Annotated in this window: 105 protein-coding genes (2 of these 105 running past the window's edge); 46 read left to right on the forward strand and 59 right to left on the reverse strand. The window is 71.9% G+C overall.

What is annotated here, in order from left to right:
* Window positions 1–29, forward strand: the end of a protein-coding gene (locus ACBJ32_RS15275) for an ATP-dependent DNA ligase (RefSeq protein WP_357868693.1). The gene continues 1,123 nt to the left of window position 1, outside the view; only the last 29 of its 1,152 coding nucleotides appear in the window; its start codon lies off the left edge, out of view; the stop codon is at window positions 27–29.
* Window positions 30–55: 26 nt separating this feature from the next.
* Entirely contained in the window at window positions 56–397 is a 342-nt protein-coding gene (locus ACBJ32_RS15280) for a hypothetical protein (RefSeq protein WP_375127257.1), read from the forward strand.
* Here the strand turns inward: ACBJ32_RS15280 and pgeF are convergent.
* Window positions 394–1,101: a peptidoglycan editing factor PgeF gene (pgeF, locus tag ACBJ32_RS15285; protein WP_375127258.1), complete on the reverse strand. Its 708-nt coding sequence runs from the start codon at window positions 1,099–1,101 to the stop codon at window positions 394–396. The two genes, ACBJ32_RS15280 and pgeF, sit on opposite strands and share 4 nt — an antisense overlap.
* Before the next feature lie 105 nt (window positions 1,102–1,206).
* On the opposite strand from pgeF, the gene ACBJ32_RS15290 reads away from it, so the two are divergent.
* On the forward strand, window positions 1,207–1,383 hold the full coding sequence (locus ACBJ32_RS15290) for a hypothetical protein (protein WP_375127259.1): 177 nt from the start codon (window positions 1,207–1,209) through the stop codon (window positions 1,381–1,383).
* The gene (locus ACBJ32_RS15295) at window positions 1,383–2,306 is read left to right on the forward strand and encodes a U32 family peptidase (RefSeq protein WP_375127260.1); all 924 of its coding nucleotides are present in this window, start codon (window positions 1,383–1,385) and stop codon (window positions 2,304–2,306) included. The genes ACBJ32_RS15290 and ACBJ32_RS15295 overlap by 1 nt, the downstream gene beginning before the upstream one ends.
* A gap of 4 nt (window positions 2,307–2,310) precedes the next feature.
* Here the strand turns inward: ACBJ32_RS15295 and ACBJ32_RS15300 are convergent, their stop codons facing one another.
* A complete protein-coding gene (locus ACBJ32_RS15300) occupies window positions 2,311–3,384 on the reverse strand; it encodes a class I SAM-dependent methyltransferase (RefSeq protein WP_375127261.1) in 1,074 nt (357 codons plus the stop codon).
* Between the two features lie 118 nt (window positions 3,385–3,502).
* Here ACBJ32_RS15300 and ACBJ32_RS15305 point away from each other — a divergent pair, with 118 nt between their 5' ends.
* Together ACBJ32_RS15305 and ACBJ32_RS15310 are read left to right on the forward strand one after the other, a co-directional pair.
* Window positions 3,503–4,936 carry an aldehyde dehydrogenase family protein gene (locus tag ACBJ32_RS15305; protein ID WP_375127262.1) on the forward strand — a complete coding sequence of 478 codons (1,434 nt, stop codon included), beginning with the start codon at window positions 3,503–3,505 and terminating at the stop codon, window positions 4,934–4,936.
* 19 nt (window positions 4,937–4,955) lie between these two features.
* Window positions 4,956–5,831: a tetratricopeptide repeat protein gene (locus ACBJ32_RS15310; RefSeq protein WP_375127263.1), complete on the forward strand. Its 876-nt coding sequence runs from the start codon at window positions 4,956–4,958 to the stop codon at window positions 5,829–5,831.
* 142 nt (window positions 5,832–5,973) lie between these two features.
* Here ACBJ32_RS15310 and ACBJ32_RS15315 read toward each other — a convergent pair whose 3' ends face one another.
* The 3 genes from ACBJ32_RS15315 to ACBJ32_RS15325 all read right to left on the reverse strand — a co-directional run bounded on the left by ACBJ32_RS15315 (window position 5,974) and on the right by ACBJ32_RS15325 (window position 7,787).
* Window positions 5,974–6,945: an alpha/beta hydrolase gene (locus ACBJ32_RS15315; protein ID WP_375127264.1), complete on the reverse strand. Its 972-nt coding sequence runs from the start codon at window positions 6,943–6,945 to the stop codon at window positions 5,974–5,976.
* 91 nt (window positions 6,946–7,036) lie between these two features.
* Entirely contained in the window at window positions 7,037–7,438 is a 402-nt protein-coding gene (locus ACBJ32_RS15320; RefSeq protein WP_357868667.1) for an RNHCP domain-containing protein, read from the reverse strand.
* A gap of 1 nt (window position 7,439) precedes the next feature.
* Window positions 7,440–7,787, reverse strand: a complete 348-nt coding sequence (locus ACBJ32_RS15325; RefSeq protein WP_375127265.1) for an RNHCP domain-containing protein — start codon at window positions 7,785–7,787, stop codon at window positions 7,440–7,442.
* Between the two features lie 287 nt (window positions 7,788–8,074).
* Here ACBJ32_RS15325 and ACBJ32_RS15330 point away from each other — a divergent pair, with 287 nt between their 5' ends.
* Window positions 8,075–10,222, forward strand: coding sequence for an acyl-CoA dehydrogenase (locus tag ACBJ32_RS15330; RefSeq protein ID WP_375127266.1), 2,148 nt, complete (start codon window positions 8,075–8,077; stop codon window positions 10,220–10,222).
* Here ACBJ32_RS15330 and ACBJ32_RS15335 read toward each other — a convergent pair whose 3' ends face one another.
* Together ACBJ32_RS15335 and ACBJ32_RS15340 are read right to left on the reverse strand one after the other, a co-directional pair.
* On the reverse strand, window positions 10,223–10,876 hold the full coding sequence (locus tag ACBJ32_RS15335) for a class F sortase (protein ID WP_375127267.1): 654 nt from the start codon (window positions 10,874–10,876) through the stop codon (window positions 10,223–10,225). It abuts the gene before it with no gap.
* 37 nt (window positions 10,877–10,913) lie between these two features.
* Window positions 10,914–11,450 carry a hypothetical protein gene (locus tag ACBJ32_RS15340; RefSeq protein WP_375127268.1) on the reverse strand — a complete coding sequence of 179 codons (537 nt, stop codon included), beginning with the start codon at window positions 11,448–11,450 and terminating at the stop codon, window positions 10,914–10,916.
* 165 nt (window positions 11,451–11,615) lie between these two features.
* Between ACBJ32_RS15340 and ACBJ32_RS15345 the strand changes: the two genes are divergently transcribed.
* Both ACBJ32_RS15345 and ACBJ32_RS15350 read left to right on the forward strand, forming a co-directional pair.
* The gene (locus ACBJ32_RS15345; RefSeq protein ID WP_375127269.1) at window positions 11,616–11,810 is read left to right on the forward strand and encodes a hypothetical protein; all 195 of its coding nucleotides are present in this window, start codon (window positions 11,616–11,618) and stop codon (window positions 11,808–11,810) included.
* 6 nt (window positions 11,811–11,816) lie between these two features.
* Complete coding sequence (locus tag ACBJ32_RS15350) at window positions 11,817–12,626, forward strand: MBL fold metallo-hydrolase (RefSeq protein WP_375127270.1); 810 nt, start codon at window positions 11,817–11,819, stop codon at window positions 12,624–12,626.
* Between the two features lie 333 nt (window positions 12,627–12,959).
* On the opposite strand, the gene ligD is transcribed toward ACBJ32_RS15350, so the two are convergent.
* A complete protein-coding gene (gene ligD, locus ACBJ32_RS15355) occupies window positions 12,960–13,961 on the reverse strand; it encodes a non-homologous end-joining DNA ligase (protein ID WP_357868644.1) in 1,002 nt (333 codons plus the stop codon).
* 312 nt (window positions 13,962–14,273) lie between these two features.
* On the opposite strand from ligD, the gene msrB reads away from it, so the two are divergent.
* Window positions 14,274–14,675 carry a peptide-methionine (R)-S-oxide reductase MsrB gene (gene msrB / locus ACBJ32_RS15360; protein ID WP_357868641.1) on the forward strand — a complete coding sequence of 134 codons (402 nt, stop codon included), beginning with the start codon at window positions 14,274–14,276 and terminating at the stop codon, window positions 14,673–14,675.
* Window positions 14,676–14,849: 174 nt separating this feature from the next.
* Here the strand turns inward: msrB and ACBJ32_RS15365 are convergent, their stop codons facing one another.
* The 3 genes from ACBJ32_RS15365 to hemG form a co-directional block, all read right to left on the reverse strand.
* Window positions 14,850–15,989 carry a hypothetical protein gene (locus tag ACBJ32_RS15365; protein ID WP_375127271.1) on the reverse strand — a complete coding sequence of 380 codons (1,140 nt, stop codon included), beginning with the start codon at window positions 15,987–15,989 and terminating at the stop codon, window positions 14,850–14,852.
* Window positions 15,990–16,311: 322 nt separating this feature from the next.
* Window positions 16,312–17,013, reverse strand: a complete 702-nt coding sequence (gene hemQ / locus ACBJ32_RS15370) for a hydrogen peroxide-dependent heme synthase (protein ID WP_357868635.1) — start codon at window positions 17,011–17,013, stop codon at window positions 16,312–16,314.
* A 5-nt stretch (window positions 17,014–17,018) separates the two neighbouring features.
* Window positions 17,019–18,422, reverse strand: a complete 1,404-nt coding sequence (gene hemG, locus ACBJ32_RS15375) for a protoporphyrinogen oxidase (protein ID WP_375127272.1) — start codon at window positions 18,420–18,422, stop codon at window positions 17,019–17,021.
* Between the two features lie 107 nt (window positions 18,423–18,529).
* Between hemG and ACBJ32_RS15380 the strand changes: the two genes are divergently transcribed.
* Window positions 18,530–19,474: a DUF4349 domain-containing protein gene (locus tag ACBJ32_RS15380; protein WP_375127273.1), complete on the forward strand. Its 945-nt coding sequence runs from the start codon at window positions 18,530–18,532 to the stop codon at window positions 19,472–19,474.
* Between the two features lie 138 nt (window positions 19,475–19,612).
* On the opposite strand, the gene hemE is transcribed toward ACBJ32_RS15380, so the two are convergent.
* The gene (hemE, locus tag ACBJ32_RS15385) at window positions 19,613–20,629 is read right to left on the reverse strand and encodes a uroporphyrinogen decarboxylase (protein WP_375127274.1); all 1,017 of its coding nucleotides are present in this window, start codon (window positions 20,627–20,629) and stop codon (window positions 19,613–19,615) included.
* 628 nt (window positions 20,630–21,257) lie between these two features.
* Here hemE and ACBJ32_RS15390 point away from each other — a divergent pair.
* The 5 genes from ACBJ32_RS15390 to ACBJ32_RS15410 all read left to right on the forward strand — a co-directional run bounded on the left by ACBJ32_RS15390 (window position 21,258) and on the right by ACBJ32_RS15410 (window position 26,427).
* Window positions 21,258–21,854, forward strand: coding sequence for a DUF3000 domain-containing protein (locus tag ACBJ32_RS15390; RefSeq protein WP_357868622.1), 597 nt, complete (start codon window positions 21,258–21,260; stop codon window positions 21,852–21,854).
* Between the two features lie 45 nt (window positions 21,855–21,899).
* Window positions 21,900–23,126: an HRDC domain-containing protein gene (locus tag ACBJ32_RS15395; RefSeq protein WP_375127275.1), complete on the forward strand. Its 1,227-nt coding sequence runs from the start codon at window positions 21,900–21,902 to the stop codon at window positions 23,124–23,126.
* Window positions 23,127–23,258: 132 nt separating this feature from the next.
* A complete protein-coding gene (locus ACBJ32_RS15400) occupies window positions 23,259–24,404 on the forward strand; it encodes a Gfo/Idh/MocA family protein (protein ID WP_375127276.1) in 1,146 nt (381 codons plus the stop codon).
* On the forward strand, window positions 24,401–25,567 hold the full coding sequence (locus ACBJ32_RS15405) for a dihydrodipicolinate synthase family protein (protein ID WP_375127277.1): 1,167 nt from the start codon (window positions 24,401–24,403) through the stop codon (window positions 25,565–25,567). The genes ACBJ32_RS15400 and ACBJ32_RS15405 overlap by 4 nt, the downstream gene beginning before the upstream one ends.
* Window positions 25,564–26,427: a sugar phosphate isomerase/epimerase gene (locus ACBJ32_RS15410; protein ID WP_357868611.1), complete on the forward strand. Its 864-nt coding sequence runs from the start codon at window positions 25,564–25,566 to the stop codon at window positions 26,425–26,427. The genes ACBJ32_RS15405 and ACBJ32_RS15410 overlap by 4 nt, the downstream gene beginning before the upstream one ends.
* A gap of 49 nt (window positions 26,428–26,476) precedes the next feature.
* Here ACBJ32_RS15410 and ACBJ32_RS15415 read toward each other — a convergent pair whose 3' ends face one another.
* The 11 genes from ACBJ32_RS15415 to ACBJ32_RS15465 form a co-directional block, all read right to left on the reverse strand.
* Entirely contained in the window at window positions 26,477–27,106 is a 630-nt protein-coding gene (locus tag ACBJ32_RS15415; protein ID WP_375127278.1) for a response regulator, read from the reverse strand.
* The gene (locus ACBJ32_RS15420) at window positions 27,082–28,170 is read right to left on the reverse strand and encodes a sensor histidine kinase (protein ID WP_375127279.1); all 1,089 of its coding nucleotides are present in this window, start codon (window positions 28,168–28,170) and stop codon (window positions 27,082–27,084) included. The genes ACBJ32_RS15415 and ACBJ32_RS15420 overlap by 25 nt, the downstream gene beginning before the upstream one ends.
* A 7-nt stretch (window positions 28,171–28,177) precedes the next feature.
* Entirely contained in the window at window positions 28,178–28,876 is a 699-nt protein-coding gene (locus ACBJ32_RS15425; RefSeq protein ID WP_375127280.1) for an ABC transporter permease, read from the reverse strand.
* A complete protein-coding gene (locus ACBJ32_RS15430) occupies window positions 28,873–29,586 on the reverse strand; it encodes an ABC transporter ATP-binding protein (RefSeq protein WP_375127281.1) in 714 nt (237 codons plus the stop codon). The genes ACBJ32_RS15425 and ACBJ32_RS15430 overlap by 4 nt, the downstream gene beginning before the upstream one ends.
* Before the next feature lie 108 nt (window positions 29,587–29,694).
* Window positions 29,695–30,309, reverse strand: a complete 615-nt coding sequence (locus ACBJ32_RS15435) for a class I SAM-dependent methyltransferase (protein WP_375127282.1) — start codon at window positions 30,307–30,309, stop codon at window positions 29,695–29,697.
* A gap of 52 nt (window positions 30,310–30,361) precedes the next feature.
* Window positions 30,362–32,959, reverse strand: a complete 2,598-nt coding sequence (locus ACBJ32_RS15440) for a PEP/pyruvate-binding domain-containing protein (protein WP_375127283.1) — start codon at window positions 32,957–32,959, stop codon at window positions 30,362–30,364.
* A 76-nt stretch (window positions 32,960–33,035) separates the two neighbouring features.
* Complete coding sequence (locus ACBJ32_RS15445) at window positions 33,036–33,956, reverse strand: alkaline phosphatase family protein (RefSeq protein WP_375127284.1); 921 nt, start codon at window positions 33,954–33,956, stop codon at window positions 33,036–33,038.
* A gap of 122 nt (window positions 33,957–34,078) precedes the next feature.
* Window positions 34,079–34,852, reverse strand: coding sequence for a sugar phosphate isomerase/epimerase family protein (locus ACBJ32_RS15450; protein WP_375127285.1), 774 nt, complete (start codon window positions 34,850–34,852; stop codon window positions 34,079–34,081).
* A 174-nt stretch (window positions 34,853–35,026) separates the two neighbouring features.
* The gene (locus tag ACBJ32_RS15455) at window positions 35,027–36,019 is read right to left on the reverse strand and encodes a LacI family DNA-binding transcriptional regulator (RefSeq protein ID WP_375127286.1); all 993 of its coding nucleotides are present in this window, start codon (window positions 36,017–36,019) and stop codon (window positions 35,027–35,029) included.
* Between the two features lie 355 nt (window positions 36,020–36,374).
* Window positions 36,375–37,568, reverse strand: a complete 1,194-nt coding sequence (locus ACBJ32_RS15460; RefSeq protein WP_375127287.1) for a hypothetical protein — start codon at window positions 37,566–37,568, stop codon at window positions 36,375–36,377.
* A 185-nt stretch (window positions 37,569–37,753) separates the two neighbouring features.
* Window positions 37,754–38,320, reverse strand: coding sequence for a TetR/AcrR family transcriptional regulator (locus tag ACBJ32_RS15465; RefSeq protein ID WP_375127288.1), 567 nt, complete (start codon window positions 38,318–38,320; stop codon window positions 37,754–37,756).
* Window positions 38,321–38,404: 84 nt separating this feature from the next.
* On the opposite strand from ACBJ32_RS15465, the gene ACBJ32_RS15470 reads away from it, so the two are divergent.
* On the forward strand, window positions 38,405–39,136 hold the full coding sequence (locus ACBJ32_RS15470; protein WP_375127758.1) for an SDR family NAD(P)-dependent oxidoreductase: 732 nt from the start codon (window positions 38,405–38,407) through the stop codon (window positions 39,134–39,136).
* A 79-nt stretch (window positions 39,137–39,215) separates the two neighbouring features.
* Here ACBJ32_RS15470 and ACBJ32_RS15475 read toward each other — a convergent pair whose 3' ends face one another.
* Window positions 39,216–40,607: an LCP family protein gene (locus tag ACBJ32_RS15475; RefSeq protein WP_375127289.1), complete on the reverse strand. Its 1,392-nt coding sequence runs from the start codon at window positions 40,605–40,607 to the stop codon at window positions 39,216–39,218.
* Window positions 40,608–40,954: 347 nt separating this feature from the next.
* Here ACBJ32_RS15475 and ACBJ32_RS15480 point away from each other — a divergent pair, with 347 nt between their 5' ends.
* The 4 genes from ACBJ32_RS15480 to ACBJ32_RS15495 all read left to right on the forward strand — a co-directional run bounded on the left by ACBJ32_RS15480 (window position 40,955) and on the right by ACBJ32_RS15495 (window position 45,473).
* Window positions 40,955–41,683, forward strand: coding sequence for a hypothetical protein (locus ACBJ32_RS15480; RefSeq protein ID WP_375127290.1), 729 nt, complete (start codon window positions 40,955–40,957; stop codon window positions 41,681–41,683).
* A gap of 61 nt (window positions 41,684–41,744) precedes the next feature.
* Window positions 41,745–42,908 carry a thiolase family protein gene (locus ACBJ32_RS15485; RefSeq protein ID WP_375127759.1) on the forward strand — a complete coding sequence of 388 codons (1,164 nt, stop codon included), beginning with the start codon at window positions 41,745–41,747 and terminating at the stop codon, window positions 42,906–42,908.
* A complete protein-coding gene (locus tag ACBJ32_RS15490; protein ID WP_375127291.1) occupies window positions 42,905–44,992 on the forward strand; it encodes a 3-hydroxyacyl-CoA dehydrogenase NAD-binding domain-containing protein in 2,088 nt (695 codons plus the stop codon). The genes ACBJ32_RS15485 and ACBJ32_RS15490 overlap by 4 nt, the downstream gene beginning before the upstream one ends.
* Before the next feature lie 97 nt (window positions 44,993–45,089).
* Window positions 45,090–45,473: an SSI family serine proteinase inhibitor gene (locus ACBJ32_RS15495; protein ID WP_357868566.1), complete on the forward strand. Its 384-nt coding sequence runs from the start codon at window positions 45,090–45,092 to the stop codon at window positions 45,471–45,473.
* 14 nt (window positions 45,474–45,487) lie between these two features.
* Here the strand turns inward: ACBJ32_RS15495 and ACBJ32_RS15500 are convergent, their stop codons facing one another.
* On the reverse strand, window positions 45,488–46,963 hold the full coding sequence (locus ACBJ32_RS15500; RefSeq protein ID WP_357868564.1) for an amino acid permease: 1,476 nt from the start codon (window positions 46,961–46,963) through the stop codon (window positions 45,488–45,490).
* 102 nt (window positions 46,964–47,065) lie between these two features.
* Here ACBJ32_RS15500 and ACBJ32_RS15505 point away from each other — a divergent pair, with 102 nt between their 5' ends.
* The gene (locus ACBJ32_RS15505; RefSeq protein WP_375127292.1) at window positions 47,066–47,701 is read left to right on the forward strand and encodes a DedA family protein; all 636 of its coding nucleotides are present in this window, start codon (window positions 47,066–47,068) and stop codon (window positions 47,699–47,701) included.
* On the opposite strand, the gene dxs is transcribed toward ACBJ32_RS15505, so the two are convergent.
* Window positions 47,649–49,529: a 1-deoxy-D-xylulose-5-phosphate synthase gene (gene dxs, locus ACBJ32_RS15510; RefSeq protein WP_375127760.1), complete on the reverse strand. Its 1,881-nt coding sequence runs from the start codon at window positions 49,527–49,529 to the stop codon at window positions 47,649–47,651. The genes ACBJ32_RS15505 and dxs overlap by 53 nt on opposite strands.
* A 169-nt stretch (window positions 49,530–49,698) precedes the next feature.
* On the opposite strand from dxs, the gene ACBJ32_RS15515 reads away from it, so the two are divergent.
* From ACBJ32_RS15515 to ACBJ32_RS15525, 3 genes are read left to right on the forward strand one after another with little or no spacing between them, the layout of a single operon-like run.
* Complete coding sequence (locus tag ACBJ32_RS15515) at window positions 49,699–50,550, forward strand: neutral zinc metallopeptidase (RefSeq protein WP_375127293.1); 852 nt, start codon at window positions 49,699–49,701, stop codon at window positions 50,548–50,550.
* A gap of 54 nt (window positions 50,551–50,604) precedes the next feature.
* A complete protein-coding gene (locus ACBJ32_RS15520; protein WP_357868555.1) occupies window positions 50,605–51,411 on the forward strand; it encodes a neutral zinc metallopeptidase in 807 nt (268 codons plus the stop codon).
* A 36-nt stretch (window positions 51,412–51,447) separates the two neighbouring features.
* A complete protein-coding gene (locus ACBJ32_RS15525; protein WP_375127294.1) occupies window positions 51,448–52,197 on the forward strand; it encodes a neutral zinc metallopeptidase in 750 nt (249 codons plus the stop codon).
* Window positions 52,198–52,204: 7 nt separating this feature from the next.
* Here ACBJ32_RS15525 and ACBJ32_RS15530 read toward each other — a convergent pair whose 3' ends face one another.
* The 4 genes from ACBJ32_RS15530 to ACBJ32_RS15545 are packed head-to-tail and all read right to left on the reverse strand — an operon-like array spanning window position 52,205 to window position 56,645.
* Window positions 52,205–53,410 (reverse strand): ROK family transcriptional regulator, encoded by a 1,206-nt coding sequence (locus ACBJ32_RS15530; RefSeq protein WP_357868550.1) that lies wholly within the window; start codon window positions 53,408–53,410, stop codon window positions 52,205–52,207.
* A 35-nt stretch (window positions 53,411–53,445) separates the two neighbouring features.
* Entirely contained in the window at window positions 53,446–54,708 is a 1,263-nt protein-coding gene (locus tag ACBJ32_RS15535) for a sugar ABC transporter permease (protein WP_375127295.1), read from the reverse strand.
* Window positions 54,705–55,469, reverse strand: a complete 765-nt coding sequence (locus ACBJ32_RS15540; RefSeq protein ID WP_375127296.1) for an ATP-binding cassette domain-containing protein — start codon at window positions 55,467–55,469, stop codon at window positions 54,705–54,707. The genes ACBJ32_RS15535 and ACBJ32_RS15540 overlap by 4 nt, the downstream gene beginning before the upstream one ends.
* 60 nt (window positions 55,470–55,529) lie before the next feature.
* Complete coding sequence (locus tag ACBJ32_RS15545) at window positions 55,530–56,645, reverse strand: sugar ABC transporter substrate-binding protein (RefSeq protein WP_375127297.1); 1,116 nt, start codon at window positions 56,643–56,645, stop codon at window positions 55,530–55,532.
* A gap of 371 nt (window positions 56,646–57,016) precedes the next feature.
* Between ACBJ32_RS15545 and ACBJ32_RS15550 the strand changes: the two genes are divergently transcribed.
* Complete coding sequence (locus ACBJ32_RS15550) at window positions 57,017–59,887, forward strand: LamG-like jellyroll fold domain-containing protein (RefSeq protein WP_375127298.1); 2,871 nt, start codon at window positions 57,017–57,019, stop codon at window positions 59,885–59,887.
* 36 nt (window positions 59,888–59,923) lie between these two features.
* Here the strand turns inward: ACBJ32_RS15550 and ACBJ32_RS15555 are convergent, their stop codons facing one another.
* Window positions 59,924–60,607, reverse strand: a complete 684-nt coding sequence (locus ACBJ32_RS15555; RefSeq protein ID WP_375127299.1) for a sulfite exporter TauE/SafE family protein — start codon at window positions 60,605–60,607, stop codon at window positions 59,924–59,926.
* 113 nt (window positions 60,608–60,720) lie between these two features.
* Here ACBJ32_RS15555 and ACBJ32_RS15560 point away from each other — a divergent pair, with 113 nt between their 5' ends.
* Window positions 60,721–61,461, forward strand: coding sequence for a neutral zinc metallopeptidase (locus tag ACBJ32_RS15560; RefSeq protein ID WP_375127300.1), 741 nt, complete (start codon window positions 60,721–60,723; stop codon window positions 61,459–61,461).
* 100 nt (window positions 61,462–61,561) lie between these two features.
* Here ACBJ32_RS15560 and ACBJ32_RS15565 read toward each other — a convergent pair whose 3' ends face one another.
* Window positions 61,562–62,986 (reverse strand): FAD/NAD(P)-binding protein, encoded by a 1,425-nt coding sequence (locus ACBJ32_RS15565; protein ID WP_375127301.1) that lies wholly within the window; start codon window positions 62,984–62,986, stop codon window positions 61,562–61,564.
* Between the two features lie 248 nt (window positions 62,987–63,234).
* On the opposite strand from ACBJ32_RS15565, the gene ACBJ32_RS15570 reads away from it, so the two are divergent.
* Entirely contained in the window at window positions 63,235–64,455 is a 1,221-nt protein-coding gene (locus ACBJ32_RS15570) for a LuxR C-terminal-related transcriptional regulator (RefSeq protein ID WP_375127302.1), read from the forward strand.
* A 160-nt stretch (window positions 64,456–64,615) separates the two neighbouring features.
* Here the strand turns inward: ACBJ32_RS15570 and acnA are convergent, their stop codons facing one another.
* Window positions 64,616–67,348: an aconitate hydratase AcnA gene (gene acnA, locus ACBJ32_RS15575; protein WP_375127303.1), complete on the reverse strand. Its 2,733-nt coding sequence runs from the start codon at window positions 67,346–67,348 to the stop codon at window positions 64,616–64,618.
* A gap of 146 nt (window positions 67,349–67,494) precedes the next feature.
* Window positions 67,495–68,223: a metal-dependent hydrolase gene (locus ACBJ32_RS15580; protein WP_375127304.1), complete on the reverse strand. Its 729-nt coding sequence runs from the start codon at window positions 68,221–68,223 to the stop codon at window positions 67,495–67,497.
* Window positions 68,224–68,524: 301 nt separating this feature from the next.
* Here ACBJ32_RS15580 and ACBJ32_RS15585 point away from each other — a divergent pair, with 301 nt between their 5' ends.
* From ACBJ32_RS15585 to ACBJ32_RS15595, 3 genes are all read left to right on the forward strand, one after another.
* The gene (locus tag ACBJ32_RS15585) at window positions 68,525–69,280 is read left to right on the forward strand and encodes a PadR family transcriptional regulator (RefSeq protein WP_357868521.1); all 756 of its coding nucleotides are present in this window, start codon (window positions 68,525–68,527) and stop codon (window positions 69,278–69,280) included.
* 57 nt (window positions 69,281–69,337) lie between these two features.
* Complete coding sequence (locus tag ACBJ32_RS15590; RefSeq protein WP_375127305.1) at window positions 69,338–69,826, forward strand: DUF1707 domain-containing protein; 489 nt, start codon at window positions 69,338–69,340, stop codon at window positions 69,824–69,826.
* Between the two features lie 90 nt (window positions 69,827–69,916).
* Complete coding sequence (locus ACBJ32_RS15595) at window positions 69,917–70,597, forward strand: DUF6879 family protein (RefSeq protein WP_375127306.1); 681 nt, start codon at window positions 69,917–69,919, stop codon at window positions 70,595–70,597.
* On the opposite strand, the gene ACBJ32_RS15600 is transcribed toward ACBJ32_RS15595, so the two are convergent.
* The 6 genes from ACBJ32_RS15600 to ACBJ32_RS15625 form a co-directional block, all read right to left on the reverse strand.
* On the reverse strand, window positions 70,587–73,049 hold the full coding sequence (locus tag ACBJ32_RS15600) for a glycoside hydrolase family 2 TIM barrel-domain containing protein (protein WP_375127307.1): 2,463 nt from the start codon (window positions 73,047–73,049) through the stop codon (window positions 70,587–70,589). The two genes, ACBJ32_RS15595 and ACBJ32_RS15600, sit on opposite strands and share 11 nt — an antisense overlap.
* A gap of 10 nt (window positions 73,050–73,059) precedes the next feature.
* The gene (locus ACBJ32_RS15605) at window positions 73,060–73,935 is read right to left on the reverse strand and encodes an ABC transporter ATP-binding protein (protein ID WP_375127308.1); all 876 of its coding nucleotides are present in this window, start codon (window positions 73,933–73,935) and stop codon (window positions 73,060–73,062) included.
* Entirely contained in the window at window positions 73,935–74,876 is a 942-nt protein-coding gene (locus ACBJ32_RS15610) for an ABC transporter ATP-binding protein (RefSeq protein WP_357868509.1), read from the reverse strand. Before ACBJ32_RS15610 ends, ACBJ32_RS15605 begins: the two co-directional genes overlap by 1 nt.
* The gene (locus ACBJ32_RS15615; RefSeq protein WP_357868506.1) at window positions 74,873–75,757 is read right to left on the reverse strand and encodes an ABC transporter permease; all 885 of its coding nucleotides are present in this window, start codon (window positions 75,755–75,757) and stop codon (window positions 74,873–74,875) included. The genes ACBJ32_RS15610 and ACBJ32_RS15615 overlap by 4 nt, the downstream gene beginning before the upstream one ends.
* Window positions 75,754–76,749: an ABC transporter permease gene (locus tag ACBJ32_RS15620; RefSeq protein ID WP_375127309.1), complete on the reverse strand. Its 996-nt coding sequence runs from the start codon at window positions 76,747–76,749 to the stop codon at window positions 75,754–75,756. The genes ACBJ32_RS15615 and ACBJ32_RS15620 overlap by 4 nt, the downstream gene beginning before the upstream one ends.
* Before the next feature lie 78 nt (window positions 76,750–76,827).
* Entirely contained in the window at window positions 76,828–78,585 is a 1,758-nt protein-coding gene (locus ACBJ32_RS15625; protein ID WP_375127310.1) for an ABC transporter substrate-binding protein, read from the reverse strand.
* 358 nt (window positions 78,586–78,943) lie between these two features.
* On the opposite strand from ACBJ32_RS15625, the gene ACBJ32_RS15630 reads away from it, so the two are divergent.
* Window positions 78,944–79,396, forward strand: coding sequence for a lamin tail domain-containing protein (locus ACBJ32_RS15630; protein ID WP_375127311.1), 453 nt, complete (start codon window positions 78,944–78,946; stop codon window positions 79,394–79,396).
* A gap of 54 nt (window positions 79,397–79,450) precedes the next feature.
* On the opposite strand, the gene ACBJ32_RS15635 is transcribed toward ACBJ32_RS15630, so the two are convergent.
* From ACBJ32_RS15635 to ACBJ32_RS15655, 5 genes are all read right to left on the reverse strand, one after another.
* Window positions 79,451–80,038: a calcium-binding protein gene (locus ACBJ32_RS15635; RefSeq protein ID WP_375127312.1), complete on the reverse strand. Its 588-nt coding sequence runs from the start codon at window positions 80,036–80,038 to the stop codon at window positions 79,451–79,453.
* A 120-nt stretch (window positions 80,039–80,158) separates the two neighbouring features.
* Complete coding sequence (locus tag ACBJ32_RS15640; RefSeq protein WP_185102564.1) at window positions 80,159–80,758, reverse strand: response regulator transcription factor; 600 nt, start codon at window positions 80,756–80,758, stop codon at window positions 80,159–80,161.
* Entirely contained in the window at window positions 80,755–81,867 is a 1,113-nt protein-coding gene (locus ACBJ32_RS15645; protein ID WP_375127313.1) for a sensor histidine kinase, read from the reverse strand. The genes ACBJ32_RS15640 and ACBJ32_RS15645 overlap by 4 nt, the downstream gene beginning before the upstream one ends.
* Window positions 81,864–82,979 carry a sensor histidine kinase gene (locus tag ACBJ32_RS15650; protein ID WP_375127314.1) on the reverse strand — a complete coding sequence of 372 codons (1,116 nt, stop codon included), beginning with the start codon at window positions 82,977–82,979 and terminating at the stop codon, window positions 81,864–81,866. Before ACBJ32_RS15650 ends, ACBJ32_RS15645 begins: the two co-directional genes overlap by 4 nt.
* A gap of 51 nt (window positions 82,980–83,030) precedes the next feature.
* Window positions 83,031–84,194: a hypothetical protein gene (locus ACBJ32_RS15655; RefSeq protein ID WP_375127315.1), complete on the reverse strand. Its 1,164-nt coding sequence runs from the start codon at window positions 84,192–84,194 to the stop codon at window positions 83,031–83,033.
* A gap of 120 nt (window positions 84,195–84,314) precedes the next feature.
* Here ACBJ32_RS15655 and ACBJ32_RS15660 point away from each other — a divergent pair, with 120 nt between their 5' ends.
* The 5 genes from ACBJ32_RS15660 to mug all read left to right on the forward strand — a co-directional run bounded on the left by ACBJ32_RS15660 (window position 84,315) and on the right by mug (window position 91,244).
* A complete protein-coding gene (locus ACBJ32_RS15660) occupies window positions 84,315–85,229 on the forward strand; it encodes an LLM class F420-dependent oxidoreductase (protein ID WP_375127316.1) in 915 nt (304 codons plus the stop codon).
* A 91-nt stretch (window positions 85,230–85,320) separates the two neighbouring features.
* Entirely contained in the window at window positions 85,321–86,805 is a 1,485-nt protein-coding gene (locus ACBJ32_RS15665) for a 3' terminal RNA ribose 2'-O-methyltransferase Hen1 (protein ID WP_375127317.1), read from the forward strand.
* Complete coding sequence (locus ACBJ32_RS15670) at window positions 86,789–89,251, forward strand: polynucleotide kinase-phosphatase (RefSeq protein WP_357868479.1); 2,463 nt, start codon at window positions 86,789–86,791, stop codon at window positions 89,249–89,251. Before ACBJ32_RS15665 ends, ACBJ32_RS15670 begins: the two co-directional genes overlap by 17 nt.
* A 66-nt stretch (window positions 89,252–89,317) precedes the next feature.
* Window positions 89,318–90,718: a sugar porter family MFS transporter gene (locus tag ACBJ32_RS15675; protein WP_375127318.1), complete on the forward strand. Its 1,401-nt coding sequence runs from the start codon at window positions 89,318–89,320 to the stop codon at window positions 90,716–90,718.
* 31 nt (window positions 90,719–90,749) lie between these two features.
* On the forward strand, window positions 90,750–91,244 hold the full coding sequence (mug, locus tag ACBJ32_RS15680; RefSeq protein ID WP_357868474.1) for a G/U mismatch-specific DNA glycosylase: 495 nt from the start codon (window positions 90,750–90,752) through the stop codon (window positions 91,242–91,244).
* Between the two features lie 11 nt (window positions 91,245–91,255).
* Here mug and ACBJ32_RS15685 read toward each other — a convergent pair whose 3' ends face one another.
* A complete protein-coding gene (locus tag ACBJ32_RS15685) occupies window positions 91,256–92,200 on the reverse strand; it encodes a GlxA family transcriptional regulator (protein WP_375127319.1) in 945 nt (314 codons plus the stop codon).
* A gap of 89 nt (window positions 92,201–92,289) precedes the next feature.
* On the opposite strand from ACBJ32_RS15685, the gene ACBJ32_RS15690 reads away from it, so the two are divergent.
* On the forward strand, window positions 92,290–93,228 hold the full coding sequence (locus ACBJ32_RS15690) for an NADP-dependent oxidoreductase (RefSeq protein WP_375127761.1): 939 nt from the start codon (window positions 92,290–92,292) through the stop codon (window positions 93,226–93,228).
* An 85-nt stretch (window positions 93,229–93,313) separates the two neighbouring features.
* Here ACBJ32_RS15690 and ACBJ32_RS15695 read toward each other — a convergent pair whose 3' ends face one another.
* Entirely contained in the window at window positions 93,314–94,087 is a 774-nt protein-coding gene (locus ACBJ32_RS15695) for a CAP domain-containing protein (protein ID WP_375127320.1), read from the reverse strand.
* Between the two features lie 505 nt (window positions 94,088–94,592).
* Here ACBJ32_RS15695 and ACBJ32_RS15700 point away from each other — a divergent pair.
* Complete coding sequence (locus tag ACBJ32_RS15700; RefSeq protein WP_375127321.1) at window positions 94,593–95,159, forward strand: AAA family ATPase; 567 nt, start codon at window positions 94,593–94,595, stop codon at window positions 95,157–95,159.
* A 67-nt stretch (window positions 95,160–95,226) separates the two neighbouring features.
* Window positions 95,227–97,002 carry a PA14 domain-containing protein gene (locus ACBJ32_RS15705; RefSeq protein WP_375127322.1) on the forward strand — a complete coding sequence of 592 codons (1,776 nt, stop codon included), beginning with the start codon at window positions 95,227–95,229 and terminating at the stop codon, window positions 97,000–97,002.
* Between the two features lie 58 nt (window positions 97,003–97,060).
* Here ACBJ32_RS15705 and ACBJ32_RS15710 read toward each other — a convergent pair whose 3' ends face one another.
* Both ACBJ32_RS15710 and ACBJ32_RS15715 read right to left on the reverse strand, forming a co-directional pair.
* A complete protein-coding gene (locus ACBJ32_RS15710; RefSeq protein ID WP_357868458.1) occupies window positions 97,061–97,720 on the reverse strand; it encodes a TrkA family potassium uptake protein in 660 nt (219 codons plus the stop codon).
* Window position 97,721: 1 nt separating this feature from the next.
* Window positions 97,722–98,387: a TrkA family potassium uptake protein gene (locus tag ACBJ32_RS15715; protein ID WP_357868455.1), complete on the reverse strand. Its 666-nt coding sequence runs from the start codon at window positions 98,385–98,387 to the stop codon at window positions 97,722–97,724.
* Between the two features lie 103 nt (window positions 98,388–98,490).
* Between ACBJ32_RS15715 and ACBJ32_RS15720 the strand changes: the two genes are divergently transcribed.
* Entirely contained in the window at window positions 98,491–100,545 is a 2,055-nt protein-coding gene (locus ACBJ32_RS15720) for an APC family permease (protein ID WP_375127323.1), read from the forward strand.
* On the opposite strand, the gene ACBJ32_RS15725 is transcribed toward ACBJ32_RS15720, so the two are convergent.
* On the reverse strand, window positions 100,525–102,144 hold the full coding sequence (locus tag ACBJ32_RS15725; protein WP_375127324.1) for an alpha/beta hydrolase: 1,620 nt from the start codon (window positions 102,142–102,144) through the stop codon (window positions 100,525–100,527). The two genes, ACBJ32_RS15720 and ACBJ32_RS15725, sit on opposite strands and share 21 nt — an antisense overlap.
* 88 nt (window positions 102,145–102,232) lie before the next feature.
* Here ACBJ32_RS15725 and ACBJ32_RS15730 point away from each other — a divergent pair, with 88 nt between their 5' ends.
* The 3 genes from ACBJ32_RS15730 (at window position 102,233) to ACBJ32_RS15740 (ending at window position 104,589) form a co-directional block, all read left to right on the forward strand.
* Window positions 102,233–103,462: a class I SAM-dependent RNA methyltransferase gene (locus ACBJ32_RS15730; RefSeq protein ID WP_375127325.1), complete on the forward strand. Its 1,230-nt coding sequence runs from the start codon at window positions 102,233–102,235 to the stop codon at window positions 103,460–103,462.
* Window positions 103,463–103,769: 307 nt separating this feature from the next.
* Entirely contained in the window at window positions 103,770–104,036 is a 267-nt protein-coding gene (locus ACBJ32_RS15735; RefSeq protein ID WP_375127326.1) for a DUF397 domain-containing protein, read from the forward strand.
* A 175-nt stretch (window positions 104,037–104,211) separates the two neighbouring features.
* Entirely contained in the window at window positions 104,212–104,589 is a 378-nt protein-coding gene (locus ACBJ32_RS15740; protein WP_375127327.1) for a hypothetical protein, read from the forward strand.
* Window positions 104,590–104,676: 87 nt separating this feature from the next.
* On the opposite strand, the gene ACBJ32_RS15745 is transcribed toward ACBJ32_RS15740, so the two are convergent.
* The 3 genes from ACBJ32_RS15745 to ACBJ32_RS15755 all read right to left on the reverse strand — a co-directional run bounded on the left by ACBJ32_RS15745 (window position 104,677) and on the right by ACBJ32_RS15755 (window position 106,666).
* The gene (locus ACBJ32_RS15745) at window positions 104,677–104,904 is read right to left on the reverse strand and encodes a hypothetical protein (protein ID WP_375127328.1); all 228 of its coding nucleotides are present in this window, start codon (window positions 104,902–104,904) and stop codon (window positions 104,677–104,679) included.
* 70 nt (window positions 104,905–104,974) lie between these two features.
* Window positions 104,975–106,240: a 3-phosphoshikimate 1-carboxyvinyltransferase gene (aroA, locus tag ACBJ32_RS15750; protein WP_375127329.1), complete on the reverse strand. Its 1,266-nt coding sequence runs from the start codon at window positions 106,238–106,240 to the stop codon at window positions 104,975–104,977.
* 165 nt (window positions 106,241–106,405) lie between these two features.
* The gene (locus ACBJ32_RS15755; RefSeq protein ID WP_375127330.1) at window positions 106,406–106,666 is read right to left on the reverse strand and encodes a PadR family transcriptional regulator; all 261 of its coding nucleotides are present in this window, start codon (window positions 106,664–106,666) and stop codon (window positions 106,406–106,408) included.
* A 70-nt stretch (window positions 106,667–106,736) separates the two neighbouring features.
* Here ACBJ32_RS15755 and ACBJ32_RS15760 point away from each other — a divergent pair, with 70 nt between their 5' ends.
* Window positions 106,737–108,473, forward strand: coding sequence for an HAD hydrolase family protein (locus ACBJ32_RS15760; RefSeq protein WP_375127331.1), 1,737 nt, complete (start codon window positions 106,737–106,739; stop codon window positions 108,471–108,473).
* Window positions 108,474–108,497: 24 nt separating this feature from the next.
* On the opposite strand, the gene ACBJ32_RS15765 is transcribed toward ACBJ32_RS15760, so the two are convergent.
* From ACBJ32_RS15765 to ACBJ32_RS15790, 6 genes are all read right to left on the reverse strand, one after another.
* Entirely contained in the window at window positions 108,498–109,169 is a 672-nt protein-coding gene (locus tag ACBJ32_RS15765; RefSeq protein WP_375127332.1) for a DUF3159 domain-containing protein, read from the reverse strand.
* 4 nt (window positions 109,170–109,173) lie between these two features.
* The gene (locus tag ACBJ32_RS15770; RefSeq protein WP_043614113.1) at window positions 109,174–109,560 is read right to left on the reverse strand and encodes an OB-fold nucleic acid binding domain-containing protein; all 387 of its coding nucleotides are present in this window, start codon (window positions 109,558–109,560) and stop codon (window positions 109,174–109,176) included.
* A gap of 28 nt (window positions 109,561–109,588) precedes the next feature.
* The gene (locus ACBJ32_RS15775; protein WP_375127333.1) at window positions 109,589–110,227 is read right to left on the reverse strand and encodes a DUF3710 domain-containing protein; all 639 of its coding nucleotides are present in this window, start codon (window positions 110,225–110,227) and stop codon (window positions 109,589–109,591) included.
* Between the two features lie 82 nt (window positions 110,228–110,309).
* Window positions 110,310–110,750, reverse strand: a complete 441-nt coding sequence (dut, locus tag ACBJ32_RS15780) for a dUTP diphosphatase (RefSeq protein WP_357868412.1) — start codon at window positions 110,748–110,750, stop codon at window positions 110,310–110,312.
* Window positions 110,747–111,301, reverse strand: a complete 555-nt coding sequence (locus ACBJ32_RS15785; RefSeq protein WP_375127334.1) for a PaaI family thioesterase — start codon at window positions 111,299–111,301, stop codon at window positions 110,747–110,749. Before ACBJ32_RS15785 ends, dut begins: the two co-directional genes overlap by 4 nt.
* Before the next feature lie 11 nt (window positions 111,302–111,312).
* Entirely contained in the window at window positions 111,313–112,641 is a 1,329-nt protein-coding gene (locus tag ACBJ32_RS15790) for an AI-2E family transporter (protein WP_375127335.1), read from the reverse strand.
* 301 nt (window positions 112,642–112,942) lie between these two features.
* Between ACBJ32_RS15790 and ACBJ32_RS15795 the strand changes: the two genes are divergently transcribed.
* Window positions 112,943–113,684, forward strand: partial view of a DUF6351 family protein gene (locus ACBJ32_RS15795; RefSeq protein ID WP_375127336.1) — the start only. 1,415 nt of this gene lie beyond the right edge of the window; only the first 742 of its 2,157 coding nucleotides appear in the window; its start codon is at window positions 112,943–112,945; its stop codon lies off the right edge, out of view.

A 113,684-nucleotide genomic window follows, 5' to 3' on the forward strand; every position in this document is an offset into this window, starting at 1 on the left:
ACAACCTCGATGACATCCTTGCCCGTTAGCACCGGATCCCGTTATATCTCGACATATGAATACAGGGGATGAGTTACGGGCCGCCGTGTCCGCGCGGCGGGATCTGGGGCCCGAGTACGAGAACGAGGTCGTGGACTCGTTCCTCGACAAGATGGGCCAGGAGATCGACCGGCGGGTCGACGAGCGGCTCGCCACGGCCGCGCCCAAGGCCGGGCCGGTCAACCAGACCGTGGCCGACGGGCAGCGGCTCGCCCTGGCCATCGTCTCGCTGGTGCTGGGCACGGGGGCCACGCTCGCCTTCGTCCTCACCGACAGCAAGGCGTCCTACGTGATCCCGGTCTGGATCGCCATCGTCATCGTGAACGTGATCTTCAACAGCAGCCGGGGGAAGGGCTAGACCAGCCAGATCAGCCCGGCGAACCGGCCGCCGGGCTGCTCCCTGCGATGGGAGTAGAGCTCCTGCGCCTCGATCGTGCAGCGCGCGTCGTGGCGCACGTCGGCCAGGCCCGCGGCCCGTAGCTGGGCCTCGATCCCGGCCCGCAGGTCGAGCGCGGGCGTCTCCCAGGACGTCGTGGACCACGTCGCGGGCACCCTGGCCGCCACCCGCTCGCGCAGGCCGGCGGGCACCTCGTAGCAGCGGCCGCACGCGCCGGGGCCGATCAGCGCGACCATCCTGCCCGGCTCGGCGCCCTTGGCCGCCATGGCCTCCACCAGCGTCGTGGCGATGCCCGCCTCGGTGCCGGGGCGGCCGGAGTGCGCCGCGCCCACCATGCGGGCCACCGGGTCGGCCACCAGCACCGCGGGGCAGTCGGCCCCGAGCGAGGCCAGCGCCAGGCGCGGCTCGGTGGTGAACACGCCGTCGAGCGGGGGCGGGTCGTCGCCGAAGGGCTCGCTCACGTACGCGACGTCGGCGCCGTGCACCTGCCGCATGAAGACCACGGCCCGCACGCCCAGCTCGTCCCTGACGCCGTCGCGGTTGGCGCGCACGTTCGCCGGGTCGTCGCCGACCAGGCCGCCGAGGTTGCGCGAGCCGTAGGGCGGGGCGCTGACGCCGCCGTGGCGGTCGGTGACGGCGACGTGGACACCGGGGGCGAGCTCCATGACCCCGATCCTAGAGCCACTGATCCGCCGCCGGGGTGCCGCCCATGCTCACGGCGCGCTTCCTCGACGAGCCGCGCCGCGACCTCGTACGGGTATCGCCCGGCCGTGCTGGAGACCGGCCACCGCGGGATGGACTTCCGGGACCGGCCGCACGCGTGCCGGGGGCGGGTGATATCGACGGTGGGGAACCGGGCAGAGCTGGAGCTGTGGGGCGAGGACGGCACCGGCCGTCGCACCACGCTCGGGCGTGCCGAAGTGATCGATGACGAGGAGATCCCCTGATGACCAGCCTTGCCGACCTCCATGCCCTGATGTCCCGGCTCGGGCACCCGGTCGTAGGGTCCGCCGCGCCCTCCGGGTCCGGGTTCGCGGACGGGGCGCCGTACCGTTTCGAGATCCCCAGCGTCGAGGGGCCCGAGGTGCTGGAGGCGGTGGTCGCGGAGGCCGACCGGCTCGGCGTGCCGGTCGCCAGGACCTCGCAGGGCAGCGGTGTGATGATGCTGACCGACGAGGAGATCACGCGCATGGCGCGGATCGGGGCCGAGAGGGGCATCGAGGTGAACCTGTTCCTCGGGCCGCGCGCCGCCTGGGACACCGGCGGCCAGGCCAAGCTCACGCAGGCCGTCGGCGCCGCCGCACGCGGCAACGCGATGGTGGCGGCGTGCCTGGCGGACGCGCTGCGGGCCTGCTCGCTGGGCATCCGCAGCCTGCTCGTCGGCGACCTCGGGACGCTGGACCTGCTGCGCGAGCTGAAGGCGGACGGGACGCTGCCCGCGAACCTGGTCCTGAAGACGTCGGTGCTGATGCCGCTCACCAACGGCCCGACCGCGGCCCTGTACGAGCGGCTCGGCGCGACCACCGTCAACGTGGGCACCGACCTCACCGTGCCGCACCTGGCCGAGATCCGGGCCGCCACCGGGCTGCCGATCGATCTCTACCTGGAGGTGCCGGACGACCAGGGCGGGTTCGTCCGCTTCTACGAGGCCGTGGAGATCGTCCGGGCCGCCGCTCCCGTCTACCTGAAGATGGGGCTGCGCAACGCGCCCAACATCTACCCCTCGGGCGGGCATCTCGGAGCGGCGCCCAAGGAGCTGGGACGGGAGCGGGTACGGCGGGCGGCGCTGGTGCAGCGGCTGATCGAGCAGCTCGACCCGGCGCTGGCCAAGCCGTCGCAGACCTCCGACCTCGGCGTGCCCGAGCTCTGACGCGTCAGGCGTGCAGGCGGTGGATCCTGAGGGGCCCACCGCCCCAGCGGCCGATCGCCTCCTCGTCGGCGAAGGCGAGCACGCGCATCATGTTCCCGCCGTCGCTCAGCTTCACGTTGCGGCGCAGCCTGGCGACCAGGTCGGCGGGCAGCCTGGTGGTGCCGGCCTCGATCGTGTCGCCGTAGTGCGGGGCGAAGGCCACCCCGGCGAAGCCGGTACGGCCGAGCAGCGTGCGCACGGTCTCCGAGGAGTAGAACATCAGGTGGTTCTTGGTGAAGCCGCTCCAGGCGGCCCCGTACGCCTTGAGCAGCAGCGACCGCGCGTTCACCGTCAGGATGAGCAGCACGCCCCCCGGCGCCAGCAGGCTGCGGAACCGCTGGAAGTCCTCCAGCGGCCTGGGCAGGTGCGCGAGCACCGACCAGAGGGTGATCACGTCGAAGCCGCCGGCCGCGATCTCGGGCACGTCCTCGGGCGCCCCGAAGTAGGTGCGGGCCCTGCTGAGCCGCTGGTTGGCCTGCTCGACCGACTCCGGCGACAGGTCCACCCCGTAGGCGTCGAAGCCGCGCTGCTCGGCCAGCTCCAGGAACAGCCCGACCCCGGAGCCGAAGTCGAGCAGCCGCCGCTCCTTGCCCTCGTCGAACACCGGGGCGAACGACCTCATGGTGAGGTCGTAGCGGCGCTGCCGGTTGGCGGCGTACTTCCCGGTCAGGAAGTTGCTGTAGCCGGTGGCGTACAGGTCGCCGAGCCGCTCGGGGCGCACGTTGGGATTGCGGTAGAGGAAGCCGCAGGACGGGCAGCGGACGACGTGGTAGCGCCAGCCCTTCCCGCCGGTGGGGGTGAAGAGCGGCTGCTGGCGGGACTCCCCGCACATCATGCAGCTCAGGAACTCCTCGATCTCGCCCAGGGACCGCAGCCCCTGGTACTCGGCCAGCGACATGACCGGCGCCCGCCGGAGCAGCAGGCGCCACTGCGCCTCCCGGATGAGCCGTTCCCCCGGACGGACATAGACCCGCTGTCCCCACGGGACGCGGTCGTAACGCGAGCCGTACGCCAGCCGGCCGAGCATTCTGTGTGCCATAGCCACCACCCTTTGTGCGTTTGTGTGCCCGTGCGTTTCCCGGCTATGCGTGCGTCTCCGGGCACTTTGCATGATCTTTGGGCTGGTCGAGGCTATTGAGCAAGCATATGCTTGGTCCATGCGTGAGTTCCGCAACCTCATCGGCGGCGAGCTGGTCCCCGCCCCCCGCACGATGGACACGGTCAACCCGGCCACGGGCGAGGCGTGGGCCACGATCCCGGCCGGCGGCGCCGCGGAGGCCGAGGCGGCCGTCGAGGCGGCCGGGCGCGCCTTCCCCGCCTGGTCGGCGCTGCCCGCCCTGGCCAGGGCGCACTACCTGCGCAAGGTCTCGGAGGTGTTCGGCCGGCACGCCGAGGAGCTGGCCAGGCTGGAGACGCGCGACAACGGCCGGATCCTGCGCGACACGCTCAAACGGGACCTGCCGGGCATGGCGCACCTGTGGCAGCTCGCCGCCGGGCAGTGCCTCGACGCGGTCAGGGGCGACACCGTGCTGCTCGGGCCGGACGCGCTGGGGCTGACGCGGCGCGAGCCGTACGGGGTGGCGGTCTGCGTCATCCCGTGGAACTCCCCCATCTCGACCTTCTCCGCCAAGGCCGCCTACGCGCTGGCCGCCGGCAACACGGTGATCGTCAAGCCGGCCGAGCAGGCGAGCGCGTCCGTGCTGCGGCTGGGCGAGCTGCTGGCGGAGGTGTTCCCGCCCGGGGTGCTGAACATCGTCAGCGGCCTGGGCGAGGAGGTCGGCGACGCCCTCGTACGGCACCGCGGCGTCGGCAAGATCAGCCTCACCGGCTCGACCGCCACCGGCCAGGCCATCACGCGGGCCTCGGCGGACGCGCTCAAGCCGATGACGTTCGAGCTGGGCGGCAAGTCGCCCAACATCGTCTTCCCCGACGCCGACCTGGACGCCGCCACCCAGGGCGTCACCGTGAACTCCGTCTACACGGGCAACGCCGGGCAGGTGTGCGTGGCCGGCTCGCGCATCCTCATCCACCGCTCGATCTGGGACGAGATGCTCGGTCGCATCGAGCGGGCCTGCGCCGGGCTGGTCCTCGGGGACCCGCTCGACCTGGCGACCACGATGGGGCCGATCGTGTCGGCCGGCCAGTACGAGCGGGTCACGTCGTACCTGGAGCTGGCCGAGAAGGAGGGCGCGCGGCTCGTCTTCGGCGCGCGGACCGGCGCGGACGTGGTGCCCGCGCTGCCCGGCGGCTACTGGGTGGCGCCCACGCTGTACGCGACCGAGGACAACGCGCTGCGCGTGTGCCAGGAGGAGATCTTCGGGCCGGTGGCGGTGGCCATCCCGTTCTCCACCGAGGAGGAGGCGGTGACGATCGCGAACGACTCGCCCTACGGGCTGGCCGCCGGGGTGTGGACGCGCGACCTGGGACGGGCGCACCGGCTCATCCGGGATCTGCGCAGCGGTACGGTGTGGGTGAACACGTTCAGGCAGATGCCGCCCGGGCTGCCGTTCGGCGGGGTCAAGGACAGCGGGTACGGCCACGATTCGGTCCTGGAGTACACCCGGGAAAAGGCCGCCATTATCCAGATCTAGTTGGATAGATTTACCCCTCATGAGCGAGGGGATCAAGGACCATTCCGGGCTGTCCGAGGCGGCCGCCCAGTCCCGGGCCTCGGTGCTGCGCAGCCGGGCAGAGTCGTACATCGCGCTCTCGCGGCACGACGCCGCGATCGCGGACCTGACCGAGGCGATCGCGCTGGCACCGGACAACGCCCGCGCCTGGCGGCTGCGCGGGGAGAGCCACCGGGTGACCGAGCGGTACGAGGCCGCGCTGGAGGATTTCGGCGAGGCGCTGCGGCTGGAGCCCGACAGCGCGTACGCCCTCGGCTCGCGCGGCCAGACCTACGCCGCGATGGGCCGCCTGGACGAGGCCATGGACGACTTCGAGCACGCGCTCACCCTCTCGCCCGAGTCGCTGTGGATCCTGGAGGCGAAGGCGGACGCCCTGGTGGACCTGGACCGGCTGGACGAGGCGCTGGCGGAGCACTCCAAGATCATCTCTTTGGACGAGGAACTCGCGTACTCGTGGGTGGCCCGCGGCGACCTGTACCAGCGAATGAAGCTCTACACGGAGGCCGTCGACGACTACACCAGGGCGCTGGAGGCGGACCCCGACCACGTGCGCGCGCTGAGCCGGCGGGGGGAGGCGTTGCGGATGATGGACCGGTACGAGGAGGCGCTGGCCGACCTGAACCGGGCGCTGGAGCTGGAACCGGGTAACGACCGGGCGCTCGGGAGCCGGGGAGCGGTGCTGAGCGAGCTGGGGGACAACGAGGCGGCGCTGAAGGATCTGGACGCGGCGATCGAGCTCGATCCCGAGTACGTGTGGGCGTTCCGGGTGCGGGGGGAGATCCTCCAGGAGCTGGACCGGCACGAGGAGGCCATCTCCGACTTCACCCGGGCCCTGCACCTGGACTTCGGCGACTGACCCCGGCGACCGGCTCCGGCGGGTGACTTCGGCGGCTGGCGCTCCGGCTGTGGCCGGACGCCACCGGGCGGACGCCACCGGGCGCGCGCTCGTCCGGCGCGCACGTCCGATGGTGGCTTATCCGCACCCGTCCGATGGCGGCTCATCCCAGGCGGCGGTGGCCTTCGGTGGCGAGCCACTCCACGGCCGCCGCTCCCGCCGACGGCAGGATCGAGATGTGACCGTCGCGGGGCGACAGGCGGAGCTCGGCCGTGGGGCAGTGACGGGCCAGCCGATCGCCATGGCCGGCAGGCGCGACACGGTCCTTGCCGCCGTGGACGAGCAGAACGGGGGCGGTGGCGGCGGCCGGGTCGCAGCCCCATGGCGTCACGTACGCCAGGTCGTCGTCGATCAGCCCGCCCGGCCCCTTCGCCACGGCGGGGCCGACCACGCTGTCGAACCAGGACCACTCCCCCTCGAACGCCGCATGGTCCTCGGGGGTGAACATCTCCGGGTCGTACGCGGCCGCGGCCTCGTGACGTTCCTTGGCCGCCCGTCCCCGGGCGGCGGCTCGCAGGGAAGCCTCGCAGGAAGGCGCCATGCCCGCGAACCAGTCGAAGTCATCAGCCGCACGCGCCTCCCGATCGGCCCGGCCGCGCCCCGCCTCGCCCGCCGCGTCATGCGGGGCGAACCCCCCTGCGGGGTAGGGCGCGTGATCGCCTGCTGCGCGAGGGGTTGGGCCTCCTGCGGCGTAGGGTGCCAGGCCGGACACGCTCAGCACGGCCAGCACGCGCTCTCCCAGCAGGGCCGCGCAGGCCAGGGCGTGGGAGGCGCCGCCCGAGTGGCCCATGACCGCGAAGCGGCCGAGGCCCAGCGCGTCGGCGATCCGGCTCGCGTAGCCGGCCGCCGACGCCAGGGTGCGGCCGGGCTCGGGGGTGGAGCCGCCGTAGCCCGGGCGGTCGTAGGAGATCCAGCGCAGGCCGAGGCGGTCGTCGAAGAGCGGCGCGGGCGGCGCGCCGATGTTGGGCGTGCCGTGGTGCCACAGGACCGGCAGGCGGTCGGTGGCCCCCGGAGCCGTGTCGTAGACGTGCAGGATCCGGCCGTCATCGATCGTGAGTTCGAATTCCTTCGTCACGGGACAAGCCTAGCCGCCGCCGGGGCCGCGTTCGACGGCCCCTCTCGTACGAGGGGCCGCAGAGCGACGCGTGAGGCCCCGGCGGGCGGTGTCACAGGGTCAGCAGGGCGCTGACCGGCAGGCGCGAGTCCGACAGGGGGCGGATGGCGATGCGGAGCAGCGCCAGCGCGTTGTCGTCGCCCGCGATGCGGTTGGCGCTGAGCCCACCGCACGACTGGCAGCAGTGGATGATCAGCCACTCCCCGTCGCGCCGGACGGTGACGCTCAGCGCCGCCATCCGGCCCCGGCACCCCGCCCGCCGGTCCCCCGGTACGCGGTGATCGACGTGCAGGCTGGTCAGGCAGTGCGGGCAGTGGTTGCGGTGCGCGGTGCCCGGCGCGATCATCGGCACGTCCATGCGGCACCCGACGCAGCGGAACGCGTCGCCGGGCTCGCCGTGATGTGCCTTCTTGCTCCGTTGCGGCCGTTCCCGGCCCGGGTTCCTCCTGGGCATGTCACAGATCACCGAACGCCTCGAGCGGGAACGGCGGCTGCGCCAGCGGCCGTACGGCCATGCGCATGAGGATGAGCTGGTTGTCGTCCCCGCAGATGGGGTTGGACGTGAGCTCACCGCACCGGGTGCAGCGATGGATGATCATCCACTCGCCGGTACGCAGGACGGCGATCGAGATGGGGATCATCCGTGATCTGCACTCGTCGAGCAGGTGCAGCGAGTGCAGGCAGCTCGGACAGTGGTTGCGACGAACACCGTCCGGCGCGTTCGCGGCGACCGTCAGGCCGCAGCGTACGCACTGGAACGTCTCGGTGCTCGCGATGGAACGGGATTTGCCGTTGGCAGACAACCTGGGTACTCCTTGCCGGAATGGTCGTTCTCAGGACAGCAAGGGAGCCCTGGCGTGCCTCGCGGGCATGCGCTTGATGTGGCGGGTGGTCGTTAGGGGCAGGATCCGCCTAGGACACGGCGAGGCGCGCAGGGCGCGGTGCCAGGCATAAATCCCCCTCCTTGACGGGCACGACAGGCCCGGATGTCTCCACTGAACGGACGCCTGCGAGCGTAACGGGGCACGACGGCCGATCGCCAACCATTTTTCCGGTGGCCACCGACCGAACGAAGTTCTAGGGTCGGCTCATGGGCATCGGGCTGACCGAGGAGCACCAGGCGCTGGCGGCCTCCGTACACGGGCTGGCCGGGCGGGGCGCCGATCACGCGGCACTGGCGGGGCAGGGGCTGCTGGGGCTGCACCTGCCGGAGGAGTGCGGCGGGCAGGGGTTCGGGCTGCTGGAGCTGTGCGTGGCGGTGGAGGCGCTGGGCGAGCGGCGGGTCTGCGGGGCGTACCTGCCGGCCGTGCTGGCCTCGGCGGTGCTCGGCTCGTACGGCGCCGGGCTGCCCGGTGGCACCCGGCTGGAGTTGCTGCGCGGGCTCGCCGGCGGCTCCCTGACCGCCGCCGTGGCGCTGCCGCCCGGCTGCGCGATCGGCTCGGCGCGAGCCGACGTATTCGTCGTACCGGCCGGTGATGGCGGGTGGGCGGTGCTCGATCGGGGCGACGTCACCGCCGAGCCCCTGGAGGGGATCGATCCGGACCGGCCGCTGTGCTCCGTCGCCGCACGCGCCGTACCCGCCGACCGGCTGCTCGGGGCGGCTCCGGTACGTGAGCTCGCCGCCGTGCTGCTCGGCGCCGACGCGTGCGGGGTCGCGGCCTGGGCCGTGGCGACGGCGGCCGGGCACGCCAAGGTCCGCGAGCAGTTCGGGCGCCCGATCGGGCAGTTCCAGGGGGTCAAGCACCGGGTGGCGGGCGCCTTGGTGGCCCTGGAGCAGGCACGGGCCGCCGTGTGGGACGCCGCCAGAGCCCTGGACGAGTCCCGCGGCCCGAACACCTCTTCCGGCGCGGGGCCGGTCGTGGGGCCGGTCACGGGGCCGGTCACGGGGCCGGTCACGGGGCCGGTCACGGGGCTGGTCACGGGGGCGCTGCCCGGCGGTCTTGCCGAGGAGGTGCGGCTGGCCGTGAGCGTGGCGGCCGTACTGGCGCCCGACGCCGCCGTCCGGTGCGCGGCGGACGCCATCCAGGTGCTGGGCGGCATCGGCTACACCTTCGAGCACGACGCGCACCGCTACTACCGCAGGGCCCTGTCCGGCCGCACGCTGGCCGGCGACCCCGGCCCGTGGGCCGAGGAGGCGGAACGGCTGGCGGTGGCGGGGGTGCGGCGGCGGATGGAGCCGGACCTTCCGGAGGAGGCCGCCGCCGTCAGGGACGCCATCCGGGCGCAGGCCGCGTCGCTGCGCGCCGAGGAGCAGGCGGCCAGGCGGGCCAGGCTGGCGCGGGAGGGATGGATGATGCCGCATCTCCCCCGCCCCTGGGGCCGGTCCGCCACACCGCTGGAGCAGGTGATCATCCACCAGGAGTTCCGCGACCTCGGCCGCCCGAACCTGGGCATCGCCGCCTGGGCGGTCCCGTCCATCGTCCGGTACGGCACCCGCGAGCAGCAGGAACGTTTCCTCCCCGGAACGTTCGCCGGCGAGATCGTGTGGTGCCAGCTCTTCAGCGAGCCCGGCGCCGGCTCGGACCTGGCGGGGCTGGCGACGAAGGCCGCGCGGGTGGAGGGCGGCTGGTCGCTGACCGGCCAGAAGATCTGGACGTCCCTGGCGCAGTACGCCCACTGGGGCATCTGCCTCGCCCGCACCTCCCCGGACAGGCCCAAGCATGACGGCATCTCCTACTTCCTGGTGGACATGTCGTCCCCGGGCGTCACCGTCAGGCCGCTCAAGGAGATCAACGGGGACGAGATCTTCAACGAGGTGTTCCTCGACGACGTGTTCGTCCCGGACGACCTGGTCGTCGGCGCGGTGGACGAGGGCTGGCGGGTGGCCCGCGACACGCTCTCCCACGAGCGGGTCGCGCTCGGCGACTCCTGGGGCCCGGGCTCGCGGCACACCGACATGGCCCGGCACGTCTCCCGGCTGCCCCCGCTCAGGCAGGCGCAGCGCGAGCGGGCGGGCCGCCTGTGGGCCGAGGGCCAGGCCATCTCGGCGCTCGGCCTGCGGGTGACGCTGTCGCAGCTCGCCGGCGCCGACCCGGGCGCGGCTCCGAGCGTACGCAAGCTGCTCGGCATGCGGCACGCGCAGGCGATCTCGGAGTTCTGCTGGTCGCTGGACCCGTCGGACCGTCACTGGAGCCGCATGATCCTCACCACCCGGGCGTTCACGATCGGCGGCGGCACGACGGAGGTGCAGCTCAACATCATCGCCGAGCGCGCGCTCGGCCTCCCCCGGGATCCGTGATCAGCGCCCGGGATAGTACGGGGCCGCGAGGTGGGCGTACACGATCGTGTTGTCCTCGTAGCTGTGCGCCTGCCGGTCGAACGCGCCGCCGCAGGTCACCAGGCGCAGCCCCGGATAGCCGAGCTTGCCGTAGACCTTCCTGGCGGGGAAGCTGCGCTTCGGGGTGTGCTCGACCTTGTCGACGACGAAGACGGCCACCGAGCGGTCGGCCCGCAGCACCTGCACCTGGGCGCCGCGCTTGACCTCCTTGAGCCGGGCGAAGGCGGCGGGGCCCGTCCGCGTGTCCAGGTGTCCGGTGATCACGGCGGCGCCGCGCTGGCCGGGGACGGGGCCGTAGCGGTACCAGCCGGCCAGGTTGGGCGGGTCGAACGGCGGGTTCTGGATGGCGCCCTTCGCGTCCAGGCCCAGCTCCATCAGCGGGGCGGCCACGCCGATGGAGGGGATGTAGACGGCGGTGGGGCGGGCCGCGCGCATGGGCCTCGCCACCTTGGACGCTGGTATGCCGGCCAGTTCCTTGAGCGGCGCGGCGGTGGCGCTGGACTGCCGGGCCGCCGGGACAGTGGCCGTGTCGCCGCCTCCGCCGAGCGCGCCGCCGACGCCGAGCACGATCAGCAGCACTCCCGCCATCGACACGGCCACCGCCCCGCCCAGCACGAGCCGGTTCCCCGGCGCTCGCCGTGGCGGGGGCAGGTCAGCCGGCATCCTTGCGGCGCCGTACCGCGAGGCCGGTCAGGCCGGCGCCGGTCAGCAGCGCCGCCCCGCCCACCGCGAACGGCCACACCGGCCCGCCGGCCGCGAGCCCGCCGCCGCCCGTCTCCGGATGGCCCTTGGGCACCCGGTGCTCGTCCTCTCCCGCCGGCCGCCACGGAGGCTGCTCACCGGCAGGCCAGGAATCGGTGGGTACGGGCGCGTTCGACCACGACTCGTTGGGCTCGGGCACCTCGGGGTGTCCGGGCGGGTTCGACCAGGAATCGGCGGGTTCTGGCGCCTCGGAGTGCCCTGGCACGCCCGACCATGAATCGCCGGGTTCGGCGTCGCCCGACCAGGAATCGTCCGAGGGCTCGTCGCAGAGCAGCGGCAGGTGCACCAGGCAGGCGGAATCCGTGCCCGGGACCTGGGGATCGGTGCCGGCCCAGGCGGGGCCGGCGAGGCCGACGGCCAGGCTCACCCCGGCCACCGCGAAGGCGGTCGCCGCTCCAGCCGCTGCGAGACGTCGCGCTCTTGCCATGAGAAGGCTCCAGACTCGGTTGTCGCCCCCCGATGCACAACGAGAGCCTTGCGAACTATTAGACCGGCAGTCAAGTAATGTGACCGAAGTGAAACCGTCCAGACACGGAGGGTTTGGCTCTGGCGCGGCGTGGCAGGAGAACTCCACAAAGGGGGACAAAACGCCATGAGCAATCCACAACAACCAGAGCTACGCAGGTCAGGCAAGGGCAGCACCGACTCCAAGTCCGCGGACGCCCTCAAGGAGACGAAGAGCGGAGCCCGGCGCTCCGGCCGCCCGCACGGCACGGACAAGGGTCGCAAGGGGGGCGGCAAGGGCGGCGGCGTGCCCCCGGCCCAGCGACCACAACACCCGGAGTGAAGTCACGTGAAAGGAAGCCTGCAGTTCATCGGGAACGCCACCACGCTGATCCGTTACAACGGCTTCACGCTGCTGACGGACCCCAACTTCCTGCACCGGGGGCAGCGGGCGTACCTGGGGTACGGCCTGTCGTCGCGCCGCCTCACCGACCCGGCCGTGGAGATCGAGGATCTGCCGCCGCTGGACGCGGTGCTGCTGTCCCACATGCACGGCGACCACTGGGACAGGGTGGCGCGGCGGGGCCTGGACAAGGCGACGCCGGTCATCACGACCACGGCGGCGGCCGGCCGGCTGCGCCGCCGCGGATTCCGCAGGAGCGTGGGGCTGGAGAACTGGGAGCAGCACGAGCTACGCGGCCCAGACGGCACCGTGCGGATCACCGCGCTGCCCGCCAAGCACGCGCCTGGCGCGGCCGAGGCGCTGCTGCCGCCGGTGATCGGCACGATGGTGGAGTTCTGCAACCGCGACGAACGGGTCGAACTGCGCCTGCACATCAGCGGTGACACGCTGCTCGACCGCCGCCTCGACTCGATCCCGCGCCGCTTCCCGGACATCGACCTGGCCATCGTGCACCTGGGCGGCACCAAGCTCGGCACCCTGCTCTTGACCATGGACGGCGAGCAGGGCGCCGCGTGGGTGGATCTGATCAACCCGCACACGGTGGTGCCGGTCCACTACGACGACTACTCGGTCTTCAGCTCGCCGCTGGACGACTTCCGCCATCACGTCGAGCAGGCCGGGCTCGCCGACCGGGTCGTCTACCTGGACAGGGGCGAGACGCGCGAGCTGGCGCCGCATCACCTGGTACGCCGCTGACCGGCGCCGGGCCGGGCGACCTCGTCACGGCGCGGACGCGTGCCGGGCCGGGCGACCTTGTTACGGCGCCGACGCGTGTCGGCCGGGTGACCGCCGGGCGGCGCGCGCGCTGCCGGAACCGCCGTTTCGACGTCGGCCGAGCCACCGGTGCACTACGATCTGCGACGGAATCGTGTCGCAACGTGAGCCCACGTTCGGCTCGCCCCCGCCGGCCGTGCCGTCACCCCTGCCCGAGTCGAAGCCGGAGCCGAGCCCCGCGTCGAGCGCGGAATCGAGCACGGGATCAAGCACGGGATCGAGCACGGCTCCGAAGCCGACCTGAGCCGGCGCGGTTCAGGTGTCGGACCTGGCCTTGCTCGGCTGGACCCGCTTGGGCTCGCCGGGCATCTTCGGGTAGTTCGGCGGGTACGGCAGGTCGCCCCGCTCGTCCTCGGCGTACAGGCCGAGGAGAGGCTCGATCGAGTACGCCCGGTCGTCGATCGCCGCGTGCACGTCGCCCAGCTTCGCGAAGCGGGCGGGCACCGTGCGGATGTCGAAGTCGCGCGGGTCGGCGTCGGCGAGCTCGTCCCAGGTCAGCGGCGTGGAGACGGGGGCGTGCGGCTGGGCGCGCACCGAGTACGCGCTGGCCACGGTGCGGTCCCTGGCGTTCTGGTTGTAGTCGATGAACACCCGGTCGCCCCGCTCCTCCTTCCACCAGGCCGTGGTCACCAGGCTCGGGTCGCGGGCCTCGACGGCCCTGGCCAGGGCGATGCCCGCGTGGCGTACCTGGATGAAGTCCCAGCGCGGCTCGATGCGGACGGCGATGTGCGCGCCGCGGTTGCCCGAGGTCTTCACGAAGCCTTCCATGCCCAGCTCGCCGAGCACCTCCCTGGTCAGGAGGGCGGCCCTGCGCGCGGCGTCGAACTCCAGCCCCGGCTGCGGGTCCAGGTCGATGCGCAGCTCGTCGGGGTGCTCGACGTCGGCCGCCCGCACCTGCCAGGGGTGGAAGTCGATGGTGCCGAGGTTGGCGCAGTAGGCGATGGCCGCGACCTCGGTGACGCGCAGCGACTGCGCCGTGCGCCCGCTGGGGAAGGTCACGGTGACCGATTCCAGCCAGTCGGGGTGCTTGGGCGGCATGCGCTTCTGGTAGATGGCCTCCGTCTGCACGCCGTCGGGGTGGCGCTTGATGTTCGTGGGCCGGTCCTTGAGCGCGCGCAGCGCCCCCTCGCCGACGCTCACGTAGTATTCGACCAGTTCCCGCTTGGTGGCGCCGATCTCAGGAAAGTAGACCTTGTCGGGATTGGTGACCTTGACGGTCCGCTCCCCCACCTCGAGCTCTATGTACGGCGATGCCATGCCCCCGAACCTACTCCAAGCGGGGTGGGCCCGTCCCGGAGCCGCCTCGGTGGCGGGACCGAGGGCTCGACGGGACGGGCCGCGAGACCATCCGCCGCCGTTCCGGGCGCTGGCGCGCCACCCGGCCGGCCGTGGCGATCCCCAGCGGCGCCAGCACGGGCGTGGGCTGTGCCGCTCGGCGGGATCTGCGGATGATCACCCCTTGGCAAGGAGGCGATGACACCCCCTTGCCTACAAAGACGCAAATTCACCCCAGAACAGATGCTTCACCCTGCGGAGATCTCTTTTTGCACGATCTCGTACGCTGGACACATGGACAAGGTGGTCAAGAGCGAGGCCGAATGGCGGGCCCAGTTGTCGCCCGAGGAGTTCCACGTCCTCAGGGAGGCCGGGACCGAGCGCCCGTTCACGGGGGAGTACGTCGACACCAAGACCGAGGGCGTGTACTCGTGCCGCGCCTGCGGGGCAGAGTTGTTCCGGTCTGACACGAAGTTCGAGTCGCACTGCGGGTGGCCGAGCTTCTTCGAGCCGTCCGAATCCGACGCGGTGCGGCTGATCGAGGACCGCAGCCACGGCATGGTGCGGACCGAGGTGCGGTGCGCCCGGTGCGACTCGCACCTGGGGCACGTCTTCCACGGCGAGGGTTATCCGACGCCGACGGACGACCGCTACTGCATCAACTCGGTCTCCCTGCGGCTCGAACCCAAGGGGTGATCAAGCAGCGACGCGGCGTATCGATCGCCTTCCAGGGGTACGAGTGCCGCGTGCGCTTTGTCCACCTTCGCCACCGGTGGGTAACCATCGAGGCCATCGGACGCGTCGTCACCCAGCGGTGCGAGGTGTGCGCGAAGACGCGGGTCCGGGTCCGCTGACCCGGACCCCGCCGGATCAGCCCGGGGCCGGATGGGTGACGCGGCAGCTCCGGTCGGCGGGGCCGAGGATGTTGGCGAGCACGGGATTCCCGTTTCCGCCGAACTCCGCCTGCACGAACACCACCGGATCCTCGACCCCTCGGCTGCGGAGGTAGGCGAGGCCGCGCTCGCAGAGGATGATCGCGGTCAGCGAATTATCCGCCGTATCCGGCAAGTCTGTATAAATGCGCAAATATCCGCCGACGCTGCGGACGTCCTTGAGGCGTTTCAGGGCTTTGTCGTTCGGGCCCCAGTTCGTACGGAAGTACTCCGCCGCCTGGTGATCCGTGTGCCGTGAAGGCCCGTCGGCCCTGTAGTCGTCGCCGTCCCCGGGGTCGGGGCCGCCCGCCAGCACGTCCTCCGGGGCCGTGGTGCCGGACACCATCCCCGGACGGGGCCCTCCCGCCTGGCCGGACGTGGCCGCCGGGTCCGGCGCCTCCGAGCGCTGGGCCTCCCGCATCCTGGCTTCCGCGCCCGCCTCCGGACCGGTCCCCGCGGTCCCGCCGTCCCCGCCCGGCGCCGCCGCCGGCCCGCCGGGACCGGTCGCGCCCGTCGCCCCGGTCGTGCCCGTCCCGCCGTTCACGCCGCCGGACCCGGGCGAACCGGCCCCGTCGCGCCCCTGCCCGGCCCCCTGCTCGCCGCCCTGCCGGCCCGCCGCACCGGATCCCGCCTGCGCTCCTCCGAACACGCCGAGCAGCGCGCCCGGCCCGATCCCCGCGCTCCCGCCGAGCACCGCGACGACCCCACCGGCCAGCACCAGCACCACCGCCGCCAACCGGCCCTTCCGCGCGCCCGGCCCGCCCGCCCGCGCGCCCAGGCGCCCCTTCCGCGCGCCCGACCGGCGCTTCCGTACGCCCGGCCGGCCCTTCCATACGCCCGGCCACCCTTTCCGCGCCGGCAAGCGCCGCGACCCGACGGCTCCCGGCCCGCTCCCGATGACCAGCGGCCCGGATCCCGCCACCGGCCTGCTCTCCGCCCCCGGCTTGCTCTCCGCCGCCGGCCTGCTCCCCGCCGCCGGCTCGCCCTCGTCCGGGACGGACAGGTTCCACTCCGGGACCGACCGGCCGTCTCCCGCCTCAGGCTTGCCGTCCTCGGCGGCCTGCCGTCCCTGCCCCATCGCCGCCCAGCCGCTCCCCGTACGGCGCCGAGCGTGCCGGGGGCGGCGGCCCGCGGCATGGCGTCCCGCCGCGTGCCGACGGCGGTCTCGTCCTCCGGTCTCCTCCACCCCGACCGACCTCCCCGCAATAGGCCCGTTCCCTAGACGCCCGCCTGCCTTGGAACGTTCACATCCGCCCGCCCCGAAAGCGCGAGCCCCCACCGTGCCCACGACACAAGGAGACCACCACCGGCCGCGACAGGAGGGCAGGATGCGCCGAAGGAGGAAACACGAAGGCGCCCGGCCGAGCGAGCGGACGGGCGCCTTCGAGTCGTACGCGGGGTTACGGGAGGGCGGCGACGAGCTCCTGCAGCGGCTTGCGCGCCCCGGTGTAGAACGGGATCTCGACGCGGGTGTGGCGGCGGGCCTGCGCGCCCCGCAGCGTACGCATGAGGTCGACGATCCGGTGCAGCTCGTCGGCCTCGAACGCCAGCATCCACTCGTAGTCGTTGAGCGAGAAGCACGCCACCGTGTTGGCCCGCACGTCGGGGTAGTCGCGCGCCATCCTGCCGTGCTCGGCGAGCATGGCCCGGCGCTCGGAGTCCTCCAGCAGGTACCACTCGTAGGAGCGCACGAACGGGTAGACGCTCACGTACGCCCGCGGCTCCTCCTCGGCGAGGAAGGCCGGGATGTGCGACTTGTTGAACTCGGCCGGCCGGTGCAGCGCCATCGCCGACCACACGGGCCTGGTCTGCCGGCCCAGCCGGGTGCGGCGGAACCTGGCGTACACGTCCTGCAGGTCTTCCGGCGTGGGCGCGTGCCACCAGAACATGAAGTCGGCGTCGGCCCGCAGCCCGGCCACGTCGTAGACCCCCCTGGTCACGACGTCCTTGCCGGCGGCCTGGTCGAGCAGCTCCTGTACCTCGGCCGCGAGCCCGTCGCGGTCGCCAGGACACGGCTCGGTCACCTGGAAGACCGACCACATCGTGTAACGGATCACCTGGTTGAGATCGCGGGCCTTCGGCCGCGGAGCGCCCTCTGTCATGGTGCCTATTCTCCTCGCCTGGTGAGGTGGTCCAGAATCCGGGCGGCGGCCGTGCGCGCGGTGCCGACGCAGGCGGGGATGCCGATGCCGTCGTAGGCGGCGCCGCACACGGCCAGGCCCGGCTCGACCGAGACCGCGGCGCGCACCCGGGCCACCCGGTCGAGGTGACCCACGTTGTACTGCGGCAGCCCGCCGCCCCACCGCGTCACCCGCGTGTCGATCGGCAGCCCGCGCACGCCCATGACGTCGCCCATCTCGGCCGTGGCCAGCGACACCAGCTCGGCGTCGTCGCGCTGGAGCAGGTGCTCCTCGCCGATCCGGCCGATGGAGCAGCGCAGGATCACCAGGTCCTTGGTCAGGTGGGGCCACTTCACCGAGCTGAACGTGACCGCCTTGACCGGCCGCCGCTCCACCGGCGGCACCAGGTAACCGCTGGTGGCGGGCGGCTCGGGGAAGGCGTCCACCGGGTAGGCCAGCGTGACGACGGCCATGCTCGCGTACTGGATCCGAGCCAGCTCGGCGGCGGCCTTCGGCACCTCCGACTTGAGCAGCCGGCTGGTGGCGGGCCCCGGCGTGGCCAGGATCACCGCGTCGGCCTCGATCACCTCCGGACGCGGCACGGGGCCGGTGACCAGCCGCCAGCCGGCCTCGGTGCGGTGCAGCTCGCGGACGGTGACGCCGGTCCTGACGTCGGCCTCCGACGCCTTGGCGACCGCCTCGGGCAGGGTGCCGACGCCGCCGCGCAGCGAGGTGAAGACCGGCCCCGCGTCCTTGGGCGTCTCGGCGACGAGGTGCCTGGCCGCGCTCAGCAGCGAGCGCTCGGAGCGGGCCACCGCCGCCACCCGCGGCATCGTGGCCTCCAGCGACAGCATGTCGGCGCGGCCCGCGTAGACGCCGCCGAGCAGCGGCTCGACCAGCCGCTCCACGATCTCGCCGCCCATCCTGGCGCGGATGTAGGCGGCGACGGACACGTCGGTGCGCACGAGGGTGGGCGGCAGGATCTGGTCGAGCGGCACGCGCAGCAGGCCGCCCGGCGACACGATGCCGGACCTGGCCAGCTCGGTCAGGTCGGACGGCACGCCCATGACCTGCCCCTTGGGCAGGTGGCGCAGCTCGCCCCTGCTGTAGACGGCCGAGCTCAGTGTGCCGGGGAAGACCAGGTCGTCGCCGAGGCCGACGGCCCTGGCCAGCTCTTTGCCCTCGGGCCGCCTGGCCAGCATCGCCTCGGCACCCGCGTCGACGCTCACCCCGGCGACCTCCGAGGCGTGCAGCTTCCCGCCGATGCGCGACGAGCCCTCCAGGACCGTCACCCTGATGTGATCGCCCGCGCCCTGGCGGAGATACCACGCGGCGGCGAGGCCGGAGATCCCCGCGCCGACGATGACCACGTGCGCCCGATTCCCTTCCACGCCTCCTGACGCTACCGCCTCAACGGCTCGGCCAGCCGCGCGGGGCGCGTGACCGTACCGTGATTCCTCCCGTCAAACCGGGGCGGTGCTCGGCCCGTCATAAGGGCATGACGAGATTCCGGTACGGCCTCGCTCTCACGGCGGCCTGCTCGGCCGTGTTGCTGACCGCCTGCGGTGGCGGCGGCTCCGCTGTCCAGTCCGGCGCGGCGCCGGCCTCCCTCTCCTCCCCCGCGTCCGAGGACGCCGCCGCCCGGGACGAGAGCACGGCCAAGGAGCCCCAGGCCCGGCAGACCCGCCAGGGCCAGGCGGGCGGGGTCGCCTCCGGGGTCCAGGCCGCCCAGCAGGAGCGGCAGGTCATCTACACCGGCAGCATGACCGTGCGGGCCGAGCGGGTGGCCCCCGCCGTCCAGCAGGCCAAGCAGATCGTCACCGAGGCCGGCGGCTACCTGTCGCAGGAGGAGAGCAACTCCTCGGGCGACACCGAGGCGTCCGCCATGCTGGAGTTCAAGATCCCCACCGCCAAGTACGGCGAGGTGCTGCGGCGGCTCGGCGGCGAGCTGGGCAAGCAGCTGTCACTCAACCAGAACGCCCAGGACGTCACCTTGAAGGTGGCCGACGTCGAGAGCCGGCTGAAGTCGGCGCAGCAGTCGCTGGAGTCGCTGCGCGCGCTGCTGAAGCGCGCGGACACGATCGGGCAGGTGCTGGACGTCGAGCGGGAGATCTCCTCCCGGGAGGCCGACCTGGAGTCGTTGCAGGCCCAGCAGAAGGAGCTGGCCACCCAGACCGCCATGGCCACGCTGACGTTGCGACTGGTGGGCCCGGTGGCGGCGGTCGAGGACCCGGCCGACGAGCCCGCCGGCTTCTTCGGCGGCCTGAAGGCGGGCTGGCAGGCCCTGGTCTCGTTCACGCAGACGGCCCTGACCGTGATCGGCGCGCTGCTCCCCTGGGTCGCCGTGTCGGTGCCGCTGATCGTGCTGGTGGTCTGGCTCGTCCGCCGCGACCGCCGCCGGCCGGCCCCCGCCCCGGCCACACCCGACACAGAAGCCGCCTGACGGGAGAAGCCCGGACGGACGTCCACTCCCGCACGGCGGGACCGGATGCGTGAAGTACGGCGAGCGCAGCGGGTCTCCGACACGCATGACGGCGGCGGCCCGTGGGGGTTCCCAGAAGGCTTGAGGCTTGTAACGAAGTCAGTGCTCGTGGACCAGGTCCGTGAGGCGCTTGAGCTGATCGGGGTTCGTCGAGGGCAGCACGCCATGCCCCAGGTTGAACACGTGCCCCTCGGCCGCCTCGCCCCGGCGCAGCACCTCGCGCGCCTTGCGCTCGACGACCTCCCACGGCGCGAGCAGGATCGCCGGGTCGAGGTTGCCCTGCAGCGCCTTGCCCGGCCCGACCCGCCGCGCGGCCTCGTCGAGCGGCACCCGCCAGTCGACCCCCACCACGTCGGCCCCGGCCTCGCCGAGCACCCCCAGCAGCTCCCCCGTGCCCACCCCGAAGTGGATGCGCGGCACCTCGGCGACGCTGTCGAAGATGCGCCGCGTGTACGGCAGGATGAACTCGCGGTAGTCGTCGGGCGCCACCGCCCCCACCCACGAGTCGAAGAGCTGCACGGCCGACGCCCCGGCCGCGATCTGGATGCGCAGGTGCTCGGCCACGATGTCCGACAGCCGCTCCATGAGCTGGTGCCACAGCTGCGGCTCGCCGTACATCATGGCCTTGGTGCGGTCGTGGTTCTTGGACGGGCCGCCCTCGATGAGGTAGGAGCCGAGCGTGAACGGCGCGCCGGCGAAGCCGATCAGCGGGGTGCCGCCGAGCTCCCCGGTGAGGGCCTGGATCGACTCGGTGACGTAGGGCACGTCGCCGGGCTCCAGCGGCCGCAGCGCCTCCAGGCCTCTGGCGTCGCGGATCGGGTCGGCCACGACGGGGCCGACGCCCGGCTTGATGTCGAGGTCGACGCCGATGGCCTTGAGCGGGACCACGATGTCGCTGAAGAAGATGGCCGCGTCGACGCCGTAGCGGCGGACGGGCTGCATGGTGATCTCGACGATCAGGTCGGGCGTCGCGCACGCGGTGAGCATCGGCACGCCCTCGCGGACCTTCAGGTATTCCGGCAGCGACCGCCCGGCCTGGCGCATGTACCAGACGGGGGTGTGGGGGACGGGCTGGCGGCGGCAGGCACGCAGGAACGCTGAGTCGGCGAGGTTCACCTCACCAGGGTAGTGGTAGCGGGCGCAGGGTCGCGGGGCGGGAACGCGGGCGCGGAGGGCCGCGACACGCGTCCGAGGTGTCGGAAAAAGATGCATTGGACACCCCAAATCATGATCAGATAGCCAGATGAAGGTTTACCGGTCTGCTCGGCATCGGCACCGCACACGGGTCGAACACACCCCATGTCCGGCCAGAGAGCCGGTCTCGACTGGGCCAAATGTTCCCCAAGCCACCGCGCGGCATCGATTCAGCGACCACTTTCGGGACACGCCGAGCGCGTTGCGGGGAATTGTCAGCGGCTCGTGCCAACGTCGGAGCCACGACCCGAAGAAAGGCCCCGGTTCGATGACTCGTGCGATGACCGCGTTGTGGAGTTCCCCAGAGCGCCGCAGTGAGCCCTGCCCCTCCTGCGCCGAGGAGCGGGCGTTCGAGCAGCCGCCGTGCCTGGAGGGGCACGAGCCGGGCCAGTGCCCCGAGTGGGCCTGCGTCGACTGCGGCCACGCGATCATGCTTGCGTCCGCCGAAACCATCCGCCCGGCACGCCAGCTCGTTACGGCATCGGCTTGATCACGAAGGATGAGCACCCCCGTGGTCCCCTTCCACCCGTCTTCGACCTACGCTTCCGCTATGACCCTCGGTGACCAGCCACCGCCTCCGGCCGCCTTCACGCGCGCCGCGGACAGCCTGCGGCGGGCCGAGGTCAGGCCGGAGATCGAGCTCGAGGACCTGCCCGCGCCGCAGCGGCTGGCCCCCTACTCGGCCGCCATCGGCGCGTCGGTCTACCGCGACGACGACGAGCTCGCGGTCGGCCGGCTGATCCTGCTCTACGACCCTGACGGCCAGCGCGGATGGGAGGGCCCGTTCCGGCTGGTGGCCTACGTCAGGGCCGACATGGAGCCGGAGATCACCTCCGACCCCCTGCTCGGGCCCGTCGCGTGGAGCTGGCTGACCGAGGCTCTCGACGCGCATCAAGCCGATTACTCCGCCGCTGGCGGTACCGTGACAAGAGCCGTGTCCGAGGGGTTCGGCAACAAGGCCGACGACCCGGTCACGACAGAGCTCGAGCTGCGGGCGTCGTGGTCACCCGCGCAGGAGGATCTGTCCGGCCATGTCGCCGCGTGGTGCGACCTCATGTGCCTGGCGGCGGGCATGCCGCCGCTTCCCCCCGACGTGGCCGCCCTGCCCCGCCGACGTGATGATCCGGAGAGTGACCGAACGAAGTGAGGGCACCAGTCAAGACAGCACCAGCGTCATGAGGTCGGTGAACTCATGACAGAAGAACGCACAGTGGAGCCGCTGCTGGAGCCGCGCGACGGCATACCCGCGGTCATCTCCGACGCTGCCGGGCTGGCGGAGGTGGTGGCGAGGTTCGCCGCCGGCAGCGGTCCCGTCGCGGTGGACGCCGAGCGGGCCTCCGGCTACCGCTACGGCAACCGCGCCTACCTCGTGCAGCTGCGCCGGGCCGGGGCCGGCACCGCGCTGATCGATCCGATCGGGTGCCCCGACCTGTCCGCGCTCGACCAGGCCGTGGCCGAGGCGGAGATCGTGCTGCACGCCGCCTCGCAGGACCTGCCGTGCCTGATGGAGGTGGGGTTCAAGCCGCGGGTGATGTTCGACACCGAGCTGGCCGGGCGGCTGCTCGGCTACGAGCGGGTCGGGCTGGGCACGATGGTCGAGACCGTGCTCGGGCTGCGGCTGGAGAAGGGGCATTCGGCGGCCGACTGGTCCACCAGGCCGCTGCCGGAAGACTGGCTGCGCTACGCCGCGCTCGACGTGGAGGTGCTGGTCGAGCTGCGCGACGTGCTGCACCAGGAGCTGGCGGAGTCGGGCAAGCTGGAGTGGGCGCGCGAGGAGTTCGCGGCCGTGCTCGACACCCCGCCGCCGGCGCCGCGCTCCGACCCGTGGCGGCGCACGTCGGGCATCCACAAGGTGCGCAACGTGCGCGCGCTGGCGATCGTGCGCGAGCTGTGGACCATGCGCGACCGCATCGCCCGCGAGGCCGATCTCGCCCCCGGCCGGGTGCTGCCCGACGCGGCGATCGTCACCGCCGCGCTGGAAGGGCCCCGCACCAAGAAGGCATTGACCGAAATTTCGGCATTCACCGGGCGAAGCGCGCGAAGGCACATGAGCGACTGGCTCGCCGCCGTGGCCAGGGCGCGCAACCTGCCCGACAACCAGCTGCCCCAGCCCAGCACGCCCGGCGACGGCCCGCCGCCGCCCAACCGCTGGGCCGACCGCGATCCGGCCGCCGCCAAGCGGCTGGCCGCGGCCCGCGCCGTGGTCGCCGCGCTGGCCGAGGAGCACCACATGCCCACGGAGAACCTGCTGCAGCCCGACGCCGTGCGCAGGCTCACCTGGGAGCCGCCCGACGAGATCACCGAGGAGAGCGTGACGGCCAGGCTGCGCGAGCTCGGCGCTCGCGAGTGGCAGCTCTCCCTGGCGGCCGCTCCCATCACCAAGGCCCTGGCCAGGCTGGGGACGCGCGGCGAGCTCTAAGCTCGGCACCGGGCGCCCCGGCCGGAGGTCCGGCAGGCCCACCTGAGGTTCGCGCTACTTGACGCCTTCGGTGGCCCGGCCGTACCGTTCGGGAAAGCGCTTTCCACACACGTTGTGCCTGAAGGGATCCTCATGAGCGTGCGCACCATCGGCGTCGTGATGAACGGCGTCACCGGACGGATGGGCTACCGCCAGCACCTGGTCCGGTCCGTCCTGGCCATCAACGAGCAGGGCGGCGTGACGCTCTCGGACGGCTCCAGGGTGAAGCTCAAGCCGGTACTGGTCGGCCGCAACGCCGACAAACTTGCAGATATCGCGGCAAAGCATGAAATTTCGGATTTCACCACGGACCTCGACGCGGCACTCGCCGACGACGACAACCTGATCTACTTCGACGCCCAGGTCACCAGCGCCCGGGTCAAGGCCGTGCTCAAGGCCATCGAGGCCGGCAAGCACATCTACGCCGAGAAGCCGACGGCCGAGTCGACGCAGGAGGCCATCGCGCTGGCCGAGGCCGCCACCGCCAAGGGCGTCAAGAACGGCGTCGTGCAGGACAAGCTGTTCCTGCCCGGCCTGCTCAAGCTGAAGCGGCTGATCGACGGCGGCTTCTTCGGACGCATCCTGTCGGTGCGCGGCGAGTTCGGCTACTGGGTGTTCGAGGGTGACTGGCAGGAGGCCCAGCGCCCGTCGTGGAACTACCGGGCCGAGGACGGCGGCGGCATCGTGCTCGACATGTTCCCGCACTGGCACTACGTGATGGAGAACCTGTTCGGCCCGGTCAAGTCCGTCTACGCCCAGGCCGTGACGCACATCCCGGCCCGCGTGGACGAGCAGGGCAAGCAGTACGCGGCCACCGCCGACGACGCCGCGTACGGGATCTTCGAGCTGGAGGGCGGCATCATCGCCCAGATCAACTCCTCCTGGACGGTCCGCGTGAACCGGGACGAGCTGGTCGAGTTCCAGGTGGACGGCACGCACGGCAGCGCCGTCGCGGGCCTGCGCAACTGCCGCGTCCAGCACCGCTCCGCCACCCCCAAGCCCGTCTGGAACCCCGACCTGCCCGCCACGGCGCGCTTCCGCGACGGCTGGCAGGAGGTGCCGGACAACGCCGAGTTCGACAACGGGTTCAAGATCCAGTGGGAGGCGTTCATCCGCCACGTGCTGGAGGACGCGCCGTTCCCGAACGACTTCGCCTCCGGCGCCCGCGGCGTGCAGCTCGCCGAGCTGGGGCTGCGCTCCAACGCCGAGGGCCGCAGGATCGAGGTGCCGGGGCTGTGAGGATCGAGCTTCCCGGGTTCGGCTCGTACCCGCTGAGCGAGCCCACGACCTGGCCGGCCGTCGACCGGCCGGCGACCAGCCGCATCGTGTACGCCGCCGCGCACGTGGTGGCCGACCCGCTGGGCGACAACACGCCCGGCTCCCCCGCCGCCGTGGACTGGGAAGCCACCCTGCGCTTCCGCCGCCACCTGTGGTCGCTGGGGCTGCGCGTCGCCGACGCCATGGACACCGCCCAGCGCAACATGGGCCTGGACTGGGCCGCGACCAGGGAGCTGATCCGGCGCAGCGCCGCCGAGGCCCGCTCGTACGGCGACCCGGCCACGCTGGTCTCCTGCGGCGCCGGCACCGACCACGACCCGGACGCCGGCACCCTGGACGCCATCACCGCGGCGTACGCCGAGCAGATCGAGACCGTGCAGTCCGCCGGCGCCGGCGTGATCGTCATGGCCTCCCGCCAGCTCGCCAGGATCGCCTCGGGCCCGGCGGACTACCACCGGGTCTACGGCAAGCTGTTCGGGGTGGCCGAGCGGCCGGTGATCCTGCACTGGCTGGGCGAGATGTTCGACCCGCAGCTCGCCGGCTACTGGGGCTCGCGCGACGTGGCGGCGGCCACGGAGTCGTTCCTGGAGCTGATCCACGCCAACGCCTCGATGGTGGACGGCGTGAAGGTGTCGCTGCTGGACGAGGAGCACGAGGTCGGCCTGCGCGCCGCGCTGCCGGAGGGCGTCAAGCTCTACACCGGCGACGACTTCAACTACCCGTCGCTGATCAAGTCGGGCTCGCACGCGCTGCTGGGCATCTTCGACGCGATCGCCCCGGCCGCGGCGGCGGCCCTGCAGGTGCTGGACGCGGCCGAGGCGTCCTGCACCGGCGAGGGCCGGGAGCGGCTGCTGGCCCAGTACGACGAGATCCTCGCACCGACCGTCCCGCTGTCGCGCAAGATCTTCGAGACGCCGACGTACAACTACAAGACCGGCATCGTCTTCCTGGCCTGGCTGAACGGCCACCAGGACGCGTTCGCCATGGTGAACGGCGCCCAGTCGGCCCGCTCGCTGCTGCACCTGTCGGAGGTGTTCCGCCTGGCCGACCAGGCCGGGCTGCTGGCCGACCAGGAGCTGGCGGTGCGCCGCATGAAGTCGCTGCTGGCGGTGAACGGGCTGTGAGTCTCTCGCTGAACCAGTGGACGACCCGGCACTGGACGCTGGCCGAGGCCGTGGACGGGTGTGTCAGGCACGGCCTGGAGGCGATCGGGCTGTGGCGGGAGAAGGTCGCCGAGACGGGCCTCGCGCAGAGCGTCAAGCTCGTGCGGGCGGCCGGGCTGCGGGTGTCGTCGCTGTGCCGCGGCGGCTTCCTCACCGCGGGCGGGCTGCCGGGCGAGGACGGCCGCACGGCCTTCGCGCAGGCGCTGGAGGAGAACAGGCGGGCCATCGACGAGGCGGCCGAGCTGGAGGCGGCCTGCCTCGTGCTGGTCGTGGGCGGGCTGCCGGGGGTGAAGCCCGGCGAGCCGCTGCCCGCCTCCTTCACCCGCGACCTGGCGGGGGCCCGCGAGCGGGTGGCCGAGGCGCTGGCGGAGCTGGCGCCGTACGCCGGGGAGCGGGGGGTCAAGCTGGCGCTGGAGCCGCTGCACCCGATCTACTGCCCGGACCGGGCGGTGATCTCCACGCTCGGCCAGGCGCTGGAGCTGAGCCTGCCGTATCCGGTCGAGCAGGTCGGCGTCGTCGTGGACACCTTCCACGTGTGGTGGGACCCGCGCCTGTTCGAGGACATCGCGCGGGCCGGGAGCCGGATCGCCAGCTACCAGGTGTGCGACTACCTGCACCCGCTGCCCGAGGACGTGCTGCTCGGGCGGGGCATGATGGGCGACGGCGTGATCGGCTTCCGGCCGATCACGGCGGCGGTCCAGGCCGCCGGCTACACCGGTGACGTCGAGGTGGAGATCTTCAACGCCGACGTCTGGGCCGCCGACCCCGACGAGGTCGTGGCCACGATGAAGGCCCGTTACGAGGAGGTCGTGCTCGCCTGAGCACCGGACGGGCGGCGTCTCCGACGAGGCTCCGCCCACCCGCACGCGGCTAGATGAGGCGCCGCTCCATCGCCGCCACCACGGCCGCCGCCCTGTTGTCGACGCCCAGCTTGGCGAAGACGTGCTTGAGGTGCGTCTTCACGGTGGTCTCGCTGATCAGCAGGGCTCGTGCCACCTCCTTGTTGGCGGCGCCGCGCGCGATCAGCCTGAGCACCTCCAGCTCCCGCGGGGTCGGCGCCGCCGCGGGCTTGCGGCCCAGGCCGTCGATGAGCTGCGAGGTGATCCGCTGGGCCAGGACCCGCCCGCCGGCCGCCGCCGTGCGCACGGCGGCCTGGAGCTCCTCGCGCGGGGCGTCCTTGAGCAGGTAGCCGGCCACCCCGGCGGCCAGCGCCCGCGACACGTCGGCATCGGTGTCGTACGTGGTCAGCACCACGACCCGGATGTCCGGATGGTCGGCGGACAGCCGCTCGATCGCGCCGACCCCGTCGAGCCCCGGCATGCGCAGGTCCATCAGCACCACGTCGGGCCGGGCGGCCCTGGCCTGGGCGAGGGCCTCGTGCCCGTCGCCCGCCTCGGCCACCACCTCGATGTCCGGCACGCCGTCGAAGATGCCGCGCAGCCCGTCGCGGACCACGGGGTGGTCGTCGACGATCATCAGGCGCAGGGGATGCTCACGCACAACGCGGTCCCTTCTCCCAGCGCCGACTCGACGGTGACGGTGCCGCCCGAGCGCGCGGCCCGCTCGCGCATCGCGATCAGCCCGTAGCCGCCTCCCGTGCCGTCGGGGTCGAAGCCCGCGCCGTCGTCGAGCACGTCCAGGGTGATCTCCTCCTCCATGTACGACAGCGTCAGGACGGCGCGGCGGGCCCTGGCGTGCTTGGCCACGTTCGCCAGGCCCTCCTGGGCGGCGCGGAGCAGCGTGGCCTCCACGTCCTCCGGCAGCCGCCGCGGCTCGCCGTCCACCGACACGGTCGCCGGCACGCCGGTCGCCGCCGACCAGCGCTCGGCCACGCCCTTCAGCGCCTCGTGCAGCGGGGCCCGTTCCAGCGGCTCGGGGCGCAGCGCGTCCACCGAGCGCCTGGCCTCCTTGAGGCTGTCGCGGGCCAGCTGCTTGGCCTGCGCGATGCGCTTGCGCACCGCCTCGGGGTCGTCGATGCCCTGCTCGGCCGCTTCGAGCTGGGCGATGATGCCGCTGAAGCCCTGGGCGAGCGTGTCGTGGATCTCCCTGGCGAGCCTGGCGCGCTCCTCCAGGGCGCCCACGATCAGGTTCTGCTCGCTGTGCTTGACGAGGTCACGCGTGAAGATGCCCATGATGAGGGTGAGCGCCGTACTGCCCAGGACGTACGCCAGCACGGCGGGGTCCTCGGGGATGACCTCGAAGGCCCCGGCCGCGGCGGCGCTCGACAGGACGAGCAGCACGGCGCCGGCGTAACCCCACCTGCCGGGCAGCAGCAGGTAGGGCAGCGTGATCATGCCGTACGTCATCGCCTGGTAGGAGGAGTTCGTCCGGACGAGCGCGTAGTTCAGCGCCACCAGCACCAGGAAGTGCCAGGCCATGGGGTTGAGCTGTTCGAGCAGCGCGGGCCTGCGGGCGACGAAGAACGCGTACCAGGCAGCCATGATCGCCGTCAGCGCGAGCGCGACGGGGTCGAGCCCGTCCTCCAGGGCCGCGATCGTCGCGGCCATCCCGAGGCAGGTGTAGAACAGCAGGTGGAACACCCGGGGCCAGGCTGCCTCGTCCAACGTGCGATCACTCCCAGCGGAACAGCGCGACCGCGATGGCGGTGCCGACCACGATTATCGCCGAGACGATGAGGAAGGGCATCGCCGAGGGGGCGCCGAACCAGCTCTCCCGCAGCACGGTGACGGCATGGGTGAGGGGCAGGTACTCGCCGATCTCGCGCAGCTCTCCGGGTACCCCCTCGCGGGGGATGGCCGCACCCGCCAGGAAGATCATCGGGAACATGACCAGCAGGCCGATCAGGTCCGCCGTCCTGGCGCGCGGCGCGAGGGCGGCCAGCACGAAGCCGATGGCGTAACACATGAGCGCGCACAGCACGAAGGACAGCGCCAGCGCCGCCGGGTGCGCGGGCAGCGCCACCTTGAAGCCGAGCACCGCCACCCCGATGAGGATGGCGGCCCCCGCGAGCGCCATCACGAGCTGGGCCGCGATCTGGGCGGTGAGCAGCACGAACGGGGAGACCGGGGTGGTGGCCATGCGGCGCAGCACCTTGCGCTCGCGGTAGCTCGCCATGACCCCGGGGAGCGTGGAGATCCCGCCGATGGCCAGGACCATCGCCAGATAGCCGGGCACGAAGATCTCGAGGTTGTCGTTGCTGCCGTTCAGGAGCAGCAGCATGGCCGGGAAGGCGACCATGAAGAACAGGGTGGCCGGGTCCCGCGACAGCAGCCGCAGCTCCGACGCCGACAGGTGCGCGAACGCCTTCATCGTCCCTCCTCCGCCAGCGCCAGGTACGCGTTCTCCAACGAGTCCGTCCCGGTGCGGCGGGTCAGCTCGCGCGGGCTGCCGAGCGCCACGATCTTCCCCTTGCGGAAGACCGCCACCCGGTCGCACAGCTCCTCGGCCTCGTCCATGTAGTGGCTCACGAGCACCACCGTGGTGCCGGCCGCCTTGAGGTCGCCGATGAGCGTCCACGTCTCGCGGCGGGCCACGGGGTCGAGCCCGGTGGTCAGCTCGTCGAGCACGATCAGCTCCGGGCCGCCGACCAGGGCCATGGCGAGCTTGAGCCGCTGCTTCTGGCCGCCGGACAGGTCGCCGTACGCCTTGGCCGCGATGGGGCCGAGATCCCAGCGCTGCAGCACCGCCTTCCAGTCGTCCGGCCGGTCGTACAGGGCCGCGAACAGCCGCATGGCCTCGGCCACCTTGAGCCGGTCGGGCAGCTCGCCCTCCTGCAGTTGCACGCCCATGCGCTGGGCCAGGGCCCGGCGGCGGCGCGCGGGGTCCTGGTCGAACACGCGGACCGTGCCGGTGTCCGGCCTGCGCAGGCCGGACAGGCATTCCACCGTGGTCGTCTTGCCCGCGCCGTTGTGGCCGAGCACGCCGAACGTCTCGCCCTTCGCCACCGTGAACGAGACGCCGTCCACGGCGCGATTGTGCCCATATGTCTTGTGGAGGTCCTCGACCTCGATCACTGTCATGCTCCGAGCCTCGCGGGAGGCGGCTCCGGGCGGCATCGCCCGATCGTGCGCGCGGCATCCTCCTTCCGGAGGATGGCTCCCATGCGCGAACGGCCGCGCCGCTTCCCGCTACTCCGGCTTGTCCCACACGAGCAGGTAGCGGCGCAGCAGCAGGCGGCGGAACCGGCAGCCCGGCAGCACCCGGCGGGCCAGCCGTCCGGTCTCGCCCCAGGACAGGACGGGGTCCATGGCGGGCACGGCCCTGCCGGGGCCGGTCTTGGGGCCGTTGCGCAGGCGCAGGGCGCGGGAGGCGATCTGGCCGGCGCCGCTGATGATCCAGTCGAGCGGCGAGCGGTTCCTCGCCAGGCCGATCACCACCAGCCGGCCACCCGGCGACAGCAGGCGGGTCAGCGCCTCGGCGGCCTCGGTGAAGCCGGCGTGGTGGATGACCGCGACGGCGCTGATGAAGTCGTACTTGCCCTCGGGGAGCAGGCCGCGCGGGTCGTCGAGGTAGTCGGCCGTGACGAACTCGACGTTGTCCAGGCCACCGTGACGCTCGCAGGCCATGGCGACCGCCTCGGGGGCGCGGTCGGCGGCGGTGACGTGGGCGGCCCGGGTGGCCAGCTTGCTCGCCAGCAGCCCGTCGCCGCAGCCCACGTCGAGTGCCCGCTGGCAGCTCGCGGGCATGAGCTTCATGACCAGGCGCTGGTAGTGGACGTTGTGGTTCCAGTACGGCACTGACACGTGATCACGTTAGCGCCGGGGTTCGCGTCAGCGCCTGGCTTCTGGCGATTTGTCATGATTTTTCGGTGATTGTCACTGTTCCGGCGGCGCCGTTCACCGTGATCTGCTGGCCCGAGGTGATGCGGTGGGTGGCGTCGGGCACGCCGACGACGGCCGGGATGCCGTACTCCCTGGCCACCACCGCGCCGTGCGACATCGCGCCGCCCATCTCCATCACCAGGCCGCCCGCCGTCAGGAACAGCGGCGTCCAGCCCGGGTCCGTGGAGGGGCAGACGAGGATCTCGCCCGGCTCCAGGTGGGCGCCGATCGGGTCGAGCACCACCCTGGCCACGCCCGTGACCGTGCCGGGCGAGGCGGCGCTGCCCGCGAGCGCGCCCTGCGCGGCGGGCTCCTGGAGCGCCTCGGGTTCGGTTCCGTCGGAGAGCAGCACCCTGGGGACGTGCCTGCGGCGCCGCTCCTGCTCGTACGTGGCCCGCCGCTCCGCCACCAGCTCCCGCAGGTCACCACCCGCGAGCGCGGCCCTGGCCTCCCTCAGGTCCAGGAAGAACACGTCCCCGGCCGCGTCCAGCACGCCCAGGCCCACCAGGTGCTCCCCCACCACGAGGAGGCTGCGCCGGACCGCTGCGAGCGTCTTGACCAGGTAGAACTTGGGCAGCTCGCGCAGCCCGGCGTACCGGCGCGTGCGTCCGAGCCCGAAGCGCACCACGGCGGCCCGCCACCGGCCCCCGCGCCGGGCCCCACGCCGGGCCCTGGCCGCCACGTGCGCGATGGTCGCGCGTGCCTGCCTGGCCCCGTCGGCGAACTGCTCGGAGGGGGACAGCCCCTTGTCCATGCGCAGGTAGTTGGCCAGGACGCCGAGGATGTGGCCGGGCTCCTCCGACCATCGCGGCACGCCCAGGTCGATCTCGGCGACGCCGCGGTGACCGTACTTGTCCAGGAACGCGGCGATCTCGCGCTGGGCGACCGGCGGGAGCCCGCCCTCGCGGTAGCGGGCGGCCAGCTCGGGCACGGACAGCTCCCTGAACGGCTCCGGCTCGATGCGGGTGGCCAGCTCCCACAGCTCCAGGTCCATCTCGGTGGTCGGGTTGTGGGGCAGGCTGCGCAGCACGTCGCTCATCTCGGGCACGGGCACGCCGGAGAGCCTGGAGGCCAGCGCGAACAGGCCGTAGCCGGTGATCACGGTCGGCATGATCGTGATGATCAGCGGGAAGGTGCCGGCCAGGACGCGTTCGGCGTGGTCCAGGCGTTGCTCGGGAGTCGCGGAGCCGGGCACCCTGAGCCTGCCGTCCAGCGTCTCGCCGAGCCGGACGGTGGCGGCCACGGCCCGGTCCGGCCTGGTGAGCGCCGTCAGGACGCGGCGCGGCAGGCGGAGGTTGCCGGCGAACCTGAACAAGCCCCGCAGGAAGGGCCGCAGGGACGTGCGCGCCGGAGTCAGGCGGGGGTCCTCGAAGAGCCGTTCCATGACGCCCACGGCGCGGGCCTCGCCGAGCGTCAGCATGCGCGGCAGGAGGGCGCGGCCGGGGCGGCTGCGTACGGCGGTGGTGAGGTCGAGCCAGAACCGCTCCCCCGACACCGTCACGAAGCCGGCCCCGCCGAGGGGGTCGGCGGGCCGGTGGCCGGCCAGGCCCGCGCCGCCCGCGCTGATCACCCGGAACGCCGACTGCCCCATCGGCGTCAGCGGCCCCATGACGCCTTGCACGACGTTGAGCGAGAAGTACACCCGCAGGCCCGGCCTGGTGTGCTCGGGCAGCGGGTAGAGCGTGGTGATCGGCCTGGCCTGGGTGAGCCAGAGCGTGCCGTCGTGGTCGATGGCCCATTCGGTGTCCTGGGGCGCGCCGTAGTGGGCCTCGACGCGGGCGCCGAGGCCGGCGAGCTCGCGTACCTCGTCGTCGGTCAGGCACAGGCCCTGCCCGGCGGTCTCGACGCGTTCGGTGCCGCCGCCGGGCAGGGCGCGGACGGCCAGCCGCTTGTCGCCGGCGTGGCGTTCGAGGATCCGGCCGTCGTGGACGCGGAAGCGGTCGGGGTTCACCGCGCCGGAGACCACGGCCTCGCCGAGCCCGGGGCTCGCGTCGATCACGCTCTCGCGGCGCCGGCCCGTCACCGGGTTGGCGGTGAACATCACGCCCGCCACCCTGGCGTCCACCATCTCCTGGACGACCACGGCGAGCCGGACGGCGGCGTGGTCGATGCCGTTCGACTCCCGGTAGGCGACGGCGCGGTCGGTCCAGAGCGAGGCCCAGCACCGGCGTACGGCCCGCACCACCTCCTGCGCGCCCACCACGTTCAGGAACGTGTCCTGCTGCCCGGCGAAGCTGGCGAACGGCAGGTCCTCGGCGGTGGCGGAGGAGCGCACGGCCACGGGCACGTCGTCACCGAGCGCCTCGTACGCCGTCACGATCGCCTCGTGCACGGCCTCCGGCACCGACGCCTCCATGAGGTGCCGCCTGGCCCGCTCGGCCAGCCCGTCCCCGCTGGTCCCGCCGCCGACGCGCAGGCCCTGGGCGACCTGCCGGTAGGCGTCCGTGGTGAGCACCCAGCCCCGGGGCACCGGCAGGCCCGCCCTGGTCAGCTCGCCGAGGTTGGCCGCCTTGCCGCCCACTTCGGCGAGCATGCCCGCGTCGATCTCGGAGAAGTCCAGGGCCGTCTTCATCGCGCGTACTCCTGCCGTTCGGCGTCCTGTCACCCCAGTGTTCCGCGTTCCGGCCAAGAATTCAACACTTGATGAATCACAGGTCCAGCGGGGTGCCGTCCAGGTCCCACGCCGGGTCGGCGGGCACGCCGAGCGCGGCCAGCGCCGTCGGCCCCACGTCCACCAGCCGGGGCGCGGCGAGCGGGCGCCCGCCCAGGTCCTCGCCCAGGCGGCCGGCGATCACGAAGACCGTGCGCTCCTCGTCCGAGGTGCCGCCGTGCCCGCCCTCGTCCACGTGGCCGTGGTCGGTGGTGACCAGCACCGTCCAGCGCTCGCCGGGGTAGGAGGGGCGGGCGCGGACCGTGTCGAGGAGGCGGCCGAGGTAGGCGTCCTGGGCCTGGAGGGCGGCGGCGTACTCGGGGCAGTGGGGGCCGAGGTCGTGGGCCACCTCGTCGGTGTCGCCGAGATAGACGAAGGTCGCGTCCGGGTCCTCCTCGGCCAGGTGACGCTCGGCGGCCTCGGCGACCTGCTTGTCCGCGGCGGCCCAGCCGACGGCGTACCCGTCGAGGACGAACCGGTGGTCGATCGCCGGGCCGAACGCGCCGTGCTCGGCGAGGGCTGCCCAGGAGAAGAACGCGGAGGTGGTCAGGCCGGGGCGGGCGGTCTTGACGCGCGACAGGAAGTCCGGAAATTTCTGGAACTGCGGGCTTTCGAAGCCGTTGTCCACGACACCGTGCTTGTCCGGCCAGACCCCGGTGGCGATCGACGACCAGCCGGGGCCGGAGTCGGTACGCGACCTGATCACCCGGCCGCCGTCGCCCGGCTCGGGGGTCTTGGGGACGACCTCGCCCGGGGATTCCGTACGGGGTGTCCCGGCTTCGCCGTAGGGGAGCTTGCTGGTGCCGTACGCGCCGGTGGACATCAATCCGGCCAGGACGGGGGCGTCCAGGGCGAGCAGCCGGTCGAACCTCAGCCCGTCCATGCCGACGACGAGCACCTTGCTTCTAGATGCGGACATCCCCCCATCTAAGCGGTGAAACCACCGCAAAGCGCGATCCGCCACACCGACCGCCCGCCAGGGGCGCGCCGCGGGGCGCGGGCGCCCACGCCGCGGGGGTTACGGTGCGAGGCTCGGCGCCGTCAGGAGGTGAAGCGCCGCACCCACTCGGCGGCGCCGGGCAGGATCTCCTCGACCGGGGCCACCTGCGGATACCAGGTGCGCTCCCACTCCAGCGACACCCACCCGTCGAACCCGGCCGCTCGCAGCAACTCACCCGCCTCGTCCAGCGGCACCGAGCCCGTCCACATGGGGACGGGGGTGGTGTCCTGCGCCGAGACCGCGTCCTTGACCTGCACGCAGTCCAGGTACGGCGCCAGCGCCGCCAGCGTCCGCGCCGGCGGCTCGCCGTGCCGCCAGGGGTGCAGCAGGTCCCAGATCGCACCGGCGGTCCCGGGGCAGTCGGCCTCGGCGAGCAGCGCGGCCACGGCCTCGCCGGTCGCCATGCGGTCGTGCGTCTCGACGAGCACGCGGCGGCCGAGGTCGCCGGCCGTACCGGAGACGGCCTTGAGCCGGCGGGCACCGGTGGCGACGTCGTCGCCGCGCGGGAACACCCGGACGCCGGGCGCGCCGAGGTCGGCGGCGAGCCGCAGATCGGCGAGGAGCGCCTCGATGACCGGCTCGTCCGGGCCCGGCTCGCAGATACCGGCATAGCCGGCAAGAGCCGAGATCTCCAGCCCTGCCCGCTCGACGCGCTCCCGCACCGAGGCCCGGCCCGCCGCGTCCAGGCTCGCGTGCACGCCGGTGTCCGGATGCAGCCGCAGCTCCAGCCCCTGGCAACCGTGCCCGGTCGCGATCTCGATCGCCCTGTCCAGCCCCTCGCCGGGCATCCCCAGCGTGCTGACCGCCAGCTTCACGCCATCCTCCACATCACGTCGTCAGGGTTCCCGCTCCGGCCGGCCGACCCCGCCGGCCTCGACGGAGCGAACATGGGCGCCAGGCGGCCGGTGGACGGCGCGCCTCCACGCGGCACCCCTGTGGACGGCGCGCGTCCACGCGCACGCCGGTGGACGGCGCGCCTCGCGGAGGTGTCAAGCCATTCTCCTGACGCTCTCCCGCAGCACGACCTCGCCGGCGACCTTCTCGACCACGACCGGCTCGTCCTCGTTCAGCGCCAGCTCCAGCGCCCGCGCCCCCATGTCCTTCAGCGGCAGCCGGACGGTCGTCAGCGCGGGCACGTGATCACGCAGCGTGACGATGTCGTCGAAGCCGGCCACCGAGACGTCCTCCGGCACCCTGACCCCGCGCTCCCGGTAGGCCGCCAGGGCACCGACCGCCATCACGTCGTTGACGGCGAACACGCAGGTCGCGTCCCTCACCTGCTGGGCGGCGGCGTGGCCGCCGTCGCGGTCGAACGGGCCGTGGATGATCTGAGGGGCGGGCAGCCCGAGCTCGTCGAGGGCCTCGGCGAAGCCGGCGCACCGGTCGGCCGCCGTCACCAGGTGCGGCGGGCCCGCGAGGACCGCGAACTTCGTGTGGCCGAGCTCCGCCAGTGCCCTGGCCAGCTCGGCGGCGCCTTCCCTGTTGGCGGGTGCGACGGTGTCGACGCCGAGGAGGTCCTGGCCCACGCAGGCCGCCCGGCCGCCGCCCGCCTGGTAGCGGGCCAGCTCCTCGCGCAGGCGCTTCGTGACGCCCTGGTCGGCGACGCGGGAGCCGACCAGCAGGACCGCGCGGACGCGCTGGGCGTGCAGCGTGGCCAGGTACGCGATCTCCTGCTCCGGGTCGCGATGCGTGGTGCCGACCATGACCAGCAGGCCCTCGGTGGCAGCCGCCCGCATCGCTCCGTCGGCGAGGGCCGCGAAGTAGGGGTCGGTGAGGTCGTGCACGACGATGCCGATGACGTTGCTCGCCCCGCGGGCCAGCGTCTGGGCGGCGATGTTGGCCCGGTAGCCGAGCTCGTCCGCGGCCCGCTCGACGCGCGCCCGCAAGGCCGCGCCCACCTGGCGGGTGCTGCCGTTGAGCACCCGCGAGGCGGTCGCGAGCGAGACGCCCGCCTGCTTGGCGACGTCTTCAAGCGTGACCACGAGACCTCCCGGAAAGCGGTTTCCAAGTCTGCCAGACCGGCACCTGGATCCGCATCCTGCCACGCCCGCGGCCCTGGGGACAGAACGTCCCGTCCCGGCGACGGAAGCGGCCCGTCACGGGGCGCCCGGCAGAGGGATCAGGACCGGTTCGCGAGGCACGTCCGGGTGGGGCGGCGCCGGGAGGGGCGCTCACGGAACGAGCGAGGGCGAGGTGGCGCCGGCCGGGGCGCCGCCGGCGGGCCGCCCTCAGGTGAGACCGCCGGGCGCAGCGCCCGTGAGCCCTCGCGCGCCCGGCCCCTCCCATCCAGGAGAAAGGCCGGGCGAGGAGCCAGGCGTGGGGCCGGGCTGCGGCGGGTCAGGCCCAGGGGAACAGGATGTCGAACAGGCCCTTGCGCTCCTCTTCCGTCGGCGCGGGAGCCGGCGCCTGGGTCGTGGCCGGAGGCTGGGTGGCCGTCGAGTCACCCGAGTCGCCCGTGTCGTTCGTGCTCTCCTGCTGCTTGTTCGTCGCGGACGAGGAGTCGCTGCCGCCGTCGTCCTGCCCCCGGGAGTCCGCGGTGTCGTTCATCGTGCCCTGCGGCTCGCGGGTGGGCTTGCGGGTCGGCTCGGCGGTGTTCCTGTCGCGGGTGGGCGTCGGGCGCGGCTCGGCCTCGCGCGTGGGGCGGGACTGCTCCTGCGTCGGGGCCGGGTTTGCGGACTCGGTCTCGGTCGGCTCGTCGGTGACCGAATCCGTGGGGTCGGGGGTTTCCTCCGCCGCCTCCTCGACCGGCGTGCCCGCCGGGTCGGCGGACTCGGACGGCGAGGTGACCTCGCCCGCGCTGGCGCACTGGACGCCCGCGCAGGGGTCGTCGGAGGAGGTGCCCGTGAGCATCCAGCCGGCGCCCACGCCGACCAGCACCACCGCGGCGGCCGCCACCAGCAGCACCCTGGTGCGGCGCCGCACCTCCCCCTCGCCTCCGGACGAGCGCCCGTCGTGGGAGTCGCCGGAGTCGTCGGTCCAGCCCGAGCCCAGGAAGCCGCGCTTGGGCCGCTCGTCCTCCTGGTCGTCGTCGCGGGCGTAGCTGCGGTCCAGCGGGAGGTAGGGGTTGTCGTCGTCGTCCTCCACCCGGTGCGGCCCGCTGTGGTCGGCGAGATCGTCGTAGGTGGCGCCGGTCCGGGCGTCGAGCGACCCGCTCAGCTCGTCGTAGGCGCCGGCGCGCGTGTCGTGCGGCCCGCTCAGCTCGTCGTAGGCGGCGCCACCCGGTACGTCGTGCGGCCCGCTCGCCCCGCTCAGCTCGTCGTAGGAGGCGCCACTCGACCCGTAGGAGCCGGCCGCGCCCAGCACGTCGTGCGGCCCGCTCTGACCGCCGAGCTCGTAGGAGGAGGCACCGAGCAGCGGGTCGGCGGACAGCACGTCGCGCGGCGGGACGGGGTCGTCGAGCACGTCGCGCGGGGTCTCACCGATCAGCTGCGGCTCGCTCCTGCCGGGCGGCAGGATGTAGGTCTCGTTGCCGACGACCTGGATGGCGGGTTGCTCGTCCGTGTCGTCGGTGCTCCACCGCGGAGAGAGCACGTCACCCGTCATCTCCGGGTTTAACGACTTACCCTGCCCGTCCTCGTATGGCCTGTCGTTCTCGTCGCGTGCCACGGTGGAACCTCTCTAGTACGAATAGTAACCGCGCCCCTTCCTACCACTACTTGTCCGGAAATTTCACTTGTTTCCCTAAAATCACTCTGAGTAACAATCGCACCAGAGTGTCACCGGCCGAGCACTCCCGTGAGCAATGCGTCGAGCGCCGACCTCACCCGTTCGACCGCCACCCCGCACTCCCTGAGCCGGTGGGCGAGCAGCGGCGCGGCGAGCGGCGCCAGCAGCGCGTCGGCCAGGCAGTACGCGTCGGCCTCCGGCCGCGCCAGCCCGATCAGCATGACCAGGTGCGCGTGATAGGCGTCGTACGCGCCGCCGAAGCGCGCCATCGGCCCCGCCGTCTCCGCCATCAGCAGCAGGTCGAGCTGCTCGACGGTCCGGTCCGTCAGCGCCCGCAGGAACGCCCGCGCGCGTTCGGCGGGCTCCGCCCCCGGGCCGAGCGGCGGCGGCCCCTCGACGAACGCCGCCTGGAACTCCCGCTCCCGCGCGTCGATCAACGCGTAGGCCAGCCCGGAACGGTCGCCGAAGCGCCGGTAGAGCGTGCCCACCCCGACACCGGCAGCCGCCGCCACCTCGGCCATGGACAGGCCCTGCACGCCTTGCGTGGCCACGATGGCCTCCGCCGCGGCGAGGATCTTGGCGCGGTTGCGGGCCGCGTCGGTGCGCTCGCGTCTCACGATCACATCCTCGCATCGCTTGCATCCGGAATGTGTTCCGCTTAGTGTCAGAAGCGGAACATATTCCGTATAAGGAGGACCATGATGACGAGAAGAGTCGCCCTGGTGACCGGTGGCAGCAGGGGTATCGGCGCGGCCGTCGCGCGGCGGCTGGCGGGTGACGGCTTCGACGTGGCGATCACGTACCGGAGCGCGGGCGACCGGGCCGCCGGCGTGGCGAGGCAGGTCGAGGCGGCGGGCGGGCGCGCGCTCGCCGTGCGGGCCGAGGCCGCCGACGCCGACGCGCTGGTCGCGGCGGTCGAGCGGACGGTGCGCGAGCTGGGCCGGCTCGACGTGCTGGTGAGCAACGCGGGCATCGCGCCGTACGGGGCGCTGGAGGAGGTGACGCTGGCCGAGGTGGACGAGCTGCTGGCCGTGCACGCGCGGGCCTCGTTCGTGCTGGCCCAGGCGGCGGCGCGGCACATGGAGGCGGGCGCGCGCATCGTGCTGATCGGCAGCAGCCTGGCCGAGCGGGTGCCGTACGCGGGCTGGACGGCGTACGCGATGAGCAAGTCCGCGCTGATCGGCCTGGCCAAGGGGCTGGCCAGGGACCTGGGCCCGCGTGGCATCACCGCGAACGTGATCAACCCCGGCTCCACCGACACCGAGATGAACCCGGCCACCGCGCCGGAGGCCGGCGAGGAGCGGCGGTTCACCGCGCTGGGCCGCTACTGCGACCCCGAGGAGGTCGCCGCCGCCGTGTCCTACCTCGCGGGCGAGGGCGGCCGGGCCGTCACGGGCGCGTCGATCCCCGTGGACGCGGGCGTGACGGCCTGAGCACCGCTCCCCGTGCACGCGGGCGTGACGACCCGAAGGCCACTCCCCGTGCACGCGGGCGTGACGGCCCGAGCGGCGATCACTTGCACGGGTCCGTGGTGCTGTCGACGACCTTGTCCTTGAGCGCGTCGGGGATCGCCGACTGGACCCGCACCCCGGGCCAGTCCTTGCCGATGACGAGCTGGATGACCGGCCCGTTGGGCTTCCGCGCCGGCGGGGTCTTGAGCTCGTACGGCTGCGACGTGACGGCCTTGACCTTGCCCTGCACGGGCGTGCGCTTGTCCTTCGACAGCCGCGCGGCCACCGCGTCACCGTAGGCGGGGCCGTCCTGGGCGTCCTTCCTGGCGTACCGGATCGTGGTGGTGCCGGTCGTCGCGGCGTTGCCGACCTGCGTGACCACGAACCCCTGGCCGGCCAGCGCGTCCGCCACCTGGAGGGCCTTGCCCTGCTCGCCGGTGCCGTTGAGCACCTGCAGGCGCACCTGCTCGTGCTCGATCTTGGGCGCGCTGGACTTGCCGGGGCCGGGGCTGGTCCTGATGTCGGTGTCGTTGCGCACGGCCTCGAAGAAGTCGCGCGCCGCAGGCTGGGCGAACTGCACCCTCGCCTTGTTCTCCGGATACGGCTCCACCGGCACCGTGATGCCCTTGAGCTCCTTGGCGGTCAAGCCGCTGACGCTCCTGGCGATCTCCAGCATGCGGTCGAGGCCGAGGCCCTCGTCCACGGTGACGGCCTGGGTGGCGGCCCGCAGGAAGGCGTCGAGCTTGCCGGGGTCGGTGAGCAGGCCGCCGCTGGTGACCTTCTCCATCACCTGGGTGAGGAAGATCTGCTGGCGCTCGATCCGGCCCAGGTCGCTGCCGTCGCCCAGGGAGTACCTGGTCCGTACGTACCCCAGCGCCTGCTCGCCGTTGACCACGTGCTTGCCGGCGCCGAGCACGAACTTGGCCTCTTTGTCGTCGACGGGCTTGGGCAGGCAGATCTCGATCCCGCCGAGCGCGTCGATGATGCCCTTGAAGCCGGTGAAGTCCACCTTCACGAAGTGGTCGATCTTGATGTTGGTGAGGGATTCCAGGGTCTTGATCGTGCAGTTGATGCCGCCGTCGTTGAAGGCGGAGTTGATCTGGCGGAGGCCGCCGGGCAGCACGGCCCCGTTCGTGCCCTCGCAGTCGGGGACCATGACCATCGAGTCGCGCGGGAAGCTGATCATGGTGGCGGAGTCCCGGTTGGGGGCGATGTGCAGAACCATGATCGTGTCGGTGCGCTCCCCCGCCCCCACGGTCGTGGCGCCGTACTTCTTGTTGTTGCCCTCGCGGGAGTCGGAGCCGACGAGCAGCACGTTGAGCGCGCCGGTGTCGGGCGGGCGGCTCGCGCCCGGATCGATGGGCAGGCGCGGGATACGGTTGTCCAGGTAGCGGTAGTAGCCGTACGCGCCGAGCGCGACGGCCACCAGCACCAGCGTCAGCGCCACGCTCACCCAGCCGAGCGGGGTCAGCGGGTTGCGCCGGGGCGTGGATCGGCGCGTGCGCGGGGGGCCCGAAGCCGGCGTCGGGGTCCTGGGATGCGGAAGCGGGGCGACACGCCGCCCCGGACCGCCTTCGTTCCGCCGTTCTCTCACGCGGTCCACCCCTTGCGCCATGATCGCGAAGCATAGCCACAAATCGGTATACGGAAGATAAGTACTGTCATCTCGGCTTGTTCGCCTGTTCATCATCAGCGAGACGATGGCCTCATGGATAGTCCCCTCTCACCCGGAGCGAGGGCTCCATCCAAAGCGCGGGAATGCGGGGCGTCGCCACGTACGGTGACGCCATCATGACGGTCATGCTGTTGACCGAGATGGCCCCTCCCCCGGGCGCCCAGGAGATGGCCGGGCTGCGCGCCAGGGCCAGGGCGGCCCGGCGCGGCGCGCTCGTGGCGCTCACCGCCTCGATCGCGCTGCTGACCACCGTGCAGTTACTCGCCGATCGGGCCGCGACCAGGGAGCAGACGCTGCCGCTGGCCGTGCTGTCCCTGGCGCTCTTCGCCGTCGCCCTGCCCGTGATGGCGATCACCCAGTACGCCTGGGGCGCGCGCGCCCGCCTGGTGCGCCGCCGGGAGCGGGAGCTGTACGCGGCGGCCCGCTCGGGCAGGGCACGCCCGCTGACCCGGCTGGCCGTGGCCGGCTGCTGGACGGTGACGCTCCTGCTCGGCTGGACCGTTCCGCGCTTCTTCCGCGAGGCCGCCCTGCACGCCTTCGCCGACACCCTGAGCTGGGCCGTCGAGGCGCTGTCGGTGATCAGCGTCGCGGCGGCGGTGTTGTTCCTCCTGTGGTGGGCACGGGACGCGGTGGGGATGCTGGCGCGTGCCCTGCGCTCGGGCGGATCACCTGGCGATCCATGGGACCCCGGCGGCGGCACGCGTCCCGGAGAGGGCGCGGCGCTCTGGACGGGCGCGGCCGTGGCGGTCGTGGCCCTGCTCGGAGCCCGCGCCCACCTGTGGGAGCCGGCGACGGGCGTCGTCTACGCGTTGCTCACCGCCGCCCTCGTCTGCGGGATAGTTACTGACGAGTAGCATGGGCACGGAACCCCTTTCAGCAACGAGGAGCGAATCCGTGCCTTCCTCTCGTGACGTCGTGTTCGTCGACGGCGTACGCACGCCTTTCGGCAGGTCAGGGCCGAAGGGACTGTACGCGGAGACCCGCGCGGACGACCTGGTCGTCCGCGTCATCCGCGAGCTCATCCGGCGCAACCCCCATCTGCCGCCCGAGCGCGTGGACGAGGTGGCCATCGCCGCGACCACGCAGATCGGCGACCAGGGCCTGACCATCGGCCGCTCGGCCGCCGTGCTGGCCGGGCTGCCCAAGACCGTGCCCGGCTACGCCATCGACCGGATGTGCGCGGGCGCGATGACCGCGGTCACCACGGTCGCGGGCGGCATCGCGTTCGGCGCGTACGACGTCGCCATCGCCGGCGGCGTCGAGCACATGGGCCGCCACCCGATGGGCGAGGGCGTCGACCCGAACCCGCGCTTCCTGTCGGAGAAGCTGGTCGACCCGAGCGCGCTGGTCATGGGCATGACGGCGGAGAACCTGCACGACCGCTACCCGACCATCACCAAGGAGCGCGCCGACGCGTACGCGGTGCTCTCGCAGGAGAAGGCCGCCAAGGCGTACGCCGACGGCAAGATCCAGCCCGACCTGGTGCCGACCGCGATCAGGACGGCGGAGAAGGGCTGGGGCCTGGCCGTCGAGGACGAGGCGCCCAGGCCGGGCACCACGATGGAGGGGCTGAGCGGGCTCAAGACGCCGTTCCGCCCGCACGGTCACGTCACGGCCGGCAACTCCTCCGGCATCAACGACGGCGCCACCGGCTGCGTCGTGGCCGCCGGGGAGGTCGCCGAGGAGCTGGGGCTGGCGCCGAAGATGCGCCTGGTGTCGTACGCCTTCGCGGGCGTGGACCCCGAGGTCATGGGCGTCGGGCCGATCCCGTCCACCGAGCGGGCCCTGCGCCTGGCGGGCCTCGGCATCTCCGACATCGGGCTGTTCGAGATCAACGAGGCGTTCGCCGTCCAGGTGCTGGCCTTCCTGGAGCACTTCGGCATCGCCGACGACGACCCCCGCGTCAACGCCTACGGCGGCGCGATCGCCTACGGGCACCCGCTCGCCTCCTCCGGCGTGCGGCTGATGACGCAGCTCGCCCGGCAGTTCGGCGAGCGTCCCGACGTGCGTTACGGCATCACCACCATGTGCGTCGGCATGGGCATGGGCGGCACCGTGATCTGGGAGAACCTGGCATGAGCAACATCGAGACCTGGCGCGCGCTGCTCAGCGAGCGCAACACCGACGAGGTCGTCACCAAGGCGCTGGTGCGTGACGTGCAACTGCCTCACGGGGCCGGCACGATGGCGCTGATCACCCTGGACAACGGCTTCGACCACACCAAGCCCAACACGTTCGGCCCGCACGGCCTGTTCGCGCTGAACGGGGCGCTGTCGGAGATCGCCCAGCGCACCGACCTGGTCGCGGTGGGCGTGACCGGCAAGCCGTTCATCTTCGCCGTCGGCGCCGACCTCAAGGGCGCGGCCGCCGTGACCTCGCGCGAGGAGGCGCTGGCCATCGGCGCGCTCGGCCACCACGTCTTCCGCAGGCTGGGCGAGCTGCCGATCCCGTCGTTCGCGTTCGTGAACGGCGCGGCCATGGGCGGCGGGCTGGAGATCGCGCTGCACTGCACGTACCGGACGATCTCGTCGGGCGTGCCGGCGGTGGCGCTGCCGGAGTGCTTCCTCGGCCTGGTGCCGGGCTGGGGCGGCACGCAACTGCTGCCCCGCCTGATCGGCCCGGCGAACGCGGTCAAGCTCGTCATCGAGAACCCGTTGTCCAACAACCGCATGATCAAGGGCAGGGACGCGTACGAGCTGGGCGTCGCCGACGCGATGTTCGAGCCCGCCGACTTCCTGGAGGAGTCGCTGCGCTGGGCCGCCCGCGTGGTCAACGGCGAGGTCACCGTGGAGCGCGAGGAGCACGACGGCTGGGAGAAGGCCGTCGCCGACGCCCGTTTCCTGGTGGACATGAAGCTGCGCGGCGCCGCGCCGGCCCCGTACCGGGCGCTGGACCTGATCGCGCAGGCCGAGACCGCCACCCGCGACGAGGGCTTCGCGGCCGAGGACGAGGCGCTGGCCGACCTGCTCATGGGCGACGAGCTGCGGGCCGGGCTCTACTCCTTCGACCTGGTGCAGCGCCGCGCCAAGCGGCCCGCGGGCGCGCCGGACAGGTCGCTGGCCCGCAAGGTCACCAAGGTCGGCGTGGTGGGCGCGGGCCTGATGGCCTCGCAGATGGCGCTGCTGTTCGCCCGCCGCCTGGAGGTGCCGGTCGTGCTCACCGACCTCGACCAGGCCAGGCTGGACAAGGGCGTCGGGTACGTGCACGCCGAGGTGGACAAGCTGCTCGCCAAGGGCCGCGTGTCGCAGGACCAGGCCAACCGGCTCAAGGCGCTGGTGACCGGCTCGCTGACCAAGGACGCCTTCGCCGACGCCGACTTCGTGATCGAGGCCGTGTTCGAGGACATGGCGGTCAAGAAGCAGGTGTTCGCCGAGGTCGAGGCCGTGGTGTCGGCGGAGTGCGTGCTGGCCACGAACACCTCCTCGCTGTCGCTGACCGAGATGGGCGCGGGCCTGGCCCACCCTGAGCGGCTGGTCGGGTTCCACTTCTTCAACCCGGTCGCCGTCATGCCGCTACTGGAGATCATCAGGGGCGCCTCGACCGACGACGCCACGCTGGCCACGGCGTTCGCGGTGGGCAAGTCGCTGAAGAAGTCGTCGGTGCTGGTCAAGGACGCCCCGGCGTTCGTGGTCAACCGGCTGCTGACCTGCTTCATGGGCGAGGTCGTGGCGGCCGTGGACGAGGGCACGCCGCTGGAGACGGCCGAGCACGCGCTCGACGGGCTCGGGCTGCCGATGACGCCGTTCGCGCTGCTGCAGCTCGTCGGCCCGGCGGTCGGCCTGCACGTGGCCGAGACGCTGCACGAGGCGTTCCCCGACCGCTTCGGCGTCTCGGAGAACATGGCGAAGCTGGTCGAGTCGGGCAAGCCCGGCGTCTACCGGCCGGACTTCACGCTCGACCCGGAGGCGGTGGCCCTGTTCGAGGGCGGTGCCTCCCCGTCCACCGCCGAGCAGGTGCGCGAGCGCGTGCTGAAGGCGCTGGCCGGGGAGATCCGGATCATGCTCGACGAGGGCGTGGTGGCCGCGCCGCAGGACATCGACCTGTGCATGATCCTCGGCGCCGGCTGGCCGTTCCACCTGGGCGGCATCACCCCGTACCTGGACAGGACGGGCATCGCGCAGCCGCGCTTCCTGGCGCCGGGCGTGGCGTCCGTCCCCGCCTGACTTTGCGGACTCTTTGAGGAGGTCCTGACCGGACCTCCTCACCTCCGCACGCACTCCGTCGTAGCCTTTGGTGCCGTCCTACGAACGGAGAGTAATCATGATGAGAGCAGCCGGCGCCCTCGCGCTCTGCGCCGCCCTCCTGGCGGGCGCCTCCTCGCCCGTGCAGGCCGCGCCGCCCCCGAAGGCGAAGCTCAAGATCGTTGACGGGATGAAGGGCGGGCCCGTGAAGTCGGTCTGGCTCCACTGCGGGCCCGTCGGCGGCACCCACCCCAACGCGCGTGCCGCCTGCCGCCTGCTGCGGCAGGTCAAGGGCGAGCCGTCGCAGCTCAACGTCAGCCCGAAGGCCTCCTGCAGCCAGGAGATCAAGCCGCACGCGGTCGCCATCGCGGGCACCTGGTACGGCAGGAAGGTGCACTGGGCGAAGTTCTTCGCCAACGCCTGCCAGATGCAGGCGATGACCGGCCCCGTCACCGCTCTCTGAGCATCCTCGCGCGGTCAGCGGCGGGCCTTCTCCTCCCGGGAGAAGGCCTGCCTGCTGTTCCAGTAGCCGAAGCCGAAGTAGACGACCAGGCCGATGACCATCCAGACGAGGAAGCGCAGCCACGTCTGCGCCGGCAGGTTCAGCATCAGGTAGAGGCAGGCCAGCACGGACACGATCGGCAGGAACGGCACCAGCGGCGCCCGGAACACCCTCGGCAGGTCGGGCCGCGTCCGCCGCAGGATGATCACCCCGATCGACACGACCACGAACGCGAACAGCGTGCCGATGTTGACCAGCTCGGCCAGCTCCCCGAACGACACGAACCCCGCCAGCGCCATCGTGACGAGCCCGATGATCACGGTGAGCCGGGCCGGGGTGCCGTAGTGCGGGTCGACCTTCGCCAGCCAGCGCGGCAGCAGCCCGTCGCGGCCCATCGCGAACAGCACCCGGGTCTGGCCCAGCAGCAGCACGAGCACCACCGTCGTCAGGCCCGCGATCGCGCCCACGCTGATGATCGCCGCCAGCCAGGCGTGCCCCACCGAGGTGAAGGCGTCGGAGAGCGGGGCGGCCGTGCTCAGCTCGCTGTAGCGCTGCATGCCGACGACGACCAGGGAGACGGCGACGTACAGGACCGTGCAGATGGCCAGCGAGCCGATGATGCCGCGCGGTACGTCGCGCTGCGGGTTGATGGTCTCCTCGGCGGCGGTGGCCACGATGTCGAAGCCGATGAAGGCGAAGAACACGATCGCCGCCGCGGAGAAGATGCCGATCACGCCGAACGCCACCGGTGTGATGCCGAAGATGAGCTGGATGAGCGGCGCCTTCAGCCCCTCCACGCGCGGCGTGGAGACCGCCTCGGGGATGAACGGCGTGTAGTTGGCGGCCTTGACGAAGAACAGCCCCGCCACGATGACCAGCAGCACCACCGCGATCTTGGTGATCACCAGGATCAGGTTGACCCGCGAGGACACCTTGATCCCCGCCACCAGGATCGAGGTGAGGAGCAGCACGATGAGGATGGCCGGGACGTTCACCACCGGATCCTCGCCCGCGATCGAGGCGGGCAGCTCCATGCCGATGGAGGCCAGCATGGAGGCGAAGTACCCCGACCAGCCGACCGCCACCACGGCGGCGGCCAGCGCCAGCTCCAGGAACAGGTCCCAGCCGATGATCCAGGCGGGGAACTCGCCCAGCGTGGCGAAGGAGAAGGTGTAGGCGGAGCCCGCGACCGGGATCGTGGAGGCGAACTCGGCGTAGCACAGCGCCGCGAGCCCGCACACGATGCCCGCCACGACGAACGAGAGCGCCACCGCCGGGCCCGCCATCTCCTTGGCGACCTGGCCCGTGAGCACGAAGATGCCGGTGCCGACGATCACGCCGATGCCGAAGACCGTCAGGTCGGTGGCGGTCAGGCGTTTGCGCAGCTGGTGCTCGGGCGCTTCGGTGTCGCGGATCGACTGCTCGACGCTCTTCGTGCGAAAGATGTCCACGCTCGGTGATCCTTCCCATACCAGGGGTGATCATGCCCGTTTCGGGGTGGGACCGGGGACGATCCCGGTGGTGTTCCGCGATCTGGGTAGCAGTCTGAAGCTATGCTCAACGATCTCCTCGACGCCCTGGCCGGGCAAGACCTCGGCGTGGTGCTACCACTGTTGCTGGTCTTCCTGACGCTGGACGCCTCGGTCGGGATCGGCCTGATCACCCCCGGCGACGGGCTGCTGCTCGTGGCGGGCGCCACGGCCGACAGCGTGGGCGAGACGCTGGCCCTGATCGGGGCGGGCCTGGTGGCCTGCTTCGCGGGCGCGTCAGGCGGTCACTGGCTCGGCCGGCGCTACGGCTCGCGCCTGCGGCACGGCAGGCTGGGGCGGCGCGTCGGGGAGCGCCGGTGGGCGCGCGCGCAGGAGCTGTTCGAGCGGAGCGGGTGGGCGCTGGCGCTGGCGTACTTCCTGCCGGTGCTGCACGCACTGACGCCGGCCGTGGCGGGCACGGTGGGCATGCCGTACCGCAGGTTCATGCCGTGGGCGATGCTGGGCAGCGCGGCCTGGGTGAGCACGTACGTGACGCTCGGCGCGCTGGCCGGGGAGGTGGTGCGGCGGCACGCGGAGTGGCTGCTGCCCGTCGTGGCCGCGGCGGTGATCGTCATGGTCGGGATCACCGCCGCGGTACGCAGGGTGGTCAGCGGCGGGCGGGCTCCACGGAGGAGGTCCGCTTCGCGACCGCCTCGGTGATCTGGCGGGCGAGGTCCTGGCCGGTCAGGCCGATCCTGCCGAGGATCGCGGCCCGCTTGGCGTGGTCGAGGAACTGCTGCGGGATGCCGAAGGTGCGGACGGGCACGTCGACGTCGCCGTCGCGCAGCAGCCGGGCCACGGCGTCGCCCACGCCGCCGACGCGGCCGTTGTCCTCGACGACCGCGACCAGCTTGTGGGCGCCGGCGGCCAGCACCAGCGCCTCGTCCAGCGGCTTGACCCAGCGTGGGTCCACGACGGTGGCCGAGATGCCCTGGGCGTCGAGCAGGACCGCCGCGTCCATGCAGATCTGGGCCATCGGGCCCACGCCCACCAGCAGCACGCCCGGCTCGCCGTCGGCGGCCCGCAGGAGGTCCATCTCGCCCAGCTTGCCGACCGGCTCGATCGCCTCGGCGACCGGGCCCTTGGGGAAGCGCAGCACGGTGGGGCCGTCGGTGACCTCCACGGCCTCGCGCAGCAGCTCGGTGAGGCGGTCGCCGTCGCGCGGCACCGCGATCCGCAGCCCGGGCACGACCTGGAGGATCGACAGGTCCCACATGCCGTTGTGGCTGGCGCCGTCGTCGCCCGTGACGCCCGCCCGGTCGAGCACCACGGTGACCGGCAGGCGGTGCAGGGCGACGTCCATGAGGAGCTGGTCGAAGGCGCGGTTGAGGAAGGTGGCGTAGACGGCCACGACCGGGTGCATGCCGCCCAGCGCGAGCCCGGCGGCGCTGGTCAGCGCGTGCTGCTCGGCGATGCCGACGTCGTAGATGCGGTCGGGGTAGGCCTCGGCGAAGGCGTTGAGGCCGGTCGGGTGGAGCATCGCGGCGGTGATCGCGACCAGGTCGTCGCGCTCCTTGCCGAGCCGGACGAGCTCCTCGCTGAAGACGTTGGTCCAGATGCGGCCCTTGGGCTTCTCCGCGCCGGTGGCCCGGTCGAAGGCGCCCGGCGAGTGGAACTGGTCCTCGTCGTGGTTCTCCGCCGGGCTGTAGCCGCGGCCCTTCTGGGTGAGCGCGTGCACGATGACCGGGCCGCGGAAGTCGCGGGCCTGGCGCAGCGCCGCCTCCATGGCCTGCTCGTCGTGGCCGTCGATGGGGCCGACGTACTTGAGGCCGAGGTCCTCGAACATCACCTGCGGCGACAGGACGTCCTTGACGCCCTTCTTGAAGCCGTGGAGCGCGTCGTAGAGGACGGGAACGTTCCCGATCTTGTCCTTGACGAAGTCGAGCATGTCCTCGTAGCGGCGGTTGACCCGCAGCGAGGACAGGTGGGAGGCCAGGCCGCCGATCGTCGGGGAGTAGGAGCGGCCGTTGTCGTTGACCACGATCACGACCGGCAGGTCCTTGAACGCGGCGATGTTGTTGAGCGCCTCCCAGGCCATGCCGCCGGTCAGGGCGCCGTCGCCGATGATCGCGACGACCGTGCGGTCGTGCTCGCGGCGCAGCTTGAACGCCTTGGCCAGGCCGTCGGCGTAGGACAGCGCGGTCGAGGCGTGGGAGTTCTCCACGAAGTCGTGCTCGGACTCGGCCTGGCTCGGGTAACCCGACAGGCCACCCTCCTGCTTGAGCGCCTCGAAGCCGGCGGCCCTGCCGGTGAGGATCTTGTGCACGTACGCCTGGTGGCCGGTGTCCCAGACCACGGGGTCGTCGGGTGAGTCGAAGACCCGGTGAACGGCGATGGTGAGCTCCACCACACCGAGGTTGGGGCCGAGGTGACCGCCGAACCTGGCGCACGAGTCGACGAGCACGTCGCGGATCTCTCCAGCCAGCCGCGGCAACTCCTCGACACTGAGCCGTTTGACGTCCTGCGGTCCCTTGATCGAGCCCAGCAACCCGCTCACGGATGCGTCTCCCCTCTGCTCTTTTGCGCCGATCCCCCCGAGTCTAGTTCGCGAAGGCCCCACTGACTCCATCGAGTCAAATCCACCCACTTATGTCCGATCTTGACCTAGTCTTTCGGTACCTATGAACTCCGTCCCCATAAGCAGACTCCTGACCCTCGTGGCCGCCGTACTGGCGCTCGCCCTCGCGGCGGCCGCCCTGGTGATGGTGCTGGCGGACGTGGCCACGACCTCGACGGGCCCCGCCAACGAGGCGCAGCAGCTCGCCTCGCCGCCCGCGAAGGTCTCCAACGAGAAGCCGGGGACGCTCCTCGCCCTCAGGGCGCTGGCCGTGGCCAACCCCCTGTACAAGACCGGGCGGCTCGCCGACGTGGACTGCTCGCCCGGCGACCTGCCCGCAGGCAGCATGGTGGCATACCGGCGATTCCTGACCCGCGTGACGGCCTGCCTGAACGAGGCGTGGGCGGCCCAGTTCCGCAAGGCGGACCTGCCCTTCACCAAGCCGCGGCTGCGCATCATCACCGGCAAGGTCAGGACGCCCTGCGGGGCCTGGAACGCCGGCGCGGACGGGGTCTACTGCTCCACCGACCGCACGATGTACCTGATGATCAGCAAGGCGCAGCTGCGCAACCCGTTCCCGCTGGGGATCACCCGGCTGGTCGCCCACGAGTACGGCCATCACGTCCAGCAGGTCTCCGGCGTGTGGAGTTACTACTGGGCCGCGCGGAGCTCCGCCGGCAAGGCCAAGCGGCTGCAGTTGTCGCGCAATTCGGAGTTGCAGGCGGAGTGCTTCTCCGCGGTCTTCATGAGCACGATGAAGGGCAGGCCGCTGGTCACCGAGGATGACTGGGCGTACACGGTGAACTGGTTCAGGAAGAACGGCGCCAAGGGCTGGCCGCAGAACGACCACGGCAAGGGCCCGACGCAGGCGGCCTGGATGACCCGCGGCTTCAATCGCGGCACTCCTGGGGCGTGCAACACCTGGGCCGCAAATCCGCGAAATGTCACCTGATGGCTCTTTAGTCTCGCTTTACCTGGAACTCCCTCTTTAATAGGGTGCGTTCTCATGCGTATCCCTCGATTGGCGCTCATGGCGGGCGCAATGGCCGGCGTGCTGTTCGCCGGCACGGCCCACGCGGCCGCCTCTTCGGCCCCGTCGTACAAGCCGGTCCTGACCAAGAACGCCCTCTACAAGACGGGCAAGCTGGGCGTGACGGCGTGCGAGGAGCCGCAGGTCCAGAACGGGACGGTCGAAGAGGCCAAGCTCTACTTCGAGACCGTGATGGAGTGCCTGGACAAGGCCTGGAGCCCCATCGTGCAGAAGGCCGGTTACCGCTTCAGCAAGGCCAGGCTCCACGTGGTCACCAAGCCGGGCGTGAAGATCCCCTCGTGCGGCCGCTTCCCCGCGGGCGCGCAGGCGGTCTACTGCCCGCAGGCCAGGTCGATCTCCTTCCTGCTGAGCTCGAACGTCGTCGAGGAGCCCACCGACCTGCAGCTCATGCAGGTGCTGGCGCACGAGTACGGTCACCACGTGCAGCACCTCACCGGCATCATCAAGGCCACCGACGTGATCCTGCGCAAGGACAAGGAGTCGCGCGCCCTGGAGGCCCTGCGCCGCTCCGAACTGCAGGCCCAGTGCCTGAGCGCGGCGTTCGTCGGCCGGGTGTGGAACTCGCTCGGCCGCCCCGACACCGACTGGAGCATCCTGCTCAAGGGCAGCCACAACCCTGTCGCCGCCCTCGGCGTGCGCAACAGCGGCGACGAGACCCACGCCTCGCAGGCCAGCAACAAGTACTGGCTGGAGCGGGGCTTCAAGGCCCAGTCGGCGAGCGCCTGCAACACCTTCACCGCGCCCAGCCGCAGGGTGTACTAAGGCAAAACCGCACAAGAACCTCTAAGATCCGCGATCGTGCGCATTCCCCTCACGGCGCTCGCCGTGTGCATGGTCGCGGGTCTTGCCTTTCCCGCGCCGGCCGCAGCCGCGGGACGGGTCGGCCAGGCCGGGCTGATGGGCGCGATGGGCGGCGAGGTCGTGCCGCACACGTGCGCGGTGCCGGCGATCCGCGTGGGGAGCGTGGCCTCGCTCAGATCCTTCCACCAGGCGATGGCCGCCTGCGCCGACACGTTCTGGGCGGGCAGGTTCGCCGCCGCGGGGCTGCCGTACAGTTCGCCCGAGGTGACGATCACCACCGGTGGCGACTCGGTGTGCGGGGCGATCACCAGCAGCGGGGCGCAGTACTGCCCCGACCACCGGACGATCGTCATCCGGATCATGAAGCAGGACCTGCGGGACCCGTTCAGGATGAACATCGCGCACTCGGTGGCGCACGAGTGGGGTCATCACGTGCAGCAGCTCATCGGGGTGCTGGCCGCGCAGGCCGCGCTGTACGAGCCGGCCTCGGAAGGGGCGCGCAAGCTGCTGAGCCACCGGCTGGAGATGCAGGCCGAGTGCTTCGCCGGGGTGTTCTACAGCGCGACGCTGAAGTCGATCAGGCCGGGGATCTCATGGCAGGACTGGCTGTCGGCGGTGCGCAACGCCGACGAGAGCGACATCCACGGCAAGCCGCGCAACCTGGCGCTCTGGCAGGACCGGGGGTACCGGGGCGGGGCCACGGGCTTCTGCAACACGTGGACGGCGAACCAGGGCAAGGTCGCCTGAGACGAGGTCAGGCGTTGGCGCGGGCCAGGACTTCCAGGGGGTCGGACAGCACGTGGGCGAAGGCCAGCTCGGCGGCGCCCACCAGGGTGGCGGCGTCCCCGAGCGCCGAGGTGCGCAGCCGTACGCGCTCCCGCTGGGGCGCCATGGCGTGCAGCGCGAGCTGCGAGCGGACCTGGGCGGCCGAGCCCAGGTAGATCTCCCGGAGCATCCCCCCGAAGATCACCATCTCGGGGTTGAAGATGTTGACCAGGTTCGCCACGCCGAGGCCCAGCCAGTCGCCGACGCGGCTGAGCGCCTCCTGGGCCACGATGTCGCCGCGGTCGGCCGCGTCCACGACGGCGCGCACCGCGTCGCGGCCCTGGTGGCCGGCCGAGACCCGGCCCGCCGACTCCAGCAGGGCCCGCTCCCCCACCTCCGCCTCCAGGCAGCCGTGCGAGCCGCAGCCGCAGGCCCGCCCGCCCGGGTTGACGACCATGTGGCCGACCTCGCCGCCGTAGCCGTCGTGGCCGCCGAGCAGGTGGCCCGCGGCGATGATGCCGCCGCCGATGCCCACGTCACCGTGCAGGTAGATGAGGTCGCGTACGCCGATGCCGACGCCGCGGCTGTGCTCGGCCAGGGCGGCCAGGTTGGCGTCGTTGCCCACGCTGACGGGCAGGCCGAGGCCGAGCCGGCGGCCCAGCTCCTCGCCGAACGGCACCTCCTCGGCCTTCAGGTTCGGCCCGAACGTGACCACGCCGTCGGCCTTGCGCACGCCTCCGGACACGGCCGCCGCCGCGCCGACGCAGACCGTGTCGTCCCTGGTCTTGCGCCGCATCTGCCGGGCGAAGCCGGCCAGCGTGCCGGTCAGCGCGTCCACCTCGAACCGGCCGCGGTCGCGTACGGTCTCGCGGCGGTCGAGTATCACCCCGCCCAGCCCGACGCGGGCGACCGCCAGCCGGTCGGGGCCCACGTCGAAGGCGAAGACGTAGACGCGCGCCGACTCCGGGCGCACCACGAGCGAGGGCCGGCCCGCGCGGCCCGTCTCGCGCGGCAGCTCCTCGCGTACCAGGCCCGCGGCGGTGAGATCCGACGTCAGGGCCATGATCGTGCTGCGGTTGAGCCCCATCTTCGAGGTCAGCTCGGCGCGCGAGATCGGCCCGCCCAGGTGGACATGGCGAAGCAGCGCGCCGAGGTTGTGGCGCCTGATGTCCTCTTGGGAGGGGCCGGCACGCATCGTCTGGGATTCCTTCAGGGGCTGTGAGTCGCTGATCACCTTAGACCAGCGGCAGCCGCCCGCTTGCGCGCCAGGGCGTCGACACCCGCGGCGAGCAGCAGGACGGAACCCGTGACCAGGTACTTCACGCTCGCCCCGTACCCCATCAGACCCATGCCGTTCTCGATCACGGCCACCACGGCGCCGCCGAGCACGGCGTCGAGCACCCTGCCCTTGCCGCCGAAGAGGCTGGTGCCGCCGATGACCGCCGCGCCGACCGCGTACAGCAGGACGGAGCTGCCGCCCGTGTTCGGGTCGACGGAGCTGGCCCGCGACGCGGCCACGATGCCGCCGATGGCGGCCATCGAGGAGCAGATCACGAACGCGCTGATCTTGATCCGGTCCACCGGGATGCCGGCCCGCCTGGCCGCCTCGGTGTTGCCGCCGACGGCGTACAGGTGACGGCCGAACCCGGTACGGCGCAGCACCAGCGTCCACGCGACGAGCAGCACCAGGATGACCGGGACCACGATCGGCACGCCGGTGAGCGAGACCAGCGCGGGGTTGCGGCTGCGCTCCAGGTTGAGCGCGGCGACCGCGAGGCCGGCGAACAGCGCCAGCATGCCGACGCGGAAGGCGATCAGCGAGAGCGGGTCGGCGACCAGGCCGCGCTTGGTGCGGTTCCTGGCCCTCCTGAGCTGCACGGCGGCGAAGATCGCCACGCAGAGCAGGTAGAGCGCCCAGCCGAGCCACGGCGGCAGGTTCCTGTTGGCGATGGCGACGACCACGCTGTCGCGGATGGAGATGTTCGTGCCCTCGTCCACCAGCACCAGCACCAGGCCCTGGAAGGCGAGGAAGGCCGCCAGCGTGACCACGAACGACGGGATGCCGACCTTGGCGACCAGCGTGCCGAGCACGGTGCCGATGATCACGCCGGTGAGGATGGCGGCCGCCATGCACACGTACCAGGGCAGGCCCGCGCTGGTCAGCGTGACGGCGAGGACGGCCGCGCAGACGCCGCTGGCGAAGCCGGCCGACAGGTCGATCTCGCCGAGCAGCAGCACGAACACCAGGCCCATCGCGATGAGCGTGACGGCGGCGCCCTGCGTGAACAGGTTGGCGAAGTTGATCGCGGTGACGAAGGAGGGCCGTGCCACGGCGAAGACGACGCAGAGCACGACCAGGCCGAGCACGGCGGGCAGCGCGCCCATGTCGCCGCCGCGCACCCGCTGGACGTAGGCGAGGAAACTGTTCTTGATCGAGGGTGCCTGCGCCGCGGCGACGATGGCCTCGCCGGGCAGTTCCTTGACCTTGTTCATGGGGTGACCCCGTTCTTGAGGCCCAGTTCGCCGCTGCGGCCGGAAGTGATCAGTTCGACGACCTGCGCGTGCGTCACGTCGGCGGTCTTGACCTGGGCGGCCATCCTGCCGAGGTAGAGCGCCGCGATCCGGTCGGAGACGGCGAACACGTCGTTCATGTTGTGCGAGATGAGCACCACGGCCAGGCCGGTGTCGGCGAGCCTGCGCACCAGCTCCAGTACCTGCGCGGTCTGGGCCACGCCCAGCGCCGCGGTGGGCTCGTCGAGGATGACGACCTTGCTGTTCCACAGCACGGCCTTGGCGATGGCCACGGTCTGCCGCTGCCCGCCGGACAGGCTGGAGACCTGCTGCCTGATGGACTTCACCGTGCGGACGGACAGGCCGCTGAGGGTCTTCTCCGCCAGCTCCTCCATGCTGTCCTCGTCGAGGAAGACGCCGTTCTTGCGCTCCCTGCCGAGGAACATGTTCTGGACGATGTCGAGGTTGTCGCACAGGGCGAGGTCCTGGTAGACGATCTCGATGCCCAGCTCGCCCGCGTCGCGGGGGCTGTGCACGTGGACCTGCTTGCCGTCGAAGAGCAGCTGGCCCGAGTCGATCGGGTAGATGCCGCCGATGCACTTGACCAGGGTGGACTTGCCTGCGCCGTTGTCCCCGACGAGCGCGGTGACCTCGCCGGCGTACGCGGAGAGCTCGACGTTGTGCAGGACCTTCACCGGGCCGAAGCTCTTGTCGATCCCACGCACTTCAAGGAGGGGGGTCATGGGGCTCCCTTAAAACGAGGGCACGGCCCCCGCTCGTGGCGCGGGCCGTACCCCTCGGCGTTATTGAATTCCTGCCTCGGTGCACTTGGCGGCGAAGTCGCCCGTGCACAGTTCCTCCTTGGTGACGTAACCGTCGGCCACCACGTCCTTGACGTTGTCGAGGTAGATGGCCTGCGGCTCCATCAGCTCGGCGGGCACGTCCTGACCCGACTCGGGGTCCTTGACGCTGCTGCTCGCCGTGGGCTTCTCACCCTTGGCCAGCGCGACGGCGAGCTTGGCCGCCGCGTCGGCCTCCTTCTTGACCGCCTTGTAGACGGTCATGCACTGGTCACCCGCGAGGATGTTCTGCAGGCCCTGGACGGTGGCGTCCTGGCCGGTGACGGGCACCTTGCCGTTGAGGTTGTTCTTCTTCAGCACGGTGATGGCGGCGTTGCCGAGGCCGTCGTTGGCCGCCAGTACTCCGGCGATCTTCGGCTGCTCGGTCAGCATCTGCTCGAAGAGCGTTCCGGCCTGGGTGTTGTCCCAGTCGGGCACCGACTGCTCGGGGCCCTTGACGTACTCGCCGGCGTCGAACTTGGGCTTGAGCACGCCGTCGTACCCGGCCTTGAACAGCGTCGCGTTGTTGTCCGTCGGCGAGCCGTTCAGGTAGGCCACGATCGGCTTGTCGGCCTTCTTGTCGGTCAGGCACTTGCTCAGGCCCTCGCCCTGGAGCGTGCCCACCTTGGTGTTGTCGAAGCTGACGTAGTAGGCGGCGCCGCCGCCGAGCGTCAGCCGGTCGTAGTCGATCGTGGCCACGCCCTGGGACTTGGCCTTGTCGATGACCGTCTTGCCGGTGCCGCTGTCCAGGTTCACGATCATCAGCACGGTCGCACCGTTGGTGATCATCTGGTCGGCGATGGTCTGGAACGCCGTCTTGTCGTTCTGGGCGTTCTGGATGTCGTACTGGACGCCGGCGGCCTTGAACGCCTCTTCCAGGTACTTGCGGTCCGCCGTCTCCCACCGGGCGGAGGACTTGCTGTCCGGCAGGATGACGCCGATCTTGCCGGCCTTGGCCGCGTCCGTGGCCGGGGCGGTCGAGGTCGACGTCGTGGTCTGACCGCCGTCGCCCCCGCAGGCGGTGAGACCGAGGGCGAGCGCGGCTGCCGCGGCGGTCAGGCTGAGGATCCCCTTGCGCATGGTGCAGGGTCCTTTCTTCCGGAGGGGCCCGGATGAATGTTGTTTGCGGCAACGTATTCCGGGACGGACCACATTGGAAGGGGGTGAAGGCGGCTAGTTTGTTGTTTCTGGTAACAATCCAGAAACGCCACCTCAACCTTTTCGACGCATGGGAGCCGAGGTGGGAGAGCAAGGCCTGGCGGGCGCGGTCGACCGGGACGGTCCGCCATCGGCGCCGTCCTCGTCGAGCCGCCCGCCCCGCGTGGCCGGTCACACATCCGTGACGTCCACATGTGGACACGACTCGTGACAAACCCCCCCGGCATCTGCGATACATCGATCAAGGCCATTCGGCGTGCGGGGACGCTGTCGTTCACCCATCTGGGGGTTTCGTGAAGCGCCTTTGCAGCGCCCTGGGCACCATCCTGCTCGTCTCCGCCGCCCTGATCGCCGGGAACGTTCCACCTGCGGCGGCCTTACCCGCGCAGTTCCAGAAACAGACGGTCTTCAGCGGCCTGAACCACCCGTCCAACATCGAGTTCTCCCCCGACGGGCGGGTGTTCGTGGCCGAGAAGAGCGGCCTGATCAAGGTCTTCGACTCGCTCACCGACACCACGCCGGCCACCTACGCCGACCTGCGCACCCAGGTGCACAACTTCTGGGACCGCGGCCTGCTCGGCCTCGCACTGCACCCGGACTTCCCGTCCGATCCCCGCATGTACGTCCTGTACGCCTACGACGCCGTCCCCGGCGGCACCGCGCCCCGCTGGGGCACCCCGGGCGGCACGGACGACCCCTGCCCGACCCCGCCCGGCGCCACCGCCGACGGCTGCCTGGTCACCGGCCGCCTGTCGGTGATCTCCCCCGCCGGGGCCGAGACGCCGTTGATCACCGACTGGTGCCAGCAGCACCCCAGCCACTCCGTGGGCGACCTGCAGTTCGGCCCCGACGGCACGCTGTACGCCTCCGGCGGCGACGGCGCGAGCTTCAACTTCGCCGACTACGGCCAGGACAACCTGCCCGCCTCCGACATCACCCCGGACAACCCGTGCGGCGACCCGCCGTCCCCTGTCGGCACCGCGCTGACCCCGCCCGCCGCCGAGGGTGGCGCGCTGCGCTCGCAGGACGTGCGCACCGGCGCCGACCCGGCCGGACTGGCCGGCACCGTCATCCGGATAGATCCGGACACGGGGGCTGCCGCGGCGGGCAACCCCAACGCGAGCAGCACCGACCCCAACGTCGCCAGGATCGTCGCCCACGGCCTGCGCAACCCGTTCCGCATCACCAACCGCCCCGGCACCGGCGAGATCTGGTCCGGCGAGGTCGGCTGGAGCACGTTCGAGGAGATCAACCGGGTCGCCTCGCCCACGACGGCCGTGGCCAACTTCGGCTGGCCCTGCTACGAGGGCGCCGGCCGCCAGGCGGGCTACGACAACCTCAACCTGACCCTGTGCGAGAGCCTCTACACGGCCGGCGCCGCCGCGCACGCCACCCCGTACTTCGCCTGGAACCACAACTCCAGGCCCGCCCCGAACGACCCCTGCCCGACCGGCGGCTCGTCCTCCAGCGGCGTGGCCTTCTACGAGGGCGGCGACTACCCGGCCGCCTACGACGGCGCGCTGTTCTTCTCCGACTACAGCCGCTCGTGCGTCTGGGTGATGACCGCGGGCGCGAACGGCCTGCCCGACCCCGCCACGGTGGCCTCCTTCGACTCCGGCATCCCCGCGGTGGAGCTGGAGACCGGCCCCGGCGGCGACCTGTTCGCCGTCGACTACGCCAACGGCACGATCGTCCGCTACATCTACGACAACACCCCGCCCGCCGCCGTCATCGACGCCACGCCCGCCTCCGGCGCCGCCCCGCTCACGGTGAACTTCTCCGCCACCCGCTCCGGCGACGCCGACGGCGACCCCCTCACGTACGCCTGGGACCTGGACGGCGACGGCGAGCTCGACGACTCCACCTCGGCCACCCCGTCCTTCACCTACACCCAGCCCGGCTCCCCGGTGGTGCGGCTGCGGGTCAGCGACGACCGCGGCGGCCAGGGCGACACCACCGTGACGATCAACGTGGCCAACACCGCGCCCGCGGCCACCATCACCGCGCCCACGGCGGCCACCACGTGGGCGGTCGGCCAGTCGATCGCGTTCTCCGGGGGCGGGAGCGACGCGCAGGACGGCACGGTCCCCGGCTCGAGCATGCGCTGGGCGCTCATCATGCACCACTGCCCCAGCACCTGCCACGAGCACGAGATCACCACGTACACCGGCGCGAGCGGCTCGTTCCAGGCACCCGACCACGAGTACCCCTCGCACCTGGAGCTGCGCCTGACCGTCACCGACTCCCACGGGCTGACCGACACCGAGAGCGTGCTGCTGCAGCCCAGGACCGTGGAGCTGACGTTCACCTCCGCGCCGTCCGGGCTGCGGCTGGGCTTCAACAGCGAGCAGGTGGCCACGCCGTTCACCCGTACCGTCATCGTCGGCTCCGGCAACTCGGTCTCGGCGCCGTCGCCGCAGGCCGCGGGCGGGCAGAGCTACGCGTTCGCGTCGTGGTCCGACGGCGGGGCCGCCACGCACCAGGTGGTGGCGCCCGCGACGGCGAGCACGTACACGGCCGCCTACACGCTGGTGCCGCCCGCGGGCGGGCTGGTGGCCGCGTACGGCATGAACGAGGCCTCGGGCAGCTCGGTCGTCGACTCCTCCGGCAACGGCAACACCGGCACGGCCAGCGGCACGAGCCGCACCTCCAGCGGCAGGTACGGCCGGGCGCTGTCCTTCAACGGCCTGCTGAGCCAGGTCAACGTGCCGGACTCCGCCGGCCTGCGGCTGACCACCGGCATGACGCTGGAGGCATGGGTGCGCCCGTCGAGCGTCAGCGGCTGGCGCACCGTGGTCATGAAGCGGCACTCGGGCGGCCTGGCGTACGCCTTGTCGGCCGGCGCGCCCGACCAGCGGCCCCATGCCCGCGTCCACACCACCGCCGCCGCCGACCTGCCCGGCACGGCAGCGCTCCCGGTCAACACGTGGTCCCACCTGGCGGCCACGTACGACGGCTCGCTCCTGCGGCTCTACGTCAACGGCACGCAGGTGGCGCAGCAGCCCGTGACGGGCCCGATCCGCACGGACGGCGGCGCGCTCAGGATCGGCGGCAACGGCCTGCTGAACCAGGTCTTCAGCGGCCAGATCGACGAGGTGCGCGTCTACAGCCGAGCCCTCACCGCGGCGCAGATCCAGACCGACATGAACACGCCGGTGAGCTGATCCGCCGAGGCCCGGCGCGGTGCGGCGCGCCGGGCCTCACATGGCGGCGATCACGTTCTGCGCAATCAGCCCCACGGCCGACAGCGCCGCCACCGTCAGCACCGCCACCCGCACCCTGCCCCCGTCGAGGTAGCGCCGCAGCGGGCCCGACACCAGGAACCCGAGCACCATGGGGACGACGAGCACACCCCCGGCCAGCAGCGCCTGGCCGGGCAGCTCCCCCACGATCTGGAGGATGACCAGCGACTGGGCCGCGCTCAGGAAGAAGAACATCGCGAGCGTGGCCCTGATCTGGGGCCCCTTGGCGTTCTGGTAGACGAGCGCGATGGGCGGCCCGCCGATGCCGGTGGCGGTGCCGGTGATGCCGGAGACGAACCCGGCCGAGGTGATCGTGTACCCGTTGCGCGGCACGCTGAGCGCCCTGGCCGTCAGCGCCACGGCGATCAGCACCATGACGGCGACGAAGATGCCCCTGGTGTAGACGGAAACGTAGACAATGATGACTGCGGCGATGGCGCTGCCGGGCAGCCTGCCGATGAGCGCGAAACCGAGGCCGCGCCAGTCCACCCGCCGCCATTCCCCGGCCAGGGTGAACAGCGGGAGCGTCAGGTTGACCACCTGGATCGCGCCCGGCATGAGGTCGGGGGCCAGCATGGTGAGCACGGGTGCGGCGACCAGGCCCAGCCCGAATCCGACGCCGCCTTGGACGATGGCTCCCACGAAAACCGCCAGGCTGCCCACAATCAGCATCAATGCCGCATTTGTCATGCATGAGAGTCAACCATCGCCATTCGATGGTCCCATCAGCGCTCCATGGCTCTACGCTGCTGACCGTGGCATCCTCACCCCTCCTGTCCGCACTCCTCGTCATCGCGCTCCTGTCCCCCCAGAGCGCCCACGCCGCCACTGCCCCGTTCCCCAAGAAGGCCGGCAAGCTGGCCGTCACCGCCTGCCCCGAGAGGCCGCTCAGCTCCGGCGGGATCCCGCGTACCCGCGAGTACCTCGACACGGTCGTGAAATGTCTGGACAAGTCGTGGTCGGCGTATGTCGCGCGCACCGGGCTGCGCTTCGAGCGGCCGGCCGTGCGCCACGCCGAGGAGGGCACGGTGTGCGGGGTGCCGATCGCGGACGTGGACGCCTTCTACTGCCACCCCGCCAAGACCCTGGTGTTCCCGCTGACCGGCCGCTGGATCGAGGGGCGCACCGACCTCTACCCGTTCAAGGTCGCCGCCCACGAGTACGCCCACCACCTGCAGACCCTCACCGGCGTCCGCCGCTCCTACGAGGCCCGCCACCGGGCCGAGCCGGACACCCGCGGCGAGTTGCGACGCCGGTTCGAGCTGCAGGCCGACTGCCTGGCCGGGGTGTTCATGGGCAGCGTGCGCGCGTCACTCGCCCGTACGGGCGAGGACTGGTCGGCCCTGTACGAGACGGTACGCGCCAGCGGCGACGACGGCGACCGGCGCAGCCACGGCAAGGGCGCCGGCCGGGCCTACTGGTTCAGGCGCGGCACCACCACCCTCTCGCCCGCCGCCTGCGACACCTGGTCGGCGCCCGCGGCCAAGGTGTCCTGAGGCGTCACGCCGGCGATGAAGGAGCGCGGCAGGGCGAAGAAGCGCTCGCCCTCGGTGCCGGGTGGCCGGAGCGTTCGAACACCTCCAGGCGCGCGCCGCCTCAGCCGGTCAGCGCGCCGGCGAGGCGGGCGGCCCGGGCGGCGAGGCCGGGGATGCTGGAGGTGATGAACGACCCGCCCCCGGCCAGGTCCCCCAGCACGTGCAGGCGCGGGTCGGCGGGGACCAGCCCGCCCGCCGGGTGCAGCGCCGCCAGCCCTTCCGCGAGGAGGGCGGTGACCAGCGGTTCCGCCGCGCCGGGCACGGCCTGGGGCGGCGCGTTCACGGCGTTGACCGCGACGTCCACGCCCAGGTCACCGCTGTCGGCCCGCACCCGGAACCCGCCTTGCACCGCCTCGATCTTGCGTACGCCGGCGACGACGGAGAGCTGCCCCGACTCGAACAGGCGCAGCAGGGCGGCGGCGTTCACTGGCACCATCGGCGAGGCCACGCCGGTGGCCAGGCGGGCGTGCCCGCGCAGCCGCTCGCGGTCGGCCTCGGGCAGCAGCCGCCACGCGAACGGGCCGACGATGTGCGCGGCCTCCTGCAGCACCCGCCGCGCGATCCCGGGATCGCCGACGGCGGCCAGCTGCCGCCGCAGCCGCTCGACGGGCGGCTCGGAGCCCGCCGACAGCAGCTCCTCCGTGAAGCCCGCGAAGTCCTCGCCCGCCTCCTCCAGCTCGGCCCGCAGCAGCCCGGCCAGGTCGTCGATGGTGACGGCGCCACGCTCGCGCAGCAGCGCCTCCACCCGCTCGACGGTCAGGTGCCGCCGCTGGTGACCGAGGGGGCGCTGCCAGACGGCGGGCAGCATGCCGCTGCGCGAGACGAGGGCGATCCGCCCGGTATGACCGCGTGCGGCGAGCGACACGACCACGTCGACGGCCGTCAGCCCGCTGCCGATCACCGCGACACCGGCCTCGCCCGGCACCCCGTCGAGCGTGTCCGCCAGCGGGTACGGGTCGGCGACGAACCCGGGAGCGCCGCCCAGCCCGTAGTGGTCCTGCGGCGTCCCCACGCCCACGCACACCACGACCTGGTCGGCCAGGTGCTCGTGCCCGTCCGCGGTACGCACCTCCAGCCGCGCCCCGCCGCCGGCACGGCCCACCGCGGTTACGCGGGAGGCCACGACGCGGGTCCGCCAGCCCCGTGCCCGCAGCCGCGCCAGGGCCGCCTCGGCGGTCTCGGTCAGGTACTCGCCGTAGCGGGCGCGCGGCAGCAGCGGCTGTCCCAGCAGCTCGTCCAGGTGGGCGGCGGCACGCTCGGGGCCCAGCCAGGCGGCGTAGTGCCCGGAGTCGGAGCCGCGGATGGACATGATGGCGGGCGGCGCGTTGACCAGCACGCTGTCCAGGTCAGGCCCGTACGGCCGGCCCCGCCACGGGTTCGTGCCCGGCTCGAACACGGTGACCTCCGCCCCCTCCGCCTCGCCGACGGCCAGCGCGTCCAGCAGGCCGACCGCGGCGGCACCGGCCCCGATGATCGCGATATGCACGGCGTTCTCCTTCGTCTGCGTATTTGTCCGAACGACCGCTCCGAGCCTCGCGGACGGCGTGGCCGCGCCCCATCCCCCGCCCGCGGCCGATCGCCCGGGGAATGACCCCCTCAAACGGGGGGTTGGCGCAGGAGGGATGTCCAGGCAGGCTGGCCCCGGAAGAAGAGGCGGGGCCGCGAGACCGGCAGGCCCCGGAGGAGAGGCAAGGCCGCCCTCGGAGAAGGACGCGCCCGGCAGGAGGAGGCTCGATGACCCGCCCGCACCGTCACGCCGAGGTCCTGACAGCGGCCGAGCGGGCGGCCGACGCGCTGGAGTGCTTCAGCCGCGCCTCGGCCCGGCTGCGGCGGCTGATGCCGTTCGACGCCGCCGTGTGGTCGGCGACCGACCCGGAGACGGGTCTGGTGACCGCGCCCATGCTGGTGGAGAACCTCGGCTCGGGCGAGGGGTGCGGCGCCTACTGGGAGAGCGAGCTGCTGGAGGAGAACGTGCTGCCGTTCCGCGACCTGGCCCGCGCCGCCGTGCCCGCGGCGGCGCTGCGCGCGGCCACCGGCGGCCTGCCCGCCCGCAGCGCCCGCTTCCGCAGCCTGCTCGGCGGCCAGGGCATCGACGACGAGCTCCGGGCCGTGCTGCGGACCGGGGGCCGTCCGTGGGGCTCGGTGAGCCTGTTCCGCATGCGCGGCGCTCCGGCGTTCGGGCAGGACGACGTCGCGCTGCTCGCCGAGCTGTCCGGGCCGCTCGCCGACCGCCTGCGCCGCTTCGCCGGCCCGCACGACCCGGACGGCGGGCGCGGCCGGAGCGGCCAGAACGGCGGGGACGGCCCGAACGGCGGGAGCGGCGGGCGCGGCCGGGGCGGCCCGAACGGCGGGAGCGGAGGCGGCGGGAGCGGAGGCGGCGGGGGCGGAGGCGGCGGGGGCGGCGACTCGGCGCCCGATGGCGTGGGCGGCAACTCCGCGCCGGGGCTGCTGCTGTTCGACGAGAACGGCGAGGCCACGTCGATCAACGAGGAGGCGCGGGCTCATCTCGCGTCGCTGCCGGACGGGCCGTCCACGCCGTCGGCGCTCGGCGTCCGGCTGCCCATCTGGCTGGTCGGCACGGCGCTCCAGGCGCGGGCCATCGCCCTGGGCCGCGACCGCGGCAACGCCCGCATCCGCCTGCGGACCCGCGACGGGCGGTGGCTGACCTGCCGCGCCTCGTGCCTGAGCGGCTCGGGTGGGCGGCCGGGCCCTGTGGTGCTCGTCATCGAGCCCGCGGCCCCCGCCGACCTGGCCCTCATCGTCGCCCAGTCGTACGGCCTGACGCCGCGCGAGTTCGAGATCGCCCAGCTCGTGGCGCAGGGCCTGGCCACCTCGGAGATCGCCGCGGCGCTGTTCATCTCCCCGCACACCGTCAGGGGCCACCTGAAGGCGGTCTTCGGCAAGGCGGCCATCTCCAGCCGTGGTGAGCTCGTCGCGCGGCTGTTCGCCGGGTAGTCCCTTTCGACAAGGCAAGAGCCGCCTCGCGGGGGGTGTCCCGCGGGGCGGCTCTCTGGGTGTCGGGTGGTTCCCCCGATGCGGGGCGCGTGAGGATCGCGCCCCAACCCCCGCGTTCCCGCCCGGCTCATGACCGGGCGGGGACGCGGGAAGACCTACCTCACTTGGCCAGCAGCGAGCGCAGCACGTACTGCATGATGCCGCCGTGCCGGTAGTAGTCGGCCTCGCCCGGCGTGTCGATGCGGACGACCGCGTCGAACTCGACGTCGCCGGCCTTCACGTGCACGGTCCGCGGGATGCCGGTGCCCTTGTTGAGCTCCTCGACGCCGGTGATGTCGAACGTCTCCTCGCCGGTCAGCCCCAGCGCCTCGGCCGAGCCGCCCTCGGGGAACTGCAGCGGCAGCACGCCCATGCCGATCAGGTTGGAGCGGTGGATGCGCTCGTACGACTCGGCGATGACCGCGCGCACGCCCAGCAGCGCCGTGCCCTTGGCCGCCCAGTCGCGCGAGGAGCCGGAGCCGTACTCCTTGCCGGCCAGCACCACCAGCGGCGTGCCGGCCGCGGCGTAGTTGACCGAGGCGTCGTAGATGAACGACACGGGGCCCTCGGGCTGGGTGAAGTCGCGGGTGTAGCCGCCCTCGGTGCCCGGCGCGATCTGGTTGCGCAGGCGGATGTTGGCGAACGTGCCGCGGATCATCACCTCGTGGTTGCCGCGCCGCGAGCCGTAGGAGTTGAAGTCCTTGACCTCGACGCCGTTGGCCTGCAGGTACTGGGCGGCGGGGGTGCCGGCCTTGATGGAGCCGGCCGGCGAGATGTGGTCGGTGGTGACCGAGTCGCCGACCTTGACCAGCACGCGGGCGCCCTTGATGTCGGTGACGGGCTCCGGCTGCTCCGGCATGCCGTCGAAGTAGGGGGCCTTGCGCACGTAGGTGGAGTCGGGGTCCCACTCGAACGTGTCGCCGGTCGGGATCGGCAGCGAGCGCCAGTGGTCGTCGCCCTTGAACACGTCGGCGTAGTCGCGCTCGAACATGTCGCGGCCGATCGAGGAGTTGACCACCGCGGCGATCTCCTCCGGCGCCGGCCAGATGTCGCGCAGGTAGACCGGCTCGCCGTCGTTGCCGAGGCCGAGCGGCTCGGTGTCGAGGTCGAGGTCCATGGTGCCGGCCAGCGCGTAGGCCACCACGAGCGGCGGCGAGGCCAGGTAGTTCATCTTGACGTCGGGGTTGATCCGGCCCTCGAAGTTGCGGTTGCCGGACAGCACGGCGGTGACGGCCAGGTCGTTGGCCTGGATGGCCTCGGAGATCTCCGGCAGGAGCGGGCCCGAGTTGCCGATGCAGGTGGTGCAGCCGTAGCCGACGAGGTTGAAGCCGATCTTGTCGAGGTACGGCTGGAGGCCGGAGCGCTCGAAGTAACCGGTGACGACCTGGGAGCCCGGGGCCAGCGAGGTCTTGACCCACGGCTTGCGGGTCAGGCCCTTCTCGACGGCGTTGCGGGCCAGCAGGGCCGCGCCGAGCATGACGAACGGGTTGGAGGTGTTGGTGCACGAGGTGATCGCGGCGATCGAGACGATGCCGTGGTCGATCTCGAACGAGGTGCCGTCGGCCAGCGTGACGGGCACCGGCTTGCGCGGCCGGCTGCCGTCGGCGCTGGCGTTGGAGGCGGGCGCGTCGGAGGCCGGGAAGGTCTCCTCGCCGGCCTCGTCGACGCCGTCGGCCACGTAGTTCTGCACGTCGTGCCGCCAGGTGGCCTTGGCCTGCGACAGGACGATGCGGTCCTGCGGGCGCTTGGGGCCGGCGATCGACGGGACGACGGTGGACAGGTCGAGCTCGATGTACTCGGAGAACTCGGGCTCGGGCGCGGACGGGTCGAGCCACAGGCCCTGGGCCTTGGCGTAGGTCTCGACGAGGGCGATCTGCTCCTCGGAGCGGCCGGTCAGGCGCAGGTAGTCGACGGTCTGGCCGTCGATCGGGAAGATCGCGCAGGTGGAGCCGAACTCGGGGCTCATGTTGCCGATCGTGGCCCGGTCGGCCAGCGGCACGGACGAGACGCCCTCGCCGTAGAACTCGACGAACTTGCCGACCACGCCGTGCTTGCGCAGGATCTCGGTGATGGTCAGCACCAGGTCGGTGGCGGTGGCGCCGGCGGGCAGCTTGCCGCTGAGCTTGAAGCCGACCACGCGCGGGATGAGCATGGAGATCGGCTGGCCGAGCATCGCGGCCTCGGCCTCGATGCCGCCGACGCCCCAGCCGAGCACGCCGATGCCGTTCTCCATCGTGGTGTGGGAGTCGGTGCCGACGCAGGTGTCGGGGTAGGCCTTGCCGTCGCGGATCATGACCACGCGGGCCAGGTGCTCGATGTTGACCTGGTGCACGATGCCGGTGCCGGGCGGGACGACCTTGAACTCGTCGAAGGCCGTCTGGCCCCAGCGCAGGAACTGGTAACGCTCGTGGTTGCGCTCGTACTCGCGCTCGACGTTGCGCTGGAAGGCGTCGGGGTGACCGAAGTAGTCGACGATGACCGAGTGGTCGATGACCATCTCGGCCGGGGCGAGCGGGTTGATGCGCGAGGCGTCGCCGCCGAGGTCGCGCACCGCCTCGCGCATGGTGGCCAGGTCGACCACGCACGGCACGCCGGTGAAGTCCTGCATGATGACGCGGGCGGGCGTGAACTGGATCTCCACGCTCGGGGCCGCGCTGGGGTCCCAGTTGCCCAGCGCACGGATGTGGTCGGCGGTGATGTTGGCGCCGTCCTCGGTGCGGAGGAGGTTCTCCAGCAGGATCTTCAGGCTGTACGGGAGACGTGCGGCGCCCTCGACGGCATCCAGCCGGAAGATCTCGTACGACGCGTCGCCGACGCGGAGCGTGTCACGGCTGCCGAAGCTGTTCGCGGACACGGTGATTCGCCTCCTCCATAGACAGGTGTTCAGACAGAATCCTGCCGCACTACGGAAGCAGCCAGCACGTTAGGTAACCCTAACCACCTGGCCCCGCGGCAGGTTGTCTCGACGTCAAGATATCCCCAGAATATCTCGACATCAAGTTAAACCGGCGCCAGCCGCCAGAACAGCAGGCCGATGATCGCCACCGACAGGATCGGCGCCAGGATCTTCTGCTCGAACTTCCTGCCCGTCTTGATGCCGATCTTCCACGGCAGCACGAACTTGGCCCCCAGCGGCCACAGCACCGGGCACCCTCGCTCCGTCATGCAGTCGCCCACGACATGCATGAGGCAGCCGGCTCCCACCGCCAGCCCCAGCCAGGCATAACCCACGTCGAGCGACATGAACACGGCGTACAGCCCCGCGGTCATGCCGATGTTGACCATGACGGAACCGATCTTGTTGCCCGGGATGCCCACGCCGATGGCGCGCAGGGCCAGGCCGATGAGCAGCACCACCATGATGTCGCGGCCGATGGGATAGGCGTTGGCGAGCCAGTGCGCCCCGAACCCGAGCGCCACCGCGAACGCCAGCGAGTGCGTCGCCCCGCGGTGCCCGCCGCTGATCCAGGAGACGAACTTGCTCAGCCCCCACGTCAGCGGCCCGAACGTCTGCGCGATCGTCGCGCTCGGATGGTCGAGGTCGGGCAGCATCGCGGCGCCCGCGCAGATGAGCGCCCCGGCGATCAGCTCCGCGGGAGTGAGCGCGGTGGCCATGATCCCCGTATCGATGAAACGGGAGGATTCGTTCAGCAGCGGTAGTGCCGCCAGTGGCGGAGCCAGCCCCAGCCAGGCGATGGCCCCGGTCATCGCGTGAGTGTGCCCCATCATGATCGGGACTGTACGGCAAAGAAGCTCTTTACGCGCCGAGGCGTGCCGCGCCGCCGTACACCTGCGACCCCGGACCACCCGCAAACGCAGACGAGGTCGTCTCCGCGGCGACAGCACCCCCCAGCCCTGCCGACGCGGAACGACCTCGTCTGCCCTGAACAACGACGTCCTCCCCGATCCTGTTCCCGGATTCCGCAACTTTTTCGTGATCTGGCTCACTCCTCGGCGAGGCTTGCGAGCAGAACACTACCGATATATCTTTGACGCATCGAGAACAGATCGCGATATAGGAGGAAATCCCATGACGCACCACTTCGCAGCGAGCGGGCCCTGGCCCGGCGCCCACGAGTACAAGCGCGCGCTCCGCGAGACGCTGCACGCCATGAGCGACGCCTTCGACCAGGTCGGCGAGCAGTTCGGGCGCGGCGTCCGCGGCGAGGGACGCGGTGGTGATCGCGGCGGCCCGCACGACCAGCGACATCGGGGCAGGAGGGGCGGGCCGGGCCCGTTCCCGTTCGACTTCGGGCGCGGCGGCCCGTTCGGCCCGGGCGGGCCGTGGGGCGGCGGCCATCGCGGCTGGGGCGGCCGCGGCCGCAAGGCCAAGCGGGGTGACGTGCGCGCCGCGATCCTGGCCCTGCTCTCCGAGGAGCCGCGCAACGGCTACCAGATCATCCAGGAGATCGCCGAGCGCAGCGAGGGCGGCTGGAAGCCCAGCCCGGGCGCCGTCTACCCGGCGTTGCAGCAGCTCACCGACGAGGGCCTGGTCATCTCCGAGGAGAACGAGGGCCGCAAGACCTTCCGGCTCACCGAGGAAGGCCGCGCCTACATCGAGGCGCACGCCGACGAGGTGCGCGCCCCGTGGGACGAGATGCGGCCCGACATCGACGACAACACCGCCGATCTCTGGCACATCGCCCGCCAATCGGCATTCGCCATGATGCAGATCCTGCAGACCGGAAACGACGCACAAATCCGCGAAGCGCGTAAGACTCTGGTTGAGACCCGGCGCAAGCTGTACCAGATCCTGGCCGACGGCGACGACCCGGGCGAGGAGTGATCGATGGCCGGCGTCGCACCGGACAGCCGCCGGTTCGGGGAGAGCGAGGAGCCTGGGATGGACCGCAACGATCTCCGTATCGGCGACGCCGAGCGCGAGCAGACGATGGCCGCCCTGCGCGAGCACTTCGCGCAGGGCCGCCTGACCCACGAGGAGCTCGACGAGCGCCTCGACAGCACGCTGGCCGCCAAGACGGCCCGCGACCTCGCGCAGGTGACGGCCGACCTCCCGGGGCAGGAGCCGGCCTACCGTGAGCCCGCCTCGCCGTACGGGATGGGCGACTGGCACGCTGCCGCGCACGCCCACCGGGCGCAGATGCAGGCCATGCGCCACGCGCAGCGGGAGATGCACCGCGCCGCCTGGATGGCCAGGAAGCACGGGCACGGGCACCGCCGCGGGCCGCACCCCATCCTGCCCGTCCTGGGCGCGCTCATGGTGATCGGGCTGATCGTGGGCGGCTTCGGGATCTTCAAGGTGCTGTTCGTGGTGTGGCTGGGGGCGATGGTGTTCAGTCTGGTGCACCGGCGTTTCCACCACCGCGGCTGAGGGCCCCGCCCTGATCGTTTTTGGGCCTTGACCCTGTCAGGGGCCCACCTGATGATCTGGGCGGGCCTTCGACGCGAAAGGGACACCCACATGGCCGAGCAGGGCCTTCCGGTCCGCCTCACGAACCCGTTCGCCGCCGTCGCGGGTGCCGGCGGCGTCGTCATGGACGTGCCGGAGTACCAAGCCGGGTTCGACCGCGACCACGCGGCCTGCGCCGAGCCGATGTGGAAACTGGAGCGCGCGCAGGACTTCTACGAGCCCGACGTGGCGAGCTGGCGGGCCATGATGGACGGCGACTGGGAGCGGTCTCTGGCCCTCGTCCACGCCATGGCGGGCCCGCTGTCCGACTACTTCCGCCGCTACCAGCCCGTCAGGCGGTTACGCGTGGCCGAACTGCCGGTCACCCCCTATTTGCAGTGGGAGATGCACGTCCTGGCGCTGCGCGCCGCGGCGGGCTCCCCCTGCCGGGTGGTGCCCGCCGCCCGCGTGGCGGACCTCGATCCGCTGCCGGAGCTGGTGATCTTCTCCCCGTCCCTGATGTACGAGGTCCTGTACGACGAGTACGGCGGCGGGCGCGGCGGCCGCCGGATCACCGATCGCGACGTCGTCGAGCCCTGCCTGCACGCGGTCCGCACCCTGTTCGACGAGGGCGAGGACGTGCGCGACTTCCACGAGCGCGAGATCGTGCCGCTGCCGCCGCCGACGATCACCGACGAGATGCGGGCCGCGCTGCCCGCCTACGCGCACCGTACCGAGGAGTTCAGGATCTGACCTCCTCGTTGAGGCATCGCAGGACCGGGAAGCGGGTCAGCGCGCCCGGGTCCAGCTCGCGCCCGGTGGTCACCTCGAAGACGGCGCTCTGCCCCGGCAGCAACGTGACGAGCTGGTCGTCCACGCTCGCGGCGGGATCGAGCCGGTCGGGGAAGAGCGCCAGCTCGCGCAGCACGCTCGACGCGGTGATCGTCACCCGGTAGCCGCCCGGCGAGCGCTCCACGTGCGCGTCGTAGGCGGCCGGCGGGTAGGCCACGGCCGGGTCCTCGGCATAGCCGCGCACGATGCTCACCCCGCCGCCCGCCCCGGCGCTCACCCCGCCGCCCGCCCCGGCGCTCACCCCGCCGCTCACCCCGCCGACCACGCCGCCGCCCGCCCCGGCGCCCGTGCCGCTGCCCGTTCCGCTGCCCGCGCCGTCCAGCCGGGCCGTGAGCAGCTCGCGGGCCGGGTCGTCGGGCTCGGCCACCGACGGCGGGAGCGCCACCCTGAGCACCGACCTGGGCGCGGCGTGCACGGCGACGACCTCCTTGGCCAGCGGCCGGCCGTCGAGACCTCTCCGCTCCAGGCGCAGCTCCCCCGACCAGGGCTCGTCGGTGTCGTTGACCAGGGCCGCCTCGCCGTCCTGGACGGTGATCAGCCGGTCGGCGTAGGCGCGGCGCAGCGCGTACCACAGCGGTTTGCGCCGCCCGTCGCCGTCGACCGCCGACCAGGACGTGACCGGCCAGCAGTCGTTGAGCTGCCAGACGATCGTGCCCATGCAGTGCGGCATGAGCGCGCGGAACCGCTCGATGCCGAACGCCATCGCACGGGCCTGGTTGAGCTGCGTGAAATAGTGCCAGTCGTCGAACGTCTCCGGCCGCGGCAGATGGTCGCCGAGGCCGCGCAGCAGCTTGGCCTGCCCGTCGACGGCCTTCTGGTGGGCGGAGCCGGGCGTGAGCGGCTCGTCGGAGGAGGCGCGGCGCAGCGTGGCGTAGGAGGGCGGCCCCTGGAAGCCGAACTCGGCCACGAAGCGCGGCCGGTAGGCGGCGTAGCGGCGGTAGTCCTCGCGGTTCCAGACGTCCCAGATGTGGATCGTGCCCCGGGCCGGATCGTTCGGGGGCAGGCCGGGGGCGCCCGAGTAGGGGCTGCCGGGCCAGTACGGGCGGGTGGGGTCCAGCTCGGCCACGATCGACGGCAGCAGGTCGTGGTAGTAGCCGGCGCCCCAGCTCCGCCCCGCCAGCTTCTCCCGCCAGCCCCAGTCGGCGTGACCCTCCAGGTTCTCGTTGTTGCCGCACCACAGCACCAGGCTCGGGTGCGCGGCCAGCCTGGCGACGTTCTGCCTGGCCTCGGCCTCGACCTCGGAGCGCAGCGGCTCCTCCTCGGGGTAGGCGGCGCAGGCGAACGGGAAGTCCTGCCAGACCAGCAGGCCGAGCTCGTCGGCCAGGGAGTAGAAGGCCTCCGACTCGTACAGGCCGCCGCCCCACACCCGCAGCAGGTTCACCCCGGCGGCCGTGGCCTGCGCGAACCGTTCGGCCAGGCGTTCCCTGGTGACGCGGGCGGGGAAGCAGTCGTCGGGGATCCAGTTGACGCCCCTGACGAACACCGGCACGCCGTTGATCGTGAGCTTGAACGCCTCGCGGTCCAGCTCGACGTCCCTGAACCCGATCCTGCCGCGCCACTCCTGCTCCCCGAGGCGCACGGTCAGGTCGTACAGGGGCTGCTCGCCGTGGCCTCGCGGCCACCACAGCGCGGGCTCGGGCACGCGCAGCTCCACCACACCGGCGCGCCCGTCCAGGCGGTGTTCCGCGGTGCGGCCGGCGATCCGCGCGGTGAGGGTGAGCGGCTCCTCGGTCGTGCGCTCGACGCGTACGTGCACCTCCACCCGGCCGTCGGCGCGGGCGAGCGGGCGCACCTCGGCCAGCCGGGCGCCCGACCAGCTCTCCAGCCCGATCGGCCGCCAGATGCCCGCCGTCACCAGGGTGGGACCCCAGTCCCAGCCGAAGTTGCAGGCCATCTTGCGGATGAACGGGTACGGCTCGTCGTAGGCGCCCGGCCGCTCCCCCAGCGCCGCCCGCAGCCCTTCCGCGTGGCCGTAGGCCGAGGAGAAGCGCACGACGAGCTCGTTGGCGCCCTCGCGCAGCAGGTGGCGGACGGGGAAGCGGTAGGAGCGGTGCTGGTTGGCGGTCTCGCCGATCAGGACGCCGTTCAGCGTGATCGCGGCGACCGTGTCGAGGCCCTCGCACACCAGGTCGGTGCGCTCGTACTCGTCCGGCGACCAGGTGAACGCCGTGCGGTAGGTCCACTCCGTACGGCCGATCCAGGCCAGCCGGTGCTCGTTGCCGTCCAGGTACGGATCCTCGATCACCCCGGCCGCCAGCAGATCGGTGTGCACGCAGCCGGGCACGCTCGCCGGGATCTCCGCCAGGTCCTGCGACGACAGGGTCCAGCCGCTGTGCAGCGGGCGGTACTTCAAGAAGCTCTCCTTAGCAGGTCTCGAGCTGGGCGCACGCCACGAGATGCCCGGGCTCGGCCTCGTACAGGCCGCCGGAGCCGCCCTTCTGGTGGTACAGGCAGGCCTCCACGGGCGCGGCGTCGTCCCAGGGCTCGTGCAGGCGCGGCACGGCCGACAGCAGCTCGCGCGTGTACGGGTGCAGCGGATCGCCGAAGACCCGCTCGGTCAGGCCCATCTCCACCACGCTGCCCTTGCGCAGCACCACCGTGCGCTCGGCGAGGTAGTTGCCCAGCGACAGGTCGTGCGTGATGTAGAGCACGCTCAGCCCCCGGGCCTTCAGCTCGGCCAGCAGGTTGAGCACGTCGATGCGGGTGGAGGCGTCGAGCATGCTGGTGATCTCGTCGGCGACCAGCAGCTTGATGTCCAGCAGCAGCGCGCGGGCGATGAGCAGGCGCTGGAGCTGGCCGCCGCTGAGCTGGTGCGGATACTTGCCGAGCACCTGGTCGGGGTTGAGCCGCACGTCGCGCAGGGCCGTGCTCACCCGCTCGGCCCACTCGGGCGCCGGCACGGCGGGGAAGTACGCCTCCTTGATCATGGCGAACACCCGGTCGGCCTTGAACACGGGGTTGAAGGAGCTGAACGGGTCCTGGAAGATGCCCTGGACGCGGCGGTAGTACTCCTTGCCGGAGCGCACCGGCAGGCCGTCGAAGGTGATGGAGCCTCTGGTGACCGAGTTCAGGCCGAGGATCATCCGGCCGATCGTGCTCTTGCCGCTGCCGCTCTCGCCGATCAGCGAGACGACCTCGCCGGGCACGACCTCGAACGTCACGCCCTTGACGGCCGCGACGCTCTTGCCGCCGAAGGCGCCGACCCGGAATTCCTTGGTGACGTCGTGGAGCTTCAGCATCAGGCCTTCCAGCAGGCTACGTGGTGGTCGGGGGCGAGCTCGGTCACCGGCGGGTCCTCGGCGCACTGCTCGCCCGCGATGGGGCAGCGGTCGCGGAAGCGGCAGCCGGCGGGCGGGTTCAGCAGCGACGGCGGGCTCCCGGCGATGCCTTCCAGTCTGCGGTCGGCGTAGCGGACGCCCACCGCGGGCAGGGAGTCGAGCAGCAGCTTCGTGTACGGGTGCCGCGGCGCCTTGACGATCACGTCGGCGGGCGCCTTCTCGGCCAGCCTGCCCGCGTACATGACCATGATCGTGTCGGCGATGTGGTGGGTGAGCGCGAGGTCGTGGGTGACGAAGATCATGCTCTTGACGTAGCCGCTCTCGCGGAAGCCGAGCAGGGCGCGGGCGACGGCCTTCTGGGTGGAGACGTCGAGCGCGGAGGTGACCTCGTCGGCGATCAGCAGGGACGGGTCCAGCAGCGTGGAGATGACCATCACCATGCGCTGCTTCATGCCGCCCGACAGCTCGATCGGGTAGCGGTCGAGCACCTCGCGGGGCAGGCCGACCTGCGACATCCGGCGTTCCAGCTCGGCGAGGTCGAGCGTGGCGCCGCGCGACCTGAGCAGCTCGGTCACCATCCTGCGGATCTTGCGGGTGGGGTTGAGCGCGCTCATGGCGTACTGCGGGATGAGGGAGACCTCGCGGAAGCGGAACTCGTTCATCGCCCGGTCGTCGTCGATGGGCAGCTCCCGGCCGTCGAGCACGACCGTGCCGCCCGTGCGGCGCATGCGCCCGTCCATGCGGATGAGCGACTTGCCCAGCGTGCTCTTGCCGCAGCCCGACTCGCCGACCAGGCCGATTATCTCCCCGTCGCGCAGCTCGAACGTCATGCCGTCGAGGGCGCGCACGTCTCCCTTGAGCGTCCTGTAGTGCACCTTCAGCTCGCTGACCTGCAGACTCATGTCTCCCTCAGTTTCGGGTTGAAGACCTCGTCGAGCCCGACGTTGGCCACGTACAGGGCGCCCACGATGGCCGTGATGGCCGCGCCGGGCGGCACGAACCACCACCACAGGCCGAGCTGGAGGGCGCTCCACTGGTTGGCGTTCTGCAACATCAGGCCGAGCGAGACGCCTTCGGTGGGGCCGAGGCCGATGAAGTCCAGCGAGGAGGCGATCAGCACCGAGCCGCCGAACAGCAGGATGAACGTCATGAACAGGTAGGAGCTCATGTTCGGCGCGATCTCCCTGGCGATGATCCGGCCGGTGCCCGCGCCGCTCATCCTGGCCAGGTCCACGAACTCCCTGGTACGCAGCGAGAACGTCTGCGCCCTGATCGCCCGAGCCGCCCACGGCCACTGCGTCAGCCCGATGAACAGGCCCTGCACGGCCACGCTGCGGATGCCCAGGTAGGCGTTGATGATCAGCAGCACGGCCAGCGTGGGGATGACCAGGATGACGTTGGTCAGCATGTTGAGGACCTCGTCCACGATCCCGCCGCGGTAGCCGGCCACGAACCCGACGAGCATGCCGATGACCGCCGCGATGCCGCCGCCGACCACGCCGACCGCGAACGTGCTGCGCAGCCCGTACACGAACTGCAGGAACACGTCCTGGCCGAACGTGGTGGTGCCGAACCAGTGCTCGGCCGAGGGCGGGCTCATGGGCTTGGGGCCGTAGTCGTTGGGGGTGCCGGAGAACAGCACGGGGCCGAACAGCCCCAGCAGGAGCAGCACGAGCACGATGCCGAAGCCGGCCATCAGCTTGCCGTTGCGCACCGCGAAGTACAGGGCCTCGCGCCGCACCCCGGCCGGCTCGCGCGGAGCGACTTCCTGAAGTGTCGTCATGCCTGCGCACCCGCCATTCCCGCCCTGGTCCGCGGATCGACCACGACGTAGACGATGTCGATGATGAAGTTGGCGATCAGCACGCCGAGCACGATGAACAGGAACGTGCCCTGCAGGAGGAAGAAGTCCTTGTTCTGGATGGACTTGAGGATGAGGCTGCCCAGGCCCGGATAGGCGAAGACGATCTCGGTGACCAGCGCTCCGGCCACCAGCACGCCCAGTTGCAGGGCCAGGCCGGTGATCTGGGGCAGCACGGCGTTGCGGAAGGCGTAGCGGCGGATGAGCCTGCTGGGCGCGCCCAGCGCGGACAGGTAGTTGGAGTAGTCGGACTCCAGCTCATAGATGATCATGTTCCGCATGCCGATGGCCCAGCCGCCCAGCGCCACCAGGAACAGCGACAGGAACGGCAGCGCCCAGTGGTGCAGCAGGTCGAGCACGAACGTCCACGACCAGTTGGGCCGCATCGAGAAGCTGTAGCCGCCGGCCACCGGGAACCACCCGAGTATCACGCCGAACGCCCAGGCCAGCAGCACGGCCAGCCACATGTACGGCATCGCCGTCAGCACGTAGCCCACCGGCAGCACGGTGTTGTCGAGCAGCTTGCGCCGGGCCGCGTACGCGCCGAACTGGTTGCCCACCACCCAGCTCAGCAGCACCGACGGCACGATCAGAGCCAGCGTGTACGGCACCGCCTGGGTGATCACATCGCTCACCGGCGTCGGGAACAGCCAGATGCTGACCCCGAAGTCCCCCCGCAGCAGCGCGCCCCAGAAGTTGAGGTACTGCTGCCACAGCGGCTGGTCGAGCCCGAACAGGCTGGTGTAGTAGGCCCGCATGGCCTCCACGGCCTCGGGCTTGGTGACGTTGGCCCGCGCGACCATGCTGGCGACCGGGTCGCCCGGCATGAAGCGCGGGATCATCCAGTTGACCGTGACGGCGACGAAGAAGGTCAGTCCGTAGATGAGCAGTTTCCTGCCGAAATAACGACGCACGTGTGTTGTCTCCGGGGAGTTCCCTCCGCCCCGGGGATACGCGGGGCGGAGGGATCGGGGGTTCGTCCGGTCGGCTCGTCAGGAGGCGGCGGGCTGGAGCTGCGTGAGCGTCTCGAAGCCGCCGAGCTCGAGCCAGTTGCGCCACATCACCGCGCCGGTCTTGGGCGCGCTGCCCGCCGCGGAAGGCCAGTTCTTCCACACGCTGGTGCTCGACTGCGCCCACAGGCCGTTGTACCAGAGCGGGATCACCGGCATGTCGTCGAGATGGATCTGCTGGAGCCGGGAGGTGATCTTCTGCATGCCCGCCGTGTCGTCGGTCTTGACCTGGTCGAGGTCCTGGACCAGCTTCCAGGCCTGCTCGTTCTCGTAGCGGGCGAAGTTGACGGTGTTCTGCTGCTTCTGCACCGGGAGCTGGAACATGTACTCGTAGTAGGTGTACGGCGAGTTCGACAGCTGCCGCTCGTTGTTGATGAGCAGGTCGAAGTCGCCCTTGGCGCGCTGCTCGACCAGCGCGTTGAAGTCGGGGAACTCCGGCGTGATCTGGATGCCGGCGGTCTTGGCGCTGGCGGAGATGGACCTGGCCGACTCCATCCAGTCGGTCCAGCCCGACGGCACGATCAGGGTCAGGCTGATCTTGGAGCCGTCCTTGTTCTCGACGTACCCGTCGCCGTCGGTGTCCTTGTACCCGGCGTCGGACAGCAGCTTCTTGGCCTTGGCGGCGTCGAAGGTGAAGCCGGAGGAGGAGACCACGTTCTGGTCGACGTACTTGTCCCACTGGGGCAGCAGGCCGGTGGGGCTGGCGGCCTTGACGAGGTTGCCGTACACGCTTTCGACGATCTTCTTGACGTCCACGGAGGAGGCCAGCGCCTTGCGGAAGGCCGGGTCGTCCATGGGCTTCTTCGTGGTGTTGGGCACCAGCCACGCGGTGTTGGCCGACAACATGTACGGAGGCTCGTTGTAGTACGTCGTCAGCCCGAAGTTGCCCTTGACCAGGTTGGCCACGCCGGGCAGGAAGTTGTTGCTGAGGTCCAGGCCCTTCTGCAGCAGCATGCCCATCGCGACCTCGTTGCTGGGCGTGGCGATGTCGACGATGTAGCGCGGCTTGGGCTCCATGTTCAGCGCCGTCTTGCCCCACCAGTCGTCGCGCCGCTGCAGGACCACGCGGTCCTGGTCCTTGCTGAGGAACTTGTACGCGCCCGTGCCCACCGGGTTCTCGTTGATCCCGTCGAGCACCTCCTTCTCCGAGCGGCCCTTCCAGATGTGCTCGGGGACGATGGAGCGGCTGTAGAGGTTGAAGTCCCACTGCTGGTAGTTGGCCTTGGAGAAGGTGAACTTCACGGTCTGGTCGTCCACCGCCTCGACGGTCTTCAGCCAGTCCCACAGGTGGTGGTAGGGGATGGTCTCCATCTTGCCGAGCTCGAAGGAGAAGACGACGTCCTTGGCGGTGAAGGGCTGGCCGTCCGACCACTTGATCCCGGGACGCAGCTTGACCTGGTAGGTGGTGTCGTCGGTCCACGAGCCGCTCTCGGCCAGCCAGCCGTTGAGCTTGGCCGCGTTGGGGTCGTAGTGGAAGAGCGTCTCGTACACCAGGCCCTTGGTGCCGACCGCCGAGTCCCACTCCCTGATCGGGTTGAAGTTCGGCGGCGGCCCCCACTGGGTGCCCGTGGTGTAGAGCGTCTCGTTGCGCGGAAGCTGGTCGGGGTTGGCACTGGCCGCGGCACCCTGGCTCTGCGGCTGGGAGGCCGGCGGGGTCGGCGTGGCTCCGCCACCGGAGCAGGCCGCGGCGAGCAGGCCCGCCGCCACGAGCGGAATCATGATCCGAGCCCGGTTACGCATCGTTTCTCTCCTTCCTCCGCGCCTGGCGCGAAGGGTACGTGCACCTGTCAGACCCCCGAATCGGCCTTGGGAGCGCTCCCAGCGCTGACGCAGAAAGCGCCCGCGCATAAAGGCCGGTGACCGATTTCTCTGTTCATCAAGCGCGGGCCCGGAAGGGCCTGCTGAACCGGATAAGTACCGCGAACGTAAATTCCGCGTGTCCGTACAGTCAAGAGCCGTGACGCTTTCGAGACGTGTCCCGGAAACGCTCTCCGAGCCCGCCGGCCAACCGGTTCGATCTCCGTCACCTGCCAACCAGGCGACGCGCTCCGCCGTCCTACTTCCGCCACATTCGCCACATTCGTGAAGGAACTCAACGGTGAGACTTGCCTCCACGCTCGCGGCGCTGCTCGCCGCCGCTGCGACGCTCGGCGCGACGCTGCCCGCCCAGGCCGCCGCCCCCGCCCTCCGGATCGTGACGATCTCCTACGACTCTCCGGGGGCGGACCGGCGCTCCAACAGCTCGTTGAACGCCGAGTACATCACCCTGCTCAACACCACGAGGAAGGCCATCGACCTCGAGGGGTGGAGCGTGCGGGACAAGACGGGCTACACCTACGAGTTCGGCGCCGGCGTGGTGCTGGGGGCCAGGAAGCGGATCACGCTGCGCACCGGGCAGGGGAACGACGGCACCAGCAGCGTGTTCTGGAACCGCAAGCAGTACGTGTGGAACAACGACCAGGACACCGCCTACGTGCGCAACCCCGGCGCCAGGCTCGTCGACTCCTGCTCCTACAAGGCCCGCAGCAACTCCGCCGCCGTGAACTGCTGAACCGCCCGGCATCGAGCGGCGGCGCTCCCGGCGGCCCGGGAGCGCCGCTTCGCGCTATTCGCAGAGCGTGACGGTCTCGGCGTCGCACTTGTCGGCGCCGTCACCGCCGTTCGCGCTGTCGGCGCCGTCGCCGCCGATCAGCACGTCGTCGCCCGTCCGGCCCGCGAGCCGGTCGTCGCCGGCCTCGCCGGCCGCCTGGTCCGTGGCCGTCCCGCCGAAGAACAGGTCCGAGCCCGCCCCGAGGACGACCCTCGACCGCAGCGTGGTCCTGTTCGTCAGCGTGTCGTTCCCGGCGCCCGTGTCGGCCACGATCGTGGTGACGCCATCGGCGTCGCAGACCGACACGTTCTTGGCGGTCGCCGTGCAGCCGGCGCCGGGGAACAGCAGCCCGCCGTCGTTCCTGACCACCAGCCTGCCGCCCACCTGCGTGATCGTGATCGCGTCGGCGGCGGCGTCCGCGGTGATCTGCAGCAGCGGCGCCGAGACGCTCACGTCGGCGGCGGCGTGAGCCGGTCCGGCGACGGCGAGCAGCGAGGCGGCCGCGGCGGCGGCCACCGTGGCGCCCGCCGTCAGCGCCCGCACCCCGTGCCGGCGCAGGACGGTGGCCCTCGACCGGCTGCCGGTCCCCCGTGTCGTACTCATACATCCCCCTCTGTCGGATGACAGGCCGCCGCGTTCGGCGGCCGAAGATGAGTACAGCTCGGAGGAGGGCCTGGGCTCAGTGCCGGAGCGGACAGGCCTTCTGTGCCGATGTGCCTGGTGTCAGAGCCAGCCCATCTGCTGGGCCGTGCGGATGGCCTCCAGCCGGTTCTGCGCGTTGAGCTTGGTCATCGCGCTGGACAGGTAGTTGCGTACCGTGCCCTCGGTCAGGTGCAGCTCGCCGGCGATCCTGGAGATCGTGGCGCCCTCCGCGGCCAGGCGCAGCGCGTCGCGCTCGCGCTCGGTCAGCGGGCTGTCGCCGGCCGCCATCGCCGCCGCCGCCAGCTCCGCGTCCAGGTAGCGGCCGCCGGACTGGACCTTGCGGATGGCCATCGCCAGCTCCTCGGCCGAGGCGTCCTTGCCGAGGAAGCCGCTGACGCCCGCCGCCATGGCCCTGCGCAGGTAGCCGGGCCGGCCCAGGCTCGTCAGGATGACGATCTTGCACTGGGAGCTGATCTGCTCGGCCGCGCTGAGCCCGTCCATGCCGGGCATCTCGATGTCGAGCACGGCCACGTCGGGACGGTGCTCGGCGACCGCGCCCACCACCTCGTCGCCCCTGCCCACCTGGGCGACGACCTCGATGCCGTCCTCCAGGTCGAGCAGGGCCGCGATGGCGCCGCGGATCAGGTGCTCGTCGTCGGCCAGCAGCACGCGGGTCGTCATGCGGGCACCGCCGCCCGCAGCAGGTACCGCCCTCCGGGCGCGGGCTCGGCCTGCAGGGTGCCGCCCGCCGCGCGCACCCGCTGCGCGAGCCCCGCCAGGCCGATCGGCGCGTGCTCGCCGACCGGTCCGCTGACACCGTCGTTGGACATCTCCAGCACCCCGTTCTCGATCGTGATCGTGCAGCGTTCGGCCTTGCTGTGCTTGAGCACGTTCGTCGCACCCTCGCGTACGACGGTGGCCAGCAGCGTCCTGGTCTCGGGCGGCAGCGAGCCGATGTCGGCCCGCACCGTGCACCGCACGTCGGCCGCCTCCAGCACCGCGCGCACGCTGGCCAGCACCTCGTCCAGGTCGATGGCCCGGTAGTTCTGCACGACGGTGCGCACCTCGCGCAGCGACCTCCTGGACAGGTCGCGCACCTCGAACATCTCGGCCGCCGCCGCCTCCGGATCGGTGGCCAGGGTCCGTTCGGCGTGCTCGGTCCTGGTCGCCACGTCGGTGAGGCTGCGGCCGAGCAGGTCGTTCAGGTCGCGGGCGAAGCGCAGCCGCTCCTCCGAGACGGCCAGCTTGGCCATCGCCTCCTCCCCCTCGTGCGCCTCCTTGGTGAGCTGCCACAGCTTGAGGTTGGCCAGCACCCCGCCGACGGAGATCAACGTGAAGACGGACTGCACCGGGAGCAGCAGGGAGACGCGGAAACCGTCGGCGAAGCTCGCGTACACGTTGAACAGCACGATCGACGTGACGGACACGGCGATGATCGTGCGCTTGCGGACGAACGGCGCCAGCAGCGCCAGCCAGGTGGGCAGCGCGAACACCTGCCCCGCCGCGGCCAGCAGCAGGGCGATCATCCCGGTGATCGCCAGGATGGCCGTGGGGCGTCTCTCCCCGCGCACCGCGATCCTGAACGGCCGGGTGCTCAGCACGTTGAAGACCAGCAGCAGGACGACGCCGAGGGCGATCAGCGGCCACGGCGCGGCCGCCTCCTGCCAGCGGAGGTACAGGTCGAAGTAGCCGAAGAGCGGGATCAGGAGCACGAAGTCCGTGCAGTAGACGATCAGCCAGCGGACCCTGGTCAGCTTGGACGCGTGCCGCACGCGGTCGAGGACCTTCACGCGGGCACCACCGCGCGCAGGAGGAACCGCCCGCCCGGCGTGGGCTCGGCGGAGAAGGAACCGCCCACGGTGACCAGCCGCTCCGACAGGCCGCGCAGGCCGCTCCCGGGCGCCACCGCCGGCTCCGTGACCCCGTCGTTGAGCATCTCCAGCACCCCCTCGTCGATCCTGATCTCGCACCGCGTGGCCGCGCTGTGCTTGAGAATGTTCGTGGCGCCCTCGCGGACCGCCCAGGCCAGCAGCATCTTGGCCGACGGCGACAGGCTGTCGGTCCTGGCCTCGATCGCACAGCGAACCCCGGCCGCCTCCAGCGCCGCGCGCACTCCGGCCAGCTCCTCCTCCAGGTCGAGCGCCTGGTAGCCGTGCACCGCCTGCTGCACCTCGAACAGCGACTCTCCGGCGAGCGCGCGCACCTCGGCCATCTCGGCCGCGGCCCGTCCGGTGTCCTTGGTCGCCAGCTTGGCGGCCAGCTCGCTCTTCAGCGTGATGACCGACAGGCTGTGCCCGAGCAGGTCGTGCAGGTCGCGGGCGAAGCGCAGCCGCTCCTCCGCCACCGCCAGCCTGGCCACGGCCTCACGGCTCATGTACGCGTCCCTGATCACCCACCAGAGCCAGCGCCACACGAGCATGGCCCCGATCATCAGCACGGAGTTGATCAGCTGGCCGACCAGGATGCCCTGCCAGGGCAGGCCGACGACGAGCCCGGCGTGGGCGGTGACCACGATGACGAGCAACGAGGCCAGCACGATCGTCACGCGCGGCTTGAGGTAGAGGGCGGCCAGCGACGCCCACATGGTCATGGTCTGCAGCCACATGGCCGCCGACGCGCCGTCCAGAGGAGACAGCACGAACAGCGCCGCCGAGAGCACCCCCGCGAGCAGTAACTTCAGCGTCGGCTTGGGGCGGTGCTCGAAGGCCTCGTGCAGCAGGAAAGGGCCGAGCCCGAAGAAGGCGGTCACCAGGACGACGTTGACCGCCGCTCTGGCGACGGATAGCTCACCACGCATCGCGTCCTCGGCGATGAACGCGACGGACATGAACCACACCAGGCCCAGCGCGGCGTCCATCCAGTACAGCAGGATCTTCCTCGCGGTGTCGGGACGCGTCGCCATCACGCCCTCCCCCTGCTGAATAGAACCTCCCCGGTCAGCGAAATCCTATCTTCAGGGCGGAGTCGCCCAAAGAATTCGTGACACGTCCGGCTTCGGGGTTACTCCGCGCAGTGACAACCACGCCAGGCCGTGACGGGCGGCGTAGCCGGTCAGCGTGCGGGCGTCGCGCTCGCTCAGGTCGCCCTCGTCCGCCAGCACGGGGGTCAGCGCGATGCGCCGCCACACCTGGCCGGGGTCGGCCAGCCCGTGGGCCCGCGCGACCTGCTCGGCCGCCGCGCGTACGGACGCCGCCACCAGGCCCAGGCGCGCGCCCCGGGTGGAGCGCGGCTCGACGGGGGCCAGCAGGTTGACGGTCTCGACCTCGGCGCCCGCCTCGCGGGTGGCGCGCAACATCGCGGCGTCGCCGGGGGCCAGGCCGTCCCGCCGCAGCGGCAGCGTGAAGCTGACCCGCAGCCGCCGCTCGCGCTGCATGGCGTGGATGGCCCGCGCGCGGCGCAGCACCGCGGCCCGGTCGGCGCTGTCGCGCACCTCGAAGTCCACGGCGGCGGCGTCGAACGCGCCGACCACCCGGCGGTAGGCCGCGGCCAGCCCGCCCGGTTTGGTGCAGGTGGCGGCCAGCTCGGGCCCGGCGGGGCCGCCGAACACGGGGGCGGCGTCGCCGCCCATCGCCCTGAGCCGCCCGATCCGGTTGGCCACCGGGTTCCTGCCCGGGTCGAGCAGGCCCGTCCGGTCGGCGGCGAGGGTGCCGTCCGAGTCCACGAGCCCGGTGCGGTCGGCGGCGAGGACGCTGTCCGGATCCACCGGCCCGGTACGGCCGGGAGAGGCAGCGCCGTCCCCGTCCGCCGGCCCCGTGCGGCCGGGAGAGGCAGAGCCGTCCCGGTCCAGCAGGCCGCTCCACTTGGGCGAGCAGCCGTCGCCGCCCGCGACCAGGTGGCCGAGCGCGTACCGGCGCACCCCGGTGCGGCGGGCCTGCGCGGGCAGGTCGAACGTGGGCTGGCGGGCGGTGTCCACGAACGCCACGAACGCGGCGGACGCTTGCCCCGCGGGCGACGCCGGAGTGGTGGCGGGCGGACGCGCGACCGGGGCGCGCGGCGGCGGAGCGGCGTCCGCCGGCAGCAGGCGCACCACCGCGGCGGTGCCGGCGGCGAGCGCGAGCGCCCCGAGAACGGCGAGCGGGCGCGGGAGCAGGCCGGGCTCCCTCTTGTGCCGAGGCATGGGCCACCCCGAGTGTTCGGTCGGCTACGTACAGCTCTGGCGCTCGAACGTTAGCAAGCCCGTACGGCGCGGCGCGGGCCTTTTCCGGTTCGCGTCCGTTGTGTGCGGATAATGTGGACCATGAAGCTGCGGATCTTCACCGAGCCCCAGCAGGGCGCGACCTATGACGACCTGCTCGCCGTCGCCCAGGCCACCGAACGGCTGGGTTTCGACGCTTTCTTCCGGTCCGACCACTATCAGCGCATCGGCCCCGGCGACCAGGGCCCGGGCTCGACCGACGCGTGGATCACGCTTGCCGGCCTGGCCAGGGAGACCTCCGGCATCAGGCTGGGCACGCTGGTGTCGCCGGCCACGTTCCGGCTGCCGGGGCCGCTGGCGATCAGCGTGGCGCAGGTCGACCAGATGAGCGGTGGCCGGGTTGAGCTGGGCTTCGGCACCGGCTGGTTCGACGGCGAGCACTCGGCTTACGGCATCCCGTTCCCGCCGGTGAGCGAGCGCTTCGGCCGGTTCGAGGAGCAGTTGGAGATCATCACCGGGTTGTGGACCGCGCAGGACACCTACTCCTTCGAGGGCAGCTACTACCGGCTGGCCGACTCCCCCGCGCTGCCCAAGCCGGCCCAGCGGCCGCGCCCGCCGGTGATCATCGGTGGGGTCGGGACCAAGCGCACGCCGCGCCTGGCGGCCACGTACGCGGACGAGTACAACGTGCCGTTCCACACGGTGTCCGACACCGGTGCGGCGTTCGACCGGGTGCGCCAGGCGTGCGAGGCGACCGGGCGTACCGTGCGGCTGTCGGCGGCGCAGACCACCGTGGTCGGCAAGGACCGCGCGGAGGTCGAGCGGCGCGCGACCGCCATCGGCGAGGACCCCGACCGGCTGCGCGAGGCCGGCCTGGCGGGCACCCCGGACGAGATCGTGGCCAAGATCGGGAAGTTCGCCGAGCTCGGGGCCGAGCGGATCTACCTGCAGATCCTCGACCTCGGCGACCTGGACCACCTGGAGCTGATCGCTGCCGAGGTGCTGCCGCACGTGTAGTGCGCGGTTCGCGGCCCATGCCGCCGTTCGCGGCGTTTCGCAGGTAGTAATCGGTTGGCGGCGCTTTGCTGGGTTACGGCAGACTTGGGGCGTGCTGCTGACGATCACGACCACCGCCAGGCCCGCCACCGACCTCGGCTTTCTCCTGCACAAGCATCCCGAGCGCGTGCAGGAGTTCAGCCAGTCGTTCGGCACGGCCACGGTGTTCTATCCCGAGGCGGGCGAGGAGCGCTGCACGGCGGCGCTCATGCTCGAGGTGGATCCGATCGCGCTGGTCAGGTCACGCGGCAAGAACTCCCCCGACTTCAGCCTGTCGCAGTACGTGAACGACCGCCCGTACGCGGCCTCGTCGCTGCTGGCCGTGGCGCTGGCCGACGTGTTCCGCACGGCCCGGGCCGGGCGGTGCAAGGCCAGGCCCGAGCTGCCCGGCACGCCGCTGCCGCTGGAGCTGCGGCTGCCCGCGCTGCCCTGCCGGGGCGGGCCCGACCTGGCACGGCGGCTGTTCGAGCCGCTCGGCTGGGAGGTGGACGCGCGGCCCGTGCCGCTGGACGAGAGCTTCCCCGAGTGGGGCGAGTCCCGATATGTCGGGCTCAGCCTGCGCGGCACCACCCGCCTGGCCGACGCGCTCAACCACCTGTACGTGCTGCTGCCCGTCCTCGACGACGGCAAGCACTACTGGGTCGCGCCCGACGAGGTGGACAAGCTGATCAGGGCCGGTGAGGGCTGGCTGGGCGGCCATCCCGAGCGGGCCCTGATCACCCGGCGGTACCTGGGGCGGCGCTGGGCCCTCGCCCGTACGGCGCTGGCGCGGCTGGCCGAGCTGGGGGACGAGACGGAGGAGGAGCTGGAGCCCGCGGTCGAGGAGGAAGCGCCCGCCGACGTCACGGCCGCCGACGAGGCGGCCGCCGCCGGAGCCGAGGCCGGCGCCCAGGTCACCGCTCAGGAGCAGGCGGCGGCCGGGCCCAAGGCCAAGCCGCTGAACCTCATGCGGCGCGAGGCCATCCTGGCCAAGCTGGAGGAGCTCGGCGCGGTCAGCGTGATCGACCTCGGCTGCGGCCAGGGCGAGCTGGTCGGCGCGCTGCTGGCCAGGCCCAGGTTCGCCCGGGTCGGCGGCATGGACGTCTCGCCGATGGCGCTCACCATCGCCGCCCGCAAGCTGCGCCTGGAGCGCATGCCCGACGCCAAGCGCGCCCGGCTCACGCTGTTCCAGGGCGCGCTCACGTACACCGACAAGCGCCTGTCCGGCTACGACGCCGCGGTGCTCATGGAGGTGATCGAGCACGTCGACCCGCCGCGCCTGACCGCGCTCGAACGCGTGGTGTTCGGCCGCGCCAAGCCCCAGCACGTGCTGGTCACCACCCCCAACATCGAGCACAACGTCCGCTACGAGTTCCTGACCGGGTTGCGCCACCCCGACCACCGCTTCGAGTGGACCCGGGCCGAGTTCGCCGGCTGGGCCACCCGGGTGGCCGCCCAGTACGGCTACCAGGTCGCCTTCGTCCCGGTCGGCGACGACGACCCCGAGGTTGGCCCCCCGACCCAGATGGGAGTGTTCACCCGTGATCAGCGTTCCTGAGCTCTCCCTCGTGGTGCTCGTCGGCGTGTCCGGCAGCGGCAAGTCCACGTTCGCGCGCAGGCACTTCAAGCCCACGCAGGTCATCTCCTCCGACTTCTGCCGCGGCCTGGTCGCCGACGACGAGAACGACCAGGCGGCCACCCCGGCGGCCTTCGACCTGCTGCACCACATCGTCGGCGTGCGCCTGGCCAGGGGCCTGCTCACGGTGGTCGACGCCACCAACGTCCAGTACGCCGCCCGCAAGAGCCTCATCGACCTGGCCAGGCGGCACAACGTGCTGGCCGACGCGATCGTCCTGGACGTGCCGGAGGAGGTGGCGATCGAGCGCAACGCCGCCCGCCCCGACCGCGACTTCGGCCCCGGCGTGGTCATCAGGCAGCGCAAGGACCTGCGGCGCTCGCTCGGCAAGATCTCCGGCGACGGCTTCAGGCGGGTGCACGTGCTGCGCGGCCTGGAGGAGATCGAGGCCGCCACGATCGCGTACGAGAAGGCATGGTCCGACAAGACGGAGCTGACGGGCCCGTTCGACATCATCGGCGACGTGCACGGCTGCCGCTCGGAGCTGGAGACGCTGCTGCGCGAGCTGGGCTGGCAGGGGCTGCGGCATCCCGAGGGGCGTACGGCGGTGTTCGTCGGCGACCTGGTGGACCGCGGCCCCGACACGCCGGGCGTGCTGCGCCTGGTCATGGACATGGTCGAGGCCGGCACCGCGATCTGCGTGTCCGGCAACCACGAGCAGAAGCTGGTGCGCGCGCTCAACGGCCGCAAGGTCAAGGTCGCGCACGGCCTGCAGGAGTCGCTCGACCAGCTCGCCGCGCAGCCGCCGGAGTTCGTGGCGCGGGCCAGGGCGTTCATGGACGGCCTGCTCAGCCACTACCGGCTGGACGGCGGCCGGCTCGTCGTCGCGCACGCGGGGCTCAAGGAGGAGTACCACGGCCGCGCCTCGGGCCGGGTGCGCGCGTTCGCCCTGTACGGCGACACGACCGGCGAGACCGACGAGTACGGCCTGCCGGTCCGCTACCCGTGGGCCGACGAGTACCGCGGCCGCGCCATGGTCGTCTACGGCCACACCCCCACCCCCCACCCCGAATGGGTCAACAACACGATCTGCCTCGACACGGGTGTCGTGTTCGGCGGTCACCTGACGGCGCTGCGCTACCCCGAGCGCCAGCTCGTCCAGGTCCCCGCGGAGAAGGTCTGGTACGAGCCGGCCAAGCCGCTGTCGGCCGCCGGCGGCCGCGACCCGGGCATGCTGGACATCAACGACGTGATCGGCACCCGGCACGTGGAGACCAGGTTCGGCTCCCGGGTCAAGGTCATGGAGCAGAACGCCGCCGCCGCGCTGGAGGTCATGAGCCGCTTCGCGGTGGACCCGCGCTGGCTGGTGTACCTGCCGCCGACCATGGCGCCGCCGGAGACCTCCCGGCTCGACGGCTACCTGGAGCACCCGCACGAGGCGTTCGAGGAGTTCGCGGCGGCCGGGGTGAGCGAGGTCGTGTGCGAGGAGAAGCACATGGGCTCGCGGGCCGTGGCCGTGCTGTGCCGTACGCCGGAGGTGGCCGCGGCCAGGTTCGGGGTGGACGACGGCAGCGCGGGCGCGCTCTACACCCGTACCGGGCGGCCGTTCTTCAGCGACACCGCGCCGCTGGTGGAGCGGCTGCGCGAGGCGTGCGCGCCGCTGTGGGCGGAGCTGGGCTCCGACTGGGTGGTGCTCGACTGCGAGCTGCTGCCCTGGTCGGCCAAGGCCGGGGAGCTGATCAGGTCGCAGTACGCCTCGGTCGGCGCGGCCGCCGGCGCCGCGCTGCCGGAGGCGGTCGCGGCTCTTGAGGCGGCGGCCGGGCGCGGGCTGGGTGTGAGCGGTCTGCTCGACCGCACCCGCCGCCGCTCCCGCAATGCTGCCCTGTTCCGCGACGCTTATGCCCGTTACTGCTGGCCCGTCGACGGCCTGGAGGGGATCCGGGTGGCGCCGTTCCAGATCCTGGCCTGCGAGGGGCGGACCACGGCGCTGGAGCCGCACGCCTGGCACCTGTCCACGCTGGCCCTGCTCGACTCGCCGCTGATCACCGCGACCCGGCACGTCTTCGTCTCGCTGGACTCGCCGGAGTCCAGGGCCGGGGCGACCGCGTGGTGGGAGTCGATGACGGCGGCCGGGGGCGAGGGCATGGTGGTCAAGCCCGCGGCGTACGTGCCCGGCCGGGTGCAGCCGGGGGTCAAGGTGCGCGGGCGCGAGTACCTGCGCATCATCTACGGCCCCGACTACACCGAGTCGCTGGACGTGCTGCGGCGCCGCTTCCTCGGCAAGAAGCGGTCGCTGGCGCTGCGCGAGTACGTCCTCGGCCTGGAGGCGCTGTCGCGGCTGGCGGAGGGGGAGGCGGGCTGGCGGGTGCACGAGCCGGTCTTCGCCGTGCTCGCCCTGGAGTCGGAGCCGGTAGACCCGCGCCTGTGAGCCCTGACCCGGGAATACGTGGGTGATCGACGGGTAGTTCCCCGACCATTCGGGGGAGGTGCCTGCATGGCAACGCAATACACCCATCATGAGCATCTGGGGCATGTCATCTTCATCACGGCAGCCGCAGCCATCGGTGGGTTCCTGTTCGGGTACGACAGCTCCGTCATCAACGGCGCGGTGGTCGGCATCCAGAAGCACTTCCAGGTGGGCTCGTTCGAGACCGGCTTCGTGGTGGCCATCGCGCTGCTGGGCTCCGCCCTGGGTGCCTGGGTGGGTGGCGGGCTGGCGGACCGGTGGGGGCGTACGCGGTCGATGCAGGTCGCGGCGGTGCTGTTCGCGGTCAGCTCCATCGGGCAGATGTTGCCGTTCGCCATCTGGGACCTGGCGCTGTGGCGGATCGTCGCGGGCTTCGCGATCGGCATGGCGTCGGTACTCGGCCCCGCCTACATCGCCGAGGTCGCCCCGCCCGCCTACCGGGGCCGGCTGGGCTCGTTCCAGCAGCTCGCCATCGTGCTCGGCATCGCGGTCTCGCAGCTCGTCGACTACGTGATCGCGCGCCTGGCGGGCGGGGACGTCAACAACATCCTGTGGGGGCTGGAGGCGTGGCAGTGGATGCTCGGCGCCTGCGTCGTGCCGGCGCTGCTGTTCCTGCTGTTCGCCTCGACCATCCCCGAGTCGCCCCGCTACCTGGTCATGTCGGGACGGACGCGGCGGGCCCGCGAGGTGCTGTCCGAGATCGAGGGCGACGACGTGGACCTCGACGACCGCATCGCGGAGATCCAGCACGTGCTGCGCACCGAACGCGTACCGGGGCTGAAGGACCTGCGCGGCCGGGCGATGGGGCTGCTGCCGATCGTGTGGATCGGCATCGTGCTCTCGACCTTCCAGCAGTTCGTCGGCATCAACGTGATCTTCTACTACTCCTCCGTGTTGTGGCAGTCGGTCGGCATCAACCAGAGCGACTCGCTGCTGATCAGCTTCTCCAGCTCCATCATCAACATCGTGGGCACGTTCATCGCGATCTCCCTGGTGGACAAGATCGGCCGCAGGCCGCTGCTGCTGATCGGCTCGGCCGGCATGGCCATCGCGCTGGCCACGGCGGCGTGGGCGTTCAGCTCCGCCGTGGGCGAGGGCGAGTCCGTCTCGCTGCCCGACCCGCAGGGCGCGATCGCGCTGATCGCGGCCAACGTGTTCGTGCTGTTCTTCGCGCTGTCATGGGGCGTGGTGGTCTGGGTGCTGCTCGGCGAGATGTTCCCCAACCGCATCCGCGCCGCCGCCCTGGGCGTCGCGGCGGCGGCCCAGTGGGTCGCCAACTGGCTGATCACGGTGTCGTTCCCGGCCCTGGCCGAGTGGAACCTGCCGCTCACCTACACCATGTACGCGATCTTCGCGCTGCTGTCCTTCCTCTTCGTGAGCAAGTGGGTCAGGGAGACCAAGGGCCGCAAGCTGGAGGACATGGGCTGATCACGTCCCTTCATCGGCTACCCTCCGGCACGTGCTCGACGACGTTCTCGGCCCCTCCCTCGACGTGCTGTTCTGCGGCATCAACCCCGGCCTCATGTCCGAGGCCACCGGCCACCACTTCGCCCGCCCGGGCAACCGCTTCTGGCCGGCGCTGCACCTGTCCGGCTTCACGCCGCGCCTGCTGGCGCCCGCCGAGCAGCACCTGCTCCCCTCGTACGGGCTGGGCATCACCAACATCGTGCCCCGGGCCAGCGCCAGGGCCGCCGAGCTGACCCGCGACGAGCTGCTGGCGGGCGGCGAGGCGCTGGCCGGGAAGGTCGCTTCGGCCGGCCCGAAGGTGCTGGCCGTGCTCGGCATCTCCGCCTACCGCACCGCCTTCGCCCGTCCCAAGGCGGTCATCGGGCCGCAGCCGGAGACGGTGGGCGGCGCCCGCGTGTGGGTGCTGCCGAACCCGAGCGGCCTCAACGCCCACTGGACGGTGGCCACCATCGCCGGGGAGATGGGCCGCCTGCGCTCGTCCCTCTGAAGGGCCGCCGGTCAGCCGCGGCCCGCGGCCTGGAAGGTGTGGCGGTAGGACTGCGGCGAGACCCCGATCGCGGCGTGCAGGTGCTGCCGGAGCGACGCCGCCGTCCCGAACCCCACCCGCGCCGCGATCACCTCGACCGGCAGGTCGCTGGACTCCAGCAACTCCCGCGCCCGGGCCACCCGCTGCTGGATCAGCCACCGCCCCGGGCTCGTCCCGACCTCGTCGCGGAAGCGCCGGGCGAACGTGCGCAGGCTCATCCGGGCGTGCCTGGCCAGGTCGGTCAGCGTCAGCGGCTGGTCCAGCCGGGTGAGCGCCCACTCCCGCGTGGCCGCCGTCCCCGTCGCGGACGGCTCCGGCACGGGCTGCTCGATGTACTGGGCCTGCCCGCCGTCGCGCCACGGCGGCACCACGCACCGCCGCGCGACGTGGTTGGCCACCTGGCTGCCGTGGTCCTTGCGGACGAGATGCAGGCACACGTCCACCCCGGACGCCGCTCCCGCCGAGGTGAGCACGTCGCCGTCGTCCACGAACAATACGTTCGCGTCGAGAGCCACCCGGGGGAACAGCTCGCGGAAGCGGGGCGCCAGCGCCCAGTGGGTCGTGGCGGGGCGCCCGTCGAGCAGGCCGGCGGCGGCGAGGGTGAAGGCGGCGGTGCAGATGGACACGATGCGCGCACCGGCCGGGATCAGCGCGAGCGCGTCCGCCACCGGGGCGGGCAGCTCCGCCGAGTCGGGGGCCGCCGTGTACGGAGGGATGATCACCGTGTCGGCCGAGGCCAGAGCCTCCGGCCCCCGGTCCGCCATGATCGTGAAGTCGGCGCAGGTGCGCACCGGCCGGCCGTCGACCGTGCAGGTCACCACCTCGTACAGACCGTCGGCGACGCCGAACACCCGCTGCGGGATTCCGAGCTCGAACGGGTACACCCCGTCCAGCGCCAGGACGACGACACGATGCATGGCAGGATTCTATCGATGGATGGCATTCATGCCACTCCCGCCCGGCCGCCGCACCCCGCAGGCTGGGAACCATGAACGACATGCCCACCATGCGCGCGATCAGCCAGGACGTCGTCGGCGGCCCCGAGGTGCTCAAGGAGATCCGCCTGCCACGGCCCGCGGCCGGTCTCAGCGAGATCCTCGTCCGGGTGCACGCCGCCGGCCTCAACCCGACCGACTGGAAGCACCGCTCCATCCCCGGGCTCTTCCTCGGCGAGCCGCCCTTCACCCTCGGCTGGGACGTCTCCGGCGTCGTCGAGTCGGCCGGCCCGGGCGTCACCCTGTTCAAGCCGGGCGACGAGGTGTTCGGCATGCTGCCGTACCCGCACGGGGCCGGTTCGCACGCCGAGTACGTCACCGGCCCCGCCCGCGCCTTCGCGCGCAAGCCCGCCGCCCTCGACCACGTGCAGGCCGGCGCCCTGCCGCTCGCCGCCCTCACCGCCTGGCAGGCCCTGGTCGACACCGCCCGGCTGGAAGCCGGCCGGCGGGTGCTGATCCACGCGGCGGCCGGCGGCGTCGGCCACCTCGCCGTGCAGATCGCCAAGGCCCGCGGCGCGTACGTCATCGGCACCGCCAGCGCCCCCAAGCACGGCTTCCTCCGCTCCCTGGGCGCCGACGAGGTCATCGACTACCGCACCACGGACGTCGCCGAGGCCGTCCGCGACGCCGACGTCGTCCTGGACGCCCAGGGCAGCGACCACGCCATCCACTCGCTGCGCAGCCTGCGTCCCGGCGGCCTCCTGGTCTCGCTCCTGCTCGACGGCGGCATGGCCGCGCTCGCGGAGGAGGCCGCCCGTCTCGGGGTGCGCGCGCAGGTCATGCTGGTGGAGGCGGACCACGCCGGGATGGCCGCCATCGCGGAGCTCGCGTCCGACGGCCGGCTGCGCGCCGAGATCGCCGGCACGTACGAGCTGGCGGACGCGGCGAAGGCGCACGCGCTGGGCGAGACGGGGCACACGACCGGCAAGCTGGTGCTCACCGTGCGCTGATCGCGCGTGCCGCCGCAGAGCTTGAACGGGGCCAGGGCTCCGGACGCCTGGAGAGCCCTGGCCCCCGGTCACAGGCGAAACCCGGTCACCTGGCCGCGAAGTCCTGGGTCCAGTAGGGCGTGCCCGAGGCGTCCTTGGCCACGCCGACCCCGATGAGGTTGTACTTGCAGTTCATGATGTTGGCGCGGTGCCCGGAGCTGGTCATCCAGGACTGCATGACCTGGGCGGGGGTGCGCTGCCCCTTGGCGATGTTCTCGGCCCAGCCGGAGCCTCCGGTGAAGCCGGCCGCCTTGATGCGGTCCATGAAGGAGCGGCCGTCCTTGGAGGTGTGGTCGAAGTACTTCTTCGCGGCCATGTCAGCCGAGTGCCCGAAGGCGGCCGCGCGCAGCTGCGGGTCGTGCTTGACGGCGGAGCAGCCGCCCTTGGCTCGCTCCTCGTTGACCAGCCGCACGACCTCGTTCTCCTCGGCGGTGCCCACGGTGCCGGAGGGCGGGGCCGAGGAGGTGGGGCTCGGCGCGGGCGAGGTGGGGCCGGGCGAGGTGGGGCTGGGCGCGGGTGAGGTGGGGCTCGGGCTGGGGGCCGGCGTGCCGCTGCCCGGCGTGCAGGTCAGCTTGGCGGCCTTGGACCTGACCGGGCGGCCTCGGTAGTCGGTGGCCGTCGCGTAGTAGGTGCCGGGCTCGCAGGCGAGCGTGAGCGTGAGGCGGCCCTTCCTGGTGGCGCCGCTCTTGACGACCGAGTCCTTGCCGGGAACGGCCCGCAGGATGCGGATGCGCAGCAGCGCGGAATTGAAGCAGCCGCGCCGGGCGGCCGCGGACTGGATCTTCAGCGTGTCGCTGACGTGCGGCTTGGCCACACTCACGCGACACCGCGCCGCTTCCGACGCCGCGGCAGCCTGCGCCGCGCTCACGGGCGCGGCGATCGCTGCCAGGCTGACGGCTGCGGCGAGTACCCCAAGGGGTCTACGCATAGGGGGTTTCCTCCAGTTGCGGTAGACGCTGGATGGCTCCGCATTCTGTCGGGACCGATACCGATTTGTCATCTAAAACGGAATATTTCCCTAAAGCGGGTGTAAACCAAAGTGATCGTTGGGGCGTCTGCGCAGGCCATCGGGACCGTCACCCGGGAGGACCGAAACCCCCATCCGGTCACGGACGGGAGGCCGGCCCCGGCCGCCGCACGGGCCTGGTACGCTCCGAATCGGACGGCCCTCCGCGGCATCCCGCGCCCCTCACCGAACCGGCGCTCGCGAGGACACCGCACCCCGCCATCCGGCCCATCGCCGTCCTCTCAGCCGAACGACCAACGGATCAGGACGATCCGTCGTCGAACGGCGTCCGGATCCCCGACGAGGGAGGAACGATCCGGTGAAGCGCTACATCCTGACCGGCACCCCGGGAGCAGGCAAGACCGCGATCCTGCGGTGGCTGGAGCTCGACGGCTACACCGTCGTCGACGAGGCGGCGACCGACGTCATCGCCCTGCGCCAGGCCCAGGGCGACGACGAGCCGTGGACCAGCCCGTCCTTCGTGGCGGACATCGCCGCCCTGCAGCGGCGGCGCCAGGTGCGGGCCGCCGCCCTGCCCGGCGACGTGCAGTTCTACGACCGCTCCCCCATCTGCACCTACGCCCTGGCGACCTACCTCGGCCACCCCGTCCCACCGGCCCTGACCCGCGAGCTGGAACGGGCCGCGGCGGAGCGGATCTACGACAGGACGGTCCTGTTCGTGTGCAGCCCCGGATTCGTCATCCCGACCGCGGCGCGACGGATCACCTACGAGCAGGCCCTCCGGTTCGAGCGGATCCACCGGGACGCCTACACCTCGCTCGGGTACGAGTGCGTCCCGATCCCTCCGGGACCGCTGGCGGACCGGGTGGCGGCGGTGAAGGAACGGCTCGGAACCGCGCTCCCCGGCGGGCGGCCCGCCGGCTGATCGTTCACGCCGTCGTCATCCACTTCTGTCATGATCCACTGGATCTCGCGACAGCGACAGGAGAACAATGACCTCATTAGCGCGCCGTGCAGTGCGTGCCGCCCTCACGATCGGGCTGGCCACCGCAACGATCTGGACGGCGGGGGCACCGGCGCAGGCCGCCGCCTCCGCCACCGTCTCGGTGGACTTCACCAGGCCGATCCGCACGCTCTCCCCCGCCGACTACGGCATCGGCATCACCGGGTACGGCAGCGGCTCGTACATCACGAACGACGCCCGGCACCGCGAGCTCCTCACCGACCTCGCACCGGGGCGGATGCGCATAGAGCTGCACTACGAGCGGCCCGGCGACCACACCAGTCCCATCGTCTGCGGCGGCTACAAGTGCGACACGACCATCACCGGTGACGCCTGGATCGCGGCCATCCGCGACCTGGGCGCGGAGCCCGTCGTCATCCTCCAGGTGGACGGCCGCCAGAGCGCCGAGGTGAACCGCGACGACGCCGTCGCCCTCTACCGGCACTTCGCCGCCTCGGGGACGCCGGTGCGGCGCTTCATCCTGGGCAACGAGCTCAACTGCGCCTGCACCCCGGAGAAGCCGGAGATGACGGCCGCCGAGTACAGCAGCCGCTTCAACCTGATCGCCGACGCCCTCGACGCCGAGGACCCCGGGGTGACCGTCGGCGGCCCCGCCACGGCCTGGAACGACCACTCCTACATCAGGACGTTCCTGGAGGGCTCCGGCGACCGGGTCGACTTCCTCGACTACCACGACTACGGCAACGGCAGCGAGACCGTCACCGACCAGGACCTCCTGACCACCGTCGTCCGCGGCTACGAGACGGACCTCAAGGAGGTCGGCGCGCTGGCCGAGTCGGTGCTCGGCCGCGAGATCGACATCCAGATCGGCGAGTTCAACTCCGACTTCGACGACCCCGGCGGCCGGCGCACGCTCACCCACTTCAACACCCTGTGGGGCGCCGCCGCGCTCGGCCAGATCCTGCACGCCGGCGCCGCCGCCTACCAGTACGGCGACAAGAACGGCCAGCTCGGCCTGACGAGCACGGACGGCGAGGGCGGCATCCCGCGCAGCGAACCGCTGCCGATCTACCACGGCATCGGCATGTTCACCGGCGAGGGCCTGTTCCGCCCGTTCGGCACCACCATGGTCGCCGCCACCGCGGACAACGCGCTCCTGCACGCGTTCGCCTCCGACGGGGGCAAGAACGTCGTCCTCGTCAACGTCGGCACCGAGCCCCTGGACACCACGCTCGGCTTCACCGGCCTGACGGCGGGCACGGCGGCGCTCTGGCAGAGCACCGACGCCGCGTGGGCCCCGCACCGGGCCGGCACGGCCGAGGTCGCGGGCGGCAAGGCCACGCTGACGCTGCCCGCCCGCTCGGCCACGACGCTGGTCATCCAGGAGCAGGGCCTGTCCGCGACCTACTTCGACAACGCCGACCTGACCGGCCCGAAGCTCACGCGCGTCGACCCCGGCGTGAACTTCGACTGGGGCGCCGGCACGCCCGACCCGGCCATCGGCCCGGACACCTTCAGCGTGCGATGGACCGGCAAGGTGATCGCCGACCGCGCGGAGACGTACACGTTCATCACGACCAGCGACGACGGCGTGCGCCTGTGGGTGGACGGCACGCTCGTCGTGGACGCCTGGACGGACCACTCCAAGCGCGACGACAGCGGCCAGATCGCGCTGACCGCCGGCGCGCACGACCTCAGGATGGAGTTCTACGACAACGGCTACGACGCCATCGCCCAGCTCCACTGGTCGAGCCCGTCGATCCAGCGCCAGGTCGTCCCGGCGGCGAAGCTGCTGACCGGCTGACCGGACGGCGCCCGCGCGGGCTCCCCGGCCGGCGCGGGCGCCCGGCGGCGAGGCGGGCTCAGTGCTGGGAGAGCAGGTGCGCCAGCTCCTGCTCCACCTCCTGGTTCGCCACGAAGAGCAGCTCGTCGCCCGCCTCCAGCGGGTCGTCGGCCGTCGGGACCAGGACGCGGCCCTCGCGCAGGATCGCCACCAGGGCCGCGTCCACCGGCCAGGGGACAGAGCCCGCGCGCTGCCCCACCACCGGCGCGTCCTCCGCCAGCGTCAGCTCCACCAGGTTCGCCTGACCCTGGCGGAACGTCATCAGGCGCACCAGGTCGCCGACGCTGACCGCCTCCTCCACCAGGGCGCTCAGCAGGCGCGGCGTGGAGACGGCGACGTCCACGCCCCACGACTCGTTGAACAGCCACTCGTTGTTGGGGTGGTTGATGCGGGCCACCACGCGCGGCACGCCGTACTCGGTCTTGGCCAGCAGCGAGACCACCAGGTTCACCTTGTCGTCGCCGGAGGAGGCGACGACGACGTGGCAGTTGTTGAGGCCCGCCTCGTCGAGCGAGGCGATCTCGCAGGCGTCCGCGAGCAGCCATTCGGCGCGGGGGACGCTGTCGATCTTGATGGCTCGGGGGTCGCTGTCGATGAGCAGGACCTCGTGGCCGTTCTCCAGGAGCTCGGCCGCGATGGAGCGGCCGACGGCGCCCGCTCCGGCGATGGCGACGCGCATCTCACTCGTCCTCTTCCGGTGCCGCGGCGAGCACCTTGTTGATCCGGTCCATGTCGTTCTCCGCGGCGATGACGTGCAGCACGTCGCCCTCCTGCACCACGGTGTCGTCGGAGATCGTGACGGCCTCCCCCATGCGGTTGAGGAAGGCGGCGCGGACGCGGGCGCGGGCCTCGAGATCGACGACGCGGGTGCCGATCCAGGAGGCGTTCACGGTGACCTCGGCCAGGACGACGGTGCCGGTGGGGTCGCGCCAGAGCGGCTCGGCGCCCTCGGGCAGGATGCGGCGCATGATCTGGTCGGCGGTCCAGCGCACGGTGGCCACCGTGGGGATGCCCAGCCGCTGGTAGACCTCGGCCCTGCGGGGGTCGTAGATGCGGGCCACCACGTTGTCGACGCCGAACGTCTCCCGCGCCACCCGGGCGGAGATGATGTTGGAGTTGTCGCCGCTGGAGACCGCCACGAAGGCGGTGGCCGACTCGACGCCGGCCTCGGTGAGCACGTCGCGATCGAAGCCGACGCCGGTCACCCGCCGCCCGCGGAACCCGGCGCGCAGCCGGCGGAACGCCTGCGGGTCGCGGTCGATGATGGCGACGGAATGTCCGCTGTCTTCAAGGATGTGCGCGAGGGTCGATCCCACCCGGCCACATCCCATGATCACTATATGCATTTCCCCCCGCATCGTCAGCGGTCGGCCGGTTGCTCGACACCAGTATGGCCCCAGGGGGGAGCGCCGCGTTTAGGGCCTCGGCATGGGGCTAGCATCTCGTTACGTGGCGAAGGTAACGGATCTTGTCAAACGCTTGCTCGTGGGACGCGCCCTGCGAAGCGGGCAGCTCCACGAGCAACTACTCCGCAAACGGATCGCACTGCCGGTCTTCGCGAGCGACGCGCTCTCGTCCGTCGCTTACGCCCCCCAAGAGATCCTGGTCATCCTCTCCCTGGCCGGCGTCTCCTTCTACTCCTTCAGCCCCTGGGTCGCCATCGCCGTCGTGGTCGTGATGCTCACGGTCGTGGCCTCGTACCGGCAGAACGTGCACGCCTATCCCAGCGGCGGCGGCGACTACGAGGTCGCCACCACCAACCTCGGCAAGAACGCCGGGCTCACCGTGGCCAGCGCGCTCATGGTCGACTACGTGCTGACCGTCGCGGTGTCCGTCGCGAACGGTGTCGACTACGTCGGCGCCACGATCCCGTTCGTGGGGCAGCACAAGCCCGCCGTCGCCATCGTCATCGTCATCCTGCTCACCGTGGTCAACCTGCGCGGCATCCGCGAGTCCGGCGCCGCCTTCGCCATCCCCACGTACGCGTTCATGATCTCCGTCCTGGGCCTGATCGCCTGGGGCGGGTTCCGGCTGCTGGTGCTGCACGAGGACATCGAGGCGCCGAGCGCGCACTTCACGATCGAGCCCGAGCAGCACAACCTCACCGCCTTCGCCGCGGCGTTCCTGGTGCTGCGCGCGTTCTCGTCGGGCTGCGCGGCGCTGACCGGTGTGGAGGCCATCAGCAACGGCGTGCCCGCCTTCAGGAAGCCCAAGAGCAAGAACGCGGCCACCACGCTGCTGATGATGGGCCTGGTCGCGATCACGATGTTCAGCGGCATCATCGCGCTCGGCCTGGCGTCGGGCGTGAAGGTGGCCGAGCCGTCGGTGGTCGCCGAGGACCTGCTCAGGCCGGACGGCACGCCCGTCGGCCCCGGCTACTACCAGCAGCCGATCATCTCGCAGGTGGCCGACGCCGTGTTCGGCGGCGGTTCCGTGCCGTTCATCGTGATCTCCGCGGTGACGGCGCTGATCCTGTTCCTGGCGGCGAACACCGCCTTCAACGGCTTCCCGGTCCTCGGCTCGATCCTGGCGCAGGACCGTTACCTGCCGCGCCAGCTCCACACCCGGGGCGACCGGCTGGCCTTCTCCAACGGCATCATCATCCTGGCGCTGGGCGCGTGCCTGCTGCTGTGGGGGTTCCAGGCGGACGTCAGCCGCCTGCTGAACCTGTACATCGTCGGCGTCTTCGTCTCCTTCACGCTCAGCCAGACCGGCATGGTCATCCACTGGACCCGCCACCTGAAGACCGAGACCGACCCCAGGATCCGCCACCAGATGCACCGCTCCCGCGTGATCAACTTCTTCGGCGGGGTCATGACGGGGCTGGTGCTGATCGTGGTACTGCTGACGAAGTTCCTGGTCGGCGCGTGGATCGTGGTGATCGCGATGCCGGTGCTGTTCCTCATGATGAAGGGCATCAGGCGCCACTACGACAAGGTGGCGGCCGAGCTGGAGCTCACCGAGGACTACGAGCCGGCCATGCTGCCCGCCCGCAACCACACGATCGTGCTCGTCTCGAAGCTGCACAAGCCCACCATGCGCGCCCTGGCGTACGCCCGCGCCACCCGTCCGTCCACGCTGGAGGCCATCACGGTCGGCGTGGAGGGCGACGAGGCGCGCAAGCTGCAGGAGGAGTGGGAGCGGCGGGGCATCCCGGTGCCGCTGAAGATGCTCGACTCGCCGTACCGGGAGATCACGCAGCCGATCCTCGACTACGTCAAGACCATCCGCCGGCGCTCGCCACGCGACGTGGTGACCGTCTTCATCCCCGAGTACGTGGTCGGCCACTGGTGGGAGCACCTGCTGCACAACCAGAGCGCGCTGCGGCTGAAGGCGCGGCTGCTGTTCAAGCCCGGCGTGATGGTGACCAGCGTGCCGTGGCAGCTCCACTCGTCCGACCGGCTCAAGGGCAGGCCGGAGCCGTTCGCGCCGGGGGCGGTGCGGCGGCCGTGGCACCATGCGGCCAAGGAGGAGTCGCAGCGGCTAGCCGACAAGCGCCCGTAGCCGCCACGTGTCGTGCGGGCCCCAGCCCGGGGGCGCGGCCACGGCGGCCCAGCCGTCGACGATGTTGGCGCCGTACCGGTGGCCGTGGCCCGGCGGCACGTCCAGCGCGCTCGTCATGTCCACCAGCACCTGCCAGAACGTCACCAGCGGGAACCAGTTCATCTCCGGGTTCACCCCCGGCCCGCGCGGGCCCTCCAGCCACCCGGGCCTGCGGTAGATCAGCCGGGGCGACCACCACACGACGGGGTCGGAGGCGTTCTGCAGGTAGACCACGCGCGGGCGCGGCCACGGCGCGGCCGGCCGGTGCAGGTCGGCGGGGTGCTGGGCGAACCTGGCGGTCCTGCCGTCCTGGTAGACGGGCCGCCACACGGGGCTGCCGCGATCGCGGCCGCCGGTCAGGCGCTGCCAGATGGGGTTGGCGTTCGGCGGCCCCACGAACACCGCGCCGTCCGCCCGCGCCACCAGGTCGGCCAGGTCACCGAACGACTGCTCCAGCTCGTAGGAGCCCAGGCTCTCGCCCGACAGCAGCAGCCTCGGCCGCGCCCCGGCCGGCAGCCGCGCCCACCGCTCGCGCACGGCCTCGAACAGCGCCCTGCCCGCCGCCGCCGCCTTCTCCCTGTCGACCAGGAACGACACCCAGCTCGGCAGGTACGAGTACTGCATCGCGACCATCGCGGAGCGGCCGTTGTACATGTACTCCAGGGTGTCGGCGATGTGCGGGTCGACCCAGCCGGTGCCCGTGGTGCCGAGCACGGCCAGCACGGGCCTGCCGAACGCGCCGGTGCGCTCCAGCTCGCGCACGGCCAGCGCCGCCTGGGCGGCCGGCGAGGCCGCGCTGTCAAGGCCGATGTAAACCCTGATCGGCTCCGTGGCCGGCCTTCCGGAGAAGGCCTGCAGCCGCGCGGGCGTCGCCGCCGTGCCGGTGAACCGGCGGCCCTCCCGGCCCAGCGACTGCCAGCTCACCAGCGACCTCGGCCCGCCCGACAGGTACGCCGAGCCCGGCGGGCGCACGCCCGGATGGGTGCCCTCGTTCGCGACGGAGGAGATGTCGCTCATCCTGGTCACGAACCCGTTGAACAGCACGTCGTTGGCGAACACCGCCACCAGCGACCCGATGACCAGCACCCCGACGGCATGACCCACGTACGCGGGGACGTACCGGTCGAGCCAGGCGTTCAGCTTGCGCCCCCCGAGCCGGACGAGCCTGGCGGCCAGCAGCGCCGCGCCGAACAGGACGAGCGTCACGGCCAGGATCACCGGCGGGAACCAGGTGATCCGCGTGTCCATCCCCATCAGCGCCCGCAGGTCGCGCTGCCAGTCGAAGCTGTACCACAGCGCCACCACCGCCAGCACGCCGCACCCGGCCAGCATCACCCGCCAGGCGGCCCGCCGCCCCCGCTCGGGCAACCGGATCACCGTGCGGCACAGCGCGCCGACGGCCGCGCCCACCGCGTACCCGAGTATGCCGGTGACCGCCCCCATCACCCCCTGGTACAGCCACGTGCGGGGCAGCAGCGACGGCGTCAGCGAGGCGCAGGCGAACAGCGTGGCCACCAGCGTCCCCCCGAACCCGAGCCGCCGCCGCACCACCCTTCCCATGAACACTCAGCGTAATGGATCAAGTCCGATAAGTGGTCATCCGGGTAAGGGCACTAAAGTGTCGGATGTGGAACAGGTATCTCTCGAGTTGACGGTAGGTCCGGTCGCCCATGGCGGCTGGTGTGTGGCGCGCCACGAAGGGCGGGTGGTGTTCGTACGGCACGCCTTGCCAGGCGAGCGGGTGATCGCCGACGTCACCGAGGAGACCTCTCGCTTCCTGCGGGCCGACGCCGTCGAGATCCTCGAGGCCTCCCCCGACCGCGTCGTCCCGCCCTGCCCCTACGCGGGCCCGGGCCGCTGCGGCGGCTGCGACTGGCAGCACGCCACGCTGGAGGCCCAGCGCCGCCTCAAGGCCCAGGTCGTCAGCGAGCAGCTGCGCCGCCTGGCGGGCATCGAGCGCGAGGTCGTCGTGGAGGAGGTGCCGGGGGCCAAGGACGGGCTCGGCTGGCGCACCCGGGTGCAGTTCGCCGCCACCTCCACCGGTGAGCTCGGCTTCCGCCGGCACCGCTCGCACGACATCGAGGTCGTGGACGCCTGCCTGATCGCCCACCCCGAGGTGGAGGCGGCCGGCGTCGAGGACCACCTGTGGCCGGGCGCCGCCGGTGTCGAGGTGATCGCCTCCTCGGGCGGCGACCGCGCCGTCGTCGTCGCCCCGCGCGCCCGGCGTAGCGTCACCGTCCCCGACCTGGAGGCGCCCGCCTCGGTCCTGCTCGACCAGGGCAAGGGCCGCACGGTGCCGCGGCGCGGCTCGGGCGTGCTGCACGAGCAGGTCGGCGACCGGGAGTTCCGGGTCGCCGGGAGCGGCTTCTGGCAGGTGCACCCCGGGGCCGCCGAGACCCTGCTGGACGCGGTGCTCGCCTACGCCGCCCCCGAGCCCGGCGAGTGGGCGCTCGACCTCTACTGCGGGGTCGGCCTCTTCGCGGCCGGCCTGGCGGAGGTCGTGGGCCCGGAGGGAGCGGTGTTCGGCCTGGAGTCGGAGGCCGCCGCCGTCCGCGACGCCCGCGCCAACCTCCGCGACCTGCCCCAGGCCCGGGTGGAACGGGGCCGCGTGGAGGAAGCCCTGGACCGCTTCCAGATCGAACGCGCCGACCTCGTCGTGGTGGACCCGCCCCGCGCCGGCCTGGGCCGTGACGTGGTGGAACGCATCGTCTCCCTGGACGCCCTGCGCATCGTCTACGTGTCCTGCGACCCGGCCACGCTGGCCCGGGACCTGGCCTGGCTACGCGACGGCGGCTACACCCTTTCCGACCTGCGCGCCTTCGACGCCTTCCCGATGACCCACCACGTGGAATGCGTCGCCCTCCTGGTCAAGGAGTAGGGGACGTCAAGCCCGCCCACCCGCCGTCTCGATCACCGAGCGGCCCCATGGAGCCCGCCCCGAGCGGTCCTCGCCTCCGGGCCGGGCTCCGTCCCTCGCGGATCGCCCCTGCGGCGTGGAGGGCGGCGAGAGTGATGGCGGCCCCGTAGCCGCGCCGGCGGTGGCCGGCCAGTCGGCCCCGTCCCTGCACGGGACCTCCCGGCCTCGACGGGCGGAGCCGCCCGATCCCCGTGTCAACCGTGCATCCGTCTATACCAACGAGAAGATACATATAGACCAAGCGCTACGCCTGCTTTAGCATGCCGTCATGACCAGCAGTTCTCACACAGTCACCGAGAGCGACACCACCTCTCGCCCCTTGACGGATCTGTACGGCACCGACCTCGACGAGGTGCCGTTCAGCAGGCTCTGCGGTGGCGGCCGGCAGGACGAGGATGGCGAGGGCTGCGTCCTGATCGCCCCGATCCCAGGCATCGAGGACGCCTACGCCCTGCGCGACTCGAAGAACCCGGACGCCGGCACCCTCCGCTTCACCGGCGACGAGCTACGCGCCGCCGGGCTGTCCACGCTCTGAGCCCCTCGCGAAGGGCCGCGGATGACCCTGCCAGGCCGGCACACCCGGCATCGGCAACGCCGGGCGCACCCTGCTCGAAGGCCGCCTGCACCCGGCTCCCGGACTGCCCATCCCGGGTGTCGGCGCCCGATGGGCGAATGTCTCCCACGCCACAGCCAGACGGAAGGAGAGTCACGTGACCGATACGCATGACCGCCGTCCCAGAGACGCCCCCCGAGCGGAGAGCGCGGGCGCCCAGGACGCCGGCAGCGGCGAACCCCGCACCCCCGTCTTCGAGCCCCCGCATTTCTTCCCGCACCCGGAACCCCCGCGGCCGGGATACTTCAGGATCGCCTGGGGCCCATCGGTGGGCAGAGGCGTCAGGGCCAGGATCCGCGGCCACACCTGCGAGTGCCTGCCGACGATCTACGAACTGCTCGCCATAGGCGGCCTGGTGCACATCCGCCGAACCGAGAGAACCCCGCGAGGCGAGCGGGTCCGTGAAAGCCCCTGGGTCAGGACGGCGCAGGGACTCGCGCTCTGGGCCGCCCTGCTCGAAGGGCGCGCCCGATAGGCCGCCGAGGCCCGCTCCCCTGGCAGCGGGAGGCCCCTCGCGACCCTTCCTTCCACCGAGGGCCTCCCGCACCGGGCACGGCGGGTCTCAGTTCAGCCCGTACTCGTGGCTGTCGTCGTCCGTGTCCGCGCACTCAGCCGTCGTCGCCTGCACGACCATCGGCGTGCCCATCTTGATGACGTAGGCCACCCCGTCGTCGCACATGACGAGGGACGGCCCGTGGACGTCCAGGTCGTCGCCGGCGAGCGCGGGTACGGCGGCGAGGAGCAGGGCGGCTGCGGTCATGGTGAGGGCGGCCAGGGCGCTTTTGTACATGGTGATCCCCCGATGCGAGGTGAGGTGGTCGTTCGCCTGCCTTCGTACCCGCACATGTGGATCAGGAGGTTCAGGGTTCGATGCGAAGATCTTTACCAGGGTGGATCCCCCACTCCTCCCGCAGCTCCGCCAGCGCCTCGTGGAAGCCGGGGAACGTCTTCCTCACGCATCCGGGGTCGTCCAGCGTGATCCCCGGCGCGCGCAGCCCCGTGACGCTGAACGACATGGCGATCCGGTGGTCACCGTGGCAGGCGATCTCGGCGGCGCGGGGCCGGGCCGGGGTGATCTCGATCCAGTCGCGGCCGAGGCTCACCGGCACGCCCAGCCGCCGCAGGTTCTCGGCGCACGCCTCCAGCCGGTCGCACTCCTTGACGCGGGTGTTGTACACGTCCTCGATCCGGACGGGGCCGTCGGCGAACGGAGCGATGGCGGCGAGCGTGGGGACGGTGTCAGAAATGTCGCGCATGTTGACGGTCAGGCCCAGCAAGCGGCCCGTACCGGTGACGGTCATGGAATCAGGTGACATGTCGACCGCAGCGCCCATCCGTTCCAGCACCTCGGCGAAGCGCACGTCCCCTTGCAGCGCCCCGGAGCCCAGCCCGGGGACCGTGATGGTGTTCCCGGTCAGGGCGGCGGCGGCGAGCGGGTAACCGGCCGTGGAGGCATCGGGCTCGATGGCGTAGTCGGCCGCCTCGTACCCCTGCGGCGGCACGTGGAACGTGGCCCCCTCCCGCCGCACCTCGACCCCGAAGCTGCGCATCATCGCCAGCGTGATCTCCACGTACGGCGCCGACACGAGATCGGTGACGGTGATCTCCAGCCCCTCGGCGGTCAGCGGCCCGACGAGCAGCAACGCGGTGAGGAACTGCGAGGACAGCCCCGCGTCCAGCGTGATCCGCCCGCCCTTGATGCCGCCGGCCCGCACGGTCAGCGGGTGATGCCCCTCCTGCCCCTCATGTGTCAGGTCCACGCCCAGCTCGCGCAGCGCCCGGGTGAGGGGCCCGAGCGGGCGGCGGCGCATCTGCGGGGAGGCGTCGAAGCGGAACACGCCGCGCCCGGCCGCCGCCAGCGCGGGCAGGAACCGCGCGGTCGTGGCACCGTCGCGGCAGAACACCTCCGCCTCCCCGTACGCGGGCCCCTCCGGCCGGCCCACGATCGTCCACGCCTCCGGCCCCCGCTCCACCCGGTAACCGAGCGCGGCCAGGCCCTCCGCGAACCCTTCCGTGTCGTCGGAGACCAGCGGGCGCCTCAGCACGGTGGTGCCGCGCGCGGCGGCGGCGAGGAACAGGGCGCGGGCGGTGACGGACTTCGAGCCTGGAACCTGCATGATCGTCATACCGGGAGCCTAGACGCGAAGCCCGGGGTGGGCCGCCGGGCTCAGCTCCCCGCCCCGGCCGCCGGCGCCCTCAAGCCTGAGCACGAGCAGGGCGATGGATGCCAGGAGCGCGGCGATGTTGAGCGCGTCCCGCCGGCAACCGCCGAAAGCCCCGCTCCAGCGCCGTCACGCGCCGCTCCCCAGCGTCCCGAGGTCGTGCCGTGAGCGCAGCCGCGCGGTCGCGGTCTCCACGTTGCGCCGCAGTTGCCCGGTCTCGGCCGCCAGCCGTTCCTCCCCGGCCGGGGTGAGCCGGCAGTGGCGCCGCGCCCGCCCGTCCACAACCTCCTCCCGCTCGGCCTCGACCAGCCCTTCCCCTTCCAGCCGGTCGAGCGCCGCGTACAGGGTGCCGGCACGCAGCCGCACCCGCTCCCCCGGAGATAGCGGCAAACGGGACAAAGTTCACCTGTCTTTCACCTGCCCCGCTGGATGCCGGCCTGCCCAGGGGTAGAGAGCGAGCATGCGCTACAACGTGCTGGCCTGCGACTACGACGAGACCCTGGCCAGGGACAGCCAGGTGGACGAGGCGACGATCGAGGCGCTGGAGCGGCTGTCCCGGGCCGGGTTCAAGCTGCTGCTGGTCACCGGGCGCGAGCTGGACGACCTGCTCTCGGTCTTCCCGCACCCGGCGCTGTTCGACCTGATCGTGGCCGAGAACGGCGGCCTCCTGTACGACCCGCGCCAGCGGACCTGCGACGCCCTCGCCGCACCCCCGCCCGCCGAGCTGGCCGAGCGGCTGCGGGTGGAGGGGGTGAGCCCGCTGGGCGTCGGCCAGGTGCTGATCGCCACCCGCGAGCCCCACGACGTGCACGTCCTGGGGCTCATCCGCGAACTGGGCCTGGAGCTGCAGGTCATCTACAACAAGGGCGCCGTCATGGTGCTGCCTCCCGGCGTGAACAAGGCCACCGGCCTGTGCGCCGCCCTCGACCGCCTGGGCCTGTCACGGCACAGCGTGGTAGCGGTCGGCGACGGTGAGAACGACCACGCGTTCCTGACCGCCGCCGAGTGCGGCGCCGCCGTCGCCAACGCCCTGCCCGCGCTCAAGGACGCCTGCGACCTGTGCCTGGACGAGGCGAACGGGCGCGGCGTGAGCGAGCTGGCGGGGCTGCTGCTGACGGGCGACCTCGACGAGCTGGACCTGCCGCGCCACCACGTCCTGCTCGGTCACGCGGGCGAGGAGGAGGTGCGGCTGCCCTCGTACGGGATCGGCCTGCTGGTGGCGGGCCCGTCCGGCAGCGGCAAGTCCACGGTCACCACCGCGCTGCTCGAACGGCTCACCGGCGACGGCTACCAGTGCGCCATCGTGGACCCGGAGGGCGACTACGCGGAGTACCCGGGCCTCACCGTGCTCGGCGACCCCGACCGGGTGCCGGCCGTGGACGAGGTCGCGCACGTCCTGGAGCAGCCCGGCCACAGCGTCGTGATCAACCTGATCGGCCTGCAGCTGCGCGACCGCCCCGCGTACTTCGCCGAGCTGCTGCCCCGCCTGGCCGGCCTGCGCGCCAAGCTGGGCCACCCGCACTGGCTCATCCTGGACGAGGCCCACCACCTGATGCCCGCCGAGGTACGCCACGTGCCCATCCAGGATCCCGGCGACCTGGGCGCGCTCCTGTTGATCACCGTTCATCCCGACGCGCTGAGCCCCGCCGCGCTCCGCCTGGTCACCAGCACGATCGCGGTGGGCAGGGAGCCGGGGAACACGCTGGCCGCCTTCGCCGCCGCCCGCGGCCTCGACGCGCCCACGCTGCGCCCCGCCCCGAAGGGCGATCTCGCGCTCTGGCAGGACGGTGCGGAGTACGCACGCGAGCTGACCCTGGCCCCCGCCCGAGCCGAGCGCACCCGGCACCGGCGCAAGTACGCGGCCGGCACCATGGCCAAGGACAAGAGCTTCTACTTCATCGGGCCGGAGGAACGGCTCCGGCTGCGGGCCAGGAACCTGCACACGTTCGTCGAGCTGAGCGAGGGCGTGGACGACGACACCTGGCTGCACCACCTGCGGCGCGGCGACTACTCGGCGTGGATCCGCGACAAGCTGGGCGATGCCGAGCTGGCGGAGGAGGTGGCCGCCGTCGAAGGCACGCCGGAAGGCGACCTGTCGCCGCGGGACAGCAGGCAGCGCGTGGCGGACCTCATCGGCGCCCGCTACACCCTGCCCGCCGAGCCCACCGACTTCGACCCGGACCACCGGGGCCGCTGACTTCCCGGCCCCGCCGCGGGCAGGTCAGGCGGGTGCGACGGGTGGCTTGATCGGTGTGCGGCCGCGGCCGAGCACCCACAGCATGGCCGCCAGCGCGGCGACCTGCAGCGGCCACCCCATCACGATCTTGGCGAAGCCGAGCGCCGCCACCGCCTCGTCGCCGCCGCCGAACAGGTACACCGGCCCCTGCACGGCCACCCGGACCGCGCAGGGCAGCATGAGCAGCCACGTCAGCCGCGTGCACAGCCGCACGATGCCGGGATCCTTGTGCCAGGCGGTCGGATCACCCGTCACCGACCCGATCAGGAAGCCGACGACCGGCCACCGCGTGACGATCGAGATCAGCATCGCCACCGCGTAACCGGCGTTGTACAGGATGCCGGGCAGGAAGTAGTCCTTCGCGTCGCCCGATCTGCTGGCGAAGAACGCGCCGATCGCGATGCCGATCAAGCTGTTGATCACGAACTGCGGCGTGGACCGCTGGACGACCCGCACCACCAGCAGCAACACCGCCAGCGAGATGCTGATGATGAGCGACAGCTTCAGGTCTTCCGTCGTGATCCAGGACAACGTGAACGCGATCGTCGGGACGGCCGCCTCGATGATGCCGCGCACGCCGCCGAGCGCCTTGGCGAGCTGTGCTCGCACCGCCGCCTCAACGGTGTCGTGGGCAACCTCTTCCGCCTCAGCACTCACCTGATCAACTCCCTGGGCGCAGCTCGTAACGCGGATTGAACATCACCTTGCGCCCGTCCTGCATGCTGACCAGGCCCTCGGCCTTGACCGTGCGGCCCGGCTCGATGCCCGCGATCTTGCGGCGGCCGAGCCAGACCAGATCGATCACGTCGGACCCGTCGTAGAGCTCGGCCTCGAGAGCAGGGGCGCCGCCCCTCGGACGCAGAGTCACTGTACGTAGCGTACCCGCCACACAGAAGCGGCGGCGACCGCCACACGAGACGATCGGGGTGGCGCCGACCTCGTCGGCGTCCTCCCGGAGTTCCTGGGCCTCTATCTCGGACTGGCTGGTGGCCAGCCGACTGAAGAACCCGCGCAATCCCCCACGTTTAGGGGGTTCTGCCGTACTCATGATGCATCAGCCTATGTGATGTCAGCTCTTAGCGAATCTCACTGATTTCAGGTCCTCGCTTGAACGGGTTGAGACCCGGCCGCTGCTCGCTCGTCTCGCCCGACTGCTCGTTCGGACGGCGCAGTGGAATGGGCTCCTCGCGAGCCATCGGCTCGTCGCCGCGGACGACCACGACGTCCTTGATGAAGTCGAGGTACGCCTGCGCGACCGCGTCGTCGACCGCCGCCTTGCCGGAGATCACCGCCAGCAGGAACCAGCGGGGGCCGTCGATGCCGAGGTAGCGGGCCGGGCGGCTGTTGCCCTCGACCTTCATCTCGCCGGCCAGCTCGCTGCCGAACGGCCCCTGCCGCTCCTCCAGGTGCTTGGCCTGGGACAGGATCTTGGTCCTCACCTCGTCCCACAGGCCGGAGCTGCGCGGCGCGGCCAGGGCCTGGAGCTGCAGCGAGCTCTCCTCGTACAGGACGACCACCCCGACGTGCTGATCCCCGACGGAGGCCAGCCGCACGTCGAAGTCGGGGTTGTGCGGCAGCCGCAGGCCGCCCAGGTCGATCCGCTCGGCCTCCGGGTGCGGCTCGTCGGCGTCCCACGGGCCGGACTCCCGCGATGGCGCGGCAGACTCCTGCTCGATCGCCTGCTCCGGCTGCTCACGACGACGACGTCGGAACACGTTCCTCACTCTCCCTGCTCATCGGGCCGCTGCCGGGCCCGTAGTTCGTCGGGCCCCGCAGGGACCCCTTCCCACGCCACGATCAGCGCCCCGTCGATCCGAAGCCGCCGGCGCCGCGCACGGACTCCGGCAACCGCCCGGCCTCCACGAACGCCACCCGTTCCACCCGCTGGATCACCAGCTGCGCCACCCGGTCACCCCGCCGCAGCCTGAACGGCTCCTTGAGGTCGGTGTTGATCACCGTGACCTTGATCTCGCCCCGGTAACCGGCGTCCACCGTACCCGGCGCGTTGACCAGCGTGACGCCGTGCCTGGCCGCCAGCCCGGAACGCGGATGCACGAACGCGGCATACCCGTCGGGCAGGGCGATCGCCAGCCCGGTGCCGACGACGGCCCGCTCGCCGGGCATCAGCTCCACGTCCTCGGCCGCGTAGAGGTCGGCTCCCGCGTCTCCCGGATGGGCGTACGACGGGATCGGCAGCTCGGGGTCGAGCCGCTGGATGAGGACCTCTGCTCCGCTCAAGGGTTCACCTCGTAGTCCTGATGTTCGGCGGCGATGGCGGCCAGATCACCGTGCTTGGCGAAGTGTTCCATGTTCACCTCGATGAACAGCGCTGCCGCGCGGACGGCGACCGGCCCTTCTGGAGCGCCGATGCGCCCCTCTGCCTCAAGGTACGCCTTTCTGCCGTCGATGCCGTTGCACCAGGCGCGCAGGTGGAGTGTCGTGCCCACGGGAACGGGGAGCAGGTAGTCGGTCTCCAGCCGTCCCGTCACGTAGGGCTTGTGGAACAGGTAGACGGACATTCCGATGACCTCGTCCATGGCGGCGGCCAGGACGCCGCCGTGCGCCAGCCGCGGCGCTCCCTGGTGGGCCTCCCCCACCGTGAACTCCGCCTCCACGGTGGCGCCGTCGGGGGTCCTGGCGTTGAGGTGCAGTCCGGTCGGGTGCCCGGTGCCGCAGCCGAAGCACTGGCTGTAGTGGGAGCCCAGCGTGCTGCCCGCCGGTGGCGCATCGGGATGCGCGGCGGGCTTCGGGGCGCCGGGCGGCGGGGTGGTGAGGGAGGAACGCGTCACGGGTGACGAGGTTACTCCGTGTCCTCCCCCCGCTTGTCCCCAGCGGCCACCGACACGATCGGGCCTTCCGATCGGGTCAGGGAAGCGTCAGGCCGTGTCGCAGGAGTGCCGGGCCGCCGGGTCGCGGGTGCGTCGGGCCCCTCGTCGCGACCGCCGGGCCCCTCGTCCCGATCGCCGGGACCGCCCTCGCCGCCCCGGAACCCGCCGTCCCCGTCGCCCGGGCCGGGCGGTGGTGACGGCGGTGGTGACCCGCCGGAGGCGGCGTCCTCGTGGCCCGGTGGCAGCTCCGGTGGCTGATGTCGCAGCTCGGGCAGCGCCCGGTAGATCACCGCCGCCACCGGCACGGCCACGGCGGCCCCGGCGATGCCCGCCAGGATGCCCCCGATGGACAGCACGAGGATGATGGCCAGCGGGTGGAAGTGCAGTGCCCGCCCCACGATCAGCGGCTGCAGCACGTGGTTCTCCAGCTGCTGCTCCACGATGAGGATGCCGAGGAAGATCAAGGCGTACACGAGCCCCTTGGCCCCCAGGGTGACCAGGGTCGCGATCGTCCCGGCGAAGAAGATGCCGACGATCGGGATGAAGCTGGCGAAGAAGATCAGCACGGCCAGCGGTGCCCACAGCGGCACCCCCATCCCGGCCAGCACGATCCCCATGATCAGGCCGTGCACGGCGGCCACCGCCACCGTGCCCTGGACGTAGTGGGAGAGCGTGGCCCACGCGGCCCGCCCCGCCCGGTCGACGCGCGGCGCCACCCCGCCGAACGCCCTCAGGAACCACGTCCAGATCCGGTCGCCGTCCTTGAGCAGGAAGAACGTCACGAACAGCAGCAGCACGATGGACGCGAGCACCTCGACGGCCACCGCGCCGGCCGACAGCACCGTGCCGGTGATGGCCGTGCGCTGCGCGTTGAGCATGGCCGCGATCTCGTCGACGTAGCCGGTGATCTGCGTCTGCTCCAGGTGCAGCGGGCCCTCGATCAGCCAGGCCTGCACGGACCTGGCCGTCTCCTGCACCTGCTCGACCAGGTTGGGGAACTCCTCGCCGGCCCGCGCGCCCACCAGCCAGCCGGTGCCGACGAGCACGGCCAGGGCCACCAGCATGGTGCTCCAGGTGGCGTAGATGGGCCGCATGCCGGCGTTGCGCAGGGCGTTCGTCAGGGGGAAGAGCAGCGCCGTCAGCAGGAGCGCGATCGCCACGGGCAGAGCCACGAACGCCAGGCGGGCGATCGCCTGGACGATGAAGTAGACGACCACGCCGACGAGGATCAGGCACCCACTCCATGCGGCCATCCTGGCCAGCACGGGCGGCACGAGCTTGGTGGGGCGGTCGGTCAGCACGTGTTCAAGACTGGCACGTCCGGGCGCGGGATGCGCGCGGATAAAGGGCCGGCAGCTATGAGCGTAATGGAGCGGCACCTCCGCGCCCGGCTCATCGGCGTCGCTTCGCCCGGGCGGGGCGCACGCGGAAGAAGGCCAGGTGAAGGAGCTGATGCGCGCATGTGAAGAGGCGAGGCAGGCCAGGCGCGCGCATGCGAGGGAGGCGAGCCGCGCCGCGCGAAGGAACAGCGTGGCCCGGTGGTGTTCACGCCTCGGAGATCGGGCCTGTGCAAGGGCGGGGGCGCGTGTCACCGTCATGGTCATGAAGGCTGTGGTGGTCCTCACCGTGCTGGCGTCCCTCGTCGCCGCCCCCGCCCCCGCGTACGCCTCCCGCGCCGCCCTGGCGCTGGAGGTGCTCTCCAGCCGCCCCGACCAGGTGACCGGCGGCGACGCCCTGATCAGGGTCCGGGGTACGGGCGGCGCCCGGCTCAGGGTGCTCCGCAACGGCGAGGACGTCACGGCGGCCTTCAGGCGGACCGGGGACGGCCTCACGGGCCTGGTGAGCGGCCTGGCGGTCGGCGACAACACGCTCACCGCCACCGCCGGGCCGCGCAGGCGCAGCACGCTGAAGGTGCGCAACCATCCCGTCCAGGGCCCGGTCTTCTCCGGCGCGCACCAGTACCCGTTCCTGTGCAAGACCGAGCGCAGCGGCCTGGGCCCGCCCGTCGCGGACAACCAGGACGGCCAGGGCATGCGCGTCCCCGGCGGCTGGAGCAGGGACTGCTTCGCCCCCACGGTCACCGACCGCCTCTACCGCTCCACGGACGGCGCCTACAGGCCGATGCCCGCGCAGGGCCGCCCCGCCGACCTGGCCACGACCACGCTGCTGGACGGCCGTACGGTCGACTTCGTGGTCCGGCGGGAACGCGGCGTGATCAACCGCTTCCTCTACTCGATCGCCATGCTGGAAGGCGGCTGGAACGGCAGGGCGATGTACCGGTTCGACGGCGGCGTGGGCATCGGCCACGACCAGGGCACCCTAGGCGGCAGCGCCCTCGACCCGT

The organism is Nonomuraea sp. GTA35 (assembly GCF_041950525.1).
In the GTDB taxonomy this organism is placed as follows: domain Bacteria; phylum Actinomycetota; class Actinomycetes; order Streptosporangiales; family Streptosporangiaceae; genus Nonomuraea.

Coding starts and splice junctions, on each gene's coding strand:
- ACBJ32_RS15735 (WP_375127326.1), top strand. CDS start 103,770: ATGACCAGCAGTTCTCACACAGTCACCGAGAGCGACACCACCTCTCGC.
- ACBJ32_RS15380 (WP_375127273.1), top strand. CDS start 18,530: ATGACGAGATTCCGGTACGGCCTCGCTCTCACGGCGGCCTGCTCGGCC.
- ACBJ32_RS15330 (WP_375127266.1), top strand. CDS start 8,075: ATGGGCATCGGGCTGACCGAGGAGCACCAGGCGCTGGCGGCCTCCGTA.
- ACBJ32_RS15650 (WP_375127314.1), bottom strand. CDS start 82,979: ATGGCGACGCGTCCCGACACCGCGAGGAAGATCCTGCTGTACTGGATG.
- ACBJ32_RS15770 (WP_043614113.1), bottom strand. CDS start 109,560: ATGAGTACGGCAGAACCCCCTAAACGTGGGGGATTGCGCGGGTTCTTC.
- ACBJ32_RS15615 (WP_357868506.1), bottom strand. CDS start 75,757: ATGACGACACTTCAGGAAGTCGCTCCGCGCGAGCCGGCCGGGGTGCGG.
- ACBJ32_RS15595 (WP_375127306.1), top strand. CDS start 69,917: ATGGCCGAGCAGGGCCTTCCGGTCCGCCTCACGAACCCGTTCGCCGCC.
- ACBJ32_RS15425 (WP_375127280.1), bottom strand. CDS start 28,876: ATGAAGGCGTTCGCGCACCTGTCGGCGTCGGAGCTGCGGCTGCTGTCG.
- ACBJ32_RS15570 (WP_375127302.1), top strand. CDS start 63,235: ATGACCCGCCCGCACCGTCACGCCGAGGTCCTGACAGCGGCCGAGCGG.
- ACBJ32_RS15745 (WP_375127328.1), bottom strand. CDS start 104,904: ATGTACAAAAGCGCCCTGGCCGCCCTCACCATGACCGCAGCCGCCCTG.
- ACBJ32_RS15705 (WP_375127322.1), top strand. CDS start 95,227: ATGACCTCATTAGCGCGCCGTGCAGTGCGTGCCGCCCTCACGATCGGG.
- ACBJ32_RS15340 (WP_375127268.1), bottom strand. CDS start 11,450: ATGGCAAGAGCGCGACGTCTCGCAGCGGCTGGAGCGGCGACCGCCTTC.
- ligD (WP_357868644.1), bottom strand. CDS start 13,961: ATGGCATCGCCGTACATAGAGCTCGAGGTGGGGGAGCGGACCGTCAAG.
- ACBJ32_RS15395 (WP_375127275.1), top strand. CDS start 21,900: ATGACAGAAGAACGCACAGTGGAGCCGCTGCTGGAGCCGCGCGACGGC.
- ACBJ32_RS15675 (WP_375127318.1), top strand. CDS start 89,318: ATGGCAACGCAATACACCCATCATGAGCATCTGGGGCATGTCATCTTC.
- ACBJ32_RS15520 (WP_357868555.1), top strand. CDS start 50,605: ATGCGTATCCCTCGATTGGCGCTCATGGCGGGCGCAATGGCCGGCGTG.
- ACBJ32_RS15580 (WP_375127304.1), bottom strand. CDS start 68,223: ATGATGGGGCACACTCACGCGATGACCGGGGCCATCGCCTGGCTGGGG.
- ACBJ32_RS15430 (WP_375127281.1), bottom strand. CDS start 29,586: ATGACAGTGATCGAGGTCGAGGACCTCCACAAGACATATGGGCACAAT.
- ACBJ32_RS15590 (WP_375127305.1), top strand. CDS start 69,338: ATGGACCGCAACGATCTCCGTATCGGCGACGCCGAGCGCGAGCAGACG.
- aroA (WP_375127329.1), bottom strand. CDS start 106,240: ATGACGATCATGCAGGTTCCAGGCTCGAAGTCCGTCACCGCCCGCGCC.
- ACBJ32_RS15690 (WP_375127761.1), top strand. CDS start 92,290: ATGCGCGCGATCAGCCAGGACGTCGTCGGCGGCCCCGAGGTGCTCAAG.
- ACBJ32_RS15660 (WP_375127316.1), top strand. CDS start 84,315: ATGAAGCTGCGGATCTTCACCGAGCCCCAGCAGGGCGCGACCTATGAC.
- ACBJ32_RS15345 (WP_375127269.1), top strand. CDS start 11,616: ATGAGCAATCCACAACAACCAGAGCTACGCAGGTCAGGCAAGGGCAGC.
- msrB (WP_357868641.1), top strand. CDS start 14,274: ATGGACAAGGTGGTCAAGAGCGAGGCCGAATGGCGGGCCCAGTTGTCG.
- ACBJ32_RS15300 (WP_375127261.1), bottom strand. CDS start 3,384: ATGGCACACAGAATGCTCGGCCGGCTGGCGTACGGCTCGCGTTACGAC.
- ACBJ32_RS15400 (WP_375127276.1), top strand. CDS start 23,259: ATGAGCGTGCGCACCATCGGCGTCGTGATGAACGGCGTCACCGGACGG.
- ACBJ32_RS15545 (WP_375127297.1), bottom strand. CDS start 56,645: ATGCGCAAGGGGATCCTCAGCCTGACCGCCGCGGCAGCCGCGCTCGCC.
- ACBJ32_RS15320 (WP_357868667.1), bottom strand. CDS start 7,438: ATGCCCAGGAGGAACCCGGGCCGGGAACGGCCGCAACGGAGCAAGAAG.
- ACBJ32_RS15715 (WP_357868455.1), bottom strand. CDS start 98,387: ATGCATATAGTGATCATGGGATGTGGCCGGGTGGGATCGACCCTCGCG.
- ACBJ32_RS15310 (WP_375127263.1), top strand. CDS start 4,956: ATGAGCGAGGGGATCAAGGACCATTCCGGGCTGTCCGAGGCGGCCGCC.
- hemQ (WP_357868635.1), bottom strand. CDS start 17,013: ATGACAGAGGGCGCTCCGCGGCCGAAGGCCCGCGATCTCAACCAGGTG.
- ACBJ32_RS15605 (WP_375127308.1), bottom strand. CDS start 73,935: ATGCTGAAGCTCCACGACGTCACCAAGGAATTCCGGGTCGGCGCCTTC.
- ACBJ32_RS15610 (WP_357868509.1), bottom strand. CDS start 74,876: ATGAGTCTGCAGGTCAGCGAGCTGAAGGTGCACTACAGGACGCTCAAG.
- ACBJ32_RS15470 (WP_375127758.1), top strand. CDS start 38,405: ATGACGAGAAGAGTCGCCCTGGTGACCGGTGGCAGCAGGGGTATCGGC.
- ACBJ32_RS15640 (WP_185102564.1), bottom strand. CDS start 80,758: ATGACGACCCGCGTGCTGCTGGCCGACGACGAGCACCTGATCCGCGGC.
- ACBJ32_RS15625 (WP_375127310.1), bottom strand. CDS start 78,585: ATGCGTAACCGGGCTCGGATCATGATTCCGCTCGTGGCGGCGGGCCTG.
- ACBJ32_RS15635 (WP_375127312.1), bottom strand. CDS start 80,038: ATGAGTACGACACGGGGGACCGGCAGCCGGTCGAGGGCCACCGTCCTG.
- ACBJ32_RS15440 (WP_375127283.1), bottom strand. CDS start 32,959: ATGAAGACGGCCCTGGACTTCTCCGAGATCGACGCGGGCATGCTCGCC.
- ACBJ32_RS15495 (WP_357868566.1), top strand. CDS start 45,090: ATGATGAGAGCAGCCGGCGCCCTCGCGCTCTGCGCCGCCCTCCTGGCG.
- ACBJ32_RS15535 (WP_375127295.1), bottom strand. CDS start 54,708: ATGAACAAGGTCAAGGAACTGCCCGGCGAGGCCATCGTCGCCGCGGCG.
- ACBJ32_RS15760 (WP_375127331.1), top strand. CDS start 106,737: ATGCGCTACAACGTGCTGGCCTGCGACTACGACGAGACCCTGGCCAGG.
- ACBJ32_RS15480 (WP_375127290.1), top strand. CDS start 40,955: ATGCTGTTGACCGAGATGGCCCCTCCCCCGGGCGCCCAGGAGATGGCC.
- ACBJ32_RS15530 (WP_357868550.1), bottom strand. CDS start 53,410: ATGCGTGCCGGCCCCTCCCAAGAGGACATCAGGCGCCACAACCTCGGC.
- ACBJ32_RS15390 (WP_357868622.1), top strand. CDS start 21,258: ATGACCCTCGGTGACCAGCCACCGCCTCCGGCCGCCTTCACGCGCGCC.
- ACBJ32_RS15505 (WP_375127292.1), top strand. CDS start 47,066: ATGCTCAACGATCTCCTCGACGCCCTGGCCGGGCAAGACCTCGGCGTG.
- ACBJ32_RS15710 (WP_357868458.1), bottom strand. CDS start 97,720: ATGCGCGTCGCCATCGCCGGAGCGGGCGCCGTCGGCCGCTCCATCGCG.
- ACBJ32_RS15365 (WP_375127271.1), bottom strand. CDS start 15,989: ATGGGGCAGGGACGGCAGGCCGCCGAGGACGGCAAGCCTGAGGCGGGA.
- pgeF (WP_375127258.1), bottom strand. CDS start 1,101: ATGGAGCTCGCCCCCGGTGTCCACGTCGCCGTCACCGACCGCCACGGC.
- ACBJ32_RS15490 (WP_375127291.1), top strand. CDS start 42,905: ATGAGCAACATCGAGACCTGGCGCGCGCTGCTCAGCGAGCGCAACACC.
- ACBJ32_RS15280 (WP_375127257.1), top strand. CDS start 56: ATGAATACAGGGGATGAGTTACGGGCCGCCGTGTCCGCGCGGCGGGAT.
- ACBJ32_RS15585 (WP_357868521.1), top strand. CDS start 68,525: ATGACGCACCACTTCGCAGCGAGCGGGCCCTGGCCCGGCGCCCACGAG.
- ACBJ32_RS15655 (WP_375127315.1), bottom strand. CDS start 84,194: ATGCCTCGGCACAAGAGGGAGCCCGGCCTGCTCCCGCGCCCGCTCGCC.
- ACBJ32_RS15305 (WP_375127262.1), top strand. CDS start 3,503: ATGCGTGAGTTCCGCAACCTCATCGGCGGCGAGCTGGTCCCCGCCCCC.
- ACBJ32_RS15725 (WP_375127324.1), bottom strand. CDS start 102,144: ATGGGAAGGGTGGTGCGGCGGCGGCTCGGGTTCGGGGGGACGCTGGTG.
- ACBJ32_RS15445 (WP_375127284.1), bottom strand. CDS start 33,956: ATGTCCGCATCTAGAAGCAAGGTGCTCGTCGTCGGCATGGACGGGCTG.
- ACBJ32_RS15295 (WP_375127260.1), top strand. CDS start 1,383: ATGACCAGCCTTGCCGACCTCCATGCCCTGATGTCCCGGCTCGGGCAC.
- ACBJ32_RS15685 (WP_375127319.1), bottom strand. CDS start 92,200: ATGCATCGTGTCGTCGTCCTGGCGCTGGACGGGGTGTACCCGTTCGAG.
- ACBJ32_RS15540 (WP_375127296.1), bottom strand. CDS start 55,469: ATGACCCCCCTCCTTGAAGTGCGTGGGATCGACAAGAGCTTCGGCCCG.